Here is a 93200-nt window from a genome sequence, read left to right on the forward strand (position 1 = left end):
CATTATCTGACCGTCGTACCGATGTGCAATTAAATAAAATGCTTTCAATATAAAATATGTGATACGGGGTGAACGCTGGATTATCTAGCATTACTTTCATTATTAATCATCTTCCTTCATTAACTTCATCATAGCGCCTTTATGCGCTTCCATATTACGGATGTAGCGCATAAGGGTTTCCGTTTTCGTCCATGTCCCTTCATGCATGATCTCTGTAATTGCAAAGCCGTTTTGTGTCATATCCTGTGCGGCGCCGACACGGGCACTATGGCCACTCCAACCGGCATAGCGGTCCTTGTTTGTTTTTATCAGCCGGTCTTTACCGGCCAGGCGCCAGGCACGGGCGAAAATCTCTTCCAGTGATCGCGTGCTGAACTCGCTGGTATCGCTCGGGAGAGGTTTATTGCTGCGGTGGATACGGCAAAAAATGTAGGCGTCTGGATTGGTATAAAGACCGGCTGATTCCAGCCACTCATGCAGGCGCTGGCTTGAGCGGGCGCTGAGTGCCTTGATGATGCCGCTGCTCTTAACAATCGTTTTTGTATAGCCTACGTCGATGATAAACAGGCCGTCTTCCGTTCGGCTGAGATCTCGCACCCGGATGCGCGCCAGCTCGCTTATGCGCAGCAGCGTACTGTATGCCAGATGCAGAAAGGCCAAATCACGCAGATCCTGTAGTCGCGGCGATTTCTGCCAGATTTCATCAATGGCCATAAGGTCCGGCTTACGAAATGGCACGGCCTGCCCGGTGCGTTCGCCGCTCACCACTGCGGTTCTGTTTATCTTCTTCAGGGCACGGCCTACCTCCGGCGATGAATTAGGCACCACCAGCCCGGCGTTACGGTGTAACATGGAAATCATTGCCGCGTGCTGCGAGATAGTAGAAGAGGCGCGGCCTTTTTCCTGAAGATGGATCAGATAGTCGCGAAGGTCCTGTGATGACATTGGCAAAAAAGTGCGCCCGTTTTCATCTGCCCAACGATGTGCCAGGCGCATGACACTTAGCAGTTGCCTCCAGGTGTTTTCGGAGAAGGCTTCCTTGTCTTTGACGAAATTGCGCAGGCGGAGAACAAAATCTTCATCGCCGTTGAAAACCGTCATTAAGCCGCCGCTTTTGCTCATTCCTGCCATTTATCCCGCTCTGTTATCAAAATTGAAATGACGTCGCTACGTGAATTCTGAGAAATTCGCAGGGGATGAACCCGTCAGAATTCGCGTATGCGCGTCTGTTTAACTAACAGCCAATAAGACTGCATTTAATACGTTTTGCCTGCTGGCCAGCGCTTCGGCGTTATGGATACTGATCACAAGATCAATACTGATTTTCCATACAGTAAACCGGCGTGGCGTCGGGGTGTTAGAACTTTTTGCCGCACCGGCCGCGTGGTGATCATAAATTGATCATGCACGGAATGAGGCGCAAATTCTTTCTAATTTCGTATAAAGCTTATTATGCGAAGTTAGGAATGACAAGTAAAAAAGGCGGTAGTGTGTCTTACATAAGGCGCGGTCGATTTAAATAGGTTCGCATTGAAATGATTGCAAATGCAACTATCAGTATTTGGATTGATCGTTAAGATACGCAAACGATGAAATCTATAAGTTTTATCCGAAAGGTTTTTTTACATAGACAACCGATCAAAACTATATAGAATGCCTACGACTATTTAACTAACAGTTAAATATTTGGCTTGGCCTCAAACTCTTGGACGTGGATGCGGTAGGAAATGATAGACAAAAATCAAGTAAAACAATTAGCTAAGGAACACTTCATTAACCTTAACACCTCTGGTGCGATGTCCATGCTGGTGTCAGTCCTGAATGCTCTGTACCCCACTAAAGACCGGACCGAAAAGAGCCGACGGATCGATCTAATTTCGCAGGTACTGGAAACTGCTTAAGTGGTTTAAGTCAAATCCTATCAGCCCGCCTTAACAAACTCGCTACACCTAAACCAACCTGAATCGATCAAAAAATTAGCATTACTAAAGTAATGCTAATTGGAACCGATACACATAAAACTTTTCAGATTTATCCACGACTTAGGTTTTTTTCCCCCAAACTCAAGCCAATCACCCTGTTTGTAACCGCCGTTTGCAGTTTCTTTACCTTTTTACCTGTGGCTATTTTTCTAATAGTGATTTAGATTAACGCCCACAAACATTAGTATACTATGTCAATATAATGCGCCGTATAAAAGGTAAGTCACATGAATACCGTCGAACTTGATACAGCTTACAAAGCGTTCTTGAAGGTTCGCCAGGAATGGATTTCCACGCTTAACGATTTCACACAGTACCCCGAGCCAGACACAACGCCAAGCCACGCCGTGGCCCGGCCGGTCGCGGTCATTGGTGGGGAAAAGTCTGGCGGCACGAAAACACTCGAAAGGTTAAAGCACCTCCAATCTGAATGGCAAAGATTTCACGATATGGCAGAGGCCTACCGGGAAAATAAAATTTCCCCGATCCCAAAAAGCATGTATCACCCGGTGCCTTTTGTCGCGCCTGAATGCGAGTTTGCGGTCGTTAACGTTAATCCGGGGGCTAATACCGTCAAATGGTATGTTGAGAAGGTGGTAAGCCTGATCAAGAAGCATATCAATATGGCAACGCGCGAGTTAAAGAGCGCCGCGCCCGGACAGGCTGAAGCGCTCGAAGACCGGCTGCTGCTGCTGGAAGCTGACCTGGCTCGTTTCCAGAAAATCCCGGAGGGCACAAAGCTCGTGCGCCGCCAGGACGGTTACGTCGATATTACTGTCAGTTTGAAGGACGAAGCCACGCTGGACAAGGTGAACACGGTTGCCGCAATCTTCGACGGCTTTATTGAGCGTGATCTGATCCGTGTTGGCCAATATGGCTGCGTCATTCAGGAACCGGGACTGAAGTACAAGCTGGCTGTATACGATCGCAGCGCAGGTAAGGGCGAGGCTATCCGTAACATCTACGACAGAGTTAAGCCTATACCTTGCTCAGTCATGGCCAACAACGTCTCCCTGTTCCTCGCTGAGGCGGTTGAAGAGGCGAAGCAGCGGGTTAAGCAGGAATCACAGGATAATAAGCGTGATACCCGCCGTATTTATGCCGCGCGCTCTTATTCAAATTTGAGGGCGAAACAGGGGAAAGCCGTGTCAGAGGACCATGCCAGTAAAACGGCCGTGCCGGTATCTCGCCGGACAAAGTTGTCAAAGCTGGCAGAGCCAATAAAAAAATAGGTGGTCCTCCACCTATTCCCACCAGCAACAGGCGCTATGCCGCGCCTGCATCACCGTCGTAATCGTCTAAATGGCTCAGCGCCGCCACACGGGTTTGTTCTCGATCGAAGCCTGTAGCGTCGTTGGCCGCTTCATATGGCATAAGCCAGGCAAAGCAGTAGGTATCGAAGTGGTCCGGGGACTTGATATTCAATTTCTGACGCATGACCTGCTTCTTCATAATTACGTTCTGGCCCATTTCATTCAGATCGCACGGTATCTTTGACGCCTGTTCTGCTGCTTTACCGCTGGCATCAAAGCGAAGGCGGCCCGACTTAATCGCATCGCGCGCCATAATACTGGCAAAGGCGCGCTGGTTGGCAAAGCGCTTACGATCTTCCTGTGAGTGCATTGTCTTACCCCAATTGATACGAACCACGTCAATCCCCAGCTTCTGTAGTTCGCGCACCGTAGCGTCTCCTATGCCGTCTGCGTCGACGCCTATGGTGATGTTCGGGTATTTCTCCTGCGTACATTCGTTAAAAATGAAGTGAGCAAATTTGGCCGGGTGACAGTCGCCGGTCATTTCCATAACTTTAAAGGGCACCAGGCGCCGCTTACTGCGCTCGCCAGATACCCGGAATATGCTTAACACGGACTTATCGCGGCCATTGCCCACGTCGGCGGTGGCAATCCAGCCCCAGCCCCTGTGTAGTAGCACCTTACGGCGCATTGCGCGATCGCACTCGTCACGGCCCAACAGGAAGCCATGCGCATTGCCCGGAAAGCGGCCCAGCACCTTGATTTGATATTCCGGGCTGTCCCGCCCGCCATACTCCGCCAGCTTATCCATGATGAAGCTGGGTTCTACCCAGGGGGATTCTTCAGAATTTAACGTGATCGACGTCCAGCGCCCCTGAGGGTTGGCCTCAGTGCGTGCCAGCTTGTGATGGGTGTCATAGAAAAAGCCGCTTGGCCGTGTGGGCTGGCTTAAGAGCACCATGCGGTTATCTTTCTGCGTTAACGCGCCGGTCATTACGCCAAATGCCTTATCGCCGACGCCGGAAGATTCATCCACCACGTATAGCAGGTGGTGCGCGTGCTCGCCCGCCAGGGCCTCTTCATTCCCACGACGATAGCCCTTTGCCTTTACCGTCCAGCTGCCTTTTGAGGTTATTTCGTAAAAGGTGGTATCGGTCAGGACAAAATAGTTCTGGAGCCAGGGCTGGCGCCGTACTGCTTCTTTCCAGTTGTTGCGCAGATATTTAAATACGCCATCCATTACCTGCTGGATTTTGTTGGCCACAATAACGGCGCGGGCGTCTTTATGTAGCATCAGGAACAACAGGATCATGATACTGGTTATATCGGATTTGCCCGTGCCGTGGCCCGACGCAACGCTGGTACGGCTTCCCTGCTCTTGTGCAGAGATAAGGATCTCGTCCTGCTGGTGGCTCGGAATTTTGCCAAACAGTTCCGTAGCCGCGAGGCCCCAATTATAACGATAGCGGATTACCAGCTCGCGCCAGCGGGGATCGGATGTTACCGCCCGGATTTTTTTCTTCCGGCTCATTCTTCGTCATCCTCGCCGTAAAAATCGCGGGTTGCCTCTTCGTCGAATTCTTCATCCTCTTCAAAGTCCACGCCGATAAATTCACCTTCCCGGCCATTGCCCTCGGCGTCTATGTCACCGTAACCGTGGTTATCCACGTTCGAAGCCACCAGCGCCCTGCGCTCGGCTAAAAAGTCCTCTTTACCGGCCTGCATCTCCCGGTATGTTCTCGCCTCTTCATCAAGCTGTTCCTGAGATACCTCGCCTTTGGAGTCATCCAGTTCTGGTGGCTTGTTGGCTTCAATACGTGCCATAGCCATGATGTGGGACGGTACTTTGCCGCCGCAGGACTCGATAAATGCGGCCATATCCGCGTAGCTGGTGTCAGGATTGGCTTTCTGCATTTCATAAGCGAGCGCCACGGTATTAAGCACTTCCATCTTGGAGTGATGAACTTCTTCGTCGCGGCTGGTTTTGAGCATGTTGGTACGCATATGCGCGATCGATTTCGCGGTTTCACCGATACCTGCACTGGCATTCAATAACATCTGTAGGATTTTATGGTCCGGGTGAAGCCCGCCGCCGCCCTCTTCATCGGCCTTTCCACCTTCCAGCGCGTCGGCATCATCGTCGAGCCTGTCCATCGAGCGGTTTCGGGCACGCTCTATCAGATTCAGGTGCGCGTAAGTTTTTGCTATCAGCCTGGCGTCGAGCGTATCGAAAAAGTTCGGGTCCGCCATTTCTGCCAGCACATCATCAATGTCCTGTTCGCGCGGACGGGCGTACCGGCCGTGAATAATGGTGTACTCGTTGTTACGGGCAAAGCGACGTCCTCCCCGTGGTAGTGGGACATGAATCAGGTTGGAATCGTCCACCCCATTGGGTGCCGGTGAGATGATCATTTTGTCGTTTCGATGATCGTGATCATTTCGCGGGGCCTCAATGGCGCTTATCTCACGTCGCGTGCCCACAACCCCTTTACTGGTGCGGGCTTCGGGGGTTTTACGCTTCTTATCTTTTGGGTTTTTCTTACCATGATCACGCGGCTGATCACCCATGTGATCACTGTTTTGATCACCTGAGCGACCGCTTTTGTGATCGCGCTTCGTGGTATTGCCAATGCCTTTCAGCTCCCGCCGTGCTGAGTTCACGTTGATGCCGTGAGCCTCTGCATATTCGCGCACGGTCAGACCTTTGCGCTCAAGGCACAAGGCAGCATAGCGCTCTCTGTGTTCGTCCCAGGTCATGATCGCCATTCGGTCTAATTTGCTAATGGTGTAAATATTACGAAAGGTGAGTTAAAGCGGGTCAAACGGGGGGCAGCGCATAGAATGATCAAGGAGTTATAGAAACTGATCGCTATGTATGCAATTAGATTGAAAACGCCATGTTTATGCAATCAAACTATTGCCGGGGCGATCTCGCTACGCTAATCTGGCCCCGGCATTTCCTAACAAACAATGAGAACATAAATTATGAGTAAATCAGCTCCAGTTTTGGTCGGCATGGATTGCGGTTCGGGTAATGTGGCCACTGTTATGGCCACCAGCGACAGTATGAAGGTGCGGCTAACACCTTCTTATGTTCGCCACCTCCCAGGCGCTACAAAAGGCACAGACCTCCGCAACATGTGGATCACTAAAGGCGATAACGGCTCAGACGCAACCTACGCCGTTCAGTCAAAGGCTATCAACGTAGTTGATACCCGCACCAAAGATTACCAGTTGAGCGCCGCCTGCCGTGTTCTGGTGGTTAATGCAATATCTTCAATTGGCCTGGCTGGCCGGAAAGTTATCATTGCTGACACGCTTCCTGCTGACCAGTTCTACGATGACAACAATTCGCTTAACCGCACGCACATCGAGAAAAAGCGCGAATCTCTGAAAATGGCGGTCCGCAACGCTAACGCCGACATCCACTCCCCGGAAATTATTGAAGTGCGGATCATGCCCGAAGGCGTCACCGCGTTTAATGCCGCTCTCTATCAGCAAGATGGTTCATCAGAGCCGCGTCTGGAAGGTGTGAGTGACGTGGTGATCGTGGATATTGGCCGCTATACCATTAACTACGCTCATATCGACTGCGATACTCAGGACCTGTTTGCACGCGCCACCAGCGATCAGGGTGTCCACGCATTCCTGACACTGCTGAAGCAGCTAATGATTGAATCTGCGGAAGATGGGATGCTGGCTATACCGGCAGAGACTATCCGCAAAATGACGCTGGACGACATCGATGCCGTTGCGCGCGCAGGGTATTACGGCTCGCCGATCGAGGCGCTGAAAGATAAACGCATCCCGGTTATCGACGTTGTTAAGGCTGCGGCATCAACCTACGTGGAAGAAATTAAGTACAAGCTGAGCGTGGTTGTGCCTCAGCTCGGAAATGCCCATGCCCTGATCGTTGTTGGTGGCGGTGCGCATTATGTAGGTGGCCTGTTACACAATATGCCGAACTACATCGCTGACCTGCATGACAATGTGATTATTCCCCACCAGCCTGAATGTGCTAATGCCCGTGGCGCCTTCATTGCGTTGCAGGCTGAATTTGAAGATGAAGAACTGACTACTGAAGGCAGCTAACATGACTGAAGCCCGCAAACGTAATCTACTGCAACTCAACCTGGATAAAGTCTCTGCGCACAGCCCGGCCGGGCGTCGCTTTGTCGAGAAATATACAAAGACAGTTGCGCTGGCCGATCGTCAGGCCCTGATGAATAATGCCATCGTTAACGGCTACCTGATGGAAGAGTCCGGGCTGTTCACGCTATTGCGCGTGCTCGATACCGAAGACTTTGCCTCTATGGAACGTACAAAGCGGAATTCTGAAATTCTGCGCGGTGCGGCCTTTTTTGCTGGCCTGCCAACGGCAAATGATTTGCCAGCTGCGAATAAGCCGGTGGCGTTAACCATTGAGACGCTGGAACGTGAATTGCTGGATGATAACGGTTTGCTGGCTTCCGTTTCTGCTGCTGAGCGTGCTGCTTTGCTCGAAAAGGTAATGACTAAATATGGCGTTGCCGGTAATGAGCTACCAGCAACAGAAACCAGCTTAACAGCGCCAGCGGAGAAAAGTGAAGTCAACAGCGGTGCGCCGGTGGCAGCGCAAGCTACATCTGATTCAAAGCATGGCCTGGGCACTAAATCGGCGCCGCAGTTAGCTGAAGGTGAAAGCGAGTCGTCATTACCGCTGGCGAATAAGAAGAATGCGCGCAACCGTGTCTTTAAAGGTGCCTAACAGCTTAGTTCTGACCTCTTCTTTATCAGCTCGCGCTCGATAGACATGTATAAGGCCCTGAGATCTTTCAGGGCCTTATCTTTTTGTCTTTTGGTCTGCTTTTTCCACGGCCTTTCCAACCCTTCATGCTTGCGCACTATCGCCGTTTTACTGATGTCAGTCTTACGCCCGTGGCGGAATTTAAAATAGGTACATTTAATCGCCTTCAGGTGGAAGGTGCGCGGTCGCACTTCATCATTCATCACGCACTCTGCCTGATCGGACATATAAAAGCCCCGGAGCCGGATGTAGATGTCATGGTTTTCAACTAAAAGGTGTGGGTAACGCTGAGAAAGGATCGTGGTGAGTTCAGGCGCTGAAATTGGCCGGTTGATACTGAGCATGTAATCTGCCACTTCCGCACTGTTTATGCGTGGGCGCGCCTCCGCCATTTATCCCCCCTGAGCTGTGATATTATGCCTATTTAGCTAATAGATTTTAGATGGTGATTTTAATCCTACTCCTGCCTGTTTATCAACCTAGTAGGCAAACAAAACTCACAAATGTTAAGGGATGGAGCTATTACCTTGACCTAATATACTAATTAATGAATTATCCTATAAATGCGCAAGTAAGTATTGAATTCTCAGTATTTTCAGCTGATTGCCTTTATGTTGACCAAAAAGTAAAATGATTCACTCTAACCCATAACAGGAGAACGTAAATCTTATGGCCGGGGTTAATGATTCGATTTATTTTAGTATGAAAGGATATGGCCAGCTACGGATACGCGAAGGCGTAGTCTATCGCTACTACAACGACTTGGGGCCTCATGCGGGAAACTGTACGTGGGGAGTAGGAACGCTGGCGCACTTTGGGATATGTACGGAAGAGGAACTAAAGACACACGTTACAGCACAGGACGTTAATACTGCGCTGGCAAGGCACGTCCATAAAGTCGAACAGTATGTTCGTCGTAAAGTAAGGCATCATCGCCTTACACAAGCTCAGTTTGATGGCTTGGTTTCCTTCACTTACAACGTATCTAATCCGTCCTCAGTTATGGAGGCAGCCGATCGCGGCGATATGAAAGCGGTGTACGATAAAATGCTGCAATACATCTATGTTTTCAAACATGATGCAAAAGGCCATAAAATCGGAAAGCCAAAAATTTTGCCTCCCTTGTACAAAAGAAGGCTGGAAGAAGCCGCACCATTCAGGCAGGAATAATATGCTTAGAAAATTACCACTCGTTCTCTTGTTGTCACTGTGCAGTGCCACTACGGCATTCGCCGGTAGCAATCAGGAAATGGATTCTCGCCTGGATACACTGATGGGCGCTAATACGCATCAGCAGTACCACGATTTTCTAACAAAGCTCCAGAAATCGGTTGAGAAGAAAGACAAAGAAACCGTTGCTTCAATGGTCGATTATCCACTTACCGTCACTGTCGCTCATAAAGAAATCGATATAGCTGATAGTCGGGATTTTGTTAAACATTACGATAAAATCTTTAACAACAGCTTAGTAAAAATCATTTTAGGGCAGAAATATGAGGACCTGTTTGCTAAAGACACAGGGATCATGGTCGGCCCGCATGGAGAGCTATGGTATAGCGGTATATGCACGGTCAACGACTGTAGCAAATTTGATATTAAAATAATGCAAATCAATAACTAACCATGCACTTTGTGCCTGAATATATACATTTTTGCGTTGTTGAGCAAAAGCGGTCGCTAGCTCTAAATGGCGACCGCCATTTTTATCCTTGATTTGAGTATTGGAATAGCAAATCTTACTTCCCAATGGTTTAATATGAAGAAACTCAACACATTCTGGCTGGATAGCCTGCTCGCTATAAATTTTGGTCAGGACTATGACCTGTTTGGTAGTGGGGAAAGCGTGGAGGCTCAAATCGACGCCTGGATCGCTGATAGTCCACCAGCGGTGAGGCATGGCCTGATAGGCGATATTGAGCAATTCATAGAGGAAAGCGATAACCTCGAAGAGGATTTCGAAAGCTGCTATGGCGCGGAGTTCTCTACAGAGTTGTGGGACACCACACCATCTGATTTCCTCAGTCTGATAAAGGAAAAGGTTAGTAAGTCCTTCTCATAACGAGAGCGTCATAGATTCTATAGAAACGGTCGCCAGATAACTGGCGACCGTCATTCTAGCGCTTGCTAAGGTACTCGCAGATAATGACAACGATCGCTGAGATCGGCGGCATCAATTTGCATACCAGGAATAAGATGTCTTTCATCCAATTCTCCGTTGTAGCACTGGTTAAAACCCAACTTGGGCCGGGTTAACACCAGCGCACCCCCCTTCCCCGGATGCGCTTTATCTGTCTGAATCTGTTAGACAAATGCAGTATTGTTCCCTACGAGGGAGGACGATATTCATAAGTCGCTACAACAAATGAAAACTATCCCGAAATTCATATTTAACTGAATTAATCAGTTAGTCCTAAATCTGATCCTATGGCCAAAAATTTTTTGACCTTCTAACTCGACGCCTATATCCTTCACTCGAATCTGTTAGATAAGTGCAGTAAATGCCACTATATAGGTCGCTACCCTGTATTTGGCACAAGAAGCCCGGTAAATACCGGGCTTTTTTACGCCTGCACTTACCTTAAGTCTTTGATAAAGAATCGAGTAACACTACGCGTTATGCTTTGTACAGAATTAAATCAAGCGCGATTACTATATGCTCGATATTCTAGTGAGTTGTTGATTTTTAACAAGTCTTGACGCAGCGGCAATTTTACTGATCGCAGGCTGATCGTTTTCCTAAGTCCTCGTTTCTCAAGGCGCTGGGTCCATTTCAACAGGGCGAAAAAATTTTTCTTATTTTTCCTGACCGCGGGATCTTTGCGCACCTAAGTTGAAAGCGGTTTGAGTGGTGTTAGCCACCACAGTAGGCGGCTAGATAGAGGTCGGTTATTTAGCGATACAACGTTGCATATGGGCCACTGCCACCAGCGCCAACATAGTTAAAGCGCTGCAACGTCCCTTCTCATACCTGATACGGTCATCTGCGGTTACGCCGTGAACTTCTCCCGCAAAATAGCTCTCTACCCCTTCTCGTTGCGCAGGTGTGAGATAATGAATGCCATTCCGGGCTGAGAGATTCTCGATGTGGCTGTAAGCCACAGCCTTAACATTGGCGTAATCACTTTGTGGCTCTGCCTTAGCGCCCAGCCGGATACCAAATACAGGGCGACCACAATTTTCTTTAGTTAGCTTCTCGCTAATTCGCTGGCCGACTCCTTCCTGACAGTAAACCATTGCTCCGCTTTTCGAGCGCGTCCACTGTTTGAACCGGTTAATGACGTCATCAACGCTGGTACGGGCGCTAAGCATTTCAACGTCACGGAAAACATATTCTCCTGTCGCCGATATACCGATCCCCGCAAAGATAATTTCATCATACTGTACATAGCGAATGAGGTAGTTAGTGCGCGTCGTAGGGAGGACTCTAACTGTGTTTCTAGCGTAGGCACCAGCTATGAGCCACCAGCACCTAAATGCCCTGGTGCGAAGCGGTTAGCAATGTCCGCTTCTAGCACAATGCGGGCTGACGCGCAGGGCAACGTCCGCTATGAGCGAGAAGCAGACGTTCAGACGGCACATTTAAATCGAGATGTTTTCAACAAAAGGCGTAAGTCAGCTTAGGGCAGCTATATGGAAAAAGCTTCGCCTTTAAAAAATTTCGCCAGCTTTTCTTTTCACGTGGTTCAATGTACTGGATTGCTTAGTCAAGCATACTGCTCCCTTACTGGGTATACCCAAATGGGCAATAGCCCATTGCAGGTGTTCCAGAAATGCCTTCACTTTGACCTGTAGATATTTTCTGCCGGAATAGAGCGCGTATAGCACCAGATCTTCAGGTTCGAGATTACAGTTAATTTTAACAAGGGAGCCGTTGTTGATTTCTGATTCACAGGCATGAAGAGGCAAAATGGCGAAACCAAGTCCTTTTAGCGCCGCGGCCTTGGCCATCTGTCCACTGTTCACCTTGTAACTGGACTGCACCTGGACGGTTTGGTTCTGTTTGAATCGCCAAGGCATTCCCTGGAGCACCGACATACTCGTAATGCAGGGGATTTTGGTAAGTTCATCAACCGATTGTGGTGATGGATGACGTTCCAGAAGTTCGGGTGCGGCTACCACACAGCTCGGCCAGCGCAGAATTTCTCTGGCGACCCAGCAACAATCTTCCAGTGGTCCACGTCCAAAGCGCAATACCAGATCGAATCCATCCAGTAGTCCCTCTGTTGGATCCAATTGTGTGTCACAACTGAGCTGTATTTGTGGATGCCGAATGCAGAAGTCAGCGAGAATGTCTGCCATGAATGGAAGGTCTGGTGTAATGATCTTCAGGTGGCCTGATAGTGAATCACCAAATAGTGATACTTCCTCCAGAGCATGATCCAAAGCGTGTGTGAGCGGCGTGATGGATTGATACAGCAGCTTCCCGGCTGCGGTTGGCATTATCTTACGCGTCGTGCGCTCCAGCAGCCGCACATGAAGTTGTTGTTCAAGTAAAGCGATATGTCGACTGACATTGGATGATGGCAACTGAAGCTGGTCTGCCGCGAGCTTAAAACTCAACTTTTCATAAACGGCCTGAAAGCAGATCAGCCACTGCATTTCTAATTTCTCAATCATTAATTATCCCAAAAAATGAGATTAACAAAACTATAATTCCATATTTATCACTAATCAGGTGGTCATTACAATTTCTATCAGGTTTTGTAATAGGGAGGAAATGATGACCAGAACTAAAAAAATTGCCATTGTAGGTGCTGGGGTTGCTGGAATGGCACTGGCTATCCTCGCAACCAAACAGGGCCATCAAGTCAGTCTGTTTGAACGTGGCAGCAACGTGTCTTTTATGGGAGCTGGTGTGACATTATGGCCCAATGCCATGTTCGTCATGCAGAAGATGGGACTGGACAAAAAGGTCATGCAAGTGGGTGGTACGCCATGCATGATGCGCCAGTTTGATCAGAATGGTCTCCTTCAGACGGAGTTCGATATTTTAGCAGTAAATTCACTGTGCAATTTTCCCAGTGTGACAGTTTTACGGCGTGAGCTGATGAGCTTACTGGCCGGTGCGTTAGATAATTTAGGTAGGGAGATTACGTTCAATTGTTCAATCACCGCAGCAGACGTGATGAAGTTGAGCCAAGAATTTGATCTGGTAGTTGGAGCCGACGGGCGTATGAATTCAATCGTCCGCCAGACATTGTATGCGGAGAAAGCCACTCCTCGTTATCATGGCTTTGTGAATGTAATAGGTGTGGGAAGACAACAAAAGGGTAACTTTAACAACGCTATAGATGACTTTCGCGGTCAAGGTGAGCGTTTTGGAATCGTCCCAGTGAATAATGGGTGGTGCTATTGGGCAGGAGCGTGGAGCGCTCCTATTGACAATGAACGTCCCCGGGCGCATTGGTGCGAAGAGTTGCATCAGCGTTTTCGGGACTGGCCTGCTCCTGTGCAGAATGTACTGCTGTCATGTGATAGCACATCAGTTAATTGCATTTTTGTTCATGACATTGATCCTCTTCCCTTTTGGCATCAAGGCAACGTCTTAATGATCGGAGACGCGGCTCATGCTTCCTTGCCGACATCTGGGCAGGGAGCATGTCAGGCGCTGGAAGATGCATGGCATCTTACTCGCTTACTGAAGGGGACTGATGATCTGGAGACTGCTCTGCAAGGCTTTTACCAACAGAGACATATCAAGACCTCAGCAGCACAGTTAGTTGGAAGACAATTCGCTGAGAAGATTTTTTCTGAACAACCTGAACCACTGCTGCCTGCATCCACTATTTCCACTGCAGAACTCAGCCGGTTTTGGATGCAAGGGTTGACGTAGTTAGCCTTTTGAAATTAAGTCGTAGGGATTCGGTATGCCTGTATGTCAGCAAAATACTCATTGGTGCAATGTTTTGATAAGCACTGGCCTGCTCTCCGATAATTAATGCAGCGCAGAACTAGCAACGTCCCCTTGTGGCACAGGGCTGCTGTTGCAGCCCTCACAAGTTAGACTTCAATCGACTCTGATATCTCTAGGGCATCATCTACTTCAATGCCTAGGTAACGTACTGTGCTTTCGAGTTTTTTGTGACCCAAAAGTAACTGCATTACCCGAAGATTCTTCGTTTTTTTGTAGATCAGATATGGCTTGGTTCTGCGCATAGAATGTGTACTATAGAGTGTGTCATCAAGACCCAGCTTCTCAATCCATCCATGAAAAATACGATTATATTGTCTGGTTGAAATGTGTCGTGAAGAACCTACGCGGGACTGGAAAAGATAGTCGCTACCGCGTAGATGAGCCATTTTGATCCATGCAGCTACAGCCTCTCTGGTTCCCTTAGTCAGTTCAAACTGAACAGGGCTACCTGTTTTTTGCTGCAACACTGTCGCTCTACCCGAAACTGAGTACCCATAGGCCACATCAGAAACTTTTAACTTAACCAGATCACAGCCCCGAAGTTTACTGTCCAGAGCCATGTTAAACAGAGCCAAATCGCGGATTTTTCCTTCCAGTTCAAGACGGATACGAATTCCCCAGATATGAGAGATCTGGAGAGGTCGTTTCTGGCCAATAATGCGGCTTTTGTTCCAGGGGGATGTTGTCATGTTCAATCTCCATTGGGTTAGGAGATGTGATTATGGTTGTCCCATATGAGCGAAAAGCGGACGTTGTGGTTCAGCGCTAACGGTTCGATCTTTGAAAGTCATCTCGATTCAATTTGGAACATTTCTCTTAAATAATGATAAGGTTAAGTCTCCATACATCATCTGGGCAGGCGTTAAAGTGAGTATTTCAGCGATACATGAATGGCGTATGAATGATTTTCTGATCAGTACAGACAATGCAAGGTTGGACATACAGGCTGTGCATCAGTATTTGACGAGATCCACATGGGCAAAAGGTATCGATCTGGAAACCGTCACGACTTCAGCAGCGAACAGCCTTAACTTTGGTATTTATCACAATGAATTCCAGGCAGGTTTTGCACGTCTGATAACGGACTATGCTACTTTCGCGTATCTTTGTGATGTGTATGTACTTGAGGAATACCAGGGCGACGGGTTGGGAAGATGGCTTATGGAATGTATTCATAGCCACCCGGTGTTTGAAAAGCTTCGCAAGATCTTGTTATTCACAACAACTGCGCCCTGGCTTTATGAAAAATTTGGCTATGAACCGGTGAATCAGAAAAACTACGCGTGGACTATCACCCGGCCTGATATCTATACCAATAGATAAAAGCAAACATAATAAGCATTTCATAATGCCCGGCCACAGGTCCTTTGAGTATGCAACGTCCGCTTCTGGCACAGAGCAGTCAATCCAGTTGGCTGTCAGATCCGCTACAAGCAAAGAGCGGACGCATCCCGTTCACATCCCGACGATGCACCTTACTTGCTGACAATCTGCAAAACCACCGGATTGAACATAACATCCGGCTTGCGAACCTGTTGTTGCGTTGATTTTTCATACAGAACTGCAGGAAAGGATAAAAAAGCACCCCGTATGGGGTGCTGAAAAGAACTTTCTTATGAACTGCCGTAACGCGCCTGGTGTTGTTGATCCTGTTATCGGCCTGATATCAGAAACCAACAGAGCGCCCCGGCTTTTACTGCAATCAGCCTATCCACGCTTTACTTTTTTAACTGCCGCTTTTACCAGCCAGTACATGGCCAGAGCGTAAAACGCGATAACAGTCATAAGAGAAAAAAACGTCACCGGATCCGTACCGGCTTCATATACGTCATCCTGGTAACCGCTGAAAATTTGGTAAGAATGTTCAACGAGCCACGCCGTCAGCGGATAGAGCGGCATCCCGTAACGTGACACCATAAAGGCCACAATAAAACAGACGAAAAACCCCGCTGTTTTTTTAACGAATTTTGCAGTTTGCAAAGTTACTTTCTCCCTGAACCTCAACGTAGCCGTATGCCATCAAGCCGTTTCGCGAACCCGGCACGCGAACTTTTTTTCTCCGGAGCAGCGCATGCCTTACCGTGTAGAAATCAGCGCGCCGCACGAAGGTGATGCACCCTTCACTTTCTCCGGAGCCGTCCGGCCGAAGGGGATGCAGGCGAAAGCCGCCGCGGGCAACGCCGTTGATCAGGATGGAATCATTCATCGTTTCCGAATTAAAGAGCGCAAACCACTCTGAATGATTTGAACTGTTCCAGGTGTCGACGGCCCATCCTCTGATCCGGTTCGCGATACTGCCTTCAGGGCGCGGAACGATCCAGTAGCGCCCGACCGGAATGGCGCTGTTAGGCCTGTACGTACAGTTTGGATCGTTGGTATAAGGCTTCTGGCCGGAAAAGACTGGAAAGGTCCCCACGCCGTAAACGTGCAGCTTTGCCTCGCCGCCGCCCTTGGTCAGATCGTCGTAGGTCATTCTCATTAATTGCATTAAACGCTCCCTGTAAGTTATCAGGCATGCCAGTAAACCGGGCGATGCTATCACTCCTGCAGAGTGAAGTTAACGGGTAGGCTGGCGCCCGACGGTCAAATCTCTTCCATACCTGCCCGTTACACGAATTTACCATAACATCTGGGTGATGCACTTGATGAAAAAGCGTGTTCCGTTATGCTGGAACCTCTGATAACCCTCAATCAAGGATGACGCTGTGCCTCATCAGGATCAGATACAGAAATCCATTCAGGAAGCCAATGAAAAGGAACGTCACCTCTGGCGTCGTACCCGTTGGCTGCTCAAAGGGCTGCAAGTCGTCGTCATTCTTTACCTGTTGTATCCCATTACAGTGTGGATATTCCGGGCTCTCTGAGTAATGCAGTAATTCGATGCACCTTCTTCAGACACCCTGTATTTACCATAACATCTGATCACGAATCCCACCTCTTTCCATCCCATGTTATGGTTAAACCCTTCCACAACATGAGGATAGACACATGATTGTCAGAACATGGCACGGATGCGTACCGTTTAAGTATGCAGAAGGCTTTGCAAGCCATCTGCAAAAGACCGGTGTTGAACATTCAGAGAGGACACCAGGAAATCTGGGAGCATATGTACGCAGAGAGACACAGGGTGAATGGGAACATTTCTTCCTGGCAACTTACTGGAAAGATCTTGAGGCAGTGAAAGCATTTGCAGGCGAACAGTACCAGATTGCAGTCACCTATCCAGACGACGAGCAATTTGAGCTGCTATCTGATCCTTACGTCTTCCAGCACAATGTTCAAGCTGTATCCCCTTTGTAGTAATTTGCTGGCCGCAGCCATGAGGCGGCCTCCTCCTCATCTGAATCTGCTACCAGGTCGAATTGAACATACCATCCCGGCCACGAACCCCGCACAAGCCATCTGGTGTATGCTGCGTCAGTCAAAAAAGGATGAAAAAAATGACTGACATGAAAGAACCCTACTGGAACCGCATGGTTCCCGAGCTGACCGTAACAGATCTTCCCGCTTCCCTTAGCTTCTATACCGATGTGCTTGGCTTCAGCGTCATGATCAGGCGCACAGAGCCGGAGTTTGCCTATATCAACCTTGGCGAAGCGCAACTGATGCTTGAGCAGTATCATCCAGGAGGGTGGAATACGGCAGAACTCACCAGACCGCTGGGACGCGGCGTAAATTTCCAGATAGAAGTGGACGATATTGAACAGATATTCGCCCGTATAAATGCGCATAGCGTAACGCTGTATCGGGGTCTCAGCGATAACCATTACAACACCGGCGAAACAACCGCCTGCCAGCGAGAATTTCTCGTGCAGGATCCGGATGGATACCTTCTGCGTTTTAGCCAGTACATTGAGTAGAGCTTCCGCTCTTTCTCACGAGACCCTGCCGGTCACTCGCATTTACCATAACATCTCTGTTATGAACCGCTCTCTGAGTCCAGCCTCATGAGGAACTCGTCATGAAACACCCCGTCAACGCACAGTGCAGCGGTGTCCGTTGCCCACTCGGTGAACCCGAAGGAATGATAAAGCGCATACGCAGCCCGGTTAGTGGTAACCACGGATAGTTTCACAGTTTTGGCTGAACTGGCGACTTCCAGCGCCGCCTCCATGAGGCGAGATGACAGCCCGCTGCCTCTCATCTCGGCGCGAACATACATTCCCCAGATACTTGCAACATGGCTCAGTTTTGGTAGAGAGCTGCGGTTAACGCCAATCATGCCCTGTAAGGTGTTATGAAGATCAAACCCGCCAAAAACATGACTATTTCGCAGCTGTTTGGCAAAGAAATGCAGCGGCTTCAGTGTGCATTCGTCGTAGGACGCACCAAAAGCATCCGGATGAAGCCGCAAGGCTTCCAGCCTCAATTCTCTGAAGTCGCCAAGATCGCTTTCAGTAATGCGCCGTACCGTAAATTTTTCCACTGCCGACTCCTTGCTGCCACTGATTTCAATTGTCATAACCCACTCACATTTACCATAACATCCGGCTGGAGAACTGCCTTCGATCGCAGCTAAGAATCGTTTAATGCTATGTTAATAAAACATAATGACGGTCGAGTCGGAGAGTGCTGATGGTCGAAATCACTATAAAAGAAATGCGGCAGGATGACTGGAATGCCGTAAGGGACATTTATCAGGCGGGTATCGCTACTGGTAACGCCACTTTTCAGACTGCTGCGCCAGAATGGGATGAGTGGAATGCCGGTCATCTGACAAAATGCCGTTACGTGGCGTGTGTACATGACGAGCTTATCGGATGGGCTGCTCTATCCCCTTACTCAAGCCGTCATGCTTACCGGGGTGTAGCGGAACTGAGTATTTATGTTCATCCAAACAATCATAAATACGGGGTGGGGAAGCAGCTTCTTTCAACGCTGATAACTGCCTCTGAACAGGCCGGATACTGGACGCTGATTGCCGGTATTTTCCCTGAAAATCAGGCCAGCATAAGGCTGCACCTTGGACAGGGGTTCAGAAAGGTCGGTTACCGAGAAAAAGTGGGCGAAATGAATGGGGTATTTCGCGACGTGATCATCTTTGAAAAGCGAAGCGGAAAAGTAAGCTCTGATTAGCTCCCTGCTCTGTATTTACCATAACATCAGGGTTGCCCGCACCGCAGAAACGCCCTCAGCGCCGTTTTGCGCGTTTCTGGCCGAAAGGCAGGGTTATCTCTGCCCGAAACCCCGAAAAACGCCCCTGATGATTTTGACGCGTCTGCATAGGCATGCACGAAAGTGAATGGCGGCGGGTTTCGCGCGGATGTTGTAACCAAGGGCGGATTTTAGGCAAAAAAGTTCCGGGCGGCTTTGCCAACCTCCCGGAAAGCGAGGTTACAGATACTGATTGTACTGATTGCCCGCGATGTGTTTTTTTACCGGGCTGAAGAAGTATGATGCAGAACTCCGGGAACGGCGAGCGGGAGTGCAGTTTACTGTGCGGCCGCGAGGCGTTGGCCGACGCCGGCAGGCGCGGCAGGAACCTACAGGCAGCTTTGATCGAAAAGCTGCCTGTACGCGTTGAAGTTAATTGTATTACTTAGGTAAACATTATCATTTTCCTGACGTTAAGATGTACCTTTGATAGGATTAAAAAAAGGTTTAGATAGCTTATTCTACTGAAGGAATAAAAATGACAAAAATTAGTGAACGATGGAAGCACAATGGTATTACTAAAGGTTATTGCAATATTTGTGGAAAATTTGACTTGCTCACAAAAGATCATGTCCCTCCCAAGTGCGCCATAACCTTAGGCCCACTCCTTCAGAAAACAGTTAGCGAATTTTTTAATGCACAGGAACCAGTTAAACCATTAAACGCTAAAAACGGCTCTTATTTCAGAACCATTTGCGGTCACTGCAACAATAAGGTTTTAGGTGGACTCGATGTTGCAATTGAAAATGTAGCCAACTCCTTTAAAAATCAATTGTGTCAATATATGAATGGTATGAATGTATATCCATTCATTAGAATATCTTTTGATAGCATATCTTTCACTAAGGCTATGATTGGACACGTGCTATCAGCTACTTCAGTTGAAGATTGTAAAAAAGAACCCGTAGATAGCCCCTTTTACACACCTTTAAAGGATTATGTTTTGGGTAAAAATAAAAGTTTTGAGGAGACCCATGATATTTACTACTGGTTTTACCCACACAGAATGCACATATCTGCTCAAAGCGTAGCATTTATGAACGAAGGACATGTGGCAATTATGTGTGCTTTACATTTTTTCCCTATCGGTTTTATCATCACATTGAAAAATGAAGGAACATACCCTGTCCACTCAACAAAATTAGATCTTGAAGATAAATTCCTTACATTTGATATGACCTCTACAAATTATGAGTATACGACATTTCCATTTGTAAATCTTAAGGGAAACCAAATGTATGCTATAAGCAATGGCCATACTTGTGTAAGTTATCCAATAATTAAGTAACTGCTAAATCATACAATCGACGCATGTTCACTTACTACATATATCATCTGTAATGCTCGCTCTTGGCACGAAGCGGACCGCCTGAGGTGCTGCGAGGTTCGCTTTGAGCGATCTGCAGATCTTGCTGATGGCGTTCTGTATGAATTAACTGGGAGCAAGTCAAACACTCTTTTAGCTGTCACCGCCAATGCCTTTAAATCAACTACAGGTTCGCGAGAGCCTTTTATACGAAAGGCGCCTGTTGACGCCCATTTTAAATTAGTATGGGAAGTGGAGTTCATTCAGGCTTGGACAGCGACCATAGGAAAGATAGAAGTCTTTCTGCCTCGGAATGACCTCTTTACTCATGAAGATGTCAGCAAACATTTTTGTTAAACGAATTGACGCTGGTGATGAATCAAATATCACTTGTTTGCTTTCAATAGGATGTTTTTTCTGCATATACCGTATAAAAAATTTCTCATATTCTCTATTTTGAATGTTATGGCAATTTTTTTTGAGTTGCTCATATGCCCATGCGTTACGCTTAGATTCTATATATGCACGATATTCACTATCTGCTGTAGCCAACGCTTGAGAAATTTTCGCTGGTTTATCATTGAAATCTCTTTGTTCTGCAGTAAGAGTAGGTTGAACTGATGTTGTAGGCTTTACTGCCGTATTCGCTTGACATCCTGAGAGTATAAAAATCGCACAAATAATTAGTTTCTTTGCTTTCAACTCGAATCACCATTACGTAGTATTAAAAATTGAGAAGATAGTAACTTAAATGAGAGTGCAAGTAAGTAACATAAAGTCTGATTTTTACACTTAGAATAAATGGCTGAATTCTTCTGCCGTACAAAATATTACAAAGTAAATTTAGATTGAGGCATTGATATATATGCTCTCCGAGTTTCAGGCCTCCCAGCCAGGTCTGATGGCAATGGCTAGGTTAGCCGTTAATGTCGGCTATGAGCGAAAAGCAGACATCAACGCTGATATAAAAATCTACTATGATGGTCCTGCTAACTGATTTTAATGCGAGTGTGGCGTAACGGCTTATAAAGTAGCATATAGAATAATATACTATAATTTAGATAAAAAAGCGTTCAGTAACAGTAAGCTGTCCAGTCTAGTGCACAAAGAGGAAATTTTATGTCACAATCAAAAGATCCCTTGGCCCTTGCTTTAAGTCTTGCATATGAACGTGCACTGGCAGCACGTGAAGCTGTTGAGCACAGGTTAACCAGTATACATTCACAGGAATTTTTAGTTCAACGATGGCTTAATGAAACAGCCACTATAGCGGCTGAACAATATCCAGGTTCTGATCTGGATTCGTATCCGGTCCAAACTAGGATGCAAAGAGAGTTTGAAAAATTAGAGCGCTACAAAGGTGAAATTGATAATCGCCTTGTTAAATATTCAGCCACTTTAAAAGACTTGGAAAACTTAAAGAAAAAAATCATCACAGATAAAGAAAGAGCATCATCTCTTGATATTAAAAAAATGCTTAAATCTTGGCCGAAAATTTTAGTTCGCGATCCTTGGCCTGGTTACTGGCCCCCCCAGAAAAAAATGTGTCCCCGTGAAGCGGTTTTTCATGAAAGGTTTGCTTTTAGGAAGAATAAAAGTTTACCTACTCCTCCACAGCCCTCATTAATACCCTTTCATATTAATTTGGCAGGACAAAAAATTGAGCTTCTTGCCCGTTATCAGGAAGGAATATCCCTTTTTCAGGCCGATCTCTACGCACTTAATGACCGGAGTTATACTTCCCGCTGGCCAACTATACTTGAAGTGATTCGATGCGGTATACGTTGGCCAATTTTAGACCAATATCTTGAAGAAGCAGAGGCACCATGGCTTCCCAAGGATTTTGTAGATGAAGTATTTGGCCTCAGAGGTTCATTAACTCGCCGCGATAAACTTGCTGATGTAATGAACCAGATATCTAAAGATACTGCTTATTGGTATCTCAGCAATTGGACGGGGCGTACAGTATTGAATGAAGATTTTAATGATAAAGACATTATTGAAGAGTTAATGAGCGTCGGCCTGGTAAAATGGGGAGGTGATATATCAACATATGAAATGATATATAACATCCCTTTTCCTGAAATTAAATACCTCTTCGCTTATGCCGATTTAAAAATCCCAAAAAGCTATAACATAGCAGTAGATAGATTTAACGAACTGATTAAAGCATACGGTAAAGATGAAATTGAATGGAAAATCAAAAGCCTCGTAGATGTATCCCGCGTTATTGATGTGTTAGAGGTTGATGGTTGGGATAGGGAAGAGCGTCTTGGCGTCCGTGCTAGAGCTAATGTGTTAGTCAGTACATTAATTATGTTAGATGAAGGAGACCCAGGCCCGCTCAACATAATTAATTGGAATAATTAAAGTGATTATTAAATAATGTGGTATATCCATTTGAAGTTATCGGCTCTATTATATTGATAATGTCCGCTTCTGGCACAAAGCGGACTACGTGAAGGCTGATGCCTGCTTTAAGCGAATAGCGGACGTTTTACCATTAGTCACTTTGGTTCGGACTGGTAATAAATTTCTTAACGCTACTGAAATACAGCTGAGTAATCATGATCTTAAGTAGGCGCACTTCTATTCGTTAAACAAATGGTTGCCTTTGTTGAAGGAAAAGACATTATATCGTTTTAAGTTAAAAGGATTTTTTATGAGTGATTCGTCATGCACATCCATCGGGCTGCTCCTGTTTCCGGCTCTTACTCAGCTTGATCTTACCGGCCCTTATGAAGTTTTTGTAAGAGCGCCAAATATAAAGGTTCATCTCATCTGGAAAAACCTGGACCTCGTGGTTTCTGATCGTGGTATGGCTATACAGCCAACAACCACATTCAACGCATGTCCCGAACTGGATGTAATTTGTGTCCCGGGTGGTCCAGGGCAGATAAACCTGATGGAGGACGAAGAAGTCCTTTCGTTTATCCGTACTCAAAGTAAACAAGCAAAGCTCGTGACTGCGGTATGTACTGGGTCGCTTGTTTTGGGCGCAGCAGGGCTTCTGAGGGGATACAAAGCAACTACACACTGGGCTTCTCTGGATCAGCTCGCTTTGTTAGGTGCAGAGCCAGTAAGTGAGCGCGTAGTTCGTGACCGCAACCGTATAACTGGCGCAGGTGTGACTTCAGGTATAGATTTTGCTCTCAACGTCGTGTCAGAAATGTACGGTAGTGATATCGCTCAGAATATTCAGCTGCATATGGAATACGACCCCGCACCTCCCTTTACCTGTGGCTCACCCCGTACAGCATCTGAAGAACAGCTAAAAAAAGCACAGGAACAGGCTGCGCCATTTATTGAAAAGAGGCGGCAGGCTACTTTAAAAGCAGCAGCCAGACTTTAGAAATAAGGGCATAGCGGAAGAAGGTTATTTCCCTCTTCATTTTTCAACGTCCGCTTCTGGCACAAAGCGGACAATCCGTACGACATTTATTTATCCCCCTATACGGGGGGCTGTACGCTTGCTGGTGGCCTTTTCAGTACTAACTGGCCCACAAGGTTCGATTTCTTCCTGTGTCGTCTCTTTAGCGGCTTCAGGTGCTTTGCCGGTGACACTGTTTGGGGATACTGTATTTAACGCGATGTCTTTCAACTGACACTCCTGTAAATCCACCAGCTCTAATAGCGCAGTAACATTGCCCGGTGTCAGAGTTACTACCCACTGCTGAAGTTCGACGGCCAGGCGGTTATTACGTGCCGTTTCAACCAGCTTCGTATGCGCCTGCGGAGTTAAATGTGCGGCCAGGGTAGTAAGCGATTTACGTAATTCAGTTTGAGGATTCACGGGATGTTCTCTTTTGGGTTGTTGAATTAATCACGGCGTGCTTCAGCTGTTCGTAAAGCGCGCTCATATTGGGTTGCTTGCGAAAAGTCAGCCAGGCGCGTAAGCGCTGGAGTTTCATCGCAAACCGGATAGCGCCCATAAGGTTTTGCGCGGCGATAGCTTCCATTTCCGGCATTGCGCGGCTGCGGAGAATATCGCTGTCGCGATTTAGCAAATCGCGACAGCGCGCCAGCTGCTCTTTATCAGTGGCCATACCGGCATTTGTTATTTCGAGGCTTGCGATCTGCGCATCCAGAGCCTTAATCGTATGGTGCTTATTAACGGCGGATAGCAGTTCTGCCAGCTGGCCGTTGCTCACCTGCAATTCTTTGTCTAATACCAACCCGGCTGGTGCGGTAACATTCAGCCCACACCATTGAGACAACGACATAATCTCCCGGACAGTAATGCGAGTTATGCTGAGCATTATTCTTTTACCTTGCGCTTCATTTTTAATCTGGCGATCTGGTTGGCCAGCGGCCCGGACAGGGCCACCAGCAGGATGTTCGCAGCAATGATCGTGATATACATTGTCAGCTCACCCTTCACATCAGGCCCCCGCAGCACGAGTAAACGCTTCCCGGCCCTTCAGGGTTAGGTTGTAGCCGGTAGTACGGCGGCCGCTTAATTTCGGAGAGATCACATCAAACAGACCATTGGCCACCAGCTTTTCAATACGCGGGCTATTTGTGTGAATGAGGGCGATCTCTCCGGCGTCTGCGCTCATACCGCACATAACGGCTTTCTCGATTAGTTCCATATCGGCTTTCGCCAGTCGGATTTGTTTAGCCATTAACGTTTCCCCTTACGGTGCTTCTTAGAGCGCCCAATCTTTGGTTTTGTCGGGCGTGATGCCAGTGGTGCCGGTAACGCAGCGGCAGTTATGCCGGTCATGGTTTTTTCAAGCTCAACAACACCATGCTCTTTCATCCATGCTGCGCCCTGTTCATATGCCAGTGCCCGCCACTTACGAGCGGTAGCTTCACCAACACCTTTCAGACGCATCAAATCAGAGGTGAAACAACAGCCCAGCTGCGCCAAGTTGCTCACTTCCAGTTCTTTTTTAAGCAGCGAACGGTTTGCGTCAGTCAGGCCCGGTAAGTTAGTCAGCGGGAATGTGTGTGCCCAATCAAAAAAGCGCTTCATATGCGGATTACGAATAGCCACGATTTCGTGGTGCGCGCTTATGAGGGCATTGAACAGGTCAGCGGGGATCTCCCCCTTGAAGAGGTCGAGCGTCTGATACTGCACCATGCCCCATTCATCGAGACGCGTAACAAGGTCTACGCCATAGGTTGTGCGGATGTTGATGTGAAAGTGGAGGTTATTAACGAATCGAGGTGTATCGATGTCGCGTGGATCATGGGGGTACTTCAGTGGATAGTTAAAGGTGTGCATGTAAAACGACAAGCGGGGATTTTTCAGGCCCTTCCATACCTTATCGCTGGTAAAGCCGTTGATAGCGTCATGCTCTTTGTAGACGACATCAAGCGCTGCCTGAAGCACATCTTTCTCGCGTGTTGTCCTCTGAAGTAGCTTGCGGCTATCGACATGGGCGTTTAACTCTTTGTGAAGTTTGCTCACCAGCTCAGCATTTTGGGTCAGTGCTGCACGCCTTTCTTCATCCGCGCGGTTAGCACGGCCATTGGCTTGAGTCAGCTCGTTCTGGTAACGGGCTGTAAGGCTCTGGATTTCTGCACGCAACTGCGTACCGGTGTTCTCTGCTGCCCGAAGTGCGCTTTCATGCAGTTTGCCGGTAGCCGCGAGTTCATCATTAAGACGATTGACGTTACCCTGAAGCAGGTTCAATTCCAGCCGCAACGCCACCATCTTACGATCGTTGCATTCAGCCGCTTCTGCCAGCTGGTCATAATCTGCGATTTCCCGGTGTGCATAGCGTTCAAAATCCTGTGCCAGCGCCGTTACTTCATCGCCCATGCGTTCCATACGAGCACGGAAAACATCGTCACCTGCGACGCGCTTTGTACAAAACGCGATGCCGTGCGCAATTAAGCCGATTTGCTCAGCAATCAGGCCCATATCCGGGCCAAAATCCTGTGCCTGCCCTGCTGCCATCGTGCTCAAATTTCTTTCTCCCATTGAATTTCTGTCATACGTCCGTGGTGAAGGATGCCAATCAACTCCGCATCGGTCGGAATCGCGTCTTCTCCGGCTTTGATGTTGGCAATGCGGTTCTCCCCGAGCCGATTTGTGTATTCACGGGTCGATACACGATGCAGATCAGGGTTTTTTGGGGCCTTGAACAGCAAGGTGAAGTAGTACCAGCGACGTCTGAAAAGAGGCATTTTTGTTCGTTCTATTAATCTAATTAATTATTAGAATAATAGGAGTAGTCTTAGGCGATTGCACGCGTTTTTTTCAAGTGGGGGATGCAGCGATAAGGTTGGAGGCATGCTCAGGACAAAAAAAAGCCGCTTATCAGAAGCGGCAAAATTTCTTGTTTTTCTTACAGCTAAGCCCTGGTAGGCGTTTATTCATGTAAAGGTAAATCAGGTGAGGGTCAACACACCCTGAAAACATCTTACCATAATAAACCTATTTTACTAATCGCTTTTTATAAAGCGAATGGCAACACAATACGACATGACAAATGCGACCACGACGTTAACGATCAGTAAACCTGCGTGATCGCTCAGGCCCATTACATAAACTGGTAGCATTGCCACCGCAAATACCAGCGCAAACAGCAATGTGCGTTTTGTCTTTTTACTAATCAAGTAACCTCCGAACGGGATCTATCACGATGCTTTTCCTCAAAGCGTAAGCGTAATTGTACTCACCCACAGACAGCGCCGATCGCTGAAAATCTTTTGGGAACCAGACACTATCACAAGCAATGAGCATTGAAAGACGCAAAACGGCCAGCGCAGCCACGTCGTCGAACCCAATTACTTTTGCTGGCGATGATAGTTCATAGCCCTTTGCCGTGAGACTGTTGCCGATATTATTCAGCATTGTGGCCACCAGCTCTGATGGCTCAAGCTGGTGTGGTAATGACAAAAAAATGCGATGGATTACGCCGCCCATTTCAGATCTCGCTCCCTGGGCGGCAGAAGTTGTCCGGGCTGCAAATACCAGTAAGCCATGATAGCCTCGATCGCTTCTGTCATTCCGACACAATGCACGCTGTGGTAGCCGTCTTCGCGTAGCTGACGCAGGTAGCGCACCTGCCCTTCGTCCAGACCATTACTGCCATACTTAAGCTCAATGCGCATACCGTGATAAACGCCCTTTGGCATATCCAGTGACATATCCGGGTAGCTCTTTTTTTGCCCCTCGGCCTTCATATACCCCCTGCTTTTTGGCCACGCCAACCGCCGTTGGGTGTTGCCACAAGACGAAGGTATATATCCGGGTGATGCTGCTCAAAATGCCAGAAAATGCGGACCTGCTCAAAATGCTCCTGATGGCCTTTCAAAAGAGAGGGGTCTTTAGCAAGCGCATCCAGGGCACGTTTATGCGGTGATACCTCTTTTTTCGATGCTCTCTGCTCTTTATCAATCTCGCCCAATATATTGGTCTTAGTGTTGCGCTGAGCAAGCACGTTTTTACCCTTGCCGGTACGTGCAACATAACCTTTTAGCCAGTCATCATCTGCCCTGAACATTTCCACCCCAGCCACCGCTTCGCGCGCGCAGTTCTCGTGTGCTTTTCAGGGACTTCATTGGGTCATAGGCAACGCCATTATCTTCCGATTGCGGTTCAATGCGTTTCTTACGCTGATAGAGGGCGCCGCCATTGGCGATGCGCGTGTTGTAGTGAGACATAAGCGATCCGATTTGGTCTATTTATCTAATATGAAAATGAATATACCAAATTATCCGGTCGGGGTAATCTTCAGACGAAAAAAAAGCCGCTATCAAAGCGGCTGTAGCCTATAAATCACCCGATTACGTATTAGACAGGCTTTTTTCTTTGTCGGTCAGGTATCGCACCTTACGGGTGTAATCCTGTCCTTTGAAGGTCAGACGCTGATTAGGATCAGAAAGATATTTCTGCCATTCCGATAGAGGAAAACCGCCGTGCGCTCCGATAACTTCCTTTGGTATAACTGCCGGTGTCCCGCCAATTTTTTAAGAGACTGGCCAGTTAGTCCAATCACCAAGATTGATGGTTTTATAATCGAGAAAGTCTAACGCCACCGATAACGGCGGTTGGTCCGTTGGCGGCTGGTCATCAGGGATCATGCTCCAGGTATCATTGAACAGGTCAACCCAAAGTGGACATAAACGCTGCCAGGTAAAGTAAGTTGCAGCCAAAAAAGCACTGTTAACGTGTAACTCTAAACCGGCACGTACACTGTTGCGATAATAAGCCGGTACATTTTTATAGCCGCGCTTTTCGAATTTTGAACCCATACGCCCATTTCGGAAGCACGAATAAACACTAAAATCTTCAAGCTGATAATTTGGCATCTGTAGCAGGTTGAGATCGGAATCAATCATCAACACACCAGTTGAATCAGGGCTTGCTGATAAAGGAGCCTGCATCTTTAATAAACGACTTTTGTACAGCTGCGCATATCGATGTGAGGGATCAGGGACCACTATATCCAATGTCACTACGCGTGATTTTTCAGGCAGGTTTATAAACGATGATGCTGGCTGATCGGTCACTATCACAATTTCATGTAATTGAGGTGCAAAACGGGCTGCAAAATCGGCGCTAAGCATGGCTTCTTCTACAAAGTCAGCGCCTACCGTCGGAATTACAACGCTTGAAATATCGTTCTGGCCCGTGCCGCTTATCGTGCTTGAGTAGGGGATATTATGACTTGCTGTAATGCGGCGGTAATCCTTCGAAAAAAATTTAAAAAACTTCATGCTTCCCCACATTTTACAGCTGGCGATTTTTTGAGCGCAAAAGCGCTCCACAATAGATATTTGCTCGAATTTTAGCAAGCTTTTCATCATGTTTCCTTAATTCATTCATATTTAATGTTACAATTGCGGGATATATGTTCCATAGATAAGATGTTTTATATGCATTTTTCGCAGCTCAAATCCTATTGGCACGCAGAGGTCATTGGTACAAAAAAATCGTTTTCTTACTGGCGCATATTTACCCGCCTCAGGAACAAGCCGAGCCTTAGCTTTCTTTTCTGGTGGAGGCTGGCTAACTATCTTTATTCGAATGGCCACAAGCGTACTGCCTACCGTATTCACTCGCGATTAAAAGCAAGGTTCGCGTGTGACATTATGCTGGGCGCTACTATCGGCGAAGGTTTGAGCATTGCTCACCATGTTGGCATCGTAATCTCTAAGCGCGTAATCGCGGGTAAAAACTTACAGCTCACGCAGAATACTGTTATTGGAAAGAGCGGGAACAGCGATGAAGCCGAGATCGTAATTGGCGACAACGTTTTTATCGGTACAAACAGCTGCATTATCGGTGATTTTATATCCATTGGTGATAACGTCACAATTGCTGCAATGAGTTTTGTTAATAAGGACATCCCCAGCAATAGCAAAGTGATAACTAAAAAAATCACTGAAGTTAAAGATGATTCGGTTCGCGCCGCATGACATGAAAAAGGCGCTTTTCAGCGCCTTTTTATGATTAGTGTCCGGTAGTAATTTTATATACCACATTGAGCAACGTCATTACCCCCATCACGCCCAAAAGGATACCTACCAGCTGTACTGGAACAGGGATCGCATTTGCTGGTGGCGTAGCGGTTTGAATGCTGGTTTTTGCACCGATATTCACAAAATCGGCCGGTAACGTAACTCGCTTAGTCTGTGTGCTCATGTTAATATTCGTCTCGTTAGGAAATGCCCTGGAAGAAAGCAGGTTAGCCGCCAGTCTTTCTTCCCCTAAAAACCCGCCTTGAGCGGGTTTTTTTGTGCCCACGATTTAGCTCGCTGCGGGCACGGAGAGACTATACATTTTTCTATTAGATAAATGCAATGAATAATGCAATCAAATGCAATCGAAAGTCATTTTTTATGTTTGCGGCCATACTTTTTGCTTGCCGACTGGGCAATTTTGGGCTAAAAAAAAGGGGCAAAAGCCCCTTTATTTATTGACCGTTCCCCAACTTTTTTTGCCCACCAGACAGGTCCACAATCCGCCTGATATTCTCGGGCAAAGCACGCTCCCAGCCTACAATATCGTAATGCCGAAAGCCCACTGCCGGTTTCCCCGTGTTCAAATCCATAACTGTTCCCCAACAGTCAGGATCGTTTTTGTTCACCAATATTAGCATTCGATTGGAGGTCATTTTTAGTTCATAACCCAACTGGTCCGCCATATCGATCAACTCTAACCGGGTGAAGAAACGTTTTGGAGTTCCCACCAACTCACCCCCTTATCGCTATCAGCTTCTCCATATCTTCATCAGCACTGACATACAGGTAAGGCTCTGTGTCATCAGCATCATCGTGAACCGGTAGTTCGTGATAGGCGCTGTAGAGATAACCTGAATCAATGCGTTCGGCTCTGTACAAATGCGCTGCAATAACAGTTAGTGCCGGACGCGTGAGGCAGTATATTGCCTTAACATCGACGTCAATGCTTTGCCCAAAGTCCTGATTTGCCAGGTTTTCGGACATTAACCGCTTCACTTCTGGCCACCACGGACCGAAAGACCGATAACTGGCCGGGTTGTCGTGCAGCTGTACTGCTACATTTGATAGATACGCAGCGGTGAAAGCATCTTCCGTGCGCCCCGCTAAACCATCCACCTGCAATACCTGCTCTATATCATCTTCAACAGGCATTACAGTGTCGATTAATGTTGTCATTTTTCATACGCCCCTTGCGGGGCGACTCCATTTATTTGTGCGATGAAATGACGGCCAGCACCTCTTGAATACTATGCTGTGCCGAAACGATCCACCAACTTCCCATCAGCTCCTGACCTGAAATTTTGCCATTATGATATTTGGCTCCAAAACTGGTCTTGAGAATATCTTTGGCACGATAAAGCGCACCGTCTTTTCCATCAGCATCCTGAAGGCATATTGCTTCATCTGGACCATAGTTAAAGCGATTGGCGCCCTTACCGCCGGTTAAGGCCTGGCTGTTACGCTTCACGGTAATTGAGTCTTTCAGCGCCGCCTCGGCATCTGCTTTTTCTTCTTCAGCGCGGGCTGCTTTTGCGGCTTTAGCCGCGTCAATTTCTGCCTGGCTTATTAAGCCCGCATCCAGTTTCAGCTGGTTTACGAGCGTATCGCGATCACTCTTTTTCTCGCTAAATGCCTTGTTAATACGCTTCACGGTCTGTTGCAGCATCACTGAATTGTTGAAGCAATCTTCTGTGATCGCGTTTTCATCCGCCAGGCCCAGGCGCACAGCATGGGCAAAGAGTGTGTCGTAGTTGTTCGCCTCGTAATCCAGCGGGTTCCGGCTGTATGAGCGATAAACGTAAGCCATCTGGTCTGCGGTGTCCGGGACCTTACTCAGCGTTTCCAAAATTTCCTCGACCGGCGCCTTAAGCTGATCCCGGAAATTTAGCCATGCTTTATGTGCGTGCTCCCTGGCCGTGACGACTGTGGCGGCTAAATGCTCACGCGTCTTTAGCGCGGTTGACTCCACCAGCGCAGCTAAGAAATCCCGCTGGTTTTTATACTGCCCCGGAATGAAGGCCGTATTACGCACTGAAACATGAAAATCTATATATTTGGATGGATCATACTGACCTTGCAGCAGATATGTACCATACTGGGATTTACCTTCCCCCGCGAAGTTTCTGCCTTCCGTATCAGTACCGTTTAATCTTGCGGTCAGGTATTCAGCAACAGCGGTTGCAATCTGTCCGGCTGTCGCCGTCTCACCGTAGTTTTCCAGCTCACTTTTATAATCACGCCCAAACAAAGCGATTAACAGTGGCTCGATCCCCATGTTGCTCGATAACGACCGGCTCCAGCCCGCAACAGCAGCTTTCAGCTCATTGTCATTCGTATCAGGGAACACAACGATGTCAGCATTGTGCGTAAGCCAATCCATAGCGTCGGTGCGCATAACCGTGCCATACCCCCAGCTTTTAGACTCTCGCAGTCTGTGCAGCGCAAATTTACCTTCAGAGTCACGGTAGACAGCATTTTCATCTGTCAGCAGCAGATGGCCAGCCCGCAACATCCGTACAAAATCCTCTTTCGTTGCACGGTCCGTTACTTGATAGATATGCTGCCCTTGCGCGCCCCACTCTCGTAGTGATGCTTCGGACTCGGGTATATCTGAGGACGCGCCAATATCCTCAAACCGTATGATGGCTTTGCTCAATCCATCAGTGAGGCGGCGCTTAAAGATTTCCTGGCAACTTGCCGTAGATGCATCCAGATCCAGGCTGAGAATGCGCACATAGGTCCCGCTGCCCTTACGGCTTTCATAAATAGCCCCTTTTTTCAGTGTCCTACCGTCCGCCAGCAGCACATACTTTTCACCGTGTGTCAGAATGTCCACGTCGACATCCAGCAGGCCAGAATTAATCGCGCGCTCTACCTCCGGTCGCAGCTGCTTAATTCGCTGCTCAGCTTTTTGCGCACGCATAAGCTGTCGTTCGCCACGCCTTATTGCAGACTGTGCGTCAGAAATATCCTTATCCAGCTTTTTGATTTCTTCTCTGGTAGTTTTTTCAAGCCACTGTTGCCCTTTGTCGATCGCTTCCTGTAACTCGGCCTGCTTTGACGCCAGGTAAGTACGGCGGTTTTCCGCATAGTCTTTTTTATTGTTAATGGTATGTTGAATGCTCATTACCGGCAGCGTTAATGCGTGCTGCATCTTAATCAGCTCAGACAGATCAATATCAGCACGCTTTTTCGCAGCGGCTCGGGCAGCAGCCTCAGCTTTCTTCTTGGCGGATTCCACGCGGCGCGCATAGTCTTCCGGGTTAGCAGCCAACAGGAGATTCATTTCTTCTTGCGAGTTGGCGTCCGCGTTGGCCATACGCGCCTGATCTGATGTCAGGATCTCATTTGTCCAGTTGGCTTTATTTTTTAGCGCCTTCACACGAAACTCATCGAAAGAGCCTTTGCCGCAATAGTAATGCACGCGCACTGAACTGGCTTTCGAGCCAACGCGAGCGCCGCGTCCGTTTCGCTGTGCGATACTCGCTGGTGTCCAGGGTAAAGTGAGGTGATGAATATCTCGGGTGCCGTGGTGCAGGTTAATACCCACTTCCGCCTTTTTATTACAGATAAGGATGCGGGTTCGCCCTTCGTTATAGTCAGCAGCGATAGACTCCATTCCGCCCAGGGATGCTTCTGTTTTGCTGGCTATGTAGGAGTCATACGCTTCTTTCTGTGCGTAATAACCCTGCAATTCTTCGTTTGTAGCGTCATCTTTCGGCTCCTTCGGCAATTTAACCGCTTTTGGCGCCTTACCTTTTTTGCCCGCATCAGCAACCGTAGTCGCGTTAAGAATGCCGATCTCTTTTGGCTCTATTCCCAACGCGGCGGCAAGAATTCGCTTAAGTTTGCCGTGCTGAGTCTTCTCGTCCGTGAAGATGATCTGCTTGCCATCTTCCAGACCGGCCTTCACGTTTTCCACCAGCGCGCTATATTTTGGCGGTACAGGGTGTGATACGTCTTTTTCATTCAGATCAAATTTTGGTAGTCGCTTCAAAACCTCTTCTTCTGCGGCTTCTGGCACGATGATTTCAACATAGTCCGCTGTCACAGCGATTTTTGCAGTCACGTTGATACTGACCGTTTCGCTGTCCTCCTGTTCATCATCCGTGGCCTTTACAGCGACAGGCAGCGTGTCCACCAGCTGTTTAACTGCGTCCAGCTTTTCTACCGGGAAGCGGAACGTCATTTGTCTGTGATAAAGGTCAGGGTCAATGCATACCCGATCCATATCGCGAATGATGCTGAAAATGGAGTCGCGCTCGCCATCTTCATTGTCATCACTGTTGCCATTGGAAAGGTTGTCTGCGCGCTGCCGCAATTCCTCATAAATTGCGCCCTGTTCAGACGTCATCGGTACAGGAATATTGCGTTCGTCAAGCTCCGGGATCTTGACCGTATCAGAAACGTCCTGAGCGGTTTTTAAAGTGGTCCATCGGTGGAATATGCCGCGCAGCCCATCGAGGTTTTTGAAGCCTACCAGCCCCTGCTTCTGCTCAATTTCACCAGAGATCTTCATCACGTTAACCATTTCGATTAATCCAAAGACCTTAACGAAATCATCTGGCGTCAGAATGCCCATGCGCTGCCATTCATCCTGGCTGACAACGTGAGAAAGCATATTAAACGCATCAACTGGCGAGTTAACGAGTGGCGTTGCTGTTAAAAGAACGGGGCCACGTCCGTTATGCTTTTTCATCAGATAAGAAGATTTCAGGGCAAAATCTCGCGCCGATTTAGCTACGCTGTTGGTTGGCAGATATGCGAGTTGAGATGCTTCCCGGCCCGTGGCGAAACTGTTGCGATAATTGTGGCCTTCGTCTGCGATCACGCTGTCAAACAGCATGTCCTCGAAATACGGGAACTCTTCTTTTTTGGCGCTGCCGGTATCAGATGCTTTGGCGATAATACGGTTTTTCTTTGCAGCATCGCGATGTTTAGTGCCATCAAGGTTTACGCGGCCTGCGTCGGCTTCAGCAAAAAGAACTTCGCGTGCATGGGCATCCACGGTTTCCGGGCGCAGTGGGATCGCTGCAAATTGTTCTTTGGTCATGATCACGGTCCGGTAATTGGACATTGGGATCATGTTCATGCGCTCTTTAATTGTGTCAGTTGTCGAAACTGACACGGCATTACGGAAGGTGGCCAGCCCGGTATTTGGGTTGATCACCTGCTCCCCTTTGTCATCGAGGACAGGCACCTGTTTAGCCTGGCCATCGTCCCCCTTAACTTCGTCCAGACCAACAAAAAGCATATTAGCCAGTGCATCCGGGCTGTAGAACTCTTGGGCCTCGTAGTACCAGTTTTGATAGACCGCTTTCGGCACAACAATGGCAGTACGCTTACTGCGCCCGTTTTCGTAGTTATAAGCCTCCAACGCAAGCGCCGTAGTAGTTTTACCAACCCCTGTGCCGAACGCGTTAATGCCGCGACCATCTTCAGATAAGCGCCGCACCTCGGCATTTTGGTAAGAAAATGGAATTCTCGCACCAGATACGCCCTTAAGATTTAACGACTCTTCCGAATGACTGAAGGGAATAAAGGCGTTAAACGCGTCGTTATATTCCTGCACAAGCTGATCAATATCGTCGTGCTGGCGTATCCACGTATTGAACTCTTCTTCGAGGTTTCCGATTTTTTCCAGGTAGGTATTAGCGAGCGGCCCGCGTGGCTTCACTCCATTCAGGTAGTTTTCAAACTGGTCGAGAAAACCATCTTGATTACGAACGCGCTTATAGACGAATGTAGACGTGCCGGTTTCTTTATCACGCTGCTGAACCGTTTTATACCGATAACCGGTAAATACACCATTGCGTCCGCTATAGCCGTTTTCAGAGACCAGGGCGCCATTTTTAATATCGACCTTCTCGATATATTTGACGTCCTCGTATCCTCGTTCGTGCAGAAATTCCATCACCAGGCGGCGATCAAACCAACGGGCATTGAGTGAAAAATCGATGTCATCAACACCGGTCCATTTCCGCCTTGATTTTATTTCCGCCAGCTGCCGCATGTAGTTGTCTTTAATTGCGCCATCGGGTGTGCCCGCCAGCGCGCCCATCAATGCGCTATTCAGTGCGCCTATATCGCCGCTGGTGGCCCGGTCCATTGGAATAAGCGTCCCATCTGGCTGCACTGCTATGCCGTCTTTTTGAGCCAACAGGTTAAGCAATTCATTATCGTTCTCCGTTAAAGCGCCCTCGAAAGCGGCCCGGAACGTGGATAACTCAATCGGATCGAGATCAATCTGATTAAACAGGTGTCGCAATACCTGCTCATGGTCTGATGCGTCATGCGTCTTTGCAGTGCCAGCATCGAGTGTGCCGGTAAGAAGCGCGGTCAATTCGCCTTCTTTAGTGACGCTGGCTTTAAACTTCAGCCAGTTTGCAGCTCCCTCACCTCTCATAGCTGCCGACTTACCATTATGGGGGTTGCCGCTGCGCTGTACCTCTTCGCTTACTTGCTTTTGAAGATCAGCTAACTGAAGCTCCAGTGAGTCAGCCTGGTAGCCGGTTGCGAGTTTATCTTGAATGACGCGAATACGGGCGCCAATCACTGAACCACGTAGCACGCGCTGGCGTAGCGCTGGCTTTTGGCTCATGGCGAAACGGATCGTGCTTTGGTACTCCTGGGGGAATACATCCGGGAAATGTGTCACGACATTTTCCAATTGCGCCATATCCAGTGACAGAATACCTTCGCTGGTAGACAAGCGGGTGCGGAGATCGTCATAGTTTTTGGCGCCAAAAGCTGCTTCATCGAGCGCGCCATAATTTGCAGCGTCATCCACCAGCCAGTGGCCGCCTACAAATTCTTTCCAAATGCCATTAATCAGACGTTTCTCGCCATCGCCTACAGTTGGTACGGGTGGCTCGTTGAGCGCCAGTAGATCCCAATTAATGCGGCTTTCAAATCGTCTGGCCAGCGCGGCTTTGACTGACGCCGGGTTAATCTGGCCATCAGGTTTTACAACCAGACGAGCAAACTTATCTTTGCCTTCAGTCGTCATTGTGCCGTGAATAAACTTCCGGCCATCACGTTCGAACCATTTCCCATTAATGAACGTGTCCCAAAGCACATTTGCTTCGCGTAACACGTTGTCCTCTCCTGTCTCGATGCGCTCTGCAAGATCCTCGGGATGTTTCCGTAGGACCCATACATCAACTACCGTTGCTGTGCCGTTATTGGAAAATGTACCGGAAGGCAAGCGATGCGCGCCTAAAAACTCGGCCTTACGTGACACCCGGTCGCGCAGTTTTTTATCACCGCTGTTATGGGTAAGGCCATTTGGAACAATCAAGGTAATCAGGCCGCCCGGCTTAACTTTATCGATCGGGCGCAATACAAAATATCCGGCCAATGACTCGTTTTTATAGGCTGGATCGCGCTCAGCATATCCACCGCGCGAGCTACCAAATGGCACATTCCCCACGCAGTGATCAAAGGAGTTATCGGGCGTTAATCGCGCCAGGTCCTCAAATGGACTGACGTTAACGTTGTCTTCCGGGTGCAGAAGCTGGTTAATGCGTCCTGAGACGTCACTAAGCTCTGCCGCCTGCATTGCCATGCCTTTAGGTTTTGTTTCCTGGAAAACGCCAGTGCCAGCAGCAGGTTCAAGGCCCAGGCCGCCATTTACGCCATATGCTGCCAGTAAATCCCACATGCCCTCCGCAACATATTGCGGTGTGTAATATTCGTACTCGCTACCGCCGATCCCGCCCTCACCTGTATAGCCTGCGAGCGTTTGGCGCTGTGCGTCCGTCAGCTGGTCGCCAGGGATTAGGGTATTTAAAAGTTGGATCGCGGCCCGGTTGGCGTCGCGCCGTTCGCGCTCAATACTGACTCCATCGCGCTTCCCAACACCAAATGAAACAGTCTGCCGGGTATTTGATAAGCTGTTAATCAGGCGCACAATTTGTTTAATACTGCTCACGGATGCCAGCAATTTGCTGGTTTGCCCGCGTTTGTCTGGTGTTGCCACGTAAAATCTCCAAAAACTCACATCGGTTAAGGTGCAAACCACCGCAAACCGTAACCGAAGTGAGTTTTCAAACCGTGAAGCAACCTCGTTCCAACAATCCTGTCGCCGTGCTAAGACGACTTATGCGCGGGTATGATGTTGGCGACAACATCAGTAATGTTCCAATGGCCGCCAGCAGACGAGGCGTAGTTTCGCGCTCTGTTTTGCCCGGAATTTACGACGAACAAAACACTGGCCTTTCGTCAGCAAGTGACTCGATGGCAGCAAGTTTTGTTATGCCAACCGATCGCATGTCGCGCTATGCACTGTTTGACCAGATGATGCGTTCGCCGATCGTCTCTTCGGCGCTAAACATTCATGTTTCGAGCGCGCTATCAATTGATAAAAAAAGCGGCCTTTGTTTCAACCTCGCCCCCCTCGATCCCACGGATACAGAGACGCTTAATCGCTGTAAAGAAATGATGAACGACCTCGGGGAAATGCTGAATACGGGCCTACCTTCATGGGCCATCATCATGGCTACGTTTGGCGTCTCGTATATCCGGCCATATGCCAAAGAAGGGAAAGGCATAATGTCTTTCGAAAGCAGCTATTACACAATGCCGCACTTCATCAGCGAGTTTTATCGGGGCGGCGATCTGGCTGGCTTTACCGGCGACTACCTTCTGGACCCGCAAACTTCTCAGCGAGTCCTTGCAAAGCCGTGGGATATGATCGCCATGAAAAATCCATACTGGATACCTGATATTAACGATCGGCCTGTCCTCTCCGGGGCCAATAGTTATTCTTTGCTACAGGAGCCAGCTTATCGGGCACTTTCGGAAACACAGAACTACGGCACCAGCTTTCTTGAATACAGTTATGAGGCCTATATCAATCTTTGCGATTCTCTACGGGCTATGAAAGCGGCACGCCGAAACTCAGCTACTGTTGATCGCGTTATTGCCATGTCGACTGACGAGCTGGACCCGGTAAATGCTGCACACCACTTACGGAATGTTAGCCAGTCACTGAAGCGCAGCATGGATGAAGTGTCACGTATGTCACGTAACGGCAATACCATGCCAACTGTCCTGAACCACCTTATTCCGGTTTCCGGTAATAAGGGAAATGTCACCTTTGATACTCAGCAGATACCCGTCGATATTTCTGGAATTGAGGACGTAATGTTCAACTTGCGCCAATTATGCGCGAGCGTGGGATCTGACGCTTCATTAATGGGCTGGTCAGATCAAATGAGTGGTGGCCTCGGGGAAGGCGGCTGGGCACAAACCGCTATTCAGGCTGCACAGCGTGGTTTATGGATTCGTAATGCTGCTCAGACAACCATTTTACGAATACTGGATATTCATAGCGCCTTTAAATATGGAAAGGTCTACCAGCATAATAATCGCCCTTTTAGAGTTGAATTTAATTCCAACAATAATGCTATTCAGGCTAAGAACGATCGTGAACGTGAGAGCAATATCAACTTTATTTCTGCACTGGTTGGGATACTGGATGCCATGCAGAACAACCCAAAACTAGCGAGTTCGCCCACGTTGATGTCCTCTTTACTGTCTGACAGTCTAAAGATGCCGGTGGAAACGGTAAACAGAATTTATAAAGAGTTTCAAACCCAAAAATCTGAGCAAGAGCCATTAATGGAAAGTACGCTAACTGCCATAAATCATAATGACTTAAGCCAGAAAGAGCTGGCCGCGCTGGTACAGGAATTGCTAGCCTCCTAGCGAGCACAAGGAATTCTATAAATTAATCGTTAAAGATAATGCCCAGTAAGACTGCCATCTTATTTGATATAGCAGTCTTACTTATAAAATGCTGAAGCCTATCAGACTATCGGTGTCAATAGTTTTTAATGCATTAAAATAGGTTCTCCCTGGTTCTTATCATAAAAAAGGTATAGACAGATGCATGGACGCTGCGTAGACATAATGTTACTATGTTGCAAATCATGCTGAAATTAGGAGAGGGGAATGACAAAAAGCTTTTATTTTAGAAATATAACCATAGGGATAATTTTATTTATAATTATCAGCATCATTTTAATGAAAAACCATGAATCATTAAGGCTGCAACTATTTTGGGTTTTTTCTTTAGTAAACACATTCCTTTATCCAGTAGCTAAAATGGCTGTCGAAAAAATCGCTCTAAAATTTACTACAAAAGGCTTTTGGCATAGAGGGTTACTTACAGATGATATAGGCAAAAATGGAATTTATGCTATTTATTGGTTGTTCTGCTTTGTTTTTGCCATTCCTCTTAGCATAATCTATTTATTCTTAAACGATAAAAAGGCCGGGTAAAACCCGGCATCTTTTTAATAATGTTAAATCCCCAGACTGGCATTAATCTTGTTAATAAGATTATCGTCAACTAACGCACCCACTGTAGCCATAATAACAGCAAAACCTACGATTCCTAGCGGAACACCAGCAAGAATGCTGAAGGCAAAGGCTGTAACAGCTGTTGCAACCTTTCCGGCTGTAAAAGTTTCGATTTTAACAAAGAACGGTCGCCAGTTGTCTGTCTCTAAGGACTTAATCAATTCCTGAGTAATGTCATACAAGTCAGAGAATTTTCCATAGTAACCAAATGCTTTGTTATAGATAGAAAGCTGTTTAGCCATGTTGGCATAATCCATAGATTTTAGAGCACTATGAATAGCATTTCGATCCTGAGCACTAAACTTAACGCCTAAGGAATTTTTATAGTTGTTAAAAGCTGCCAGCGCTTGATCCATATTACGGATCGTTTTCCCTTTCGCTTCTTCCGCAAAAGACTGGGCAAGACCTGATGCTCTTTCACCATATTTCGCGGTTACTTCTTGGAAAAAATCCGATGTTAACTTTACCGCAGTGGCAATATCGTCTCTGGTGTAATTTATTTGCGCTAGCTGTCTTTGTGCATTTTCAACTTCATTACGCGCCTTACTAATTCTGCGCCCTGATTGCTTACTATTAGCTAAAGCGGCATTATCATTAACAATTTTAATAAGTGCAACTTTACGCGCTTCAGAAATATCCCCCGCGAAAGCCCCACCCATGGCTGAATTATACTGATTCCCTGCACCACCACCATTTCCACCACTATAACTCGGCATCCCAAGATTTACGCCAAACGCGTCACCACCAACACGAGGGTTTATACCAATGACATTCCCATCTACACTCAAAAAGTATCCTGTAAATTCAGCGGGGTTTAGCCCACCGCTACGAGCCATATTATCGCCAATAGTACGGGAAAATGTAGGTCCAAAACTAAGACCTTTACCACCATTACCGCCGGAATTACTACCAGTCGCCCCGCCAGCATTACCTCTTGGGCTTTGTGAACCCGGATCATTTGTCGATGCATCAACAGTCATTGAACCTTCGTTTTCGCCACTCATATTATCATCCTTATTAAATATATAAACGTGAGAAATTTATTATCTCTATTTTTCATTACCAGGATTAGCGCTGGCAAAATCAACTATAAATGATAAATCAGGACAATCAATAACTATTTTGATAATTTTTACTAAAAAATAACTTGAACAAGAATTTCGTTTATAAAATAGGGTGATACTATTTTTATAATAGAAAAGCAGACTTGTAATATTATGATTATAAAGGGATTTTTAAAAAAATATTCGTTTCGAATTAATATAATTAGCGAATTAAAACGATGTAAAATTAACTCGTTACGAGTGTTTCACCTGATGTTCCATAACAGCAGGGAAAGTGAAATTTTAAAATTAAATCGTTACGATTTTATTAACTAACTTTACTGGTAAAATAGGTAATGCCAACAGGAAGTAGTTATTTGAAGAAAAATTATTATAATAATTTTGGGTATAAAAAAAATAAAAAACCGCTTATATCGGTAGGCAATTGATAACTCCAAGTCTTATATAATTTATTATTTACTACGAATCCCAAACTTCGCATAAAAACCCTTAAGAAATTGATTACAATTCGCATGCGTTTTATTATCATATTCTCCAAGTGATAATTCACGAATGAAAAGTCGCGGTGGAGCATAAACACCTAAAGTTGTCGCGTATAGTTCTCTCTTAGTATCTGATGCTAAAATGATTACTTGGTTAAAACCTATGTACGCCCAAGGTTTTAAACGCTCAAAAAAAATATCTTTTTCCATTAACGGCACGGACCCAGAATGGGATCATCTTCGCTGACCCCATTCGCGATCGCCATATCACGATAATTACTGAACAATTCGTGTCCGCCATCAGTAACCTCTGGAATTTCATCTCTGAAATATGCCATTCGTATAGCCAAATTATTATCCGCGCCACGGAGTATAAAACCGGCGCACGTCGCCGCATGGTCAACTCCAGAGTCGTGGCAGGCAAAGACATTTTGCGACATATCGTAACTGGTATTGGCTGAGTGTCTGAAGGCTTCAGCCGGAAATTCGCCAACTGCATCTTTTCGCCAGGGGCAGTCAGGGCAGGGTTTACGGCGGCAGGCCTTTGAGTCTTTTTTAAGGGAAATTACCTGATGATCTTCCCCGGCCGCTCGGGTTTGAATCACAGTGCTTTTGGCTCTCATATGGATTACTCATTTGTTAGGAACGTATTTACTCTAATTTTCTAATAGAGAAATAGCCAGATATTTTTTTATTAGTTTTATACCAGCCATGTTAACTCACTTGCGCTAAAGTCCCGTCTGCCTTGGTGCCACATAAATTTAAGAGGAAAGCATGAGTAAAAATAAGGCGCTTCGGACTGTGACAGATCGCTTCTCACTGGTCGACAGCAATCGTAAGCACACGCCACAAAATGGGCGAAATTATATCGTCAGCGCCGTCCGCGCCACGCTTGATTCACCCGAGGTTAAAGAGCGGATCGGACTGGGGGAAATGTTTGGTTATTACGGCCATACCAACCGCGCCCTTTATCATCGAGAAACGGGTAGTTTAGACCTTCCAGAGTCCTGTACCGTTACGATCGATGGGCAGAAAGTTGTGCTCTATAACGTGCCATCAAACAGGACGCTGGATATTAGCGTTGATGATGACGGCGTTGTAACGCATACACAGGAAATTTTGGACACTGAACCAGGCCGAATTGTGGATGGTATGGAACGCTCTATGGCTGGTGGATGGTCATGGGCAACCACAGGCCCTACCCAGGATGGTGTTTCGTTCATGCGCGGATTTAGCGGCGTCGATTATGTTGCAACGCCAAATTATGTCAGCCTGAATCGTTCACCTGCGATGCTCGAAAGCGTAACTGACGTTGAGCAATGGCGACTGGACTGTCTGGTTAACGCTGGATATGCAACAGATTCAGCACGCAGTTTACTGGCCCATATGGACCTGATGAAGCGCGACGATCTTATGCTTGAATCGGCGTATAAAGCGCCAGTATTTGAGTCTCAAATTTTGATGCTACAGGGGCAGCTCATGCATATGCAAAAGGCCATGAGTGAGCAGGTAGCTATGCTTGAAAGTGCGAACGCCATCAAAGATCGTCGCGAAGACCTGCTTAAATCGGCGCAGTGCTTACTGCCGGTGTTTATGACCGACAAGCAGCGTAAGGCTTTACTTCAAATGGCTACCCCTGATGATCTGCAAGAGGTCTGCGCGATGTTCGAATGTATCACGGGCGGTGGCCTGAATACGTTACCATTAGGCCGCAAAGAGTCACATCTACCTGCGCCTCCCTCCAGTAAGGTTAATCAGTCTGGACCATCACTCGCGATCGTGCCGTTTGGAATGAATTTACTCTAATCCCACAATTTGCCCCCTGATCATGTGATCAGGGGTTACAAAAATCTCTGTTTACCAGCCCATCAAATCGCCGATAAAACAGCCATCTGGTATTAAACTAACAACAAATAGTTTGTTATTAGTTTAATAGACAAATATGATCCGCCCGTTCGCGAGATCCCAGACCGCTTCAAATTTGGGACGAAAAAAAACGCCAGGTTTACTGACGTTTCTTACGCAGAACCACTAAATCTGCTTGCTGTTGTTGGCCTGCCAGCCGCACAGCAATTTTTAACCCGTTGCTAAGGTTTATATGAACACTGTAATGCCCATGCCCGCAATTTTATCCCAGCACAACCCTTCAGACAACATTCCCGACCAAGAAAAACCTGTTTTAGCTGTAAAAAAATCAAGAACTTCGATCAATCCGTTTATTCGTGCAGGCAATGTCACAGGGATCGCTCTTGAGTTCTTTGTTCGGCAAATGGCGTCACGCTTTATCACCCGCACAGCGGCAGATTTTTTAACCAAAATTTGTAACGTAGCGGCTGCTTCAGAGGCTTATCAAATCTACTACAGTAAAGCGACAATGGCGGTTAAAGCTGGGGTTTGCACTAAAAGCGTTCAACGTTACATGCGAGTCATTGAAGCCAGTGGGATCATGGTGCGAACTGCCGTTACTGACAGCATCAAAGGCCACCAGCCAAACGTTTATACCTTCAATCCATCTTTTATTGCGGCCGCTCGTTCATTCTTTACTGAGAAACTGAGCAGTGTGCAGATTAAGGGCTTACGCTCGATGGCGCAGCAGGAGATCTCACGGCTGGTAGATACCGCACTTGAACCTTTCAAAAATAAGCTTCGTCGGGTGCTAAGCCTTGATGCCGCAAAAGCTTTTTTTAAAGCTCCCCCCATAGGACAGAGTGTACCTACCCCCACAGGTCAATGTGACCCACAAGAAGTAGAAGAGATAAACCAAGAAAAAGAAAATAAAAACCTTACTCGCCCAGGCTCGAAATGGTTTCATTCTTTTTTAAAAGACTCATTGACGGGCAAAGAGCGCAGGGCATTAACAAACGCAGCCCTAATCGAAACGCGTAAGAAACGCGATGAAGAACAGGCACAGTTAATCCGTAGCCGCCATGCACGGAAAAAACACGCTGAGCGGGCCTCTGTAACTTCAGATGAAGAACTCATTGCAATGGGCTGGAATACAGGTCGCAATCTGGCTAAACCACAATTCCGCAAGCCATTTAGCAAGCCGATGACGGGCTTTAACCATGCAAGGATGGATGCAGCGAACCGCGAGCATGACGCCGCCTTAGAAAGTGCAAAAGCGAGCGCTCAACGCGATCCAGAAGTCATTCGCGGTCACATTCAGGGCCTGAATGACATGCTCAAAGGGAAAATTTGCCGCTAACAGGCAAGGTTCATGTGCTGTCAGCGCTGAAGGGACCAATAACTCACTTTTCATAGCATACGTGGCGGCAATAAAGCCGGTATGACAGAGATTTGAGCAATGTCCGAAATTGTTATCGCAAACCGCAAAGCGGCCCTGGATGTAATCGCTTTTTGCGAAGGGACCAGCACGAACCCAATGACTCGCAACGATGGCTATGACGTGATCGTTACCGGGTTGGGTGAAAAGGGAGAGATTTTCACCAACTATGAAGATCACCCCTTCGCCAATGGCCGACCTTCAAAGGTATGGTGTAAGTCAGGGCAAACATCTAATGCTGCTGGACGTTATCAGCAAATGTTGCGCTGGTGGCCAGCCTATAAAAAGCAGCTTGGGCTGCCGGATTTTAGTCCTGAATCTCAGGATAAACTGGCTTTACAAATTATCCGCGAGCGTAAAGCCCTGGCAGATGTCGATCGTGGCGATATGACTGCCTTTGCCGAGAAGTGCTGTAACATTTGGGCTTCTTTGCCAGGTTCTCCACACGGTCAACCGACTAAATCTTTGGAAATTGTTAAGGCAAAATTTATCCAGTTTGGCGGCACTGTCGTTTAACTGCTGAAGGGGCATTGTCCCCTTCTCTTTGCCCACAGCCCTTATCACACCTCTCAGCATCATTGCCTCTTATAATCATGTAATTATATGATTATCTAGCTGTACAAACCTCTCAGGTAACTCTTAATCTGTTTTTCTAATAGAAAATTTATTGGCATGTTCAAAAGGGATGCGCTGCAATTGTGATCGTTAATCTAATTAATAATTATTTGGCATTAACTGATGGTTAACCTTATGGCTGATGCAGAAAAGAGCGATGCAACCTTAACAAAGCGACAAAGAGGGACTATGAGAAACGGGAGCTATGACATCCTTTTGAAAATGAGACAGTTGGCCAACGAGATCATTTTGAAGACGGCCGAACAAGAAGGTGCCGACATTATCCCCCGTGATTTTGCGGCCCTGTTAGACAAAGCCGATGAAGTTTTTAACGCCAATAATGTGCTGATGGCCTTAGACTTGATGGAAGGATGGCGGCGAGTAGCTATCGAAACCCGGTCCGATGCAATGTTTATAGCAGGATTTGAAAATGGCTATAAAGCTGGTCTGGCTGGTGAAGCGCGTCAGTCGCCGGAGCGTATCAAGGAGCTGTTACCCGAAGCACTTTTTGAAGCATGGCCTTACGCTAATCCTCTTAATGAATAAGTAATATTCCCTCCCCCAACCCGGTTACGCCGGGTTTTTATGTCTATTTATCTAACAAATATTGTACTTACATATCTTCCGGTGTACATTCCCTTACCAATGTCTATTTTACTAATAGATAATTATCAGGAATGTCGACAATGGAAAACGTAACACTGCCTGTATCGTCCCGTATATGGGGGTTAGCAAAAAAAGATCCCATCAATGCGGACTTATTACGCCAGGCTTATTGTGTGATCGAAGTACAAAAGGCCATCTTGGGCCAGGTCGTCCGTCATGCTTGCGCGCTGGGTTATGAAGGCAATGGTATTGAAGGGGCATGTGCATTTTTGCAGAGGCTGGCTAAAGATCCCCATGTTGTGGGGCTTATCCTCCAAAACACACGGTCGCTTGCACCGGCAAGGCAAAATTTGATAACGCCCTAATCTTTTTACGAAGTATTTAGAGTTCGAATTTCCTAACAAAAAGGCTAAAACATGATGACGATTGCTCAAGGCAACCAATTTGAAAAATACCGGAATCTCCTTTTATCTAAGGGGTTTAAGCTTACTAAAGACCGCCGCGCGGTGCGTCGAGATTGTGAGATCACCACGCAAGGCAAGTTTTGGATTGCTAACGATCTGATCAGTAAAACGACCAAAAAAAATGAAGATTTAGGCCGAATGCTGCGCGCCGGTGTGTAACAGAACACCCTGGAAAGTACCTTTGAATAAACCCGCAGCATGGCGGGTTTTCTTTACTAAAACAGGCCGCCGATACCGGTGCCACCTTCAGCTTCTAACTCGTCCGAAACTTGGCGCAAAATATCCTGAAGGGAAACCTCCCCGCCGCCGAACATATCGCCCATAGCCTGCTGCTGGTGTGTTAATTCAGCATTAATTTTATCGGCCATAAGCTTAAAGGCTTTGCCCATCCGTTTAGCCGACCGGTTATTTTGCACGATAAACAGCGCCAGGGCCTTAGCTTCTTCAGAGGCATTTTCGAACATGCCCATCTGTGCGATGACGTCGCTTATATGCTGCCCTGTTTCCTTAGCCTGGCGAACGAGATCAACAGCCCCTTTCAAGGCACCTAACGCTTTTTTATCGAGGCTGGCCACATCCTCGGCCCCATCCACCAGCGTGCTTACTGTTTCCTTATGAATGTCACCTGATAGGATCTGCATTTGAGCAAAATCGTTTGCGGCCGTGTTCAGCGCGGTCAATACATTGCGCATGTCCGGGTCGGGTTCTTCAGAAACCATTTTTACCAGGCGTTCATCCTTATAGGCTTTGGCAAAAATGCTATTTTGTAGCCGGTCGATTAGCTGACGCGTAGGCCTGCCATCTTCTGTTAGAAGGCCCGCCGCCGCTGTAGCACCGATCTGCATAACAAAGGCTCTAATAAACGCGTCATTAGACCGGGCCAGCAGATCGCCACTCTCAGAAGGTTGAAACAGCTGCATCATCTCAGGCGTAATACTCTCCGCATCCACAAAGGATTTTTCGCTGGCCGACATCTCTTGCAGGTCTGATAAATTACTATCTTTCGCAAATTGCGCTCTATCCACTTCTGTAAGCCGTTCACGAACCAATACGGGCCGTTGCATGGATTTCACCTCTGCGGCCGAAATACCAAAGCTGCGAGCGTTTTGAATGAGGAATTCACGATAGTTGTCCGCCTTACCTTCTGCGTAAGCCCTGATTATGCCCATTGTTCGTCCATTGCCTGACTCAACCACGTTATCCGGGCCAATTATTGGCGAGCCATGACTGGATAAGCCGGAATCGGTAAGCTGCGCCGGTCGCAGCGAACGAGAAATATTGTTGACCTGTAATTTGCTGGAAAAACGTGTTCGGTCACGAGGCTGTAGTTCTTGGGGATAGTTCTCGTTTATTCGACCATCCTGGTGATTTGATACGGTCAGGTCCCTTGCATCAACCAGCTTGAATCGGGTTTTAACCTCATCTCCTTTCCCGGTAACAACGAACGAGCTACGGCCACTGTTAAATGCCTGGCGGATAACACCGATCAGCGCCTTTAAGGTTGGCGCCATCTGAATTTGTTTTAAAACGGATTGCTGCATAGTCACACCAAAACGCCCGACGTTGCGCCGGGCAAAAATTATTAGGCCGCTTCCGGGTATTTCTCGCGTAGCCAGTCAGATGCACCAGCAACCACATCTTCCATTGTCAGGAAGACATTGAGATATGGCTCCAGGCGAGTGAGGGTACTGGTAAATTCCCCGCTTTCCTGACTATTGAAATCGCCATTGAGAAACGCCATTACGATAGCTGGTTGATTACTGTCTACCGGCTTATTCTCACCACCCTCAGCTGGCTGCGGTTGCGCTTCTGAAGCATTTACCGGGTTGGCAGGCGGGCCGCCGTATCCTAACTGGATAAGTAGCGCGTTGATCTGACGGCCAATCGTAATTTTACGCAGACCGGTAGCCTCAGCTGAGTCCTGGATCATGCTGTTTAGCTGGCGCCCCAGCCTGATTTTATCCATCGCGCCTAACGCCATCAGTTAGCCCCCTGCGCGATAGTCACTGACAAAGCGACCAGGTGATCGGCAACCTGATTAAGCAGGTCTTCGTTTTCGTCCATTTTACCGGCATTGGCGAGCGCAGCGGCGATGTCTTCTACTTTGGCCATTTCGGCATCAATCGCTGCCGGGTTCCCGGACTGGAAAGACAACAGGCCTGTAAGGTACTCAATCCCAACTTTTGCGGCTTTATCTGCTTCGCTCACTTCAGCGCCCTCTTCTTCCTCAACAGCTGACGCGTCAGGTTCAGCCGCTACAACTAAATCTTTAACCATTGGAATTGGCTTGCCCGTCACCATTGCTTTCTCAACCGCCTTAAGATATTCAGGCGATGCATGTGCTGATACATATCCCGCGATTTCATCCAGCTGGCCGCTGTCATAACCCAGGGCTTCAGCCCATGCATTTACCAGATCATCAGCCCATCCAACTAACTGACCTAAAATTTCAGCGCCGGTATTGGGCTGCTGTATTTCTACCTGCTCTTGCGGCTCGTTTACCGCCGTTTCCATTTCAGCGGCGGCCGCGTCTTCCGGCTTAATTGCTGCCGGTACGCTTTGGTAAAGGCTGGCAAAGACTTCTACAGTTGTTTTGCTATCGGCACGAGCCATTACTCGCAGAAGGTTCATTGCGCCGCCCGCGTCTTTAACCTCCTGAGATAACTTGTCGGAATCCGGCGCGTTAGTTTTGATATATTGGCCAATAAACTTTTTGTCCGTAGCATCAGGGTTATCACGTTTAAAATTTGCGATAAGCGCGTTCAGGGTTTGCCATGCCGCCTTTGCTTCTGAGGGTGACATTATCGATTGGAAATCTACCAGCTCGTAATCATCGATTTTGGTTTGGCTAAGTGGTTCTGCATAAGCCACAACGCCCCAACGATAGCCGCTCTGCTTAATCTCCTTATGCTTGACGATCGCCAGGTTAGCTGACTCTTCTGGTGTATATTGCTCAACCGCTCCGCGCGGCTTCCAGTCCGGGCGCGCTTTCATACCGTAAAAAAACAGATTTGATGTTGCCGCATCATCAGCGTTGCCGGTAGTGGCTGGCGCATTTGCCTTTTCCTGAGCATTACTCACAGGGAACATGTCGCTGTAAATAGCGCTAAACCATGCCTGCTGCGCTGTCTGATTCCCTTCAACATCGCCTTCTGGCTTAATATCAGGGAATGCAGACTGTAGGCGGGCCATCCAGTCATCCATGCTTAACGCACCTTCGCCCGGTCGCTTCATTGGATTTACACCGGAGGCAGTGCCCATTGTCCGGTAAAACCAACGATAAAAATCATAGGCATCAGTAAGGTCACGGCTCGCGCCGACAAAGGCTTTAAGATTGTCACGGTCAGTATGGGCTGACAATGCGGCCGCATCCGGTGCTGGGCTGGTGGCGATGTGTGAGTCTGTTGATGGGGTGTCTGTCGTTCTGCTTTGCCAGTTTGATTTAGCTGATTTCCACTCTTGCATGAAATAGGCTTTCTCACTTCGGTCGATCACATAAAAGTAAGCGATCTCACCTTCATGCTTGCCATCTTCTTGATAGTCGGCATTTCCACCTATGGTTTTATCCAGGTGCTTGCCCGCAAATGCGATGAAGTCCGGTTCGCCTTCAATGGCCATCATAACTTTGCCATGATCTCCGGTCTGATTACCGGCAATATCTCGACCTTTCACGACCTCATATGCGCGCGCTGCCAGACGCTTCGGCTTGGCCTTCGACTTGCCTGCTTCTACCAGCGTATCCGGCTGCGCGGCGGTCGGAGGTACGCCAGCTTCATTTCCCTGGTCCGCCTGCAAAGCTTTTTTTTGTGCTTTAAAAGCGGCAATTTCCTGTTCGAGATCGGCATTGGATTTCTTAACGCGAGCCAGTGCTGAGTTAGCTTTATCCAGTTCGCCATTCAACGCAGGTTGAGCATCTCGTAATGCATCAGCTTTGGCCATTTCATCAGCGGCCTGACTTTCCAGTTTATTCGCTTCGTCCTCAGCACTCTCAGCATTTGCCTTCAATTTTTTGTGCGTATCCTGCTGCTTTTGAAATTTTGCCGAATTACGCTCAATGAGATTGGCCAGACTCTGTGCCGTTTGATCTAACGACATATCACGACCGCCAATAGGCGCAACAACATGCGTTACGTCGCGCTTGTTAAGCAGGAATTTAAACGCGACCAGCGCGTCGCTGCCAGCCAGCTTATTGCCGTCAGAAGTGGGACTATGAAAAATTAGCGAAACGCTCTGGCCATCAGTGCATGGGATTTTGGCCGCCATCACTGGTACGCCTGAAACCTTACGCACATTACCAATTTGCGCACCGCCCACTACGGCCAGGCCTGTTTCATCCGTACCAGCATCGTGCGTACCAGCCGTAATTCCCGTGCCGTTCAAACCGCGATTTAAGACACGGACAAAAGCACGCATAGTCTGTGCCAGACGTTGCTTTGTGGTACTTACTGCTTCAAACATTGCCGTCTCTGCGGCATCGGCCAGGTGTTCGCCCAGATAAGTGTGCTCGACATCTTCAAGCGTTGTTGGCTCAAGTAACAGCGCGTCTTCATCATCGGACATCAGGTTATCGATGTGCGCCGCGCTTAACGGCTTCACGTCATAATCAGCGCGGTCATAAATGGCAAAGCCGTTAATTGGATGATATGGATTATTCATCGTGATGTTGCCCCTGCAAAGACTCTAATTCACCCTTTAGCTGGCGGTTACGGGCCTGCTCAGACTTCAGCTCGGTTTGCGCCGATTCGATTTGTTTTTTTGTTGCTACAGCGCTCTGTTCACGTTCTGCATAAAACTGTTGCGCAGTAACAATGCTGGCTTTTGCCGCATCGATCCGCTCACTCTGCTCTGCCAGCCGTTGCGCATTGGATTTGACGCCCGGTTTTTTCGCCTGGCCACCTTGTGGCTTTTCTGCACGGGCCAGCTTGCGCGCCAGCGATTTTGCAAATGCCACAGAATTAACCTGAATCGCGCTGGCGATGACCTTTGCCAACTCACTTAGATTTTTGGCGCCGATATATGGGACGGCTTTTTTGTTCAGGTTAATAGCAGAGACGTCGCCGGTTTCATTTACTTGTACGCTCACTTCCTGTTCATCCATAAATTTCAGGCCGAATGTGCGCATCGCCACGCCATCTTTTCGCCGGGCCGTGCCTGCCGGTGACACTTTGGCAATCTCAACGCCATTAAGCTCGATAGCTTTTTTCAAAGGCATCAGGCCGCGCTCGTTAAGATTCGCGAAATCCAACAGGTGATATTGATTACCGTTCTTCGAATTAAGATTAATCATCGCTGGCCACCACCCTTTCATCAGGCAGATAGAAATTTTTTTCCTGTGTGGATTGGATAGGGAAAAGGCGATAGAGAGGATTTACCCGGCAATCGCCGTGCGTCATGCGCACCTGCAAAACCCAGTCTCCTGCTTTAAGGTATTTTCGGCTGAAAAACAGGTATTCACGGGTTACGCCTTTCTTTGAGAAAAAGAGTGAGCGCGTTTTCCCTGGGATAACTGTTGATGGATCGTTTTGGTCGCGCAGGCAGTATTCGACCTGCGCACCCTTGATATTCGACCGTGTAGTTTTGAAGCCGACAGGAAAACGAATTACATTGTCATCGTCTCGATATTCCTCAGCGCCAATATCGCTAATAACCGCCTGTTTGCGCTTCAACCCAAAGCGATCGGCCAGCGCCGCCGCAATCACAATTCCTAAAAAAAATCCCCGGATCACTTAGACCCCCTTCTTAATAAATATCGCCTGTATGGCTTGTAGAAACATGTCTTTCCCCTTCGTTGCTGTCTCACGACCGTTATTGCTCGCCAGGAGTACCGACAGGAAAAGAAGCGCCTGTTCCCATTGGTAGTGAACCGCCGCAAAATACGCAGTAGCCCCGGAAATAAGCGCCACGCTTAACTCAGTGAAGAAGTTGAGCCAATCGCGCTTAATCCTTTCCTCTCGCACCCCCTGCAAAAAAACTGCGATACCGCTAAGCAGGGACAGCAGCGCCGCAATAGCGATTGTGTTTGTGCTGCTGTACACAATCCTTCCTCCATCAGTTAGCTGCGGCGCGAGGTTATCAAAAGTGACTTTTGCGGAAACGATCGGGAATTGCAGGTGTAAAAAAGGGGCCTGATGGCCCCTCGAAATGGGATTTATTCGACGTTATAAAGGGACTATTGTGCAGGGCCTTCAGGCGTTAACTCATGCGCAGTAGCAACTGGTTTTATCGGCTCTGGTGAGACATATGCGCTGAACGTTCCTTCTGATTCATTGTAGATCATGCCCGGTTCGCATTCAGTTGTGTCTTCCAGGGGCACAAGCGTATAGCCCGGCATAGTAAACGTATCAGGCATGGTTAAAATGCTTTGTACCAGCAGCGGCGTACCCAGCAACAGTGCTTTTCGCACAAAAACCGTTGGTACTATATCTTCATCATCTAAATTCATATTCGGCTCACCCTTAGTCACTCTTTTCAATCCTGTGGTGCTTCAGGCCATTGGATTTCATCAATCAAAGAAAGGTCTAACCCTTTTAATTTTTTTACATAACTATTCCATGCGGATAATCTATTTTTATCTTCATCATTGATAGTGCCAAGCATTAAGTCGTTCTGCCATTCATTCATATGCAACCGGGCAGAGGAAATCAGGCCATCACATTTATCTTGTGCTAACTTTAGTTTTTCCGTGGAATTATAAGTACGAGGCACGACTGCAACACCATCAAATGTCCAATTACCCGACACATCCGCATCAGGGTGAACATTGCTTAAGTCAATTTCAGTCACAGAAAGATTATGCGGCCAGATTGCAGCGGCCTCTTTTTCAATAAACCGCACTACACCATTAGTGTCGTAAGCAATTTTAACAGTATCCTCTGAAAACTTTAACAAATGATAATACCAATCAAAACCTTCATCAGTTTGAAGAAAGAGAGCGTCCGGCATAATAAGGTCTTTATACTCGGGAATGTAAGCGGATAAATTCTTGAGTGTTAACATATTTATAACTGCCCTATAGTATACCAATTCCCGTTTACACACTTTTGGATGGCACGGTAAAAAATAGTATCTCCGCCCGGACTCGAACCCTCCGTATACCACCCGGTCATTACACATCCCCCTGGCGCTTTAAATGTGCCATTAAGAATACCACCACCTTCCCCGGCGAGACGCATATCCTGTACAGCATCGCCTGCGCCGCGCTGGACAAAATTGCCTTGTATCCAGTTATTTATCCATCCACCCCAAATACTTCCATATACGTTACCATCACCCGCTATACGAACGTTGCCGTGATTAGCCTGAAGCTCGCCACCAGCCATTAATGTATTGCCGACATTTACATTATGGTTCAATGTGACATCACCATTGCTGGCATTAACCGCAAACGGGCGTAAACCATTCCACCCGCCGTATTGGTTCCCTACATCAGTAAATAGCAGGTAGTAAGTCGAACCATCAAAACGATGAATTACTCCTTGATTCGGGCTTAGGATACGGTAGCCGTTCGCCTGATTAGTAATAAACTCGCCCTCACCATAAATACGCCGATTCGCTATGTCAAACCCCATATACTTAGCGTCATTCAAATACAAATCAAGCAGGCCGTCGCCAGGACATATAAAACCAGAATCATTGTCACCAATATTAATGGAACTCAGGTTAGAGGAAAAATTCCCAGTTGGTGGGCTGCCAATGCTAACTTTATTTGCCACAGATAATGAGCCTGAAATATTTACCGTACTGGCAAACGCAGCAGCGCCCGAAACCGTCAGGGAACCTTTCAAGGTTGATGCATTTGCGGCCTCAAAATTCCCCTGTACTTTAGCTCCGTGGCCTAAAGTCACAAATCCGCTTGCAAGTTCCATAGTGAATGGACGTAGTGAATTATAATTGCCGTATGCGTCATTAGCATTTGTGGCAAGCATGTAAAAACCAACTCCGTCATTCCTATGAATCACACCATACTTCTCGGATACCATGCGAAAGTTATTACCGTTGGTATTAAATCCGTTTGAGATGAACTCCCCTTTACTTTTAACGGAACCTTCAAATTCACCGGCATCTTTTACAGATAAATAGCCCTCTGATGTTACCCCCCCTTTTACAACTAATTTACCTGTAACCGTGCCCCCACTAAGCGGCAAAAACGATTTACCTGCTTTAACGGTAAGGAGGCGATTATCCGCACCGTCATTAATGTCATTCGTAGATTCGAAGGAAACCTGAAATTGATGACGTTTAGTGGTGTCGATCTTTTCCTTCGTAACACTCTGCACGTCAGCCTCAAGCGTAATGCGCGCAATTTCAATAGCATTGGCTGGGATGTCGGACTCTGCAAATACTACGCGAAGTGTTGCCGCTTCCTGCGCTACTGAATTATCTACCTGACGTGTTAGTACCCCCTGACCGTATACGGCTTCAAGGATCACAAAGTTCTGCTTACCAGCGGTAAGGGGAAGTGTTTGCTCAGTCAGTAGCTGGACCGTTATCTGAAAATTATCGACATAGACAGATGCAACGCCCGGCCGATCGCCGTCAAGCCCAATTGTCACGTTCAGACCATTTGCCGGTGTCACGGTATAGCCGCGATATACGCCTGCGGAGAAAATGCCGAATGCTTTACGGTTAAATGCCGCCGATCCAAATTGCTCAAAATATTGCACATCAGCCACCAGCCCGGACTGTGCATTAGGCGCAACGACAGAGACTCCGCCCAAAGCGGTTACGGCGCCCATTAATCCGCCCTCTGGTCAATTGTGAGCTTGGCTGTGAAAGCCTTACCCTGATAGAGCGTGTCCTGCTGACAACACAATACCGCGAACGCAAGTCCATCATCGTCAACCAGCGCCAGCGTATTAAAATCGTATGCCATATTAGCCGGTAACACGGAATCCTGAAGCGTGGCTGTGACGGTAATCAGCCCGTTATCGGCGGTACAGATCAGGCCCACTTCAGCAAATTTCCCGGTTAAATCGCCTACCGTAAAAGTCGGGGGGATCTCGGCTACAGCCCAGCCGCCAGCCGGATTTTTTGTAACCAGGGCTGAGGTCCCGAAAAGCGCTTTTACATACTTAAAGCGCGTACCTACGCCAATTTCTGACTCAGCACGGCGCGTATAGAAATAATCGAGCAACGCGGCGCGGAACAGCTTTCCCGCGCCCGTTACTGCTTTAATAGCAGCCATAAAAATTCACCTTAAACGTATGGGCAGACGAAGAAGTTTAAAAAAAGTGAGTTATGGCAACGATGAACAGCCCGCCACGCGGCGGGCTGGAGGGGTCAGTAACTATCGCGGAAGAGAATGGTTTTAATTGCCGCCGCCTGGCTTGCAGAAATGGGTAATAATACGCTGCTTGCTCCGTCAGGAAAGTTGAAGCCTGAAAGCGTGCCGTCCGTGAATTCCACCACGCACCCGCGAAAGCCTAACGTTTGAAGCGTGGCCACGCCATCAGCCACAATTAAACGGCCGTCTGTTCTTCCTGCAACAGGCTTGATTTGTGGTGCAGCAATCACGTCCAGCCCCCAACTATCGATGCGATGATTATCGAGCCGGAAAACTGGCGTATCTAATGGGCGGTCTATAGTCGCTAGTGTGCCTTCTACTTGCTGTGCGGTTTCAAACGTAATGAGCGAAATAGCAGATTTCTGAGAGGGGAAATACCAGGTGCCATCCCTTATTTCAGTCGCGAGCGCCACAAGCGTAAAACTGATAACTCTTTCAGTCACTTCATAGGTCAGGTAGTAGCCCATACCATCAAACACGATCGTAAGCGGTATGAGCGGCTCTACAACCAATTTAAACTGTGCAATGAACTCGTTGAGCACCTCTTCTGGATTAACGTCTGAGAACGTATCGTAAACGTCATTTAGAGCAACACTTATGCGGCCCCGCGATGTCAGAAAAAATCCCCCATATTTTGCTTTGGCGGCTTCCAGTTCGTTCTCAGTAACAAAGTAAGTGCCGTAAGGGTAACTTTCCTGATCGACTGGCGCATACAGTGGTTTCCAGTCAGCCGCGAGATTTTTGAACTCTCGCCATAGCGTCGACTCGATTGGCCGGTCCGTACCTTTGAAATGTATTTCATCGAGACGCTGTTGCAGTAGCACGGGTAACGATGCGCTGGAGTCCTCGTTGATGTAGAAAAAGCGTCCCAGCTCTTTAATCCGCAGGTCCATAGCTTCGCTGTCCATCGAGAACAGGGATTTCCGGTTGGCCGTTCTTTCGATAAGGGGCAACACGGCGCTTTCCATTAGCGATTGCACCGCGTTAGCAAAACCAGACCACAACTCTGATGTCTGTTTAGCCGGAATAAGTCGGTCTTTGAACCAGTCTTTTTGCATATCGGCCTTAATACCTCAGCTCGATAGTTGAATTCTCTACATCGAGATAAACAAAATCATTCAGCCCGACCATCTCAGACATTCCCGTAATCGATATATTGAATGACATCAACAGGCCGGTTTCCTGTACAAGTGCCCAGATTTTGTTATGCGTGACGCGGTTAAAATCTTCGGCACTCTGAGAGTCAGATGCCTTTGAGTCCCGGCCAGCGCCGGTTTCCAGTGCGCTACGGATTTTGCGCTTTGCCTCTTCGAGATTGATCGTTTTAGTGGCGATCCCCGAAAGGGAAATGGTAAAGGGCTTTTCATTTGTGGGTACATGCCTGAATGATTTATTCAGCTCGTTCGGTACATTTTTTAGTGCTGATAACATCGCGGCGCCAATTTCATCCTGGGACATTCCCGGCTTATGGCCACAGAGAAAAACGGTATTGATGTTGGCTAATGATTTGTGTCCGTCCTGGGCTTCCTGTTCGCTTTCTCCCCAGACGTTAACCCAGCTCATACCTGAGATTACTGTGCGTAAAAAATGTTTATAGTCGCCGCCCCATACAACCTGCTCGTCATAAGCCACGTAATATTGCGCACGGTTGCGAGTCTCTTCGGTTGTTTCGAAGCCTGCACCATTTGTAACCGGCGAGTCCGTTACCAACTGCACTTTATTAGCCAGGCTGGAGTGATCACCAGTCGGCGCTAAAGTCTGGCCCTGGACCAGCGTAATGTCACCGTCGCTCAGCCAGACATCGATCAAAATGCTTTCCCCTTCCCCCGGCATTTTGCCAATAGAACCGTCACCAAAGCGGATACCGATCTGTTCTGTTGGCCGGTAAAACATCACGTAGTCACGGCTATTTTTTTTCGAGAGCCTGAATTGCGCGTTATGCTTCCACAGGATCTCTTTCCCCTTTTCTGTCACATAGACGTCAATCTGGGCACAGCGCGCAGTCAGCTCTTTACTAAGGGTAAGGGATAAGAATTCTGTCTCATTATCTACGACGGCGGTAATCCGCTGCCTTTCCAGCTGTTTGATGGCCACACCTGATCTGACCTCATTAGCAACCAGAGTGAGCGGCTCCATCAGCATATACGGGTACTGCGCGTCAGAAATAAGCGTGCTGTATAACGGCAGCGCTACACTTTCTGCGGTCTTATTTGTAACCCTAGCCGTTCCAGTTGCCGGAGTTATCAACCGACCGACATATCCTTTATCTTCAGCTGCTGCGAGGATCGAGGATCGGCGTGTTGCAGTGCTGATAAAGCCTTCAGTCAGGGCTTTTGCTGCGGCAACCTGCGCGGCATAAATTATCTGGCTTCCCATGACCGCGAACATTTTTATGAATTGGCTATTAACGAACCTCTGCCACCAGCTGTTACGTAAAAGCAGATCGTTAAATTTCTCGTATAAATCCTGTGTTGTCATACCTAACCTTTTTGTAAACCAGTGCTGTAATCGCCCGACGGCAGACCAATCGTCAGATAAAACAGATCCTTCTCAATCGCCTCAATCCTGATACCTGTTAACTCCACATCGGGAATATCGCGTTTAAGAGATGTCACCATGTCATTCTCGATCGCTACCTCCGTGAAAGTGTTCATTGGCTCATGCTTATATTTTTGAAGCGGATTCCCCCATCCGGGCAGGCCGTAAATGCTCCCCTGTGGGGTATGAAGCCATTCTTCAATTTGTGCCTCCTGAGCCTCGCTATCTCCCAGCTTGACACTTACGCCCTCCCCGGTAACGCGTAGCAGGCTGTCTATTTCGTTCACTGTCACCCCCTGATAAGCAACTCGTTTAAGGCGGCTAATTTAACCAAAGTGAGGAATCAGGAACGGTTGGTGTCCGTGGTGATTTAGGTATGGGGCGCGAGACTAAATCGGCATCACGGCTGGGCGCTGGCGCAGATCTCCAGCACATGCGAGTGGTAAAGACTACGATTTACTAATAGACAAATAGACGTAGGTTTTAACGTAGTACTTGATCTCTAAGTTAAAACGCTAATACTGTATATAACAACAGTGGATTTAGTTTAAAAAATGAGCTTTCACGAAAACGAGATGTTACCGGATGACACAGAGCTGACTGCATTCAAAAGATTGAAGCCTAAAGGCTTTCCGTCTCCAGCAAACGATTATCAAGAATCTGGCATCGACCTTAACAAGCTGTTGGTTGGTAAGGCCGCAAGCACATATTTTCTGAGGGTTGAAGGCGATTCGATGATTGAGGCGCAAATTTATGATGGTGATTTGCTGATCGTCGACTCATCTCAGATTGCAGGGCATGGCGATGTAGTGATTGCGGCCGTAGATGGAGAGTACAAAGTGAGAAATCTTGTCGAGCACCCTCGCCTCTCGCTGGTGGCAATGGATCCCGCATACAGGCCAATTTATATTAATGATGCGACCCCATTACATATATTTGGTGTCGTAACCTACATAATCTCACCCGCCGCGAGCCGTCGAAATGTACGCCCTGGTTGATGTAAATTCATTCTATGCATCTTGTGAGGCAGTCTTTAGGCCCGATTTATGGGGAAAGCCGATTGTCGTTGCTTCAAATAACGATGGATGCGTGATTGCACGCTCAGCTGAAGCAAAAAGGCTAAATATCCCTATGGGCGCACCTCTTTTCAAGTTTGGCCAATACCTTAAACAGAATGGCGTTCACGTTTTCTCTTCGAATTATGCGCTTTAGTAAGTTAAGTGGAATGCAACATCTTCGGTATAAACTTTAATCAGTTGTTATGAGCTGAAAGGGGAAGGCCGTGAACATCACCATGCATTCCGCATCTGCACTTCTGCTGACTGAACAGTGGCTTAAAATTCTTTCGAATTTAGGAAGAGCCAGCGCAACTATTAAAGCCTATCGAAGTGCCCTGACGCATTTTTTTGCCTTCTGTGAAATACACGATATTGCTCCTGAAAGGGCTTCCTTTGAAGACATTGCAGGATATATCCGCCCTCAGCTCCCTGATATGCCGTCACCCGTTGCCAGCGCCACACTCCAGTTGCGCATTTCAGCTCTTCGCCTCTGGTATGACTTTCTGATTTACCAGGATATTTGCAGTCTCAACCCGTTACCCCGTTCGGGTTTGCCTGGTGCCATTTATACCGGGCGTGGCCTGGTCCCACGTATCACCCGCCTCCCCGTTATTCCCGATGACGGGCAGTGGCTCAGGTTCCTGAAACACGTTTCTGCCGCGTCTCTGCGTGACCGGCTGATGCTTGCTCTGGCGTATTATGGCGCGCTCCGGCGCACGGAAGTGACGGCTCTGAGGCTTGAGGACATTGATCTGGCTCAACGCCTGATACGCATCCGCGCAGAGACGACGAAAAACAGACGGGAAAGAATGGTCTGCTACAGCGCTGACGTTGCGCCGGTACTGGGAAACCATTTTCGGCAGCTACGGCTGGCAGGCTTGTCAGGCGGTGCTCTGTTCCGTTCCGCCTCTGACCGTAATTACGGCGCTCCGCTCTCGTTCTGGAGCTGGAGTAAAACCGTGCGGAAATGGGCGACAGAGACTGATCAGCCAGACATCACCACGCATACTTTTCGTCACCTCCGGCTGACTCATCTGGCACGGGCCGGATGGAAACTGCATGAACTGGCTACGTATGCAGGGCACAGGGACCCGCGTACCACACAAATTTATATTCATCTGTCGGGAACGGATATGGCTGCCCGCATGGCTGCTGCCGTCGCTGAAACCGACCGGAAGATCGCAGGGCTTATCTTTCAGGCGGGGGCAGTGTGATGAAAGCAGAAACAGGAACTCATAACATTTATGTCCCTTTCAGTCGTTCAGACTATCAGCTGAATAATGTGTTAAACACTGAAGAGCGCGAGGCGTTAAGCACCGGGCACAAACGTACCTCTGCTCTGAGCCAGCAGGGTCCGCTGTCATCTTTACTGCGGCCTCTTCAGGATATTGCCGACCGCAGCGGCGCCAGTGACAGACTCGTCAGGATTATCATTTCTGCCGTTCTGGCGGAAATACACCGGACAGGGCAACCCTGCGGGCTGTGGGAATCAGGAAAGTGGCTGGCGCTGTGCCAGCAGCACCGTTCAGGCAGGCCCCTCATTGCGGCTTTTGCCTTCCATCTTGGTTCGTTCCCCTCACCGTTCGATCTGCCGCATCATGGTGCCCCGTCGCTGTACGCCTGTGCCATCTATGGCCGGGAATTTTTCACACAGGAACTTAACCGGCTGACGGAAGCTCTGGTTTCACTGGGATACAAACGCAGGAACCAGAAAAACCAGCTGTCAGCCCTGCTGGGCATACTGATGATGATGAACAGTAATCCTCAGCTCGAAAGCTTCACGACTGATCTCCTGTGGCGCGCGCAGAAATATCATGATCGCGGGATCGCAAGGACAGTGGGCAGAGTTTCGCATGCGCTTGCCGCAATGGGTATCATCAAAAGCCCCGTGCGTATGCGCAATTACCAGGAGTGGCGCGAAAAACCGACAGAAGACATCGCACAGGCCTGGGTAGCATGGTGCCGGCGGTGGAGAGAAACCTCAGTGCTTCGTCCCCGATCCAGAGAGAGCCAGTACAGTTTTATCCTCCGCTGCGGCCTGTGGCTCGCCCGGGAGCATCCGGAAATACGCGAGCCGTCCGACTGGACAATGGAGATCTGCGCAAGCTTCATTGCGGCAGTCGGAAGAATGAAGGTCGGTGAACTTTCTCTGGGCACGGCACAGGGGACGCGCCGGTCTTCCCGTTCCGGAGAACCCATGCTTCCAAACTCCCGCGCCGGTTTTGTGTATGCCGTTCGCCGCTTTATGATTGACTACGAAAACTGGGGATGGGGACGGCTGAAATTCAGTCCGTCCCGTCATCTCTCGACGCCTGATACGCCGCTGTTTCGTCAGGGCGTCAGTCCCCGGGTTATTGATGATCCGGTCTGGCTGAAACTGGTCTGGGCAAGCCTGAATCTGCGTCAGGAAGATTTGCTGAGTGAAATCCATTATCCCCTGTCTATGCTGCAGGCTATGGCGGTCATCTGGACACATGCAGGGCTGCGTCAGAATGAACTGATGCGCCTGACCGCAGGCTGCATTATCCCACAGTCTGAAGATATTAACCGGGACGACGGCAGTACCATTCCTGCCGGGACCCTTTGCTACCTGAACGTGCCAGCTGGCAAGACCTCTAAAGCCTTTGTTAAACCGGTTTCTGCTGCAGTGAAAAAGTATGTCGATATCTGGCTTGCAGAACGACCAGGAGAGCAGGCGGCTCTGACAGATGAGCGCACCGGTGAAAAGGTCCGTTTTCTGTTTCAGTTTCGGGGCAAAGCAGTGGGAAGAGATATAATAAACCGCACGGTTATTCCGGTTCTCTGTGCCAGAGCGGGAATGCCGCAGGAAGACAGCCGGGGCCCCATTACCAGCCACCGGGGGCGTGCATCGGCCGTGACTGCACTGGCCAGTGTTCCTCAGGGCATGTCGTTATACGAGCTGATGCAGTGGTCAGGTCACTCTTCGCCGCAGTCCACCATGCATTATATTCGTATACGCCCGACACAGCTGGCAGCTTCTTTTGTGAAGGCGGACCGGGTCGCGCATATGATGAGCGTGCTGATTGACCATGATCCGGATGCTGTCAGCCTCACCGGTCCGGCAATATATTATGATCTCGGCGATTCGTACTGTATGAATCCTTTCTGGAGCAACTGCCCGCACCGGATGGCGTGCATCGGTTGCGACTTTAATCTGCCAAAACAGAGCGCAAGAGGACTTCTGCTCGAAAGTAAGGCGTCCGTAAAAAGATATCTGGAGGAGGTGCCGCTGACGGTTGACGAGAGAGCCGTCGTGGAAGGAGATACGGAAAAACTGGAGGCTGCTCTGAGAAAAAGCGGTAAGGTTCTCATCCGGTAAAACATTTGTCCGGACAGCATATTATCTCAGGTAAGTAGCAGCACAGTGCGTGAGTTCTGCCTCGTAACAGAAAGCCAGCAGTCAAAGCTTATTCGCTGAGCCATACCTCTTTTTGCCGCAGTCATTCCGGTTTGGATTATTTCTTTTTTCTGCCTGTAAAAAGATAGATAAAGGCCCTCTCTGGGCCCTGCCGGTCGGTTGAAATACAGTCTTCTGGTGTCAGCTGTAAACTATTTATTAAGCCATTTTTCCAGATGCTCAATCTCAGCCTTCTGTGCTTTGATGACATCTTCAGCCATCTTTCTCATTTCAGGATCTTTTCCGTACTTCAGCTCTGTTTCGGCCATGGCTATCGCGCCTTTATGGTGCTCTGCCATACCTCTGGCAAAAGCCCTGTCTGTATCCTGCTCCTTCATCGCATCCATCATGCCGCGGTGCATATTCTGCATGGCGGCTATGTATTCTTTTGACGCCGGGGACATATGCATGTCCTGCGTCATCTTCATATCCGGCTTCTGGGCCATAGCCGCAACGGGCAGAACAACCAGCAGGGAAACCAGGGCTGTCTGTAATTTTTTCATGATCCATTCCTTTACTGGGCTAAGAGACTTCAGTTTAGTTAAGCACCCGGGATCGTTTCACAAAACCGGGAAAGAAATCCTTGATTTAAAGCAGTTCAGAATTATTACGGGCGACAGCCTGAAGAAAGCGCACATCAACGTAAATCATGCTGCCGGTATTTTTACCGTAAACGTAACGATGTCACCGTCCAGAAAAACCTGCAGCGTGCCATTGTGAGCCTGGACAACGGCACGCGTGATGGAAAGGCCCAGACCGGCACCGTCCGTGTTATGTTGCCTGGACGAGTCACCCCGGTAAAAGCGATCAAAAAGCCGGCCCAGATTTTCCTGTGTAATGGCTTCTGTACGGTTAGATATGTGAACAAACGCCATCCCGGCCTGCTGTTCAGCCCGGATCAGGATCGCCGCGCCGTCTGAAGAGTACTTTATGGCATTGGTTATCAGGTTGCTCAGCGCCCGGCGTAGCATCAGACGATCGCCCTTCATGCTGGCATCCCCTTCAAGCGTCAGGGTTTTACCGTTTTCAGCGGTCAGCGGCTCGAAAAATTCGATTAGTTCTTCGAGTTCTGCCTTTGCGGAAAAAATCTCATTTTCCAGCGCCAGCAGCCCGTTTTCAGACTTTGCCAGAAACAGCATGTCGCTGCTCATTCTGGCAAGCCGGCCCAGCTCCTCCAGGTTTGAGAAAAGCACTTCCCGGTAGCTGGCAGCGTCACGCTCCCGGGACAGGGCAACCTGCGTCTGCATCATCAGGTTACTTACGGGAGTGCGCAGCTCATGGGCTATGTCAGATGAAAACTCTGACAGGCGCCTGAAAGAGCCCTCCAGTCTCTCCAGCATGCTGTTAAACTCGACTACGGTAGGCATAAGTTCCGAAGGAAGGTGTCGGGCCGGCAGGCGCTCACTGAGATTATTAACGGTAATAGCCGAAGCCAGCCGGTTTATTTCATTCAGCGGCCGGAGTCCGATGCGGGTGGCAAGCCAGCCCAGCAAGACAGAAAGAAAAATCAGTCCCCCGTTAAGCCACATCAGCCACTCTTTCAGCTGGCCGATAAATTCATCATGAAAGCCAGTATCGTAGGCGGCTGTTATCAGCACGTCCCGGTGCCTGCCCGCGTTCTCTGCACCGATTTTTTTAATCATGACGTTATAGCGCCAGCCGTCTTCCTCCACCGTCTGCAGGGTGTTCAGCTTCAGGGGCTCACCGGCAAAGCGCTCAGCCGGAACCGGGAAGCCGGGAGAGAAATAGGCGGCGAGTATTTGATTATCGGCAGTCCTGATCGACAGATAAAGTCCGCTGTGGCCCACCATGGCGTCGGCAAGCTTGCGGGCAAGCCCCGCGGTATCAAGCTTTCCGGTACGGGCTTCACTTTCCAGCAGTTCGGTAGCCAGCTCAAGCTTACCGGTCAGCAGCGTAAGATCCTGGCTGCGAAAGTAACTGCCCAGCGCGGCAACCAGCAGAACGCTGGTAAGCAGCCAGACGGACATCATGACACCGGCAAAGACCAGGCTAAGTCTGGAAGTCAGAGACCAGTTACGCTTCATTCTTCACGTATCTCCAGTACGTAGCCAATGCCGCGTACGGTATGGATCAGCTTCGGGTTGAAGTCATCATCCACTTTGCTGCGCAGCCGCCGGACAGCCACATCAATTACGTTAGTATCACTCTCAAAATTAATATTCCAGACCAGGGAGGAGATGAGATTTCTTGGCAGCACTTCACCGCGACGCTGCAGCAGCAACTCAAGCAGAACAAACTCTTTTGTGGAGAGATGAATTTTTTTGCCGGAACGGCTGACGCTCCGGCGGGATATGTCCATCACCAGGTCAGCTATTTCATACATGCCGGATGCCAGAGAGCGGTTACGCCTGAGCTGGGTCCGGATACGGGCCAGAAGCTCGGCAAAATCGAACGGCTTGAGCAGATAGTCATCGGCTCCCAGGTCCAGGCCTTTGATTTTTTCGCTGACGTTATCCCTTGCGGTCAGAAACAGCACGGGCTCTTCGTGGCGGGCCATTCTCATCTGCCGCAGAATGTCCCAGCCGTCCAGGGAGGGCAGCATAACGTCAAGAATAATCAGGTCGTAGCGCTGCTGCAGGATGTGCTCCAGCCCCTGACGACCGTCATTCACAAGGGTGACGTCATACCCTGCTTCCTGAAGACCCTGTTTCAGGTAAGTCCCGGTTTTAATTTCATCCTCGACGATCAGAAGAGTGGTCATGGTATAAGGGCCCTGCAGCTGAGTGTCGTTACGCCATACCGTTACCGGGCGACAGCGTGCCAAGCCAGGCTACGGTCGCCAGAATCAGGATAGACACGCTGAACTCTGTAATAATACTTTTGCGCATCAGCGCAATACCCGTCTTATAGTGGCCCTGACTGAGCGCATTTTCCAGTGCCGGCGCAAGCCGGAAGCGGTTCGCGGCAGCCAGCAACAGCATGACGAAAAACAAGCCTGTCTTGATTAGCAGTAGCAACCCGTAGTGGCTGCCCGGCAAAGAGTTGACCGGGTCTTCCACAATGAAGAAAAAGTTAATGACGGCGGTGATGACAATACTCAGCACAATCACCGTGCCGGCCCGGGAAAAGCCCGTCAGGGCTTCCGCAAGCTGCCGGACGTGGCTGGCCTTCTGCGCCTTTTTGATGCATAACAGAATGGCAAAGGCTGTCAGCGCGCCCACCCATGCACCGGCTGCCGACAGGTGGATGATATCGCTCAGCAGATGCAGATAGTAGCTCATACCGTCGTTCATGGCCGCGTGGCCGCCCCATGCCAGGGTGGCCAGCGCTGTGCCTCCTGACAGCGTGAGAACGTAACGCGACAGAACGGCATTGCGCAGGCGCAGGCCCAGTCCGATGAAGGCCAGGACGAGTGCGGCAAGCCGGATAACCCAGCTGAGGCCGACCGCAGTCTCACCGATAACCATCTCTATGATGTGGAGCGTGATTTCACCTGCGTCGGTCACGCCACTCATCGCCTGCGCGACCAGCAGCATATTCGCCAGCGACAGAACAATACCGGCGGATATCAGAATAAAGAAGAACGACCAGACGCTGAATAAAGACACCGATTTTTTAAGCGTTCCCTTCACGGCATACAGTTCGAATAAAGGCAGCCCAAACAGAACCATAAGGTCAAGGTAAAGGAAAAAGCGGATGACAATAAAAGTCTGATCGTTCATGGTATTATTTCACGCTAAAGCTGACGTTGCCGGTGCGCGGGTGTGTATCGGAAGATACCGCACGCCACTCCACCTTGTATGTGCCAGGCACTAGAGGTTTGGCCGGCGTGATCACCATGGTTTTCGGATCGCCACCGGCGGCCACTTTTGCCGCAACCGCCATCGGGGCATGAGAGGACATGCCGGGCATATCGGTCATGACGAGACGTGCACCAGAAAATTTTGTGACCAGATTCTCAGTAAAGTGCAGCTCCACTTTTGAAGGCGCTGCCACCTGCGTTTTATCAGCAGGGACAGAAGAAGCCAGTTCCGGATGCGCCTGCGCGGCAAAAGCAGCAACAGAGGCGGCAACAGCGATGACGTAGCCAGCATAATTACGTTTCATATTCATACCTGTCTTGTTTGTTAGAATTAACTGCATCAGAACCACACGCGGGCACCGAGAAGAAAGCGCACTTCGTTGTCTTTCTCTCCTTCACGGGTCGCCATATCGGCCGTGTTGCCATAAAGCTGGCTCCACGATACGCCCACATAAGGCGCAAACTCCCGCTTCACTTCGTAACGAAGGCGCAGGGAAAGCTCGGTACCGGACAGCCCTTTCCCGGTTTCACGCACCTCATCATCCTTTCCGTAAAAATTAGCTTCAAAAGACGGCTGCAGGATGAGCCGGCTGGTAAGCAGCACGTCATACTCTGCTTCAAACCGGAGCGCAGTGCGTCCCTGCTCACCGGCAAACGCAGTGAGTTCAGTTTCGAGGTTATACAACGGCATGCCCTGAAAGCCGGCGGCGGCCCATGTCTGGGGCCTGCCAGGTTTAAAATCCTGTCGGGCGCCCGCAACCACGTCCCACCAGGGCGAGATAGCGTGCCCCCACAGGGCCTGCACCTCTGCCGACTCGGTTTTTCCGTCGCTGGTTTCCCCTTCGCTGCGCAGCCAGAGGCGATCAATATCCCCGCCGGCCCAGCCGCTGACGTCCCAACTGAATCCCCCGGCCTCATTATTTTTCTGCCACTCAAGCTGATCGGCCAGCAGATACCAGTTCACGTTGCTGTCATGCACTTTATGGCCGTGTACGTCCGGAAACGCAGCCCGGCGGTCGGCGTCCGTCAGCACCGGAACAGGCGTCCTGCTTTCAGTCGGGGCAGCAGGCTGCATGGACTCCATGCCTTCCATCCCGGACATGGGTTCCATATTGCCCATAGCGGAGTGGTCCATGCCCGACATTGCACCCATGTCATGCTCCTGCATGTTGTGCGCCGCTTCAGCCCGGGCATCAGGCGCGGCCGTAAGTGCACTGCCGGCAATGGCTGCGAAAACCAGCAGTCCGGCCGCCGGGCGGAAAAAGTTATGTTTCATATCACCACGCTCAGAAGCTGACATCAGAAGTACCTCACTCATTAACCCGGACTTCACGGAACATGCCTGTTTCCATATGAAAAAGCAGATGACAGTGGTAAGCCCAGCGGCCCAGCGCATCGGCCGTCACACGATAGCTGCGGCGCGTGCCGGGCGGCATATCAATGGTGTGTTTACGCACCAGAAACTTCCCTTCTTCATCCTCAAGGTCGCTCCACATTCCGTGCAGATGAATGGGATGCGTCATCATGGTATCGTTGATGAGCACGATGCGGACGCGCTCGCCATAGCGGAGCGTGACCGGCTCTGCATCGGAGAACTTGATGCCATTGAAAGACCAGGCAAATTTTTCCATATGGCCGGTAAGATGCAGTTCTATGGTGCGTGAGGGTTCGCGTCCGTCCGGATCGTCAAAAGTGCTCTTCAGGTCAGCGTAGGTCAGAACCCTGCGGCCGTTATTCCTCAGCCCGATACCCGGATCGCTGAGCTTCGGGACGGGCATCATGGCCTGCATGTCAACCAGGGGGTTGTTCGTTTCTGATGCCGGATGCTTCTGCATATCACCCATGCCGCCCATGCTGCTGTGATCCATGCCAGCCATACTGCCTGCCGGGGCGCTTTCCACAGCTGAACCATCCATGCTCTGCATACTACCGCCGTCCATACCCTGCATCTGCCCGTGATCCATACCCCCCATGCTGCCGTGATCCATTCCCCCCATTCCCATATCATCCATGGTGAGCCAGGGACGAGGATCGGTGGAAGGAATCGGGGCAGTCATGCCTTCACGAACGGCAAGCGTGCCCCGTGCATAGCCGCTTCTGTCCATGGACTGGGCAAAGATGGTGCAGGCATCCTGGACGGGCTCCACAATGACATCGTAGGTTTCAGCCACGGCAATACGGAACTCATCCACGCTGACGGGGGTGACGTACTGGCCGTCAGCAGCCACCACGGTCATCTTTACGCCGGGAATGCGCACATCGAAGTAGGTCATGGCAGAGCCGTTGATAAAGCGGAGGCGGATTTTTTCGCCTTTACGGAACAGCCCGGTCCAGTTTTTACCCGGGCCCTGACCGTTCATGAGGTAGGTGTACGTCGCACCGCTGACGTCTGCAAGGTCAGTCGGGTTCATCTTCATTTCCGCCCACATCTTCCGGTCAGCCAGGGTATTACCCAGTCCCTTTTCCCGGGCATCCCGGAAAAAATCACCGGCGGTGGGCTTGGCGAAGTTGTAGTAGTCAGACTGTTTTTTCAGTTTTGCAAGAATGGTGGCGGCATTTTCATCTGACCAGTCGGTCAGCATTACCACATGTTCCCGGTCATATGTAAACGGCTCAGGCTCAGCGGAATCAATGATAATCGGGCCGTAAACGCCTTCCTGCTCCTGAAGACCGGAATGACTGTGATACCAGTAGGTGCCATTCTGCTTCACGCGGAATGAATAAATGAAGGTCTCATCGGGTTCAATACCGTGGAAGCTGAGGCCGGGTACGCCATCCATGTTGGCCGGCAGAATAATGCCGTGCCAGTGAATGGAAGTTGTTTCTTTCAGACGATTTTTAACCCGCAGCGTGACAGTATCACCTTCTTTCCAGCGCAGCAGGGGACCCGGCAGGCCGGCGTTGATGGTTTTGGCATAACGGATGTTTCCGGTGATATTCAGCGGCGTTTCGGCGATGAACAGGTCGAAATCGTTACCGGTAAGCGTGCGTGACTGTACCAGACTTACTGCCGAGAAAGCATCGAACGTCTTCATACCAAGACCGCCGACAATTCCGGCTGCTGTGATCCCTTTGATAAAATTACGTCGTGAACTTTTAAGCTGCATAACTGGGCTCCGGCAAAATGCAGTTTGTCCCGGGAGAAACTTTCTCGGCGCCGGAAGCATGAATAATGCAACCCGGCCTGGAACGTTATTTCTGTTACCGTAAAACTATCACAACTGAAACCCCGACTTGATTACATTTATGTCATGTCAGAACCTGCTGTTTTAAATTACATTTATGTCATTTTCGTTCACGGTATTTTTTTTCGGATAAGATAAAAATCACTGAGACCAGTGTAGCTCTGGTCCGGGATTAACTGCGATTCCCATCCTGTAAACGTAAGGAAGTACGAATGAAAAAGATTATGCTTGTCGCCGCTGCGGTCCTTCTTTCCATTTCAGCCGCTCAGGCACAGCAGACTCCCATGGACATGTCCTGCTGTAAGAACAAAAAGGCCCCGGCAGCCTCCGTAAATGAGCATGAACTGGCGATTCAGGCACATCAGAGCATGAATAACAGCAGTGCTGCCGCACATCAGAACATTATTGAAATGCACCGCAGGATGATGCAGAAAGAGAAATAACTGCAGATGACGGCACCCACAACGGGCTGAAAACCCGGACCAAAATCACCCGCTTTGTCCGTTGTTACTGTTTTTCCGGGATGTGTAGTGCATTACCCTCAATATGCTGTGTTGTCTGGTAAATCTTTTTAAGGCTGAAATCAGCCGGCCCGCCTGACTGTGGCGGGCTTCTTTTAAAACTCTTTTTCACCCAAAAATATATTACCGTCTTTATACAACACTTTTGCAGCAATCCATATTTTGTTCCGGGCTTCCCATTTCTTCGCATTTTACAACGAGAAGAGGAAATTATGTCTGAACAATATCGCAACTGCATTGAGGTCTGTGATATCTTCGCTACAACATGTAATTACTGCGCAATGCCCCGCCTGAAATAAAAATCTGGGAATGATGCGCGAATATCATCCGGATGGACATGCGGTTTGCCAGCATCTGCCTCCTGGCAACTGAGCTGATGATCATGGGCAGCGAATTCGCAGCTCAGATTTGTAAGGCTTGCGCAGAGGCGAATCCGAAATGCGGTGATGAGCGTTCAAAATATGAGCATTTTATGAAATATACTGAGGCCTGCTACAGTTGTGCTGAGAAGTACAAAAATAGCAGCCTGACCGACTAAGACGCTACTTACGGTAAGTTGCGTCTGTCTCATTCTGTCCGGTGATTTGATATATTCTCCCGGTGTCGACCGGGAAAGTAACTGTTCTTACCCGGGCAGCCATCCAGACAGAAAGTAAAGGCAGAGCTTCTGCCCGAACTTTTTAAACTGACCCCATTGAATGGTGCAAAAATACAAGCATATTTTAACAGCCAGTCCTTACCTGTGATCTCTGGTTTATCCACAAAAACGGGGGATAACTTCTGTATAATTAACGTACAGACTTGTAGTGTGCATCTTTTCAGAAAAATTTAAGCCTGGTGTTGAATTTCCATTCCACATAAATGCCGATATGAGTTTGCGCGTTATGACAATCTTAGAAGAAATGGCGCCTAAAACTGAGGTTTACAGCATTGATGAAAGTTGGCTTTATCTGAAAGGCATGGAAAATTTGGTGTCATGGGAAGAGTATGGCCATCAGGTCCGTGATCGTGTCCAGTGAGAGGCTCATCTCACGGTAGGCGTTGGTATTGCGCAAACTAAAAACCTAGCAAAATTAGCCAATTACGCTGCCAAGAAGTGGTCAAAGACCGGGGGAGTTGTTGCGTTAACTGATCCTGCGCGCCAACGAAAGCTAATGTCCCTTGTAGACGTCTCGGACGTCTGGGGAATTGGCTCTCGCATGAGCAAGCGCCTGAACAGTATGGGGATCAAGACTGCCTTAGATTTAGCTAATGCGGATACTAACCTGATAAGGAAAAATTTCAATGTTGTGCTTGAACGGACTGTCCGCGAACTTCGCGGCGAGTCGTGCCTTGAGCTTGAGGAAACTGCCGCGACGAAGCAGCAAATTGTATGTAGCCGATCATATGGCGCAAAAGTAACGGAAAAAGAAGATGTGCGGCAATCATTATGCACCTTTGCTGAACGCGCGGCAGAGAAGTTACGCAGTGAAGGCCAGTTTTGCAAAACAGTAACGATCTTCTTCCGAACCAGCGGCTACGATGCGAAAGGTGCATTTTGTGGGCGCCAGGGAACAACAAAATGTCAGGTGCCAACTAATGATACTCGTGACATCCTGAGAATGGCGATGGAAGTTTTCGAGCAAGTCTGGATTCAGGGGCCGCGCTACGCGAAGGCTGGTATTATGCTAGGCGATTTTTACAATAAGGGTGTCGCCCAGCTGGGGCTATTTGATGAACACCAGCCTAAAGCTAATAGTGAGGCATTAATGCGCGTTGTAGATGGCTTAAACCAGTCTGGTAAAGGCACACTATGGTTTGCTGGCCAGGGTATTCAGAAAACATGGCAGATGAAGCGGGAAATGCTCTCGCCTGCTTATACAGCTCGCTTCTCAGATTTACCGAAAGTAAGATAAAAAGCACTAAAAATAATAAAGACAAGGAATATCTATGAAACTTAGTTTTAACCTTCAGCATTTTACCTTTTTTTGCACTGGTGCATTAACGATTATGCTAATCGATGTTTATGTTTTTTCTGATTTCACGGCACCTGTTATCACAGCAACTACTGCCTCTATAACTTTATTAATCGCTTTAAAAACCGCTGCTAAAGTAAACAAATGGCTGGATGATAAAATTAAGGATAAAAAGTTCGAACAGGCTCATAACTTCTATGAAGATTTACATAGATTAACTGTATCAATAGCTTTGCTAAAATCATATTTAGATGCTTTAAGGCCAATCCAGCCTCAAAAGTATATATTGAATGATGGAGACTTGATTAACGACTTAGCCATAGCTAAGGAAAAACTTGACGAATCGAACAGACTGCTAACTGAGATTGCTATTTATGAGAATTACTTTATAGGTCTAAAAATAAAACTAACAAAAAATGAAGCCCATTCTAAATTTTACTCTTACGCAGTAAAAATAGTCAAACATGCGGAATGCTGCTTAGCCGCTTATAATAACATTATCGACACAAAAGAAAACAGCACCATTCCTCATGCAACTTACATATACCATCAACAAAATCAAATTTCATTACATAAAAAAGGTGTAAAATATTACCATGACACCTTTAATTATATTTCAACCGGGTTAGCGAGAATTGAATTTAGCAATATGTTTGATTTAAAAGGTGGCTAAGTAGCCACCTTTTAAACTAGCTAAATAATTTATCTAAAGAGCTATCCATAATAGATAAGGGTATATCTTTACGCGGAGATGGCTGTGCCGTCTCTGTTGTTCTATTTGGATTAGCACTTATCTCTTTCTTCTCCGAGTCTTTTTTCTCTACAGCTTTAGCGATACGCTCCAGCAAACTGGTTTGTTGATCGTCGCTACCGCGCGAATCTTTATCACGGCCTGTTACCGGCACAACACCACTGGCAGCCAGATCTGTTACAGGTGCTGGCGGTGTTGTAGAGAATGAACTGATCGCCCCGGACGTCAGCGCACCCGCCTTGTTACCCAGCGCGCTTGATACTGTATCGCTCAGAAAAGAAAACGGCGTATCCTGCATCAGTCCGCCAGTTAGGCCGGATACCAGCCCGCCGACACTGCTACCGGTTTGCCCGGCTGCCCATTGCACTGGGTTATCAACATCAACACCCATGCTTGTCAGGGTATTTTTACCGGCATCGCCCAGCACGTCGAGAGATTTGCCGCCAATGTCCTTTAAAACATCGACAGTAGAGCCTAACCAGCCCTTATTGGCTTCACCTTCGGCCTCCTGAATATTAGCTGGTGCCGTTTTGCCTTTGCTAACACTGCCGTTTGAAGAAACCAGGCGAGGCTTGTTAAGCTCACTAAGAGGGACCACATCATCAACTGGCCGCGCAATGCCCACCAGCGAGCCATCAACGGCTTTATCCTCTTCGGCTTTAGAAGAAGCAGTAGCTGATGTTGCACCGTGCGTAGTTAGTGATTTGCCGATGTCGTCCGGGTTAAGTGCGGCGCGCGCCATGCCCACAGGGACTTTATCACCAGCTGGCAGTGTCAGATTCTTATCTGGCGCACGTATACGAAGTCCTTCAACGTTACCGAATACTTTCCCCAGCTGTGCATCGCTGTAATCGCGGAATTCACCCAGCTTCGACATTGACGTATCCCATGCCGCGCCACCGAGATCTTTCGCACCATCCATTAGTTTATCGGTCAGCGTATATCGCTCTGGATTTGCGCGCTGATCCGTGCTGGCCAGTGCCGCGAGGCCCTGTGATGTACGCTGCTTATTCAGCTTCTCAAGCGTCTCAGCATTGAATTTCCCCTGCCACTTGCCACCCTGCCGCGAGCCAATAGCTGTTTCTATGAACCGATTCGAAACTTGTGGATTTCCGCCCTCAATAGTCGCAATTTGACGAATCATGTTCGACATTACGGCTGGATTATTGAGGTCCAGGGTTTCATTATCTTGAACACCAAGTTTTTTAGAAAGCTGCCCTATATAAGCTTCCGTGTCGTTCTCATTATTAGGTGCAAACTGCGTGATAATGTCCCGAACGTTCGTCAGTTTTTTATAGTTAACCGCTTTACTTGTGCCATCGGCATATCTACTCAACTGGTTCGCCAGTCCGCGCATCCCCTCTTCCGGCGAATCATATTTGGCAAACGTCTGTTCGCCTTTAGCATTTGCGGATTCGAGCGTAGCATCACTTTGGCCAACGTATTTAATATTGCCGAAATTGTTATTACGGAAACTGCGGTTAGCGGCATTTGAGCCACCAATATTTAAATCGTCAGACATGATGTTTGCGGTCGGTTCAGAAATTGCCTGAGCCATACCGCTCTGACCTTCTTTCGGCGCTGCGCCGGGCTGGGCAACTGGTACTGCACCGCCGTCAGTCAACGATTTATCCAGCTTGCTGATCGCTTCTGTCGTTTGTTTTGTACCATCACGGATCGCATCAATCTGTTTGTCGTTCCCGGATGAAAAAGCATCTTTAACAGTGCTAACGCCGCCATCGAGTGACTTTGCAATGTCGCCTGTATCAAAGGTTAGCTTTTCTGCTACACCATCAAAGCCGAGAGCGCTCGCGCCTTTGGCCAGAAGCCCGGCACCGCCAGATACTAAGCCTCCCATATTCAGTACGTTTGCCGCTGTATATTCTGCTTTCTGACGGCCGGTTACATCCTGGCTATCGCCTATGCTGAACGCTTCTTTTTGGCCCGCTGTATCAGCGTAACCATCTACGGCATCCATACCAGCACCAATAACGGTGCCAACGATCGGCACAGCTTTCAGCGCGGTTTTAGCCAGGGCCTTTTCAGCGCCTTTCTTCAAAACCTCTTTTTCGGCTTTATGTGCAATCTTGTCCCCGGCTTTTGCCTCAGCCTTTTTCGCAGCTTGTTTTTCGGCGTCTGCTGTAGCTGCCTGCATAGGCTCTGCTGCGGATGTCAGTTTATCACCACCGGTAAGGACTCCTTTTACCGCTGCGGCGCCGGTCGCTACCGTTGCACCAGCTGCCATCGCAATCTTGGCCAGCTTGCCTTTACCTTTAACTTTTTTCGGCGTTGGGGTTTTTCCGGGTTTACCGCTTTTTCCCGGACGGCCAATGTCAGGGACATTTATTGACTCACCTCCGCCACCAATCAGGCGTTTAAGTAAATTCAGGATGGCGCCGCCGCCCAGCGCCGCAGCCAGACCGGATAAAACTCGCGTACCAATAAGTTTGCCCAGGGCTTTGGCACCAATAGCGCCCAGCAGCTTACCTGTAAAACCACCACCCGCTTTTTTTTCGCCGCGAGTGTTCTCTGCTATCTCCTTGAGTTCTTCAATAATGGTGCGATCATTTTCAACCAGGGCTTTATTCTGATCGCGGACCATTGAAACGACGTTATTACCTTTGTTGGACTGGTAAGCTCGCTGTGATTGTGTCCCTCCGTTTGTAGTAACGTCCGGGAAGCGAATAGGATCGGCAGATACAGTACCTTTACCCGCTTTTTTGCGACTATTCCACTCGTCGAAATTTACAACCTTTTCTCGCACACCCTGCGTCAGATCGTAAATTTCTTTGCCTGCGCTCCACAAAACGCCGCCTGTCGCCGAACCCGCGACATTGACCAGCTCATCACCCTGTCCTTTTTTGCCGCCCAAGACACTGCTCAACTTTTTAAAGAGTGAGCGGGTTTCGGCTTTCTCCTGACGGTCCTCGTTTTTCTGACTTTTTTCCTGAGACGTAAAGCGGCCATTAGCGTCCCGTTGATGCGGTGACGATAAATCTTGCTTTACGATTGCATCTGGCTGCCACTTACGTGCATTACTGATTTTTTGGCTTACTGTGTCATCTTTTGGCGCAATAGTAATATGATTTTCGACATTATTTGTCTGCGTTAAAACATTCTCATTTGCTGAGTTACCAGTTTCATATAACCTTTTTTCAGCTGATTTAATCGCCTTTGCAGTAATATCGGCCGCATCTACTGCTGATAGCCCGCCGCTACTGGAGACTTTAAAGGACCTACGCTGCTTAATGGCTGATTTTCGATTGCTATTGTCATTTTTTTTATGTTTTGCGCCAGGCAATCGCCGATTCAATTGCGGGAGATGCCTGTCACTACCGCCCGTACCAACACGTTTAACTGGTAAATAATTGCCATTGTCAGTTAATTGATTGTCATTTCCTGCATTTCTTCGTGAAAGGATTGCATTTAAAATCGCTTTGTTACTTTTATGAAGGTCTTCACCGGGTGAGGGATTGGCACGGTTACGCGCAATAACGGAACGATGAATATCTTTAAGTAAAGCCAGCTCCTTCAAGCTGGCATGATCGATAGCGTCAATTATGGCCAGCGCATCGTAACTTTGTTGCTGTCGTGGAATTGCCATGCTTATTTACCAGCTGCGTTCTTGAGCATTTTCTCCAGGTCCTCACTCATTTTAGGTATCCGCCACTCAGGAAGTTTATGGATGCCTTCAATGCTTTGGTGTCCGTAGAAAGCGAGGTTATGAATCAGCGTTAGCCATGAGTCCAGCGAGCGACACTGGAAGGTACTTGATAGCCCGAAATGGAAAGTACAGCCGCGTTGTCAGCCTCACTCCCTCCTTAGCCTTTTCAGGGCAAACATGAGGTGGGGCATAAAGCATCGGCTGGCCATCCTGGATCACGATCGGCAGGCCGTGACGCAATGACTCCTGCATCGTACGGACGCTGGCTACTAAGGGGGCAAACTCTGTGTATTCCTCCATTGTCTTAATGAGCGAGTAGCGTTTTTCTCCGGCTTGTTCAAAGTCCTCCGGGTCATCCTTAAGCTGCGTCTGCAATACGATCTCAACCAGGCGCACATTCTTCAGCTCATTGCGGTATGCCGGGGAATCTTTCATTGGCAAACGGTTATACATGGCCTGCAATCGCTCCATGCTACGTCCGTCCAAAGGCTTCAAGATCCACTCTACCGGCTTGCCATTCACCGGAATGGATACCTCAATACGCGGCGGCACCTGTAAAAGTTCAAGCTCGCCGCCCAGGTCCTTCATGTCAAAAGTATGCTGGTGCAGCTGGTGGCAGTGGCCACAGGTATAGCTAAGTGAATGACCATGCTTCATGCGGGTATTCATCCAGATCCAATACAGCGCCGCGCGCCGGTCCTGGACAGTCCACATCGCGCTATCGTTTACTTCGCCAATTTGTACTGTATTCAGGTAACGCGTCGTGAATTCTTCCTCGGTTTCGGCCGTTGCATCGCCAAATTCCAGCGACTCTTCTACGGTGTGCGCCCGGAAACGTAATTCAATGTTGGGATTGGAGGGTAAAGGCAGCGGAGGAATAAACATGATTGCTCTCAGAATTTAATGATGGAGGATACTTTGCTGCCCAGGTCACTACGGGCGCTGCTTAATGCATTACCAGCAGCACCAACGATCGCGCTGGTGGCTATTCCCGTCAGACTGGTATCAGCAGAGGAATAGGAGACGAAGGTAAGCGGGTATGATAGAAACTCACCAAACTGGTCATATGCGCGAGTGGTTGAGCCGCGCTCAGTTGGAAATACCTTCATTTCCCGATCGAGGATTTTCGAGCCATCAAACCCCACGCGGTACACACGAATCGACATGGTGTAGTAAGGCGATAAGTTAAGCGTCCCATCCGGGTTAATAACGCGCGCTTTGCGGGCATCAAACCAATTAGCGATTTTACCTTCCTGCGTATCGCGGACGGTCAGCGTGACCGTGCCAGCTGATATGTGCGTGGGCTTATTGAACATCACGCCGCCAATGATTTTCGCGTCTGTTTCTACGGTTCCTGCTCCATAGGTAACGTCTTTCACGAACATGAAGAGATCTGTCATGCCGTCGGCTTCAACGACAAACTGCCAACCCTGCGCATACTGTATTTTCATAGCCATCTGCAAAATAGTTTTTGCATATGCCATATCGCGCGTACTGCCAGCTTTGCCGTTAACCATGCCTCCGCTACCACCAGCGAAGCTAACGCCACCCAGCGCGGCGCTGAGAGCCTGCCCGACCACATTGTTAGCTGTGCTCTGGAGTTGATTTGTCAGGTTGCTTGTAAACTGATTCGCTGTATTACTGGCGAAATTTTTAGCCGCGCCAGAAAGACCGTCAAAGATGCCCATTAGCCCCCCATAATTAGCGCACCGCTGTAAACCATCGCGCGATGGGCACTCATATTGGTTTCGAGGTCCATTTTTCGCTGATAAAGCGTAGCTTCGTCTGGTAAACCGCTGGCGTCCAGCTTACCGGCAATGCTTACCCGGCGCTGGCGCTCGATATTAAGCATGGCGATAAGAATTTCGAGATAATCCATGACCAGTGCGCGAATCGCTGGTGGAACGATCCATTCATCAAGCGGCCTGTCACTCAGGTTAACCAGATAGGTGAGGGTAAGCGGAAATTGCTCATTACCCAGCAAATCCAGCTCAATGGCCGTGCCGTAATCTGCGCTGTAGACCAGCACGCTGCGGTTATCTGTCACGCCCACCAGCGACAGGTAATCTTCAGGGTAAGGCAGGCTTGCGCCCACCTCTTTACCAATACGGACACGCCCGATATGACCGGCGCGATCTTGATACGCCGACAGGGCCTGCTTAAGTTTGGATTCAAGCGTCGCCTTTTCCGTCACAAGGAGCGGAGTAAAGCGGCTTTTCACCTCTTCAAGAAGATTGTTCGGCGTCATTAATTACACATCCACCCAGTTATAAACCACGCGCAGACTTGGCTTAACTACGGCCGTCATATCGTCAGATGAAAGGTCTACTGCATCAGAGAAAACCAGGCAGTGTGACAACGTGCGAGAAAGCCCCTTTGCGTCGCCGCTATTGGACTCAGCCGCCGCCTGAACCTTCACTGTGACATACTTTTTGTTAAGCACGATTTCGCGTACCGCCGCCAGCACCTTGCCGTCGATCGTTTCGGAGCATTGCATCGGCATTTCGCCGTTATTTTTATAAGCGCCGTACTGAGTCATTGTCATACCGCCTGGAAGTGTATCTTCCACCTGCTGGCGGGCCTGCTCGGGCAGCTGCGCGGTACGGAACAGGATCGAGATACCTTCATAGCCTTCAATCGTTGCCCAATATTCGGCGCCAAGCAGCTTTTCACCGGCTGCAATATTTTGATCCAGACGCTTTTTAAGAAAGCCCATATCGGCTTTTGAGTTGCTAAAACCAGCCATTAATTACCTCAAATAAACATTAGTGGAATATCAGAGCGGTTCTGCGCTGACATGCCGGAAATACGAAGGTTTACAGTGTTTTGGGTAAACATCCCCGTCAGTGTTTTAGGTGCATCTAACTCGAAGCTGACAGACTGGATAACCGCGTCCATCAGTTTGATGCGTCGCCCGATGTCGAGCACAACAGGCTTTGGACGTCGACCGCCTGGCACAAACTCTTTAAGCTCAGGTGACGCCATCTGCATCAGCGCCGTTATCGCGTTATTGACTTCGATTTTGGCGTCTACCGTGGCCATAAAATGCAAAACCAGGTTGAATTCTGGTGGCTTGTGGCCTTCCCAAACCATCAGCGAGTTAATAAGCGATTTAGAGGTGTTGGTGCTGGTGGCCTGTACCGCATTCACGACAGTTGATAGCCCGGCGATCGAGCCTACGGTGTCATTCTCGAAAGGCGACACCCACATGCTTTCAAGCGAAGCTGAACTGCCTTCACCGATGTAACCAACAACCATCTGTCCTTCATCAACAGAGGTGATGTAAGCCTTCAGGAAGGGACTCACGCCGTCCGGCATAATCGCGCCACAAATCACATAACCCCCTGATACCCGCCGACCGTGCGGCGGGCGAATAAATTACAGACCGCGCTTCTTACGGACCTTCATCGACTTGCGAAACGACATGCGCGCCGCTGCTGAGTGCGATTTGAGGCGATTTTTCTTGAGCGCCGCACGCTGCTTAGCGGTTTGGCGTAGCGGGCGGGGGCGCTTTTTCTTCAGCACGACCTGACCAGCGCGCACAACCTTAATATTGGCTTCCAGCATGGCGTCATCGTTACCAGAAACGCTGTACACTGCGATCGCTTCGTCTTCATCATCGACATTGCCGGTAATCGCATCAGCAACGTTGATCGCCGCGTCATCGTCGTCTTCATCAATCATCGTGGTAATATCGTCCTGATCAGCACCAAGAGAACCGGCCGCGTCTGCCAGAAGTGCCAGCCAGCGGTTATATTCGTCGACCTGTGCATCAGTGATTTCGTCATCGTTTTCGTCGTCGTCGATGCCCGCCAGTCCCAGCGCCAGGCTATCAAAACCGTCAGAAGTAGGATCGGACTCGCCCGCCCAGCTGATTACCGTTGCCGCCGCCGTGCCGCGCTCGTCCTGCTTATTTTTCTGCTGGACGGCTTCAAAAATTGCATCAGACAGTGGTTTCTTCTGGCCGGGCTGATCCGGCTGATTTTCTTTTCTGCCACTGGACTCCAGCATTGCTGGATCGGCAGTTGTAGCCTGCGGTGCGCCGAAGGCACTTTTCAGAAGGCTGTCAGTAGTGTTTACGTTGAACATTTTTTGTTTTACCTGTTAGCGGAAAAGAATTGGCTGAAGCATCATGCGGCGGCCGACGCCGGTAACGGACAGGGAATAGGAGATCTGCCAGTAGTCGAAATCCAATTTTTCCACTTCGACCACGTAAGGTTGATCGCCCTGGCTGGCATCTGAAGGCGCCACAAGCGCTTCTGCGGCCACAAAGCGGTCAAGGAGGGCAGGCAGGCCGTCTTCCCAGCCTTTGCGGGTAATGCCGTCGGGTTGATGTTTAAGTTCCATACCCAGGGCGTAGACGTAACGAGCAATGGCATTGCAAACAGAAACTACGTGCTGGAATCGCTTGTAGTTGTTCTCAGTGCAGGCTGTCAGCGCATCATCGATCACGATGCCGCCGCCATAACTGGCCACTACGTTCAGGTGAGCGTCAGCAAACTCTTTGCGGTTAATCGCCCCAGCTGAAGCCAGCGGCTTAATTTTCTGACGAGTTAATTTGCCGCGCTGCGCGCCTGCCGGGGAGTAATGCCACCCGCCGACATCAGCCACCAGGGCTACGCCTTTGGCCTTTGCCAAAAACGCATCACCTGACAGGCCAAAAACGACCTGAGTTTGGCCAAGCGGATCACGGCAAGACATCGGAAAATAGTAAAGGGTAATATTTTCATTGCCGCCGAGGCTCAGAGAGGTCATTTCCTCCAGCGCTTTCGCTGCGGTAAGGCGTGGGTTGATGTCGCCGAAAGCGTCAACACGAACATCTTTAGCCAGCGTGGCCAGTTTGGCGATCACAGAAGCGTCGTAGATACCTAAAGTCAGGATGGCGGTGTATTCCACCAGCGAGTTCTCCAGCGCAGCGATCGGGGCGTCATAACTTGCCGCCGTCAGCTTTGACGGATCGCCGTCATCACCGCCGATAAAGGCCTGGTTCTGAAAGCCCGCGTAATCTACCGGCAGGGTGGCATCGGGTGCGATCAGACACTGGATTTTAGAAAGGTTGTTCTCCAGCACATCATGGATAAAGGCGCTTTCACCCATATCATCCATCGCAACCGGCGACAGTGAAACCTCGTATGTTTCGAGTGTGCTAACGGTGCCCATAGAGTCTGTGGACTTCAGCATCAGCGTGAAATAGCCAGCCTTACCTTTTACCGGGAGCATGCTCAGCGAACGGTTATCAGATTTATGGCCATCATCTGCGTAAAGCGTCATCAATCCACCTTCCGGCAACTCGATGTCCGTGCCAAAGGCTGTTGCGCTGGTGGTCACTTCAACAGTGTCAGCCTTTTTGACAACGTTAATAGCGGGAATTTTCATCCCCGGAAGCGGTACACGGACCACATAACCATTGCCGCCGGTTACTGCGATCGCAACGTGGCGCATTGGTTCAAAGTGCTCGCCTTCCAGCGGCCGATAGGCTTCGCCCAGCACGGATTTATAATTGTCCGCATTGATCGAGAGAATCGTATTTGGCTTTCCGGCTTTGGCAATGACGACACCTGCAAAGATGGACTCATTGCCGCCTACGCTGCCCGTAGTAGCGTCAGCGTTAATAGGGCCGACGGCGATTTGCGATGCGCTGCCGATTGTAAAAGCAATTTTCTGCATTGTTTCACCAGATAAAGCGCCCTGTTACGGGCGCTGTAAAAATTAAACAGTCGCTTTAACTGTCACGGTGGTAACAGCGGTATGGCCATCATCTTCCGTGGTCAGCGTTACGTCAGCGGTGCCTGCACCCAACGCTTCCAGTTCGTTGTTAGCATTAACCCTCACAACCGCTGCATCGCTGGAAGTCAGCGTGTAGTTCTGGTTAGTCGCGTCAGCCGGTACAAAAGTCGGCGTCAGCGTGAAGGTGGTGCCAACGGTCGCGGATTTGGTCTTAGGCGTCATCGTCACGCTCTGAACAGCAATGGTGGCGGTGGAAGCCGTGCTTACACCGCCATCAGGCTTTCCCACGTAATTACCGTCAATCGGGTTAAGCGCGCCTGCCTTTTTGTTAGTCAGCTTCAGGCGGGCAAAATAGGAGTGACCGTTACGCGGGTGAACCTCGTTCAGAGATACGCCCCACAGCGTTTGACGATTAACCAGACCAGAGGTGGTCGGATGGGTAAACGGAATAGGCGGGATCGCATCACCGGCAACCATGCCAGCTTCGCCGAGGTTATCGCCTCGCGAATAGAACAGGATCTCGCTTGCATCGAACGGATAGCCATCAGCGCTCATTTGTTCACAAACTGGCGACGGCACTTCAAAAATGCGGTAGGTGCCAAACAGCGTGCCCATAAACTGCACGTAGGTTGACTCCACGTAACCTGGTGCTGGCGTGAACAGGGAAGCTGGCAGGGATTTGATGAACGTTGCAGCCTCGCCACCAGCAAAGCCGCCACGGATGCCGTATTTAAGGGTACGGTCGCGGATGTCGCGGGAAATGCTGCTAACACGCGTTTTAAACAGCTGACACCACGACTCCCAAACTTGCCCTTCCGGCAGCGCGGTATCGAACTCATAATCCCAGATAGTGTGGTATGCCAGCTTACGCAGACGCTTCATGTCGATCTCATGCGAAGACCATTGCGTCAGGGAGGTGAACTGCATAGAAGCCAGATCCAGACCAAATTCACGCTGCAAGTCCATCATGGACTGAACGCTGTGTTCAGCTGCCAGCACATACTGCGACGGCTTCATCAGGTGCTCTTTCATCGCCTGGTTAATAACAGGGATGATGTCTGGCGCGTTTTCGACGTCAAGCTCTGCCTGGATAGCGATTTTCGTGCCCTTCGCAGGCGCGTCACGGAAGGTCAGAGTAACTTCGCCTTTGGCATAATCGATCGCCCCGGCGATGATGTATGAACCACCTTTAGGATGTTCTTCGTTAACGTTGATATTGCCATCACCATCGTCAAACGCTTTAAACAGAACACGGTCAATAAGAATACGGACACGGCCTGCTTTGATGGGCATGGATTTAGCTTCATGATCCGCAACTTTGATTGCGTATTCGACCTTAGTGCCGTCAACAGTTGCAGTATCCAGCATGTAAATGCGGCCCATCTGCGAAAAAACACCACTCGATAACTGGTCCATGCGTTGCCCTTTTTTAAAGGAACCCATGTCGTTGCCAGCAATGTTGTAGATTTCATAGAACTTATTTTCGTCACGCTCTACGGGCATGAACGTACACATATCACCAGTTGCTGCGCCCAGCTGTGACGGCAGAACCATCGCCATGAAGATTGCCTGCTTCAGCACGCCCTGGCTGGTGGACATATCTTTTGAAACAGACTCAAGCATCGCCGCGCCGTCGCCTGAAAACTTCACGTCAGGTTTAGCAACAGATTTGATCAGGTTGTTCATGGAGTTGTAGGCGCTGGCCAACAGGTCAAACGGCGGATTTACACCACGTTGTTTAATATAGCCACGCACTGAAGCGGCCCACGGCACCGCGATCTGGCGCACCGCCAGTGGGTCAACCGATTCAAACATCGGATCTTCCATTGCTGCGTTGGTAATAGCCTGCGCCTGCTGGTCAGCGGTCATATCCGCGCTAAGCGGGACGTGAGCAGTAAAGGCCAGCACGTTACCTGCCAGCTTCGCGATGTTTTTCTCGTGCTTATGGAACACACTAATATCAGACACTTTTTTACCCTATCTATTTGCAAGACAGGGGTACTGCTTTCGACGGAAAGGAGTTTATCGAAAGTGAGTTATTACGATTAACGCAAAAAAATATGCTTTTTTTTATGCTGACTCTGTAAACTGATTCTATTTATCTAATAGGAGAATAGAAAACACATGCGCTATACGGTCTACGTTCAATACTCCAATGGGGCGAAGGGAAACAGTTACACAGAAGGCACTAAGGCAAAAATCTTCCAGTGGTTTACCCAAATCCTGAGTAATGACGATCTCCGACAGACGGCACAAGCTGTGATCATCGAGCAGCCGCGAGGGGAGGTTTACCGTTATGACCTGGCAAGCGGTGCGCCCGTGCCAACCTATGCCGATATTCCGTGGCCACGCCCAGGCCGGTCCACGCTTATCGAAGGGGGCCGTAGTGTGTCGGCGTTTATTACAGAGGACGAACAGGAATACGTGAGGAAGGCTGGCGGCGGCAATTTTAGCCGTGGCATCCGCAACCTGGTTAATGAGCTGAAGGTTTTAAGACAGGTGCAGGCATGATCACAATTGACTATCTGAATGGCCTGGATAATTTCTTGCCAACTTATCACTGCGAAGAAGATCTTAATGCTGAGGAAGTCAAGGTGCTCGACTTTATCAAACGCCACGTAGGGGAATCAGGCCGTTCAATCCCTCTTGGCAAGATCATCCGTGAATTCGGTAAATACAACCGCATTATGGACACTCAAACCTGGCATTGCACGCCACTGAAAGAGATGATGGATCGCGGAGCGGTAGCGGCGGTTAAATTCAATACTCCGGCATTTATCCAATAACCCTGGGAACCCTCTCTTAATCATACACTGTATGAATACCATGCCTTAAAGGGCAATTTCTACATATGCTTTAATGCTGGTGGCCATACACCAGCAAAGCCACCAGCGAGCCTCTTATGCGCTTATCTGCCGTCCAAAAAAACACCCTCTTTCTGCTGCATAGCTTTGCCGAAAAAAATCGCCATACCATACGCCAGCGCGTGCTATCCAAGATTATTACCGGACAGGGCATAACTCTGTTTCCGAATAACTATCGCGCATCCTGCCTCACGCTACATAGCCATCAGCTGGTTATACGCGAGCGAGACGACTCTAACCGAACCTGGTTAACGATGACTGATACGGGAAGGGCCCTGGCAAAACAGATCTACGATGAACGAACGGGCGTAAGCAGTAAGGTGTAATATTTGCCCTCAATAAGCCAGTGCCTTAGAGGCATGTGTAGGATTTGCCCTCAATACAACTTATGGGCAAACGCAAGGTGTAGGATTTGCCCTCATATCACCATACTGGCTGGCATCAGGTGTAGGATTTGCCCTTAGAGCACCATGCGAAATGTAAAAATTGCCCTCGGCACGCTATGCCAGCAAGAACCAAGTGTAAAATTCGCCCTTACTGTGTCCCTTGGGCAGGCTTGATATGTAAGATTTGCCCTCTCTAAAACTAACGAAAGCGTTAAAAGTGTAGAAATTGCCCTTAGTTTTGTTGATAGGTAAACTGGAAAGAAACAATTCTATTACCTACTTTTTTCTCACTATAAGTTATTGTCATATGGGCTTTTTCTTTGATTTCCTTAATGGCCTTAAGCAAGAATCCACGCTTAAATTCAGCCATCTTGGTGTAAGATTTAGGCAGCCCGTAACGCTCAATCATCCACTCAACGCCCAATATAGCGAAGCCTGCACCCTCAGCATTTTTGTATTGGCATAGCGATTCATACAGTCGAATAGCATAGGGGTTAGTAATTCCCGCTACGTCTTTGATTTTTATCTTAGTAAAACGTTTTTCGAGAGAGGTAAAGAACGGCATAAGGTAGGGGTTCAGGTGAACAATGTATGTGCCGCGACGCGGTGAATAGGCCTTTTTAATCATCCAGGGATAAACTTCACTCCCTTTTTCAGCACCAACATCTTCTTCAGGGCGAAAAATACATACTTCTTTCGCCGCAAATCCGGCCAGAGCCGAACGAATATCTTTACTGGCCTCGGCTGAGGGCAAATTATACATCTCAGCATACTCGGCAACAGTAAACTCACATAGACCCGCTGACTGATCGCCGCCTTTGGTGGCATTACGAATCCGGCCAACAGCGAGAAAAAGAATGCGCTTCTGATCGCGTGTTAAATGATATGCTGCTTCAGTCATTTCGTTGGACTGAGCAATGATCTTGCTAACTGGCATTACTGACTCTACCAGTGCCAAAACCTGCTTATTTTTATCCACTGAATTCTGTTCCATAGGTCCGTGTGAGTAACTTATAAGGTTGAGGGCAATTTCTACATGTTCTGAGGGCAATTAATACATATGCTGAGGGCAATTACTACACTTATTGAGGGCAATTTCTACATCTAATGAGGGCAAATCCTACACATTGATCTCTCGCAGGCCGCATGTAGCAAGGGCTGGCGGGCCACTAAAAAGGTTTAAAAATAGAGAAAAATATATAAAAACAATTAAAAATATCTCAGTGGATAAGTGGAAAAGCTTACGGAAGATGAAAATTTAGGAAGTGCGATCCTTGAGGATCTTCGACGAGGTAACTTTAGAAAAGGCCCACATACGTAGGCCTGGCGGGTTATTCTTCTACAGCCCCATTCAAACGATTTACTGTCATGTTGTGATCGTTTACCTGTGTAAGGCTGTTGATAAGCGCAGGCAAAAAACGCTCCGGGTAATCACCATATTTACCTAACACTACTTCCGGCATAACGCACATCTGCGCGGGCAGAATCACTGGCTTGCGTTCCTGCTCTACCAACACGGTATTTTTCGTTAAAGGCTCTGACTGCTTCATCATGCATCCGTTTAACATCAATGGGAATACTGCCATTAGCGCCGGGATCACCTTGTTGCGCGTCACGCATATGCTTCCGCAATTCATTGTTTTCACGTTCTGTCTCTTCAAGTTTTCTTGCGTTTGCCAGATGTTCTGCATCCAGTTGAACGTATTTCTTTTCTGCATCGGCCTGACCACGTTGTGCCGCTTCCAGAGATTGTTTTAGAAGCTCATTATCCTGTCTTGCGACTCCTAATTTCTCGCCACTGCTTTGAAGGCTGTTTGCCTGCGAGGCAATAATCCTCGCCTGGCTGGTGTAAATGGCATATACCGCTCCACCAGCCAACACGCCGACGATTACCAACAGGATGTAATGTCTGGCATTTTTAAACGTCGAGGTGGCCATCCATGCCGCCTTAATCAAAGTCCACATTCAAGCCTCCATTAAAATCGCCTGAGACGCTCGCTGTTGCGATAACAGATTTACCCCATCCCGTTGCCCAATTTTTCTTACTGAAGCACTTAGAGACTCGCTTACAGCGTTTATGAGCACATTTAGTCGCTACGCCTCTACCACCAAAGGGCACCAGATTTACGAATGATAAAATCTTCTCTGAGAGCCTTTTTAAGAGGGGGATGACGTTTAGTTGTGCAACACTCACAAATAAGCCAGATCGTCGCTTAGAGAAGCTTTCAGGCATACAGTTAAGCATCAGCTCACCTGTACCAGCGCATCGCCTGTAGCAACAGTTGATCCACATGAAACTGGATCATCAACGCATACGACGCCTTTTCCATTAACAGTCAGCCAGGGGCGAGTCGTAACAGCTTTGCCGCCATGCTTCTCTGTCCCATCTGAATGCTCAGCAAATGCGCAACCATCAACCATCACAGGAACGCCATTAATCCTTAGCAATGGCTCGCCTTCAATGTCAGCACGAGGGGGAAAATTGCCATGACCGGAACAAACCGAACCCTGAATAGCGATCATGGCCATTAAGCTTTCTGCTCTGCTCGTTCAATCCGTTTTACTAACAGGCGCAGGTAATCATTCATAGTGGCCAGCTGAACCTCAAACAGCGTGCGGTCTATACGAGACAACTTCAGGTATTCAGCTTTGGTTGCAAAGGCACTCGCTTTCTCAATACGGGCTTTAAGCTCCGTCCGTTCTTCGTACATTCGCTGCACGTATTCTGGAAAGTCTTTCTCTCGAATCACGTCTTATCTTCGTTAATTAGTGGCGGGAAACCTTATCTAAAGTGAGTTTTTGAGCGCGTCTACGTTATGCCTGAAAGGCGCCAATCGTGGGATATACAGGTAGGAAGCTACCGCCTTTCGCTATTAGATAAATAGATTTACAATGTCACAATCTACTTATATAATCATGTAATTATATAAGTACATCATCTTGTGATGATAAGAGGATCATAGTTTGACGGTGTAAGTGTTAAACAGTCTACTCTGCGTGCTATGTTGTACCGAGTATGCTGCGCGTTAAACAGGCAATGGCCTGATGCAATAATGATTTAATCCTGTAATTACATAATTACATAATTATATGATTATGTAATCGTATAATCTTAAACTCATATGATTGAGGGTTTCATGGCAAGGATTATCAGTTTTCTTAACCCAAAAGGTGGGGTGACTAAGACCACTACTTCTATGGGGGTGTCAGCCGGTATCAAGCGTCGCGGTTTTAAAAATGGTCTATGCGAATCTGATTTTCAGCTAAGCATCGGTAACTGGTATGTCGAAGGAGTTACTGAGTTCGACGTGATAGCTACCACAACTGAGAAAGCCATTTACTCGATACCAAAAGCCCTTAAAGAGTACGATTACATCGTCATTGATGGCTTGGCCAATAACATGGCTATGACGGCAGCAATTCTCATGGTGTCAGATTTGGTTATTGTGCCCGTTGCGCCTTCACCAATGGATTACGCTTCAATGTCAGCTCTGCTTGCCGCCATTGAAGCACGCCAGGCTTTGAAGCCGCTCGATGCGCGTTTCCTTATCACGAAGAAAAAAGAAAGAAGCAGGCTTACAAAGATGCTTCGTGAAGAACTAAAGGGGTTAGGGTTGCCGATTATGAAAACCCAAATATCAGATTCTGAAATCGTCAAATATGCAACTGCTGAGGGTAAAACCATTTACGACGATCGCAGTAGTGCAGCCTCAAAACCTAGAGGTGAAATTGACGTCCTGACGAAAGAAATTTTGGAGATACTTAATGGCTAAAATGGAGCTTGGTAATCATGCAGGCACTCAAACTCTTCTTGATGCTTTGAAGAAGGGAAGCGGGGCTACAAAAAAGCTACAGATGAACATCCCTGAAGACCTGCATAAAGAATTCAAAATGGCGTGCCTGATGGAAGGCAAGGAAATGACCGAAGTATGTCTCGAGTTGGTTCGTACTTGGTTAGCACAGCGCAAATAATCATATAGTCATATGCTTATATGATTGTATGATTGTATGATCATGTAATCATAGGATTACATGATTGCAGGATTGTATACTCTTATGATTATATAATTTCTTACGGTAAGGCCCGCATTTTGCGGGCTTTTTGCTATCTAAAGGGTTAGAGAGGCCAGCTGCACGTAAGGATAAGGCTGCACCGGGCTGAAATTTGCCCGAGTCAGCGCCAGCGTCTCGTTAATTCGTGCCCTAGTGTTCCACAATGTTGTGAACAGAATCTTGCGGTGCAAATCAGGTACATAATGCAGCAGTGCACTGACTTCCGCTGGGGGTACTCGTCGTGCTGCGCCGCCATCTGGCACAGCGCCAGCGCGACGGAATAATCGATGGTCACGGGCAGTTGTATGGGCGGCTCAGAGTAGCTCTAGGGTACAATGCCAGTCATGATGGTGTTCGTATCCTTATATCAACAGCGATGCTTCCGCCGGCTCGGCAGGGGAAAATAACTTACGCAAGCTACTTTACCAACGCCTTTATTTCCCGCCCGAATGTAAGCATCCTGGCAGAACCGTCGGCAAATACGATCGGTTCAAGTTTGCCGCATATTGCTCTGGCGCTCTTCAATCTGTCCGAGCTTGAATCCGGCCATGCTGAAGTTGCCCTGTGATAAATAGTTCCCGGCTTCCTGCCAGCCGGCGGCGCGACCAGCATAGTCCACGTGGCCGGCATGAACATCATGCAGCTGCCCGCTTAGCGCCTGCGGAAGCCGGCTCCAGCTTTCGGGCTGGTTAATATTAATATGCATTGCTCACCTTTTAGCGTGCCTGTACGATCGTCAGGGGACGTGACGGGGAAACCCGTTATGGTTTACCGGTATTCCCGTCACGCCGTATTTATTTGCTGCCCATTCTGGCTGCGGGTACCGCGTCGGCGCCTCTGCTCTCGCGGCCGCCGAACGGCGTGTCCCGGATCTTCTCAAGGTCAGCTTCCCAGCCTCTGAACCAGCCGTCCGGATCCTGTCCGCTGAACAGCTGCTGCAGCCAGCCTGCGGTGTTACGATAACGGAAGTTCTGGAACCAGACGGGGTGATGCTGTCCGACCACGGACCAGAAGTCGAAGTCGAGGTCGGCCGGCGTCCAGTCAAAAGAATTCATGGCGCGGTCCGCGCAGTGCGTTTTCAAGAACAGCATGAAGCCCAGCAGCTTACCGTGACCGGTTCCGCCCGAACCGTCCTTACAGAGTTTGAACTCAGCGGTCACTGCGCCCTGCTTCATATGCCCCGTTTCCGGGTGAATACGTAGGCAGAGCAGCGTACCGTCGTGGCGCCCTTTGCTTATCCGGATGAACTCAAAGACATACCGGGCGTCGTCGCCGGTAGGCCGGAAAAAGTCGTGATAGTCCATGCCCAGGTTGACCGTCGGAAATGGCGGTTCTCTGCCGCCAAGCAGCCAGCTGGCGTCGGCATCCAGACATGCTGCTGTAGCATCGGCAAGCTCAATCGTCAGCTCTTGGCGTCCTTGCATGATATCCATCAGCAGGCCGGGCGAGGTGTTCACCTGTCTGGCGAGCCGGATAATCTCGGAGAGGCCCGCTTTATTGCCATACCCGGACATGTGGAAATAATTATCCTCTGTCAGCCGGTCAAGCAGCCAGCTCAGACGTCGCCCGGTTTCCCGCTGCCAGCGTTCGCGTCCTGACAGAACCGGTTTATCTTGCCCCGGCGGCGGATAGGCCGTCGCCAGCGCCATTCTGATCTCGCCTTCTAGCGAGCGCTCATTTTTCATTGCTGACTGTTCGATGCGCTGATAAAGCGCGTCGTCCACGTTGCGGGCTTGAATTTTCGCCATGAATCAACCTTTATTCCTGATGTATGCGGCAAACAGCAAATTGCACAAAAAACAGAATGCTTCATATGAGAAAATAATAGGTAACAGTGTATTCATTATGAGTCAATAAGCATCCATTGGTAATAAATGCGCAGTGATAACCATAGAAACTGTTTCACTACGCAATTACTGCAGCACCTTGTCCGTCACTTCCGACTTTTTCCGGATACGGCCTTTTCCGGAAGCCTGGTACGGATGCTGCTCCGGGTAAAGCCCCGCCAGGCCGGGCACCATCACCGCTGCAATCCCATATCTGGTACTTTCGCAGCTGTGGCAGGCGCTACATATAATATTGCGCGCAGAATTTCGACATCGGGAAAGAAAGATCCGGTTCTGTCCTTTTCCGGATCCGTCATGAAAAAGAGAGCAATGAGTATATGTTAAACATCTGCATATACCTCACATCTGCATATGTCACGCATACGCATATGCAAATCATCTGCATATACTATACCTATACATGCATCAGCTTTCTGCATATACTGGACCTGTGCAGACCTGTTATGGCTGCACAAAAAGGCCGGTAACGGCAGGGTGTCGTAAACACGTCCGGAAGGAGTAACTATGCGAACTGTATCTGTATTCAAAAACGGCAATAACCGCGCCATCCGTCTGCCCCGGGATATGGACTTTGAAGGCGTCAGCGAGCTGGAGATCGTCCGGGAAGGGGACAGCATCATCCTGCGTCCCGCCCGGCCGACCTGGGGCTCGTTCGCCGGCCTGGAAAAGGCCGATCCGGACTTTATGGCCGAGCGCGAGGACGTTGTCAGCGACGAAGGGCGATTTGACCTGTGAACAAAATTTACATGCTCGACACCTGCATCTGCTCGTTCATCATGCGCGAGCAGCCGGACGCCGTACTGCAGCGCCTGGCGCAGGCGGTGCTGCGAAATCAGCGTATCGTGGTCTCGGCCATCACCTACTCCGAGATGCGCTTTGGCGCCACCGGCCCGAAGGCTTCGCCGCGCCACACTGAGCTGGTTGACGCGTTCTGCGCCCGCCTCGATGCCATCCTCCCCTGGGATCGCGCCGCGGTCGACGCCACCACGGAGATTAAGGTCGCGCTACGTCTGGCCGGGACGCCGATCGGCCCGAATGATACGGCCATTGCCGGGCATGCCATTGCGGCCGGCGCCGTTCTGGTGACAAATAACACGCGGGAATTTGCGCGGGTGCCGGGACTGATGCTGGAAGACTGGGTTAATTAAAGAAGAAGTGCGTTGAGGTAACGAAACTCCGCTTTGTGCCAGATATAGTCATTCGAACCCTGAGGGTTACACTTTTAAGTGATTCAGGGTATGCGCTTACTGGTTACGAATATTGTGCCAGAATCATGTGATTTGATGATTGCCGCTTTGCTTTCGAGCCAGTAAGTGCTCCACGTTCGCTAATGAATACTCAGGGCATGCAGATAAACTGCTGACTATATTTCTTTCGAAGGGCGTGGAATGCATACCAATCCCCGGTTAAAAGGAGTTGGTGATGACTGCTATAGATCAGTTTGCTGCTCATGTTGGTCTGGAGTGGGCGGATAAAAAGCACGTTGT

Annotated in this window: 97 protein-coding genes and 5 pseudogenes; 37 read left to right on the forward strand and 65 right to left on the reverse strand. The window is 48.8% G+C overall.

Annotated elements, in window-relative coordinates; translation table 11 throughout:
- Positions 1 to 102: 102 nt before the first annotated feature.
- Positions 103 to 1131 carry a tyrosine-type recombinase/integrase gene (locus tag AB6T85_RS21310; RefSeq protein ID WP_369896594.1) on the reverse strand — a complete coding sequence of 343 codons (1029 nt, stop codon included), beginning with the start codon at positions 1129 to 1131 and terminating at the stop codon, positions 103 to 105.
- Positions 1132 to 2209: 1078 nt separating this feature from the next.
- On the opposite strand from AB6T85_RS21310, the gene AB6T85_RS21315 reads away from it, so the two are divergent.
- The gene (locus AB6T85_RS21315) at positions 2210 to 3214 is read left to right on the forward strand and encodes a hypothetical protein (RefSeq protein WP_369896595.1); all 1005 of its coding nucleotides are present in this window, start codon (positions 2210 to 2212) and stop codon (positions 3212 to 3214) included.
- Positions 3215 to 3248: 34 nt separating this feature from the next.
- Here the strand turns inward: AB6T85_RS21315 and AB6T85_RS21320 are convergent, their stop codons facing one another.
- The gene (locus AB6T85_RS21320) at positions 3249 to 4766 is read right to left on the reverse strand and encodes a terminase (protein WP_369896596.1); all 1518 of its coding nucleotides are present in this window, start codon (positions 4764 to 4766) and stop codon (positions 3249 to 3251) included.
- Positions 4763 to 5992: a hypothetical protein gene (locus tag AB6T85_RS21325; RefSeq protein ID WP_369896597.1), complete on the reverse strand. Its 1230-nt coding sequence runs from the start codon at positions 5990 to 5992 to the stop codon at positions 4763 to 4765. The genes AB6T85_RS21320 and AB6T85_RS21325 overlap by 4 nt, the downstream gene beginning before the upstream one ends.
- Before the next feature lie 228 nt (positions 5993 to 6220).
- Here AB6T85_RS21325 and parM point away from each other — a divergent pair, with 228 nt between their 5' ends.
- Together parM and AB6T85_RS21335 are read left to right on the forward strand one after the other, a co-directional pair.
- Positions 6221 to 7327, forward strand: a complete 1107-nt coding sequence (gene parM / locus AB6T85_RS21330; protein WP_369896598.1) for a plasmid segregation protein ParM domain-containing protein — start codon at positions 6221 to 6223, stop codon at positions 7325 to 7327.
- A gap of 1 nt (position 7328) precedes the next feature.
- Positions 7329 to 7982, forward strand: a complete 654-nt coding sequence (locus AB6T85_RS21335) for a hypothetical protein (protein ID WP_369896599.1) — start codon at positions 7329 to 7331, stop codon at positions 7980 to 7982.
- Here the strand turns inward: AB6T85_RS21335 and AB6T85_RS21340 are convergent.
- Positions 7979 to 8413 (reverse strand): hypothetical protein, encoded by a 435-nt coding sequence (locus tag AB6T85_RS21340; protein ID WP_369896600.1) that lies wholly within the window; start codon positions 8411 to 8413, stop codon positions 7979 to 7981. The genes AB6T85_RS21335 and AB6T85_RS21340 overlap by 4 nt on opposite strands.
- A gap of 277 nt (positions 8414 to 8690) precedes the next feature.
- Between AB6T85_RS21340 and AB6T85_RS21345 the strand changes: the two genes are divergently transcribed.
- From AB6T85_RS21345 to AB6T85_RS21355, 3 genes are all read left to right on the forward strand, one after another.
- Positions 8691 to 9191 (forward strand): lysozyme, encoded by a 501-nt coding sequence (locus tag AB6T85_RS21345; RefSeq protein WP_369896601.1) that lies wholly within the window; start codon positions 8691 to 8693, stop codon positions 9189 to 9191.
- 1 nt (position 9192) lies between these two features.
- The gene (locus AB6T85_RS21350) at positions 9193 to 9642 is read left to right on the forward strand and encodes a hypothetical protein (protein WP_369896602.1); all 450 of its coding nucleotides are present in this window, start codon (positions 9193 to 9195) and stop codon (positions 9640 to 9642) included.
- Between the two features lie 135 nt (positions 9643 to 9777).
- Positions 9778 to 10080, forward strand: a complete 303-nt coding sequence (locus tag AB6T85_RS21355) for a contact-dependent growth inhibition system immunity protein (protein ID WP_369896683.1) — start codon at positions 9778 to 9780, stop codon at positions 10078 to 10080.
- An 827-nt stretch (positions 10081 to 10907) separates the two neighbouring features.
- Here the strand turns inward: AB6T85_RS21355 and AB6T85_RS21360 are convergent.
- Positions 10908 to 11330 (reverse strand): hypothetical protein, encoded by a 423-nt coding sequence (locus AB6T85_RS21360; RefSeq protein WP_369896603.1) that lies wholly within the window; start codon positions 11328 to 11330, stop codon positions 10908 to 10910.
- A gap of 339 nt (positions 11331 to 11669) precedes the next feature.
- Entirely contained in the window at positions 11670 to 12638 is a 969-nt protein-coding gene (locus AB6T85_RS21365; protein ID WP_369896604.1) for a LysR family transcriptional regulator, read from the reverse strand.
- Between the two features lie 100 nt (positions 12639 to 12738).
- On the opposite strand from AB6T85_RS21365, the gene AB6T85_RS21370 reads away from it, so the two are divergent.
- On the forward strand, positions 12739 to 13854 hold the full coding sequence (locus tag AB6T85_RS21370; protein ID WP_369896605.1) for an FAD-dependent monooxygenase: 1116 nt from the start codon (positions 12739 to 12741) through the stop codon (positions 13852 to 13854).
- A gap of 167 nt (positions 13855 to 14021) precedes the next feature.
- Here AB6T85_RS21370 and AB6T85_RS21375 read toward each other — a convergent pair whose 3' ends face one another.
- Complete coding sequence (locus tag AB6T85_RS21375; RefSeq protein ID WP_369896606.1) at positions 14022 to 14624, reverse strand: site-specific integrase; 603 nt, start codon at positions 14622 to 14624, stop codon at positions 14022 to 14024.
- Positions 14625 to 14832: 208 nt separating this feature from the next.
- Here AB6T85_RS21375 and AB6T85_RS21380 point away from each other — a divergent pair, with 208 nt between their 5' ends.
- A complete protein-coding gene (locus tag AB6T85_RS21380) occupies positions 14833 to 15258 on the forward strand; it encodes a GNAT family N-acetyltransferase (RefSeq protein WP_312265201.1) in 426 nt (141 codons plus the stop codon).
- A gap of 384 nt (positions 15259 to 15642) precedes the next feature.
- On the opposite strand, the gene AB6T85_RS21385 is transcribed toward AB6T85_RS21380, so the two are convergent.
- Both AB6T85_RS21385 and AB6T85_RS21390 read right to left on the reverse strand, forming a co-directional pair.
- Positions 15643 to 15915 (reverse strand): hypothetical protein, encoded by a 273-nt coding sequence (locus AB6T85_RS21385; protein WP_301729648.1) that lies wholly within the window; start codon positions 15913 to 15915, stop codon positions 15643 to 15645.
- Positions 15893 to 16423, reverse strand: a complete 531-nt coding sequence (locus tag AB6T85_RS21390; RefSeq protein WP_301729647.1) for a DUF2778 domain-containing protein — start codon at positions 16421 to 16423, stop codon at positions 15893 to 15895. Before AB6T85_RS21390 ends, AB6T85_RS21385 begins: the two co-directional genes overlap by 23 nt.
- A gap of 500 nt (positions 16424 to 16923) precedes the next feature.
- On the opposite strand from AB6T85_RS21390, the gene AB6T85_RS21395 reads away from it, so the two are divergent.
- Complete coding sequence (locus AB6T85_RS21395; RefSeq protein WP_024966939.1) at positions 16924 to 17235, forward strand: hypothetical protein; 312 nt, start codon at positions 16924 to 16926, stop codon at positions 17233 to 17235.
- 140 nt (positions 17236 to 17375) lie between these two features.
- Entirely contained in the window at positions 17376 to 17795 is a 420-nt protein-coding gene (locus AB6T85_RS21400) for a bleomycin resistance protein (RefSeq protein ID WP_024966938.1), read from the forward strand.
- 59 nt (positions 17796 to 17854) lie between these two features.
- Here AB6T85_RS21400 and AB6T85_RS21405 read toward each other — a convergent pair whose 3' ends face one another.
- The gene (locus AB6T85_RS21405) at positions 17855 to 18397 is read right to left on the reverse strand and encodes a GNAT family N-acetyltransferase (RefSeq protein ID WP_369896607.1); all 543 of its coding nucleotides are present in this window, start codon (positions 18395 to 18397) and stop codon (positions 17855 to 17857) included.
- A 113-nt stretch (positions 18398 to 18510) separates the two neighbouring features.
- On the opposite strand from AB6T85_RS21405, the gene AB6T85_RS21410 reads away from it, so the two are divergent.
- Positions 18511 to 19011, forward strand: coding sequence for a GNAT family N-acetyltransferase (locus tag AB6T85_RS21410; RefSeq protein WP_369896608.1), 501 nt, complete (start codon positions 18511 to 18513; stop codon positions 19009 to 19011).
- 556 nt (positions 19012 to 19567) lie between these two features.
- On the forward strand, positions 19568 to 20377 hold the full coding sequence (locus tag AB6T85_RS21415; RefSeq protein ID WP_369896609.1) for a chaperonin: 810 nt from the start codon (positions 19568 to 19570) through the stop codon (positions 20375 to 20377).
- Between the two features lie 258 nt (positions 20378 to 20635).
- On the opposite strand, the gene AB6T85_RS21420 is transcribed toward AB6T85_RS21415, so the two are convergent.
- Complete coding sequence (locus AB6T85_RS21420; RefSeq protein ID WP_369896610.1) at positions 20636 to 21097, reverse strand: hypothetical protein; 462 nt, start codon at positions 21095 to 21097, stop codon at positions 20636 to 20638.
- A gap of 417 nt (positions 21098 to 21514) precedes the next feature.
- Between AB6T85_RS21420 and AB6T85_RS21425 the strand changes: the two genes are divergently transcribed.
- Together AB6T85_RS21425 and AB6T85_RS21430 are read left to right on the forward strand one after the other, a co-directional pair.
- Complete coding sequence (locus tag AB6T85_RS21425) at positions 21515 to 22765, forward strand: hypothetical protein (protein WP_369896611.1); 1251 nt, start codon at positions 21515 to 21517, stop codon at positions 22763 to 22765.
- 292 nt (positions 22766 to 23057) lie between these two features.
- A complete protein-coding gene (locus AB6T85_RS21430; protein ID WP_369896612.1) occupies positions 23058 to 23747 on the forward strand; it encodes a DJ-1/PfpI family protein in 690 nt (229 codons plus the stop codon).
- A gap of 90 nt (positions 23748 to 23837) precedes the next feature.
- Here AB6T85_RS21430 and AB6T85_RS21435 read toward each other — a convergent pair whose 3' ends face one another.
- The 11 genes and pseudogenes from AB6T85_RS21435 to AB6T85_RS21485 all read right to left on the reverse strand — a co-directional run bounded on the left by AB6T85_RS21435 (position 23838) and on the right by AB6T85_RS21485 (position 29071).
- Complete coding sequence (locus AB6T85_RS21435; protein WP_369896613.1) at positions 23838 to 24188, reverse strand: hypothetical protein; 351 nt, start codon at positions 24186 to 24188, stop codon at positions 23838 to 23840.
- A complete protein-coding gene (locus AB6T85_RS21440) occupies positions 24172 to 24618 on the reverse strand; it encodes a hypothetical protein (RefSeq protein WP_369896614.1) in 447 nt (148 codons plus the stop codon). The genes AB6T85_RS21435 and AB6T85_RS21440 overlap by 17 nt, the downstream gene beginning before the upstream one ends.
- A gap of 35 nt (positions 24619 to 24653) precedes the next feature.
- On the reverse strand, positions 24654 to 24776 hold the full coding sequence (locus AB6T85_RS21445; protein WP_369896615.1) for a hypothetical protein: 123 nt from the start codon (positions 24774 to 24776) through the stop codon (positions 24654 to 24656).
- 1 nt (position 24777) lies between these two features.
- Positions 24778 to 25020 carry a hypothetical protein gene (locus AB6T85_RS21450; RefSeq protein ID WP_369896616.1) on the reverse strand — a complete coding sequence of 81 codons (243 nt, stop codon included), beginning with the start codon at positions 25018 to 25020 and terminating at the stop codon, positions 24778 to 24780.
- Positions 25020 to 26312, reverse strand: coding sequence for a hypothetical protein (locus tag AB6T85_RS21455; protein ID WP_369896617.1), 1293 nt, complete (start codon positions 26310 to 26312; stop codon positions 25020 to 25022). The genes AB6T85_RS21450 and AB6T85_RS21455 overlap by 1 nt, the downstream gene beginning before the upstream one ends.
- Positions 26309 to 26533, reverse strand: coding sequence for a hypothetical protein (locus AB6T85_RS21460; protein WP_369896618.1), 225 nt, complete (start codon positions 26531 to 26533; stop codon positions 26309 to 26311). The genes AB6T85_RS21455 and AB6T85_RS21460 overlap by 4 nt, the downstream gene beginning before the upstream one ends.
- Positions 26534 to 26957: 424 nt before the next feature.
- Complete coding sequence (locus tag AB6T85_RS21465) at positions 26958 to 27275, reverse strand: hypothetical protein (protein ID WP_369896619.1); 318 nt, start codon at positions 27273 to 27275, stop codon at positions 26958 to 26960.
- Positions 27263 to 27535 (reverse strand): hypothetical protein, encoded by a 273-nt coding sequence (locus AB6T85_RS21470; protein ID WP_369896620.1) that lies wholly within the window; start codon positions 27533 to 27535, stop codon positions 27263 to 27265. The genes AB6T85_RS21465 and AB6T85_RS21470 overlap by 13 nt, the downstream gene beginning before the upstream one ends.
- A complete protein-coding gene (locus AB6T85_RS21475) occupies positions 27532 to 27855 on the reverse strand; it encodes a hypothetical protein (RefSeq protein ID WP_369896621.1) in 324 nt (107 codons plus the stop codon). The genes AB6T85_RS21470 and AB6T85_RS21475 overlap by 4 nt, the downstream gene beginning before the upstream one ends.
- A complete protein-coding gene (locus AB6T85_RS21480; protein WP_369896622.1) occupies positions 27839 to 28015 on the reverse strand; it encodes a hypothetical protein in 177 nt (58 codons plus the stop codon). The genes AB6T85_RS21475 and AB6T85_RS21480 overlap by 17 nt, the downstream gene beginning before the upstream one ends.
- Positions 28016 to 28138: 123 nt before the next feature.
- Positions 28139 to 29071 (reverse strand): annotated as a pseudogene (locus AB6T85_RS21485) (hypothetical protein).
- Positions 29072 to 29230: 159 nt separating this feature from the next.
- On the opposite strand from AB6T85_RS21485, the gene AB6T85_RS21490 reads away from it, so the two are divergent.
- Positions 29231 to 29773, forward strand: coding sequence for a serine O-acetyltransferase (locus AB6T85_RS21490; RefSeq protein WP_369896623.1), 543 nt, complete (start codon positions 29231 to 29233; stop codon positions 29771 to 29773).
- Between the two features lie 34 nt (positions 29774 to 29807).
- Here the strand turns inward: AB6T85_RS21490 and AB6T85_RS21495 are convergent, their stop codons facing one another.
- The 4 genes from AB6T85_RS21495 to AB6T85_RS21510 all read right to left on the reverse strand — a co-directional run bounded on the left by AB6T85_RS21495 (position 29808) and on the right by AB6T85_RS21510 (position 37799).
- Complete coding sequence (locus tag AB6T85_RS21495; protein WP_369896624.1) at positions 29808 to 30101, reverse strand: hypothetical protein; 294 nt, start codon at positions 30099 to 30101, stop codon at positions 29808 to 29810.
- A 169-nt stretch (positions 30102 to 30270) separates the two neighbouring features.
- Positions 30271 to 30546, reverse strand: coding sequence for a hypothetical protein (locus AB6T85_RS21500; RefSeq protein WP_337016458.1), 276 nt, complete (start codon positions 30544 to 30546; stop codon positions 30271 to 30273).
- 4 nt (positions 30547 to 30550) lie between these two features.
- A complete protein-coding gene (locus tag AB6T85_RS21505) occupies positions 30551 to 30994 on the reverse strand; it encodes an olxA (protein ID WP_369896625.1) in 444 nt (147 codons plus the stop codon).
- Positions 30995 to 31025: 31 nt separating this feature from the next.
- Positions 31026 to 37799, reverse strand: coding sequence for a helicase-related protein (locus AB6T85_RS21510; RefSeq protein WP_369896626.1), 6774 nt, complete (start codon positions 37797 to 37799; stop codon positions 31026 to 31028).
- A gap of 59 nt (positions 37800 to 37858) precedes the next feature.
- On the opposite strand from AB6T85_RS21510, the gene AB6T85_RS21515 reads away from it, so the two are divergent.
- The gene (locus tag AB6T85_RS21515; protein ID WP_369896627.1) at positions 37859 to 39529 is read left to right on the forward strand and encodes a phage portal protein; all 1671 of its coding nucleotides are present in this window, start codon (positions 37859 to 37861) and stop codon (positions 39527 to 39529) included.
- A gap of 246 nt (positions 39530 to 39775) precedes the next feature.
- Entirely contained in the window at positions 39776 to 40105 is a 330-nt protein-coding gene (locus AB6T85_RS21520; RefSeq protein ID WP_369896628.1) for a colicin E1 family microcin immunity protein, read from the forward strand.
- Between the two features lie 23 nt (positions 40106 to 40128).
- Here the strand turns inward: AB6T85_RS21520 and AB6T85_RS21525 are convergent, their stop codons facing one another.
- From AB6T85_RS21525 to AB6T85_RS21535, 3 genes are all read right to left on the reverse strand, one after another.
- On the reverse strand, positions 40129 to 41190 hold the full coding sequence (locus AB6T85_RS21525) for a colicin-like pore-forming protein (protein ID WP_369896629.1): 1062 nt from the start codon (positions 41188 to 41190) through the stop codon (positions 40129 to 40131).
- A 512-nt stretch (positions 41191 to 41702) separates the two neighbouring features.
- Positions 41703 to 41942: a hypothetical protein gene (locus tag AB6T85_RS21530; protein ID WP_369896630.1), complete on the reverse strand. Its 240-nt coding sequence runs from the start codon at positions 41940 to 41942 to the stop codon at positions 41703 to 41705.
- The gene (locus tag AB6T85_RS21535) at positions 41942 to 42355 is read right to left on the reverse strand and encodes a DUF6283 family protein (RefSeq protein WP_369896631.1); all 414 of its coding nucleotides are present in this window, start codon (positions 42353 to 42355) and stop codon (positions 41942 to 41944) included. Before AB6T85_RS21535 ends, AB6T85_RS21530 begins: the two co-directional genes overlap by 1 nt.
- 151 nt (positions 42356 to 42506) lie before the next feature.
- Between AB6T85_RS21535 and AB6T85_RS21540 the strand changes: the two genes are divergently transcribed.
- From AB6T85_RS21540 to AB6T85_RS21565, 6 genes are all read left to right on the forward strand, one after another.
- Complete coding sequence (locus tag AB6T85_RS21540) at positions 42507 to 43538, forward strand: head processing protein (RefSeq protein WP_369896632.1); 1032 nt, start codon at positions 42507 to 42509, stop codon at positions 43536 to 43538.
- Between the two features lie 292 nt (positions 43539 to 43830).
- Positions 43831 to 44937 (forward strand): hypothetical protein, encoded by a 1107-nt coding sequence (locus AB6T85_RS21545; RefSeq protein ID WP_369896633.1) that lies wholly within the window; start codon positions 43831 to 43833, stop codon positions 44935 to 44937.
- Positions 44938 to 45036: 99 nt separating this feature from the next.
- Positions 45037 to 45531, forward strand: coding sequence for a glycoside hydrolase family 24 protein (locus AB6T85_RS21550; protein WP_337016473.1), 495 nt, complete (start codon positions 45037 to 45039; stop codon positions 45529 to 45531).
- Between the two features lie 234 nt (positions 45532 to 45765).
- Positions 45766 to 46176 (forward strand): hypothetical protein, encoded by a 411-nt coding sequence (locus AB6T85_RS21555; RefSeq protein WP_369896634.1) that lies wholly within the window; start codon positions 45766 to 45768, stop codon positions 46174 to 46176.
- 140 nt (positions 46177 to 46316) lie between these two features.
- Positions 46317 to 46601, forward strand: coding sequence for a hypothetical protein (locus AB6T85_RS21560; protein WP_369896635.1), 285 nt, complete (start codon positions 46317 to 46319; stop codon positions 46599 to 46601).
- Positions 46602 to 46652: 51 nt separating this feature from the next.
- The gene (locus AB6T85_RS21565; protein ID WP_369896636.1) at positions 46653 to 46859 is read left to right on the forward strand and encodes a hypothetical protein; all 207 of its coding nucleotides are present in this window, start codon (positions 46653 to 46655) and stop codon (positions 46857 to 46859) included.
- 59 nt (positions 46860 to 46918) lie between these two features.
- On the opposite strand, the pseudogene AB6T85_RS21570 reads toward AB6T85_RS21565, so the two are convergent.
- From AB6T85_RS21570 to AB6T85_RS21630, 13 genes and pseudogenes are all read right to left on the reverse strand, one after another.
- Positions 46919 to 48211: pseudogene (locus AB6T85_RS21570) on the reverse strand (hypothetical protein); the annotation flags it as partial.
- A 71-nt stretch (positions 48212 to 48282) separates the two neighbouring features.
- Positions 48283 to 48681 (reverse strand): hypothetical protein, encoded by a 399-nt coding sequence (locus AB6T85_RS21575; protein WP_369896637.1) that lies wholly within the window; start codon positions 48679 to 48681, stop codon positions 48283 to 48285.
- Positions 48681 to 51356, reverse strand: a complete 2676-nt coding sequence (gene darA / locus AB6T85_RS21580) for an antirestriction phage head protein DarA (RefSeq protein ID WP_369896638.1) — start codon at positions 51354 to 51356, stop codon at positions 48681 to 48683. Before darA ends, AB6T85_RS21575 begins: the two co-directional genes overlap by 1 nt.
- The gene (locus tag AB6T85_RS21585; protein WP_369896639.1) at positions 51349 to 51987 is read right to left on the reverse strand and encodes a defense against restriction DarA-related protein; all 639 of its coding nucleotides are present in this window, start codon (positions 51985 to 51987) and stop codon (positions 51349 to 51351) included. Before AB6T85_RS21585 ends, darA begins: the two co-directional genes overlap by 8 nt.
- Positions 51980 to 52426, reverse strand: a complete 447-nt coding sequence (locus AB6T85_RS21590) for a lysis protein (protein WP_369896640.1) — start codon at positions 52424 to 52426, stop codon at positions 51980 to 51982. The genes AB6T85_RS21585 and AB6T85_RS21590 overlap by 8 nt, the downstream gene beginning before the upstream one ends.
- On the reverse strand, positions 52427 to 52735 hold the full coding sequence (locus tag AB6T85_RS21595; RefSeq protein ID WP_337016485.1) for a holin: 309 nt from the start codon (positions 52733 to 52735) through the stop codon (positions 52427 to 52429). It lies immediately after the preceding gene.
- 134 nt (positions 52736 to 52869) lie between these two features.
- Positions 52870 to 53163: a hypothetical protein gene (locus AB6T85_RS21600; protein ID WP_369896641.1), complete on the reverse strand. Its 294-nt coding sequence runs from the start codon at positions 53161 to 53163 to the stop codon at positions 52870 to 52872.
- Positions 53164 to 53168: 5 nt separating this feature from the next.
- On the reverse strand, positions 53169 to 53696 hold the full coding sequence (locus AB6T85_RS21605) for a tail fiber assembly protein (RefSeq protein WP_369896642.1): 528 nt from the start codon (positions 53694 to 53696) through the stop codon (positions 53169 to 53171).
- 2 nt (positions 53697 to 53698) lie between these two features.
- Complete coding sequence (locus AB6T85_RS21610; RefSeq protein ID WP_369896643.1) at positions 53699 to 55435, reverse strand: phage tail fiber protein; 1737 nt, start codon at positions 55433 to 55435, stop codon at positions 53699 to 53701.
- The gene (locus AB6T85_RS21615) at positions 55435 to 55884 is read right to left on the reverse strand and encodes a phage tail protein (RefSeq protein ID WP_337016493.1); all 450 of its coding nucleotides are present in this window, start codon (positions 55882 to 55884) and stop codon (positions 55435 to 55437) included. Before AB6T85_RS21615 ends, AB6T85_RS21610 begins: the two co-directional genes overlap by 1 nt.
- A 95-nt stretch (positions 55885 to 55979) precedes the next feature.
- Complete coding sequence (locus AB6T85_RS21620; protein WP_369896644.1) at positions 55980 to 57041, reverse strand: phage tail protein; 1062 nt, start codon at positions 57039 to 57041, stop codon at positions 55980 to 55982.
- Between the two features lie 7 nt (positions 57042 to 57048).
- Complete coding sequence (locus tag AB6T85_RS21625; protein WP_369896645.1) at positions 57049 to 58461, reverse strand: baseplate J/gp47 family protein; 1413 nt, start codon at positions 58459 to 58461, stop codon at positions 57049 to 57051.
- 2 nt (positions 58462 to 58463) lie between these two features.
- Positions 58464 to 58808 carry a hypothetical protein gene (locus tag AB6T85_RS21630; protein ID WP_369896646.1) on the reverse strand — a complete coding sequence of 115 codons (345 nt, stop codon included), beginning with the start codon at positions 58806 to 58808 and terminating at the stop codon, positions 58464 to 58466.
- A gap of 267 nt (positions 58809 to 59075) precedes the next feature.
- Here AB6T85_RS21630 and umuD point away from each other — a divergent pair, with 267 nt between their 5' ends.
- The 4 genes and pseudogenes from umuD (at position 59076) to AB6T85_RS21650 (ending at position 62919) form a co-directional block, all read left to right on the forward strand.
- Positions 59076 to 59519 carry a translesion error-prone DNA polymerase V autoproteolytic subunit gene (gene umuD, locus AB6T85_RS21635; protein WP_369896647.1) on the forward strand — a complete coding sequence of 148 codons (444 nt, stop codon included), beginning with the start codon at positions 59076 to 59078 and terminating at the stop codon, positions 59517 to 59519.
- Positions 59503 to 59730, forward strand: a pseudogene (locus AB6T85_RS21640) (Y-family DNA polymerase); the annotation flags it as partial. The gene umuD and the pseudogene AB6T85_RS21640, both read left to right, overlap by 17 nt.
- Positions 59731 to 59815: 85 nt before the next feature.
- Positions 59816 to 60793, forward strand: coding sequence for a tyrosine-type recombinase/integrase (locus AB6T85_RS21645; protein WP_369896684.1), 978 nt, complete (start codon positions 59816 to 59818; stop codon positions 60791 to 60793).
- Positions 60793 to 62919: a tyrosine-type recombinase/integrase gene (locus tag AB6T85_RS21650; protein WP_369896648.1), complete on the forward strand. Its 2127-nt coding sequence runs from the start codon at positions 60793 to 60795 to the stop codon at positions 62917 to 62919. The genes AB6T85_RS21645 and AB6T85_RS21650 overlap by 1 nt, the downstream gene beginning before the upstream one ends.
- Positions 62920 to 63149: 230 nt before the next feature.
- Here AB6T85_RS21650 and copM read toward each other — a convergent pair whose 3' ends face one another.
- The 7 genes from copM to AB6T85_RS21685 all read right to left on the reverse strand — a co-directional run bounded on the left by copM (position 63150) and on the right by AB6T85_RS21685 (position 69867).
- Positions 63150 to 63500: a CopM family metallochaperone gene (gene copM / locus AB6T85_RS21655; RefSeq protein WP_369896649.1), complete on the reverse strand. Its 351-nt coding sequence runs from the start codon at positions 63498 to 63500 to the stop codon at positions 63150 to 63152.
- Between the two features lie 144 nt (positions 63501 to 63644).
- Positions 63645 to 65042: a heavy metal sensor histidine kinase gene (locus AB6T85_RS21660; RefSeq protein ID WP_369896650.1), complete on the reverse strand. Its 1398-nt coding sequence runs from the start codon at positions 65040 to 65042 to the stop codon at positions 63645 to 63647.
- Positions 65039 to 65719: a heavy metal response regulator transcription factor gene (locus AB6T85_RS21665; RefSeq protein WP_369896651.1), complete on the reverse strand. Its 681-nt coding sequence runs from the start codon at positions 65717 to 65719 to the stop codon at positions 65039 to 65041. Before AB6T85_RS21665 ends, AB6T85_RS21660 begins: the two co-directional genes overlap by 4 nt.
- Positions 65720 to 65747: 28 nt before the next feature.
- Positions 65748 to 66680, reverse strand: a complete 933-nt coding sequence (copD, locus tag AB6T85_RS21670; RefSeq protein ID WP_369896652.1) for a copper homeostasis membrane protein CopD — start codon at positions 66678 to 66680, stop codon at positions 65748 to 65750.
- 4 nt (positions 66681 to 66684) lie between these two features.
- Positions 66685 to 67065, reverse strand: a complete 381-nt coding sequence (copC, locus tag AB6T85_RS21675) for a copper homeostasis periplasmic binding protein CopC (protein ID WP_369896653.1) — start codon at positions 67063 to 67065, stop codon at positions 66685 to 66687.
- 35 nt (positions 67066 to 67100) lie between these two features.
- Positions 67101 to 67928 carry a copper resistance protein B gene (locus AB6T85_RS21680; RefSeq protein ID WP_369896685.1) on the reverse strand — a complete coding sequence of 276 codons (828 nt, stop codon included), beginning with the start codon at positions 67926 to 67928 and terminating at the stop codon, positions 67101 to 67103.
- 142 nt (positions 67929 to 68070) lie between these two features.
- Complete coding sequence (locus AB6T85_RS21685; protein WP_369896654.1) at positions 68071 to 69867, reverse strand: copper resistance system multicopper oxidase; 1797 nt, start codon at positions 69865 to 69867, stop codon at positions 68071 to 68073.
- Between the two features lie 290 nt (positions 69868 to 70157).
- On the opposite strand from AB6T85_RS21685, the gene AB6T85_RS21690 reads away from it, so the two are divergent.
- From AB6T85_RS21690 to AB6T85_RS21700, 4 genes and pseudogenes are all read left to right on the forward strand, one after another.
- Positions 70158 to 70388, forward strand: coding sequence for a PcoE/SilE family metal-binding protein (locus AB6T85_RS21690; RefSeq protein ID WP_369896655.1), 231 nt, complete (start codon positions 70158 to 70160; stop codon positions 70386 to 70388).
- A gap of 409 nt (positions 70389 to 70797) precedes the next feature.
- Complete coding sequence (locus AB6T85_RS23800; RefSeq protein ID WP_502092372.1) at positions 70798 to 71004, forward strand: four-helix bundle copper-binding protein; 207 nt, start codon at positions 70798 to 70800, stop codon at positions 71002 to 71004.
- Between the two features lie 313 nt (positions 71005 to 71317).
- Positions 71318 to 72361 (forward strand): annotated as a pseudogene (umuC, locus tag AB6T85_RS21695) (translesion error-prone DNA polymerase V subunit UmuC); the annotation flags it as partial.
- Between the two features lie 34 nt (positions 72362 to 72395).
- On the forward strand, positions 72396 to 73094 hold the full coding sequence (locus AB6T85_RS21700) for a hypothetical protein (RefSeq protein ID WP_369896657.1): 699 nt from the start codon (positions 72396 to 72398) through the stop codon (positions 73092 to 73094).
- A gap of 16 nt (positions 73095 to 73110) precedes the next feature.
- On the opposite strand, the gene AB6T85_RS21705 is transcribed toward AB6T85_RS21700, so the two are convergent.
- The 9 genes from AB6T85_RS21705 to AB6T85_RS21745 all read right to left on the reverse strand — a co-directional run bounded on the left by AB6T85_RS21705 (position 73111) and on the right by AB6T85_RS21745 (position 84531).
- Positions 73111 to 76776: a hypothetical protein gene (locus AB6T85_RS21705; protein WP_369896659.1), complete on the reverse strand. Its 3666-nt coding sequence runs from the start codon at positions 76774 to 76776 to the stop codon at positions 73111 to 73113.
- A 117-nt stretch (positions 76777 to 76893) separates the two neighbouring features.
- Entirely contained in the window at positions 76894 to 77721 is an 828-nt protein-coding gene (locus AB6T85_RS21710; protein ID WP_369896660.1) for a hypothetical protein, read from the reverse strand.
- An 8-nt stretch (positions 77722 to 77729) separates the two neighbouring features.
- Positions 77730 to 78524, reverse strand: a complete 795-nt coding sequence (locus AB6T85_RS21715) for a phage tail protein (protein WP_369896662.1) — start codon at positions 78522 to 78524, stop codon at positions 77730 to 77732.
- On the reverse strand, positions 78524 to 79084 hold the full coding sequence (locus tag AB6T85_RS21720; protein WP_337016513.1) for a hypothetical protein: 561 nt from the start codon (positions 79082 to 79084) through the stop codon (positions 78524 to 78526). The genes AB6T85_RS21715 and AB6T85_RS21720 overlap by 1 nt, the downstream gene beginning before the upstream one ends.
- A gap of 3 nt (positions 79085 to 79087) precedes the next feature.
- Positions 79088 to 79582, reverse strand: a complete 495-nt coding sequence (locus AB6T85_RS21725) for a baseplate protein (RefSeq protein WP_337016515.1) — start codon at positions 79580 to 79582, stop codon at positions 79088 to 79090.
- Positions 79583 to 79590: 8 nt separating this feature from the next.
- On the reverse strand, positions 79591 to 80172 hold the full coding sequence (locus AB6T85_RS21730) for a hypothetical protein (RefSeq protein ID WP_369896664.1): 582 nt from the start codon (positions 80170 to 80172) through the stop codon (positions 79591 to 79593).
- Between the two features lie 42 nt (positions 80173 to 80214).
- On the reverse strand, positions 80215 to 80925 hold the full coding sequence (locus AB6T85_RS21735) for a hypothetical protein (protein ID WP_369896665.1): 711 nt from the start codon (positions 80923 to 80925) through the stop codon (positions 80215 to 80217).
- 15 nt (positions 80926 to 80940) lie between these two features.
- Entirely contained in the window at positions 80941 to 82503 is a 1563-nt protein-coding gene (locus AB6T85_RS21740; RefSeq protein WP_369896667.1) for a phage tail protein, read from the reverse strand.
- 42 nt (positions 82504 to 82545) lie between these two features.
- Complete coding sequence (locus AB6T85_RS21745) at positions 82546 to 84531, reverse strand: Ig-like domain-containing protein (protein ID WP_369896669.1); 1986 nt, start codon at positions 84529 to 84531, stop codon at positions 82546 to 82548.
- A gap of 156 nt (positions 84532 to 84687) precedes the next feature.
- On the opposite strand from AB6T85_RS21745, the gene AB6T85_RS21750 reads away from it, so the two are divergent.
- Positions 84688 to 85074, forward strand: a complete 387-nt coding sequence (locus tag AB6T85_RS21750; protein WP_337016522.1) for a hypothetical protein — start codon at positions 84688 to 84690, stop codon at positions 85072 to 85074.
- Entirely contained in the window at positions 85071 to 85349 is a 279-nt protein-coding gene (locus AB6T85_RS21755; RefSeq protein WP_369896671.1) for a hypothetical protein, read from the forward strand. The genes AB6T85_RS21750 and AB6T85_RS21755 overlap by 4 nt, the downstream gene beginning before the upstream one ends.
- A gap of 696 nt (positions 85350 to 86045) precedes the next feature.
- On the opposite strand, the gene AB6T85_RS21760 is transcribed toward AB6T85_RS21755, so the two are convergent.
- From AB6T85_RS21760 to AB6T85_RS21775, 4 genes are all read right to left on the reverse strand, one after another.
- Positions 86046 to 86750, reverse strand: coding sequence for a RepB family plasmid replication initiator protein (locus tag AB6T85_RS21760; RefSeq protein WP_369896687.1), 705 nt, complete (start codon positions 86748 to 86750; stop codon positions 86046 to 86048).
- Positions 86751 to 87253: 503 nt separating this feature from the next.
- Positions 87254 to 87778 (reverse strand): hypothetical protein, encoded by a 525-nt coding sequence (locus AB6T85_RS21765; protein ID WP_369896673.1) that lies wholly within the window; start codon positions 87776 to 87778, stop codon positions 87254 to 87256.
- Between the two features lie 279 nt (positions 87779 to 88057).
- A complete protein-coding gene (locus AB6T85_RS21770) occupies positions 88058 to 88342 on the reverse strand; it encodes a PAAR domain-containing protein (RefSeq protein ID WP_369896674.1) in 285 nt (94 codons plus the stop codon).
- Positions 88342 to 88563 (reverse strand): crAss001_48 related protein, encoded by a 222-nt coding sequence (locus AB6T85_RS21775; protein WP_369896675.1) that lies wholly within the window; start codon positions 88561 to 88563, stop codon positions 88342 to 88344. Before AB6T85_RS21775 ends, AB6T85_RS21770 begins: the two co-directional genes overlap by 1 nt.
- A 387-nt stretch (positions 88564 to 88950) precedes the next feature.
- On the opposite strand from AB6T85_RS21775, the gene AB6T85_RS21780 reads away from it, so the two are divergent.
- Both AB6T85_RS21780 and AB6T85_RS21785 read left to right on the forward strand, forming a co-directional pair.
- Complete coding sequence (locus tag AB6T85_RS21780; RefSeq protein WP_337016371.1) at positions 88951 to 89586, forward strand: AAA family ATPase; 636 nt, start codon at positions 88951 to 88953, stop codon at positions 89584 to 89586.
- Entirely contained in the window at positions 89579 to 89785 is a 207-nt protein-coding gene (locus AB6T85_RS21785) for a plasmid partition protein ParG (protein ID WP_337016373.1), read from the forward strand. The genes AB6T85_RS21780 and AB6T85_RS21785 overlap by 8 nt, the downstream gene beginning before the upstream one ends.
- A gap of 146 nt (positions 89786 to 89931) precedes the next feature.
- Here the strand turns inward: AB6T85_RS21785 and AB6T85_RS21790 are convergent.
- From AB6T85_RS21790 to AB6T85_RS21800, 3 genes and pseudogenes are all read right to left on the reverse strand, one after another.
- A pseudogene (locus AB6T85_RS21790) lies at positions 89932 to 90122 on the reverse strand (phage integrase family protein); the annotation flags it as partial.
- Positions 90123 to 90356: 234 nt separating this feature from the next.
- Complete coding sequence (locus AB6T85_RS21795; RefSeq protein ID WP_369896677.1) at positions 90357 to 90572, reverse strand: hypothetical protein; 216 nt, start codon at positions 90570 to 90572, stop codon at positions 90357 to 90359.
- Between the two features lie 88 nt (positions 90573 to 90660).
- Positions 90661 to 91614: a FitA-like ribbon-helix-helix domain-containing protein gene (locus AB6T85_RS21800; protein ID WP_369896678.1), complete on the reverse strand. Its 954-nt coding sequence runs from the start codon at positions 91612 to 91614 to the stop codon at positions 90661 to 90663.
- A gap of 603 nt (positions 91615 to 92217) precedes the next feature.
- Between AB6T85_RS21800 and vapB the strand changes: the two genes are divergently transcribed.
- Together vapB and AB6T85_RS21810 are read left to right on the forward strand one after the other, a co-directional pair.
- Entirely contained in the window at positions 92218 to 92448 is a 231-nt protein-coding gene (vapB, locus tag AB6T85_RS21805; RefSeq protein ID WP_369896680.1) for a type II toxin-antitoxin system VapB family antitoxin, read from the forward strand.
- Positions 92445 to 92861: a type II toxin-antitoxin system VapC family toxin gene (locus AB6T85_RS21810; RefSeq protein WP_369896681.1), complete on the forward strand. Its 417-nt coding sequence runs from the start codon at positions 92445 to 92447 to the stop codon at positions 92859 to 92861. The genes vapB and AB6T85_RS21810 overlap by 4 nt, the downstream gene beginning before the upstream one ends.
- Positions 92862 to 93200: the final 339 nt, after the last annotated feature.

The organism is Erwinia aeris, assembly GCF_041224955.1.
GTDB classification, from domain to species: Bacteria; Pseudomonadota; Gammaproteobacteria; order Enterobacterales; family Enterobacteriaceae; genus Erwinia; species Erwinia aeris.

Bases quoted from the DNA above. Each gene is read 5' to 3' on its own strand.
- AB6T85_RS21665 (WP_369896651.1), bottom strand. From the start codon at position 65,719: ATGACCACTCTTCTGATCGTCGAGGATGAAATTAAAACCGGGACTTAC.
- AB6T85_RS21565 (WP_369896636.1), top strand. From the start codon at position 46,653: ATGATGACGATTGCTCAAGGCAACCAATTTGAAAAATACCGGAATCTC.
- AB6T85_RS21520 (WP_369896628.1), top strand. From the start codon at position 39,776: ATGACAAAAAGCTTTTATTTTAGAAATATAACCATAGGGATAATTTTA.
- copD (WP_369896652.1), bottom strand. From the start codon at position 66,680: ATGAACGATCAGACTTTTATTGTCATCCGCTTTTTCCTTTACCTTGAC.
- AB6T85_RS21690 (WP_369896655.1), top strand. From the start codon at position 70,158: ATGAAAAAGATTATGCTTGTCGCCGCTGCGGTCCTTCTTTCCATTTCA.
- AB6T85_RS21405 (WP_369896607.1), bottom strand. From the start codon at position 18,397: ATGACAATTGAAATCAGTGGCAGCAAGGAGTCGGCAGTGGAAAAATTT.
- AB6T85_RS21425 (WP_369896611.1), top strand. From the start codon at position 21,515: ATGTCACAATCAAAAGATCCCTTGGCCCTTGCTTTAAGTCTTGCATAT.
- AB6T85_RS21770 (WP_369896674.1), bottom strand. From the start codon at position 88,342: ATGGCCATGATCGCTATTCAGGGTTCGGTTTGTTCCGGTCATGGCAAT.
- AB6T85_RS21505 (WP_369896625.1), bottom strand. From the start codon at position 30,994: ATGACAACATTAATCGACACTGTAATGCCTGTTGAAGATGATATAGAG.
- AB6T85_RS21465 (WP_369896619.1), bottom strand. From the start codon at position 27,275: ATGGGCGGCGTAATCCATCGCATTTTTTTGTCATTACCACACCAGCTT.
- AB6T85_RS21755 (WP_369896671.1), top strand. From the start codon at position 85,071: ATGATCACAATTGACTATCTGAATGGCCTGGATAATTTCTTGCCAACT.
- AB6T85_RS21625 (WP_369896645.1), bottom strand. From the start codon at position 58,461: ATGACAACACAGGATTTATACGAGAAATTTAACGATCTGCTTTTACGT.
- AB6T85_RS21530 (WP_369896630.1), bottom strand. From the start codon at position 41,942: ATGGAAAAAGATATTTTTTTTGAGCGTTTAAAACCTTGGGCGTACATA.
- AB6T85_RS21750 (WP_337016522.1), top strand. From the start codon at position 84,688: ATGCGCTATACGGTCTACGTTCAATACTCCAATGGGGCGAAGGGAAAC.
- AB6T85_RS21365 (WP_369896604.1), bottom strand. From the start codon at position 12,638: ATGATTGAGAAATTAGAAATGCAGTGGCTGATCTGCTTTCAGGCCGTT.
- AB6T85_RS21610 (WP_369896643.1), bottom strand. From the start codon at position 55,435: ATGGGCGCCGTAACCGCTTTGGGCGGAGTCTCTGTCGTTGCGCCTAAT.
- AB6T85_RS21475 (WP_369896621.1), bottom strand. From the start codon at position 27,855: ATGTTCAGGGCAGATGATGACTGGCTAAAAGGTTATGTTGCACGTACC.
- AB6T85_RS21470 (WP_369896620.1), bottom strand. From the start codon at position 27,535: ATGAAGGCCGAGGGGCAAAAAAAGAGCTACCCGGATATGTCACTGGAT.
- AB6T85_RS21415 (WP_369896609.1), top strand. From the start codon at position 19,568: ATGACAAAAATTAGTGAACGATGGAAGCACAATGGTATTACTAAAGGT.
- umuD (WP_369896647.1), top strand. From the start codon at position 59,076: ATGAGCTTTCACGAAAACGAGATGTTACCGGATGACACAGAGCTGACT.
- AB6T85_RS21480 (WP_369896622.1), bottom strand. From the start codon at position 28,015: ATGTCTCACTACAACACGCGCATCGCCAATGGCGGCGCCCTCTATCAG.
- AB6T85_RS21375 (WP_369896606.1), bottom strand. From the start codon at position 14,624: ATGACAACATCCCCCTGGAACAAAAGCCGCATTATTGGCCAGAAACGA.
- AB6T85_RS21535 (WP_369896631.1), bottom strand. From the start codon at position 42,355: ATGAGAGCCAAAAGCACTGTGATTCAAACCCGAGCGGCCGGGGAAGAT.
- AB6T85_RS21795 (WP_369896677.1), bottom strand. From the start codon at position 90,572: ATGCATATTAATATTAACCAGCCCGAAAGCTGGAGCCGGCTTCCGCAG.
- AB6T85_RS21545 (WP_369896633.1), top strand. From the start codon at position 43,831: ATGAACACTGTAATGCCCATGCCCGCAATTTTATCCCAGCACAACCCT.
- AB6T85_RS21710 (WP_369896660.1), bottom strand. From the start codon at position 77,721: ATGTTTATTCCTCCGCTGCCTTTACCCTCCAATCCCAACATTGAATTA.
- AB6T85_RS21355 (WP_369896683.1), top strand. From the start codon at position 9,778: ATGAAGAAACTCAACACATTCTGGCTGGATAGCCTGCTCGCTATAAAT.
- AB6T85_RS21620 (WP_369896644.1), bottom strand. From the start codon at position 57,041: ATGCAAAAAGACTGGTTCAAAGACCGACTTATTCCGGCTAAACAGACA.
- AB6T85_RS21740 (WP_369896667.1), bottom strand. From the start codon at position 82,503: ATGCAGAAAATTGCTTTTACAATCGGCAGCGCATCGCAAATCGCCGTC.
- AB6T85_RS21705 (WP_369896659.1), bottom strand. From the start codon at position 76,776: ATGGCAATTCCACGACAGCAACAAAGTTACGATGCGCTGGCCATAATT.
- AB6T85_RS21340 (WP_369896600.1), bottom strand. From the start codon at position 8,413: ATGGCGGAGGCGCGCCCACGCATAAACAGTGCGGAAGTGGCAGATTAC.
- AB6T85_RS21555 (WP_369896634.1), top strand. From the start codon at position 45,766: ATGGCTGATGCAGAAAAGAGCGATGCAACCTTAACAAAGCGACAAAGA.
- AB6T85_RS21370 (WP_369896605.1), top strand. From the start codon at position 12,739: ATGATGACCAGAACTAAAAAAATTGCCATTGTAGGTGCTGGGGTTGCT.
- AB6T85_RS21685 (WP_369896654.1), bottom strand. From the start codon at position 69,867: ATGCAGCTTAAAAGTTCACGACGTAATTTTATCAAAGGGATCACAGCA.
- AB6T85_RS23800 (WP_502092372.1), top strand. From the start codon at position 70,798: ATGGACATGCGGTTTGCCAGCATCTGCCTCCTGGCAACTGAGCTGATG.
- vapB (WP_369896680.1), top strand. From the start codon at position 92,218: ATGCGAACTGTATCTGTATTCAAAAACGGCAATAACCGCGCCATCCGT.
- AB6T85_RS21310 (WP_369896594.1), bottom strand. From the start codon at position 1,131: ATGGCAGGAATGAGCAAAAGCGGCGGCTTAATGACGGTTTTCAACGGC.
- AB6T85_RS21350 (WP_369896602.1), top strand. From the start codon at position 9,193: ATGCTTAGAAAATTACCACTCGTTCTCTTGTTGTCACTGTGCAGTGCC.
- AB6T85_RS21430 (WP_369896612.1), top strand. From the start codon at position 23,058: ATGAGTGATTCGTCATGCACATCCATCGGGCTGCTCCTGTTTCCGGCT.
- AB6T85_RS21575 (WP_369896637.1), bottom strand. From the start codon at position 48,681: ATGGCGTTAGGCGCGATGGATAAAATCAGGCTGGGGCGCCAGCTAAAC.
- AB6T85_RS21490 (WP_369896623.1), top strand. From the start codon at position 29,231: ATGCATTTTTCGCAGCTCAAATCCTATTGGCACGCAGAGGTCATTGGT.
- AB6T85_RS21440 (WP_369896614.1), bottom strand. From the start codon at position 24,618: ATGTCGTTGTCTCAATGGTGTGGGCTGAATGTTACCGCACCAGCCGGG.
- AB6T85_RS21540 (WP_369896632.1), top strand. From the start codon at position 42,507: ATGAGTAAAAATAAGGCGCTTCGGACTGTGACAGATCGCTTCTCACTG.
- AB6T85_RS21765 (WP_369896673.1), bottom strand. From the start codon at position 87,778: ATGTGGACTTTGATTAAGGCGGCATGGATGGCCACCTCGACGTTTAAA.
- AB6T85_RS21720 (WP_337016513.1), bottom strand. From the start codon at position 79,084: ATGACGCCGAACAATCTTCTTGAAGAGGTGAAAAGCCGCTTTACTCCG.
- parM (WP_369896598.1), top strand. From the start codon at position 6,221: ATGAGTAAATCAGCTCCAGTTTTGGTCGGCATGGATTGCGGTTCGGGT.
- AB6T85_RS21450 (WP_369896616.1), bottom strand. From the start codon at position 25,020: ATGGCTAAACAAATCCGACTGGCGAAAGCCGATATGGAACTAATCGAG.
- AB6T85_RS21320 (WP_369896596.1), bottom strand. From the start codon at position 4,766: ATGAGCCGGAAGAAAAAAATCCGGGCGGTAACATCCGATCCCCGCTGG.
- AB6T85_RS21645 (WP_369896684.1), top strand. From the start codon at position 59,816: ATGCATTCCGCATCTGCACTTCTGCTGACTGAACAGTGGCTTAAAATT.
- AB6T85_RS21525 (WP_369896629.1), bottom strand. From the start codon at position 41,190: ATGAGTGGCGAAAACGAAGGTTCAATGACTGTTGATGCATCGACAAAT.
- AB6T85_RS21785 (WP_337016373.1), top strand. From the start codon at position 89,579: ATGGCTAAAATGGAGCTTGGTAATCATGCAGGCACTCAAACTCTTCTT.
- copM (WP_369896649.1), bottom strand. From the start codon at position 63,500: ATGAAAAAATTACAGACAGCCCTGGTTTCCCTGCTGGTTGTTCTGCCC.
- AB6T85_RS21715 (WP_369896662.1), bottom strand. From the start codon at position 78,524: ATGGGCATCTTTGACGGTCTTTCTGGCGCGGCTAAAAATTTCGCCAGT.
- AB6T85_RS21345 (WP_369896601.1), top strand. From the start codon at position 8,691: ATGGCCGGGGTTAATGATTCGATTTATTTTAGTATGAAAGGATATGGC.
- AB6T85_RS21315 (WP_369896595.1), top strand. From the start codon at position 2,210: ATGAATACCGTCGAACTTGATACAGCTTACAAAGCGTTCTTGAAGGTT.
- AB6T85_RS21585 (WP_369896639.1), bottom strand. From the start codon at position 51,987: ATGATTAATCTTAATTCGAAGAACGGTAATCAATATCACCTGTTGGAT.
- AB6T85_RS21780 (WP_337016371.1), top strand. From the start codon at position 88,951: ATGGCAAGGATTATCAGTTTTCTTAACCCAAAAGGTGGGGTGACTAAG.
- AB6T85_RS21360 (WP_369896603.1), bottom strand. From the start codon at position 11,330: ATGCTTAGCGCCCGTACCAGCGTTGATGACGTCATTAACCGGTTCAAA.
- AB6T85_RS21605 (WP_369896642.1), bottom strand. From the start codon at position 53,696: ATGTTAACACTCAAGAATTTATCCGCTTACATTCCCGAGTATAAAGAC.
- AB6T85_RS21390 (WP_301729647.1), bottom strand. From the start codon at position 16,423: ATGCAATTAATGAGAATGACCTACGACGATCTGACCAAGGGCGGCGGC.
- AB6T85_RS21800 (WP_369896678.1), bottom strand. From the start codon at position 91,614: ATGGCGAAAATTCAAGCCCGCAACGTGGACGACGCGCTTTATCAGCGC.
- AB6T85_RS21325 (WP_369896597.1), bottom strand. From the start codon at position 5,992: ATGACCTGGGACGAACACAGAGAGCGCTATGCTGCCTTGTGCCTTGAG.
- AB6T85_RS21400 (WP_024966938.1), top strand. From the start codon at position 17,376: ATGACTGACATGAAAGAACCCTACTGGAACCGCATGGTTCCCGAGCTG.
- AB6T85_RS21660 (WP_369896650.1), bottom strand. From the start codon at position 65,042: ATGAAGCGTAACTGGTCTCTGACTTCCAGACTTAGCCTGGTCTTTGCC.
- copC (WP_369896653.1), bottom strand. From the start codon at position 67,065: ATGAAACGTAATTATGCTGGCTACGTCATCGCTGTTGCCGCCTCTGTT.
- AB6T85_RS21700 (WP_369896657.1), top strand. From the start codon at position 72,396: ATGAAACTTAGTTTTAACCTTCAGCATTTTACCTTTTTTTGCACTGGT.
- AB6T85_RS21395 (WP_024966939.1), top strand. From the start codon at position 16,924: ATGATTGTCAGAACATGGCACGGATGCGTACCGTTTAAGTATGCAGAA.
- AB6T85_RS21380 (WP_312265201.1), top strand. From the start codon at position 14,833: ATGAATGATTTTCTGATCAGTACAGACAATGCAAGGTTGGACATACAG.
- AB6T85_RS21735 (WP_369896665.1), bottom strand. From the start codon at position 80,925: ATGTTCAACGTAAACACTACTGACAGCCTTCTGAAAAGTGCCTTCGGC.
- AB6T85_RS21460 (WP_369896618.1), bottom strand. From the start codon at position 26,533: ATGCCTCTTTTCAGACGTCGCTGGTACTACTTCACCTTGCTGTTCAAG.
- AB6T85_RS21680 (WP_369896685.1), bottom strand. From the start codon at position 67,928: ATGCAGGAGCATGACATGGGTGCAATGTCGGGCATGGACCACTCCGCT.
- AB6T85_RS21725 (WP_337016515.1), bottom strand. From the start codon at position 79,582: ATGGCTGGTTTTAGCAACTCAAAAGCCGATATGGGCTTTCTTAAAAAG.
- AB6T85_RS21560 (WP_369896635.1), top strand. From the start codon at position 46,317: ATGGAAAACGTAACACTGCCTGTATCGTCCCGTATATGGGGGTTAGCA.
- AB6T85_RS21550 (WP_337016473.1), top strand. From the start codon at position 45,037: ATGTCCGAAATTGTTATCGCAAACCGCAAAGCGGCCCTGGATGTAATC.
- AB6T85_RS21410 (WP_369896608.1), top strand. From the start codon at position 18,511: ATGGTCGAAATCACTATAAAAGAAATGCGGCAGGATGACTGGAATGCC.
- AB6T85_RS21615 (WP_337016493.1), bottom strand. From the start codon at position 55,884: ATGGCTGCTATTAAAGCAGTAACGGGCGCGGGAAAGCTGTTCCGCGCC.
- AB6T85_RS21335 (WP_369896599.1), top strand. From the start codon at position 7,329: ATGACTGAAGCCCGCAAACGTAATCTACTGCAACTCAACCTGGATAAA.
- AB6T85_RS21650 (WP_369896648.1), top strand. From the start codon at position 60,793: ATGAAAGCAGAAACAGGAACTCATAACATTTATGTCCCTTTCAGTCGT.
- AB6T85_RS21760 (WP_369896687.1), bottom strand. From the start codon at position 86,750: ATGCCAGTTAGCAAGATCATTGCTCAGTCCAACGAAATGACTGAAGCA.
- darA (WP_369896638.1), bottom strand. From the start codon at position 51,356: ATGAATAATCCATATCATCCAATTAACGGCTTTGCCATTTATGACCGC.